Raw genomic sequence first — 115,343 nt, 5'->3', positions numbered from 1 at the left:
TGACCGAAGGACAAACCTTGGCTTTTTTCATCATTCCCAATGGCTGGGGGTGGAGCGGTTCCTACAATAATATTTCTAGCCTAGGTAACTGGGGTACACCATTTTATAGTTACCCGTCGTTGAACCCAGAAAGCACGTCAGAATATCGTAGGCACAACGTGGCATTTATTGATACCGCTAACGAGTTTCTAGTGCTAGGTTTTGAGGATATTCGCCGGCCTCAAGGTGATAACGATTTTAATGATCTGATTTTCACTGTAAGTATCTCCCCATTTTCGGCTGTGGACGGAGTGAATACTGATGGCTCAACGGATTCAAAATATGAAACGTTGACTCAAAACAATGACCCAGACATTACCGTGACTTCGGTTTACCCAAGTTCAGACAGTTTCGCGACAATAGCGTTTGAAGACCGGTGGCCATTGATGGGAGATTACGACTTTAATGATGTAGTTTTGCAGTATAGGGTCACAGAAACCCTAAATGGGGTCAGAGAGCTAAAGGGTATCACGATAGATTATACCCTTCAGGCTATGGGAGCCGGTTATTCGAACGGATTTGCAGTTCAATTGCCAAATGTTGATCCCTCTAATGTCTCTTCCGCATCCGTGACACGTAACGGTGTAGAGGTTGAGCATACTGTACTTGAATCAGACAACGGCGAAACGGTGCTGATAGTCTCGGAAAGTGTAAAAGACGATCTGCAGGATTTAGGGGTGTTTTCAGGAGGCTGTATGTTTTATCGGACCGAAAGTGCATGTTTGGATCAGCAAGCAGCTGGTGTGCTTGGATACCAATTGAACGTTGAATTGACGACTCCAATCTCTCGGGAGCTTATTGGCTACCCTCCTTATGACTCGTTCATATTTGCAGCAGAGAATACCTACCACGGCGACTTCTTTACTTCTTTTCCAGGGATGCAGTGGCAGACCCATTTCAAACAGTTTCCAGGCACTAGTAACATGGATAGTAGCTTGTTAAACCAGCATGATGACCATTCTGGTGGAGGGCTATGCTTCTTAACTGAAAACAATATGCCTTGGGTGATTAACATTCGGGATGATTGGCAGCACCCAGTCGAATATATGGACATAAGTAAAGCGTATACGAACTTCCCGACTTGGGTAGAAAGTAATGGTGACACAGATGGAGAATGGTACAAGTCTCCGGAAGCCGATCGTGTCATTTCAGCGCAATAGGAGAGGATTATGAAGCATTCAAATCGTATTACTTTAAGTTTACTGGTTTCGCTTTCCCTTGTTGCTTGTGGTGGTGGGGGAGGTGGCGACGCAGGTTCTGCTGGAGGAGGAGCATCTGCAACGACTCCAGCTGCAGCGAGTACCCAAATAGATAACACCGCCGACATCGTTGCCTCAAGAGATTTCTCATTCGATGTAGGGCAGATCATCACGTTTACCGTGGACTATAACGGATCCAGTGATGGGGCCGTTCATCTCTATTCAGAAGCAGCCTTTACCAGCGATAGTGGGGAGGTCATAGCAGATCCGACATCCCGCATCACAACCATTTATCCAGACAGAACCTCAACAGTTACATTGGAAGTCAATAGTAACTGGCAGCAGATATATGCTCGTTGGGTTCCGATGGTGAGTAACGAAACCGAACTGAGCTGGGTTGTATCACTTGATCAGGCGAGTAACAGCTACCAAATATCCTTTTAATACTTAGCTTGTTAAATCTAGTTTGATCAACTTAGCAAAAGCGAGACTTCTAAGATGTGTGTTGATTTATCGGAAAATTGGGTGAAATCCTTATCAATGCGCAGATATTTCTCATCGAGTGAAGAAAAGGTTGTAATCGTTTTTAATAAGTCGATAACTTCTGAGCTGTGGTTGTGAAGATATTGCTTAAAGCTGTCCAGTCGTACTTTATGTATGTTCTCGACTTTAGTGACTGCTTTTAGGATCGATTCTTCTGTTATATTTGTTGTTTCTATGTGGTTCATAGATTTGTTGCTTCCGTAGTGTGATCGCAGAAAGCTAACATCTTCATTATTCGGGAGATATGACCTAGATCAGTAGATAGTCGATTAATGTTTAGAAATCAGAAAGGAGCCATTTAGGCTCCTTTGTGTTTAGTAAGCGACACCAATACGTTGGTTGGTGTGCTTAGCAGACTCAAGTTCATCAATCATGGCAACGGCGTAGTCAGCGACTGAGATACGACTGTTACCTTCACTATCGGTCAACAACATGTCACCACCTACACGGTAAGGTGCTTGTTTCTCGCCAGGGAAGATATCTGCAGCGGGACTAACGAAGGTCCAGTTGACATCACTTTCTAGAGAGCGAAATACCTGTAACGCTTCTCCCATAGCTACAGCTTCAGGCTTATACTCATCAGGGAACTCAGGAACAGTAATAAGCTTAATACCCGGTGCCACTTCCAAAGAGCCTGCCCCCCCTACCCAAAGTAGTCGAGAAGCAGTAGATTGAGGCAACTGAGTCAACAGCATTTCTGCGGTTTTCGCGACGATGTCATGATTGCCTGCCGAGCGGCCGCCAATCGCTGAGATCACTACTTCTGCACCATCAACTGCGGCGGTGATATCAGAATTTTGGTCCAGTAAATCAAACTGTCGTGCTTCAACATTCTCTGTTTCGAAGCTAGCGGGGTTTCTTACTAAAGCGATAACCTCATGCCCGCGCGCTTTTGCTTCATTTACGATGTGGCTACCAATCCAACCTGATGCACCTAACACTGCAATTTTCATCTTCATATCTCCTGTTTGTGATTCAGTATTTCGTAACAACAAATGCAGTCTAATGGATAGCTATCTAGCGATAAATGAGCGTATGTGATACACATTGTATCAATATGGTTTACTAATGGTGACGTGTTATGGATCGCTTAATCGCAATAAGAAGTTTTGTTGAAGTCGCGAATGCTAAGAGCTTTACCAAGGCAGCAGAATCGCTAGATATTAGTCGACTGCAGGTATCTCGACACGTGCAGGAGGTTGAACACTGGCTACAACAGCGTTTGTTGCACCGCACGACGAGAAAGGTGAGTTTAACCCATGCTGGTGAACAGGCGTTTGTTCGATGCCAGCGCATTTTAGATGAAGCCGCTGCGTTAGAATTAGACTCAATGTGTGGCAAAGATGCTTTAGTGGGAACAATTAGGGTGGCTGCACCAATTGGGTTTGCACAGAACCTGCTAATCGATAGAGTCCAAAATTTTGTGTCACTCCATCCAAAAGTTGTCATCGATATATTGGCTTCGGATCAAAACTCAGAGCTGGTGGATGAGAGAGTGGACGTTGCATTACGCTTCACTGATAAACCAGCGGATAACCTAATTGCTCGAAGGTTAATGGCAATTGATACAGCTATATGTGCATCGCGCGACTATCTATCCGAATTTGGAGAACCTAAACACGCCGAGGAGTTAGTAGACCACAACTGTTTAACACATTTAAACGTCAAAAATTGGTTGTTCGTTAAGGACAATCAAACGGTGGATGTTGAGGTATCGGGCAATATTAGAGCGAATGATTTGAGTACTTTAGTGAGAGTCGCCGTTAATGGAAAGGGAGTAATTCGGTTACCGTGCGACTTAGCGAATCCACTAATAGAGAAAGGGGAGTTGCTCTCCATTCTAAATGACTATCACTATCCAAGTTATGCCCTATGGGCTGTGTATTTATCTCGCAGCTATCAGCAACCTATTGTCAGGCAGTTTATCGACTATCTGGTTGAATGTTGGCAAGAGGACATAAAACGAAAATAAAAAGCCCGGCGAAAATGCCGGGCTGTAGATTCTTAGAGGCTGAAATTACTTACTGCTCAACCGCTTCAGTCTGAGACTGCTTCTGCTGAACTTTGTACACTTTACCTGCATTGAATCGTTCTAGGTAATCAGCTAGATCGCGTTTCACTTCTGGAACCAGAATATACAGACCAATAATGTTGACTAGTGCCATCGCGAAGATCATAGCATCAGAGAAGTCGATAACAGGGCCAAGGTTCATTGCTGCACCAATCACTACAAAGATACAGAATTTAACTTTGAAGATAAGCTCCGCTGTTTTGCTCTCACCGAATAGGTAAGTCCAAGCTTTAAGACCGTAGTAAGACCAAGAGATCATTGTAGAGAAAGCAAACAGAACAACGGCAATAGCAAGAATGTATGGGAACCAGCTGATCGCACTACCGAATGCCGCTGAAGTCAGTTCAACACCTGCCAGGCCTGTGTCTGTATCTAGGTAACCTGTGATGATGATAACTAGGGCTGTCATGGTACAAATTACAACGGTATCGATGAACGGTTCTAGCAGAGACACGAAACCTTCTGACATTGGTTCTTTTGTTTTAACTGCTGAGTGAGCAATAGCCGCAGAACCCACACCCGCTTCGTTCGAGAATGCTGCACGTTTGAAGCCTTGGATAAGTACGCCAATTACACCACCAGCGATACCTTCACCCGTGAATGCTCCGTTAAAGATAGCGCCAAATGCGTCATCAATGCGGTCGAAGTTCATTAGGATGATGATAAGTGCCGCACCGACATAAATGGTCGCCATGAAAGGAACCACTTTCTCTGTCACTTTAGCGATAGACTTGATACCACCGATGATAACAATACCAACGATGACAGCTAGGATAAGACCAAACAACCAGCCTTTATCAGCAAAGAACGAAGCGTCGCCACCTGTTACACCTACTACCTGCTTGAACGCTTGGTTAGCTTGGAACATGTTACCGCCACCAAGAGAACCACCGATCGCGAACACAGAGAACAGAACAGCTAGGGTACGGCCAAATGCAGCGTTACCGCGTTTAGCTAGACCTTTGCTTAGGTAGTACATAGGACCACCAGAAACTGAACCGTCTGGGTTGGTGTTACGATATTTCACACCAAGAGCACATTCTACAAACTTACTAGACATACCAAGTAGGCCTGCAAGGATCATCCAGAATGTTGCACCTGCGCCACCGATAGAAACTGCGACCGCCACACCAGCGATGTTACCAAGACCAACAGTACCAGATAGCGCCGTAGTCAGTGCTTGGAAGTGAGATACCTCGCCATCTTCTTTGGCTTTTGGATCTGAGAACTTACCGGAGACTAATTGAACTGCGTGTTTGAACCCACGGAAGTTGATAAAGCCAAGGTAAAAGGTAAAGAAGCTTGCTGCAACAACCAACCAAAGAACGATCCAAGGCACCTGCACGTCTGTAAAAGGGAAAGGAATGGTCGAGAAGATCATACCTACAAATGGGTTGACGATAGGTGCAACGACTTCGTTGATTTTGTCATCCAAGTTGGATGCCGCAGCGCTACCCGCAAAAAGACTTGCCAAAACGGCAAGCGATATACGCTTTGTCATGCTTTTCCTGCCTATGCATTATGGTTTATATGAATATTATTTATATAGATGTTGTGTTTGTTACATGTGTGTAACAAATGGTTATTATTCATTTTATAAATAGGTCCGCAACATCTTTGGCGGAAAACTTGATCCAGCAAACAATTCTGATATTCGCTAACTCTAGACAGGTAAATTGAACTTCTTCACTGCTTTTTCTTTGAAAAGTGGAATTATTGATGATAATTCGGTTTTCAATATAGTTGTTAATACTGTATTCGCGGCTGAAATATAAAACTGTGTGATTAAAGTTTGAACAGCAGACAAATTTGCGTTAAGGCTCATAAGAAGTGATTTGTGATGATTTATATTCTTTAGGTGAATATTGATTCACGGTGTTTAACTCGCCACTTGTGAGTATTCACGAGCCTAATTCACAATGTGGTAATCAAAATTACTGTATCTCTCGTATAGGTTCCTAACACACGAGAGGAGAATAAGGTATGGAACTTCAAATTGAATCATTGGAAGGCGGCATTTACTTGGCTTATTCGATTGATGAAGGCGATAGATTGCTTTTGCGCGATACCAATCAAAATCCGCTGAAATTTTGCAGTTTATCTCAAGCAAAAGAACACTTTAAGGACCAGCATTACCACAGTGCGTCATTGGTTCATCAAAGTGCTTACGATGAAATGTGCGGAGAGGATATAGGTTCCAGTCACTCTCTTAAAACTGACCTAATGTGGTTCTAGAGAGGCTTTGCAAGTGGCGGGCAGCGAGTAAAATGTGCCCGCTCTAGAGCTTATAGAACGCTGTCACTTTCTTGTCATACTCTGAGAGTATTTTTCCGACGGAAAATCACCTTTAGCATGTTTTTTAGAATGGTGTACGAGTGTTGTGGCCAGAAGTAGAAGAAAATGACAAGAAAGTTGAGTGAGCTAGATGATGTGATTATCAAGAACCTTCAGGATAATGGATTTATCAAAAGCGAAGCTGAAGCGTATTTAAAGCGCAATGTGTATAAGTTGGAAAAGCACGAAGTGGATACGATTAAGAATTATGCGGAACATTTTGGTCTCAATGCAAAAGAGCGAATCATTGAAGATATTCTTGAGCTTCGCAGAGAGGCACTTATGCTAAAGCTCATATCGCAACCAGCTGCAATATAAGCCTAGATATCCAAAGCTTTTTAAGCCTCAGAGATCATACTCGCTCCGAGGCTTGATTACATAACTAGGGGAGATCAAAGATTAGAGCAGTAACTGGTGCATCTCCTGAGTTTTCGAAAGAAACCGATGTCGTTGCCTCAACTTTTGCTCCATCACCTGAGTGCAGTACGGTACTGTCGACGGTCAATTGTCCTTCTACTTGGTGTATGTAGAGATTTCTGCCTTGTGCAATCTCATAAGTAATGCGCTGACCAGCAGCCAAAATCAACTGTTGAAGAGAGGCATCTTGCTTTATATGCAGAGTGCCATTGCGACCATCGGGTGTTGCGATAGGCGTTAACCCTTCCGATTTACCAAAGTCCTTCTGTTGATAGCCAGGTTCATTACCAAACGTGTTTGGTTGAATCCAAATCTGTAGAAATCGCAGAGTATCAGAGTCGGATGCATTGTATTCGCTGTGATAAATTCCACGGCCAGCGGACATTAGTTGGAACTCTCCAGCCGGCAAGGTTTGAATATTACCTTCGCTATCTTTATGTTCGATGGCGCCTTCCAAAACATAGCTGATGATCTCCATGTCTCTGTGACCGTGTGTAGCAAAACCAGCACTTGGCTGAACAATGTCATCATTAATCACTCGTAAGGCAGAAAACCCCATGTGCTTTGGATCATAGTAATCTCCAAAGGAAAACGTATGTTTACTGTCAAGCCAGCCAAAACTAGCACCGCCACGATCCTCTGAGTGTCTAACTGTAATCATAATATTGCCCTCCAGTGTTCGATATTAAGCGAATTTCTTTGCGATAAATTGATCAACTGCTGCTTTGCCTGAACCTGATAATGCCAGTGATACACTCGCAGCCATAAGGGCTAGGCCAAACTCATAGCCGTTGTTAGACATGAAAAGTCCGTTCTCAAAGTGAACTGAGAAAATGGCGACAAGCATAGTAAATGCAAGAGCAATGGAAGCTGGACGTGTAAGAAGGCCAAGCAAAATGAAAAGACCACCAAAGAACTCAGCACTACCTGCTAAAAATGCCATTAGAATACCAGGCCCTAGACCGATAGATGCCATCCACTGACCAGTCCCTTCCAGCCCGTAACCACCAAACCAGCCAAACAGTTTTTGTGCTCCATGCGCCATAAAAATGATCCCAACTGGAATACGTAGCGCCAGAGCGCTGTAACCTGCTTTTGATTCTGTCAGTGTTTTCAGTAGAGCTTTCATAGTGTCATCCTCAAATTTTTCAAATTCATTGGTAGAGGGTTTATATCTTTCCCTCATTGGTTAAAACTGAGTTTAGGCGCTGATGAGGTGAGAAAAAATCGTAGAAAATTAACATACTCGTTCGAAATATTTGAATAACCGCGTTTTGGGAAAGGAGAGGCCAAGTTCTTAGGGGCTTTGGCAAGATTGGGTTGGCTACCGCAATGGTAAAGGTAATAGATGTTCTGGCGCCTTGTTGCTACTTAGCCTGTTTCCAATGAGTGATGCTCTGCAATATCGTTCAATACTGTCTCTCTCCTAGTCGTTATCTTGGTGAAAAAGAGGAGATAACGAGATGGAAAATTTGATATTGGCGATGGTGGTGTTTGCATTTGTTGGAGCCGTGACACCTGGCCCGGTGAATCTGTTAGCGACAACCACTGCGGTAAATGATGGGCCAAGGGCGGCGTCCAAGCACGTTCTGGGCGCATCGATAGCATATGCGGTTGTTGTATTTGGTACCGGACAGATGATGCAAACGCTGGCTTTCACGTTACCAAAGCTTGAGTTTTGGATGCAGTTAATAGGCAGTAGCTTCTTGTTTTATCTTGCTTACCAAATCTTTGCAGCGCCGGTACAAGGTGTCACTGTTCAACAAGGAAAGAGTTCCGGCTGGGTGACTGGAAGTTTGACTCAAATACTCAACCCTAAGGCATGGTTGGTTGCGATGTCCGGCGTAAGTCTTTACGTAATAGGGCAGGAAAATGAACAATATTCCTTGTGGCTCTTTACTCTGGTTTCATTATTAGTCTGTGTGATCGGGGTTGGCATATGGGCGATGATTGGCCGTGTTTTAGCGAATCGACTTGCAAATCCAAGAGCTCACCGCCAATTTAATAGATTCATGGCAATGATGTTATGCGTGTCTGTCGTGATGATTTGGCTCTGAATGCAATGGTGAGTGAATGAAGAAAGATAAAAGTGCGAGCTTCAAGCTGAGTACGGTTCTTCCATGGATCGAGTTACGTGTCGCCAATCAGTCGACGGCATGTTATGACGCTCACTCCCATGATGAATTTTCATTTGGCATTATCAATCAGGGCTGTGCAGATTATCGAAATCGGCGCAATACACATCAGATTGGACAGGGGGATATCGTTACTATTAACCCAGCAGATATTCATTCGTGTAACCCACACCAAGGTACTTGGTCCTATAGTATGTTGTTTGTTGACGCACTGGAGATGGGAGAAATCCAGCAAGAAATGAGTTCTAATCAACGATATGACTACCTAGCTTTTGATAGTGATTTAGAGCGTCATCCGGAATTTCAGCAACGATATTTGGCACTTTTTTCTGCGCTTCAGAGCGAAGAAAATGTGTTGTTAGCTCAATCTTGTTTGTATGATTTTATTGAGCTTACTTCTCGACAGAGAGTTAAACCGATGGCAAAGACCGGCTTGTCTAGTCTTGCGGTGGTGCGCGAGAAGTTAATGGATGAACTGAGTAACTCTCATTCCTTAGAAGCGTTAGCAGAGGAAGCGGGAATGAGCCGATATCAGCTTTTACGTGCTTTCAAGGACCAGTATGGGTTACCACCATACGCTTATCTTATGGATGAAAAGATAAAGCGTGCGAAAGTGATGCTCAAGTCTGGAGAAGATATTGTTGATGTTGCCAACAACCTGGGCTTCTCAGATCAAGCGCATTTTCAGCGACATTTTAAAAAGAAACTTGCTGTGACACCTAAGTTTTATCAGTCTCACTTTGTGGAGTGAATCCAGTCCGATGTTGGAAAACAATCTCACTATTCGAGCCTATACCCGCCAACGTAGAGGCCATGCTCATGAACATCATCAACTTGTGCTTCCTATTTTGGGTACCATCATTATTGAGCTGGAAGGCTATCAAGGAAAAGTGTCGGTCGGTGAGTGCGTGGTGATAAAAGCCACCACTTTTCACCATTTTCGCGCTAATGAGGCTGCGCGTTTCATTGTCGCTGATTTAAACACTTTGCCAGAGAATTTGTTGAATATGGACACTCTGGTTTTTCCGATTTCTTCACCACTTCAGTCCTACCTAACATTTGTTGAATCTCAGCTCCAGCATCGGGTAACCCCTACCATCGAAGAGCCAATGGTCGACATGTTTATGAAGCTATTGGCGCAGCAACAGGCCGGGCAGCAACTTGATCATAGGGTTAGAGCCGTGCTGCATCATATCGAGGAAGACCTAGCCAGAGAGATTACGGTAGATAACTTAGCTAAGGTTGCCTGTTTGAGCCCGACGCAGTTTAAAAAGATTTTTAAACAATCCACTGGATTAAGTGTTCTGCAATACGTGACCAAGCAAAGAATGGAAAAAGCCAAGGCACTACTTACGCATACAGATATCCCAGTTCAGTTAATAGCAGAGAGAGTCGGGTACGCTGACCTGTCAGCCTTTAGCCGACGTTTTTCATTATCATTTGGGCTGTCTCCCCGAGAGCTACGTGGTTGATGAAATTGAGTCTATAAAATCAAGTAAAGTGTCTTTTCTGCAAAGTCTTATGCTCTTTGCTTGTTTAAGCTGTGCTTATCAAAATGATAAATACAAAGAGTACAGCTATGAGTCAGACGCTAAAAACACACAATGAACATCTTGGAGTTCTGGTTATCCTGTTTGCTTCTTTATTGTGGGGGACGACTGGTACCGCAGCTACGTATGCGCCTGATATAAGCCCGTTGGCTATTGGTGCTTTTTCTATGGGTGTGGGTGGACTTCTCCTGGCTCTGTTTGCTTGCAACACGATCAGAAAAGATCGGCGCATATTGAAATCCAATAAAGCTATTTTGTTGACTGGAGCACTTGCTTTGGCCGTTTACCCTCTCGCGTTTTATAGCTCTATGAGAATGGCCGGTGTGGCGATTGGGACGGTAGTCTCTATCGCGAGTGCGCCATTCTTCGTTGCATTTCTGGAGTGCCTGTTTGGCAAAGAGAAAACAATCGATACCCGCTGGGTGATAAGCCTCATCGTGGGCGCAACTGGTATCCTTTTACTGACTCTATCAGAGACATCAACTTCCACACAAGCTGATATTCAACACATGAAATTCATAGGAATAGCGCTCGGATTGCTTGCGGGTTTCACCTATGCCACTTACGCGTGGGCAGCCAAAATGCTCATCACTGAAGGCATACATTCCAAATCTGCGATGGGGAGTATTTTCGGGCTGGGTTCACTATTGTTGTTACCTTCATTGTTTTTTACTGGTGGTAATTTGTTTGCGACACCAATAAATACATCCGTCGCTTTGTACATGGCGTTTGTTCCAATGTTTCTTGGCTATGTCTGCTTTGGTTATGGGTTAAAAACGGTGTCTGCCAGCAAAGCGAGTTTGTTGACGTTGTTTGAGCCTGCTGTGGCAGCAGTATTTGCCGTAGTTGTAGTCGGAGAGCATATTGGCGTGTCAGGGTGGGGAGGAATTGGGCTGATAATGGTTTGCTTGTTACTTCAATCCTACCAGCCCAAAAATAGAGAGAGTTTGTTAGCTACGCAAAGCCAGTGAAACTTTGGAAGTCGGCTGGCGCCCTAAGGCGTCGCTGATTTCCCATCCAGCCTGAGCGAGACGGTTTAGATCTACGCCTGTTTCAATCCCTAAACCTTGGCAAAGGTAAACCACATCTTCTGTCGCTACGTTACCAGAAGCGCCTGCGGCATAAGGGCACCCCCCTAAACCTGCTACGCTGCTATCTACAACACGTACGCCCATTTGAAGGGCTTGGTATATATTGGCAAGCGCTTGTCCCCAAGTGTCATGGAAATGAACAGCGACCTGTTGTGAAGGCACTCGCTCAAAAACCGCGTTGAGCATGTTCGCAACTCGTACTGGCGTACCCGTGCCAATTGTGTCTCCAAGAGAAACTTCATAGCAACCAAGATCAAGCAGTGCTTGAGCAACCTTGGCGACCTGACTGGGCTCAGTTGGGCCGTCATAAGGGCAATCGACGATGCAGGATAAGTACCCTCTAACCGGAATGCCTTTGTCTTTTGCTAGAGCCACCACTGGGTGAAATCTTTCCAGGCTTTCTTCAATAGAACAGTTGATGTTTTTCTGGCAAAAGCCTTCTGAAGAGGATGTGAATACCGCGACTTCGTTAGCGTTGGCGTCGAGTGCCTGCTCAAACCCTCTTATGTTGGGTGTTAAAGCGGCGTACGTAACATTCGGCGCGCGAGTAATTTTGGACATGACTTCTAACGAGTCCGCCATTTGTGGCACCCACTTTGGTGAGACGAACGATCCGGCTTCGATGTGGTTGAGCCCACAGGAAGAGAGTTGATTGATCAGCGCGACTTTTGCCTCGGTTGAAACGGCTTGCTCATTTTGCAAACCGTCGCGAGGACCTACTTCAACTATCTTGACTGACTCTGGTAGTAACGAGGTCGTCGTCATTCACGGCCTCCCATTGCCCAATTTGGTGGTCGCTTATCAAAGAAAGCTCTAAGACCTTCTTGCCCTTGCTCAGACACCCTGACTCTTGCGATTAATTGACTGGTGTACTCAATTAAAGCATCGTCAAGTGCCTGAGAATCACATTCTCGAATCAGAGCTTTGGTTTGCGTAAGCGCAGCAGGGCTATTAAGCTGCAACTGATTTACCATTTCAGTGACGGCTTTCTCCAGTTCGCTGGCTTCAACAGCTTCATGAATCAAACCAATCTCAAGCGCTTTGTTAGCGTCAAAACGTTCAGCAGTCAGCATGTAACGCCTAGACTGGCGAGCACCAATCGCGCGGTTCACATAGGGCCCGATGGTCGCTGGAACCAGCCCTAGCTTTACTTCGCTGAAGCAGAACAAGGCGCTATGATCAGCAATCGCGACATCACAGCAGCAGATGAGCCCCAGAGCCCCACCAAACGCACAGCCATGAACAACAGCGAGAGTAGGGTGAGGGAAGTTATCCAAACAGCGCATCAACTGAGCAAGTCTTGACGCATCTTCCTGATTTTCCTGTTCGCTTTTATCTGCCATTGACTGCATCCAGCCAAGATCAGCGCCTGCAGAAAAGTGTTTTCCGTTACCACGTAACACTAAGCATCTAACGTCCAACCGCTGTGCCAGTGAGTTAATCGATTCTATCAACTGTTCGATAACCTGCGCGTTGAACGCATTGTGCTTATCTGGCCGGTTAAGTGACAGACTGGCAACGCCGAACGTATCGACGCTGCAAGTGAGATAGTTGGTATCTTTCAGAGTGGTCATGTCAGGCTCCTACATTCTAAAGATACCGAAATGGCTATCTGGCATCGGAGCATGTTCTGTCGCGGTGAGCGCTTGGGCGAGAACATGTCGGGTTTCTTTCGGATCGATGATGCCATCATCCCAGAGGTGAGCACTTGCGTAGTATGGATGGCCTTGTTCTTCATACTGATCAACGATGGTTTGCCTGAACTGGCCTTCTTCCACCTCTGACCAAGGTTCGCCTTGGCGTTTCAGGACCTCACGTTTCACTTGCGTTAGTACGCCAGCGGCTTGTTCGCCGCCCATTACTGAGATGCGAGCGTTAGGCCACATCCACATCATCGTTGGCTCGTAAGCGCGCCCACACATACCGTAGTTGCCCGCTCCGTATGAGCCGCCAATGATGATGGTGAATTTAGGCACATCAGCACAAGCCACTGCCATGACGAGTTTGGCGCCATGTTTGGCTATGCCACCTTCCTCAACTTTTTTTCCGACCATGAACCCCGTAATGTTCTGTAGGAACAGCAATGGAATTTTTCGCTTAGCACACAGTTCGATAAAGTGGGCGCCTTTCTGGGCTGACTCCGCAAACAAGATGCCGTTGTTGGCGACAATACCAATCAGTTTGCCCTCGATACGAGCAAAGCCACACACTAGTGTTGTGCCAAACAGGGCTTTAAATTCATCGAAATCGGAATCATCAACAATGCGCGCAATCACTTCTCTCACGTCGAAAGACAAGCGCAGATCGGCATTGACGATACCGTAGATATCTTCAGCGGGTAGACGTGGTGGCAACACCTTTTCCGTCTGCGGTATTACTGGCTCTTGGTTGCTGCTTGCAAGTGCTTCTCTTGCCATATGGAAAGCTTGTTGCTCGTTTTCCGCGTAGTAGTCTGCAACCCCTGATTTACGGCAGTGAACATCCGCACCGCCAAGTTCCTCGTCCGTCACGATTTCACCTGTGGCCGCTTTAACTAAAGGAGGCCCGGCAAGGAAAATGGTGCCTTGTTTTTTCACGATAACAGAAACATCTGCCATCGCAGGAATATAAGCGCCACCCGCGGTACAAGGCCCAAGAACAACCGCTATTTGTGGTATGCCTTTGGCGGACATGCGTGCTTGATTAAAGAAAATACGTCCGAAATGGTCTTTGTCTGGGAACACCTCAGCTTGGTGAGGTAAGTTCGCACCGCCCGAGTCGACCAGATAAACACATGGCAAGTGGCAGCGTTCAGCGATTTCTTGTGCTCTGAGGTGTTTTTTGACTGTCAGTGGGTAGTAGGTACCGCCTTTGACTGATGGGTCGTTGGCGAGCACCATACAGGTAACCCCTTTTATTTTGCCGATACCTGCAACGACACCTGCACAAGGGATTGATTCTTCATAAACATTCCATGCTGCGAACTGACCGACTTCTAAAAAGTCTGAACCTTGATCAAGCAGAAGATCAATACGTTCGCGTACCGGAAGTTTGCCTTTCTTTCGCTGTCTTTCGACAGCCCTAGCGCCACCACCTTGTTTGATGGATTCAACATCTGCGTTCAATTTTTCGACCAGTCCACTCATTGCTTGCTGATTTTTAGTGAACAGGGGAGAGTCGGTTTTGATTTTAGTTTTTATGATTGCCATAACATCCTCGTTAGCGTGACTCTTCAAACAGTTCACGCCCGATAAGCATCCTGCGAATTTCGGAAGTACCCGCGCCAATTTCATAGAGTTTGGCGTCTCTTAATAAACGACCTGCAGGGAATTCATTGATATATCCATTACCGCCTAGCAGCTGGATGGCATCGAGTGCAAGCTGTGTTGCTAATTCGGCACTGTAAAGAATCGCGCCAGCGGCATCTTTTCTTGTTGTTTCACCGCGGTCACAGGCAGCGGCAACGGTATAGACATAAGCGCGTGCCGCGTTGGCACGGGTGTACATATCCGCCACCTTGGCTTGAACTAACTGGAACTCACCAATGGACTGGCCAAATTGCTTACGGTCATGAACGTAAGGCACAACAAGGTCTAAGCAAGCCTGCATGATACCCAGTGGGCCAGCAGCCAGTACCACGCGCTCGTAATCTAAGCCACTCATTAAGACTTTGACGCCTTGGTTTACTTCACCAAGTACGTTTTCAACGGGTACTTTGCAGTTGTTGAAAACCAGCTCACAGGTGTTCGAGCCTCGCATACCGAGTTTGTCGAGCTTTTGAGCGTGACTGAATCCTTCAAAATCACGTTCGATGATGAAAGCGGTGATACCTCGTGAAGCCGCGCTAGGGTCGGTTTTGGCATAAACGACGAGTACGTCTGCATCAGGGCCGTTGGTGATCCACATTTTGGTGCCATTCAGCACATAATGATCACCGCTTAATTCGGCTTTGAGCTGCATGCTTACAACGTCTGAACCTGCATTGGGTTCACTCATTGCTAGCGCACCAATGTAGGAGCCATCAATTAATTTGGGTAGGTATTTTTCTCGTTGCTCAGCGTTTCCGTTACGGAAAATCTGATTCACACATAGGTTAGAATGAGCACCGTAACTAAGTGCTACAGAAGCAGACGCACGGCTTATCTCTTCCATGGCTACCACGTGTGCTAAATAGCCCATTGCAGCGCCACCATATTGTTCGTCTATGGTCACGCCAAGCAAGCCCATTTCACCCATCAATGACCACAAGTGGTTCGGGAATTGATTTTCCTCGTCCACTTTGGCCGCGATAGGTGCAATGTGCTCGCGGGCAAAAGCATTCACGTGTTCCCGCAACATGTTCACAGACTCATCGAGCCCAAAGTTGAGGGGGGTGTACTGAGATATCATATCGCCTCCGATTCAGCGGTTTTTGCTGGTTACGATCCCTGGCGGATTAATGATGTCTCGAGAAGCGCTTTAGCTGGCTTTTGAACGCTGCAACGCTTCTTCACATCGCTGGCGAGCGGTATTCAAATCGTCAAGGACAATGGTGATGTCCTCAAGTTGACGTTTGAGTACAGCTTCCTTCTCATCAATGATTTTGAGCATCTTAATCAACTGGGTATCTATTTGATTAGTATCGTAAAGCTCTAACAAGTCGCGTATCTCGGCCAATGAAAAACCAAGTCGCTTCCCTCGTAAAATCAACTTAAGACGAACCCTGTCTCTACGCTGATAAATCCGCATACTGCCTTTGCGCTCAGGTTGAATTAGGCCCATATCTTCGTAAAAGCGGATACTTCTTGTTGTGATATCAAACTCTTTAGCGAGCTCGCTGATTTTGTATGTTTCCACCAGATGAAACTCCCCAACTGCTAGGTGATAGACAATCACACTTTCCACTACGACGGTAAAAAAGATTTTACAGGTTGTGAATGTGTTTCTTTACGTTAACGTAAATGTTAGTGCTATGCTTACGTAAACGTCAAGAAAATAACCGTGCAAAAAACAAATGGCTTTGAAAAGTGAAAGCGGCGTCGTGAATTAAGCTGCTTTGTGGTCGCTGAGGTAGTAAAGCCGTTACTCAACAATCTTGTGAGGAGCAGGCAATGCAAGAGAAAGAGATTTGGATAGTTGCAGCGAAGAGAACGCCAATGGGGCGTTTTCAGGGCATGCTTTCTGAATATTCTTCACCCAAGCTAGGGGCGGTCGCGATAAAGGCGGCAATGGAAGAGCAATCTTTATCGCCAGATTTAGTCGATGAAGTGTATATGGGCTGTGTGTTGCCCGCAGGTTGTGGGCAAGCGCCAGCGAGACAAGCGGCTCTAGGGGCTGATTTACCGAAAGCGGTAGGTTGTACGACCATCAATAAAGTTTGTGGCTCCGGTATGAAAGCGGTGATGCTGGCAAACGACCTTATTCGAGCGGGCAGTGCCAATTGCATTGTTGCTGGAGGTATGGAGAGCATGACTAATGCGCCGTATCTGCTTAAAGAGTCACGCTCTGGGATGCGCATGGGTCACAAATCGACCTACGATCATATGTTCTTAGATGGTCTGCAGGATGCGTATGAAGGTGAACTCATGGGCGTCTTCGGTCAGCAAATTGCCGATAAGCTTGAATTTACCCGAGAGCAAATGGATGAGTGGGCAACCTTGTCGGTGAACCGAGCGATTGAAGCACAGCAGCAGGATTTGTTTGCCGATGAAATCGTCCCTGTTACCCTCAAGAAAGATCCTCCGCTTGATTATGATGAGCAACCACGCTCAATCAAGCCCGAAAAAATACCTCAGTTAAGGCCCGCATTCGCCAAAGATGGCTCTATTACTGCGGCCAACTCCAGCGCAATATCCGACGGGGCTGCCGCTCTTGTGGTTATGGACGCTCAGACGGCTAAGCAACAGGGTTTGGAACCACTGGCCATTATCAAAGGTCATGCAACGCATGCCCGAATTCCAGCTGAATTCACATTAGCACCTGTTTACGCCATTGAGCAGCTTCTATCGCAGTTAGATTGGGCGGTGGACGAAGTGGATTTATGGGAAATCAACGAAGCTTTTGCTGTGGTGACGCAGATAGCGGTTAAACAGCTCAGCCTCGATAGCGAGAAAGTTAACGTGAAAGGCGGTGCGTGCGCATTAGGCCATCCCATTGGTGCCAGTGGTGCAAGGATTCTTGTCACGCTGATTCATAGCCTTCGTCAGTTGCAGGCTTTGGGCACAGATGGCAATCAGAACAACAAACGCGTGGTGCGAGGTGTTGCATCACTCTGTATTGGTGGCGGTGAAGCAACCGCAATGGGTATTGAGATCCCACTATAAAAGAAAAGGACATCATTATGACTCAGTCAGTTCCCTTATTTATTGGCGGTGAGTTCTGCCAGTCACAGACCAATGAATGGGTCGAGGTGACCAACCCGGCAACCAGTGAAGTGATTGCCAAACTTCCTTGTGCGACCGAGCAAGAAATGGAGCAAGCGATTCAAAATGCCGATGAAGTGTTTAAATCTTGGAAGGAAGTTGCGGTATCGGAGCGAGCTCGCTTGATGTTGCGTTATCAGCACTTACTTAAAGAACACCATGATGAGCTAGCGGAGCTTCTTTCAAAAGAGACCGGAAAAATCACCATTGATGCGAAAGGTGACGTCTGGCGAGGTATTGAAGTGGTTGAACAAGCTGCAAACATCGCAAGCAACATGATGGGCGAAACCGTCGAGAATGTTGCGACAGAAATTGATACTTACTCGATGATTCAACCGCTGGGGGTATGCTGTGGTATTACACCGTTTAACTTCCCAGCCATGATTCCCTTGTGGATGTTCCCACTGGCAATCGCCGCAGGGAATACCTTTGTTCTTAAACCTTCTGAGCAAGTACCGCTTACTGCGATGCGTTTGGCTGAGCTATTTGAACAGGCTGGCGCGCCAAAAGGCGTTCTTCAGGTTGTTCATGGCCGTAAGAATCAGGTCGATAAACTGCTCGTTCATCCTTTGATTCGTGCTGTGTCATTCGTAGGCTCTGTGCCAGTTGCTCAGTACATCTATCAGACGGGCACCAACTTCAATAAACGTGTTCAGGCGTTTGCTGGTGCGAAAAACCATATGGTTGTGATGCCAGACGCCAATAAAGCGCAGGTGATAAATAACTTAGTTGGAAGCTCAGTTGGCGCGGCTGGGCAACGATGTATGGCTATTTCAGTTGCGGTGTTCGTTGGAAGTTCGAAAGAGTGGGTCGATGATCTAAAAACTGAAATGGCGAAGATGACTCCGGGGGCATGGGATGATGGCAACGCGGCGTACGGGCCATTGATCAGTAAAGAAGCTAAGAATCGTGTAGTGAGTTTGATTGAAGAAGGCAAAGCGCAAGGGGCTGTGTGTGAACTAGACGGTACTCAGTGCCATGTTGAAGGTATGTCGGAAGGTAACTGGCTGGGCCCGACCTTGTTCACAGGTGTAACGACTGATATGTCGGTCTATGAGCAGGAAATCTTTGGTCCTGTTTTAGTTTGCCTGGAAGTCGAGACGCTAGAAGAGGCGATTGAACTGATCAATAACAACCCATACGGCAACGGAACATCGATCTTCACTGCAAACGGTGCGGCTGCACGTAAATACCAACACGAAATTCAGGTTGGTCAGGTGGGTATCAATGTCCCGATTCCAGTGCCTTTGCCGTTTTTCTCATTCACTGGATGGCGTGGCAGCTTCTATGGCGACCTGCACGCTTATGGCAAGCAGGCAGTTCGATTCTATACCGAAACCAAAACCGTTACATCGCGCTGGTTTGATGATGATATCCCAACAGGGCCAAACTTAACCATTCAACTGCGATAAGAGGAGGACAAATGGATTTTGAACTTAATGAAGACCAACGTGCATTTGCTGAAACCGCTCAGCAGTTTGCGATGGATGAGTTAGCGCCGATGGCCGCAGAGTGGGATGAAAAGCAGCTGTTTCCAAAAGATGTACTTAAAGCTGCAGGTGAATTAGGTTTTCTCAGCCTGTATACGCCGGAAGATCAGGGGGGCTTGCAGCTGAGCCGTCTTGATTCCTCAATCATCTTCGAGCAACTGGCGATGGGGTGCACTTCCACCACAGCATTCATGACCATTCACAACATGGTGACTTGGATGATTGCCAGTTTTGCAACTGAAGAAGCCAAAGAAGAGTTTTGTCCAAAACTGATCACTGGCGATTGGCTTGGTTCATATTGTTTAACTGAGCCGAACGCGGGCTCCGATGCCGCTTCATTGACAACCTCTGCGAAAAAGCAGGGGGATGAGTACATCATCAATGGCGGTAAAACCTTTATCTCCGGCGCTGGTGACACGGAAGTGTTAGTCGTGATGGCGCGTACAGGCGATAGCTCAGCAAAAGGTATTTCTGCTTTTGTCATTCCTGCGGATGCGGAAGGTATCAGCTACGGGCGTAAAGAACCCAAAATGGGGTGGAACAGCCAACCAACACGTGCCATCACGTTTGACAACGTTGTAGTACCTGAAAAGTACTTGTTAGGGAAAGAAGGGGAAGGCTTTACTTTCGCAATGAAAGGGCTAGATGGAGGGCGTATTAATATCGCGACTTGTTCAATAGGTACTGCGCAGCAGGCATTGAATGAGGTGATGCAATACGTCAAAGAGCGCAAACAGTTTGGTAAAGAACTGGCTCAGTTTCAGGGGCTACAGTTCAGGTTAGCTGACATGGTGACTGAGCTGGTCGCGGCCAGACAAATGGTGCGTCTCGCAGCAAGCAAATTGGACAATCAGGACCCAGAAGCCACGGCATATTGTGCGATGGCAAAACGATTTGCAACCGATGTCGGTTTTAAGATTTGTGACCAGGCACTTCAGCTATACGGAGGCTACGGCTATATCAAAGAGTACCCGATGGAGCGTCATTTCCGCGATGTGCGTGTTCACCAGATCCTTGAAGGTACCAATGAAATCATGCGATTGATCATCGCGCGTCGAACGCTAGCTGAAGGCTCTCAACTACTCTAATCGAAAGGATGCTCAACGATGAATCATTCAGAAGGAAGTACCATTCAACATACGATTCGCAACCATGTCGCAGTCGTTACCATGAACAACCCTCCAGCGAATACGTGGACGGCACAAAGTCTGGCTCAATTGAAACAACTCGTCTTAGATCTTAATGAGAACAAAGACGTTTACGCCTTAGTCATTACCGGACAGGGTGAGAAGTTCTTCTCTGCCGGTGCTGATTTAAAATTGTTTGCAGATGGTGATAAATCTGTCGCGGTGGATATGTCGCGCTTGTTTGGTGAAGCATTTGAAACCTTATCTGCATTCCGTGGTGTTTCCATTGCGGCCATTAATGGCTATGCGATGGGGGGCGGTCTGGAAGTGGCATTAGCTTGTGATATTCGAATTGCGGAAGAACAAGCGGTTATGGCGCTTCCAGAAGCCAAAGTTGGTCTATTGCCTTGTGCTGGTGGTACGCAAAACCTAACGGCGCTTGTTGGTGAAGGCTGGGCGAAACGCGTCATCTTGTGCGGTGAACAGCTTGATGCGGCAAAAGCACTTAACATCAAGCTGGTTGAAGAGGTTGTCAGCAAAGGGAATGCCCTTGATGCGGCAATTAGCCTTGCAGAAATGGTGGCAAATCAATCTCCGTCTTCGGTAACGGCTTGTAAATCATTGATACAAAACACAAGGACGAGCCCACTAGCACACGGTTTGATGAAGGAGCGTGAACTGTTTATTCAGTTGTTTGACACTCAAGATCAAACAGAAGGTGTCAACGCGTTCCTAGAAAAACGTCAACCTCAATGGAAAAATGGCTAGGAGGCAATATGACAGCAACCGTTCATTTTAAAGAGCTGCCTTGCCAAGACGGGATTACCAAGATTGGTGTGGCGACTCTTGATAATGCGCCCTCACTGAATGCCTTGACCTATGACATGTTAGCTTTGCTCACAGAGAAACTCGAAAGCTGGCAAGAAGACGACAGTATCGCTTGTGTCTTATTGGAAGGCCAAGGCGAGAAAGCGTTCTGTGCTGGTGGTGACGTACGCACCATGCATGATGTCATGCGAGATAAATCCAGTCAGGAAATCGAAGCGTTCTGTACCACTTTTTTTAAACTTGAGTACGAATGTGACTATCTGATCCACACCTACTGTAAGCCAATTATCGCGTGGGGTGAAGGCATCATCATGGGCGGCGGAATGGGACTTTATATGGGCTCTAGCCACAAAGTGGTGACGCCATCAACACGCTTGGCCATGCCCGAAGTGAGTATTGGTCTGTATCCCGATGTCGGGGCCACGTGGTTCCTGAATAGGCTTGAACCTGGGGTGGGGCTATTCCTCGGTTTAACGGGAGTGATGATCAACGGTAGCGATGCGCTTGATGTAAATTTAGCTGACCACATGGTGCTTTCAGAAGAGAAAGAGTCGCTGGTTGAGCGCTTGTTGTCTTTACTTTGGGACGAGCAGGAAGACGCTTATGAAGCGGTGACAGACTTGCTCATTGAATTCGGTGACAAAGTTAACGGCCACAAGCCAGACCCGCAAATGCAACCCTTTATGCAGGATATCCAACGCGCGTGCAGCGCTAGTGATGTTGTAGAAGTAAGTAAAAACATTCTGGATCTGGAAGGCCAAAGTAAGTGGCTCGACGTTGCGAAGAGAAATCATGCCTCAGGCAGCCCGATCACATCCCATATTTGTTTCAGGCAGTTGAATCGATACAAAGATCTGTCATTAGCCGATTGTTTTCGTCTTGAATTGAATCTCTCGGTACGTTCTGGGCTGTTAGGGGAATTCCGAGAGGGCGTCAGAGCCAGACTGATTGATAAAGATGGTGAGCCTAAATGGCAGTTCAGCCGTGTCGATAATGTCGATGAAGCCGTGATTGATACCTTGTTTACATCTCTTTGGGATGAAAAGTCGCACCCGTTGGCACAACTGGGCCATTACTAAGCTCTACGAGCAGGGAAAGAAGGAAATAATTCATGAGTACCATAGCGTTTATAGGTTTAGGTAATATGGGCGGCCCGATGGCCGAAAACTTACTTGCTGCAGGTTTGAAAGTGCAGGTGTTCGATTTAATGCCTGAAGCAGTAAAAAAACTGGAGTCCGCGGGTGCTGTTGCTGCTCCCACAGTGGAAGATGCCGTCAAAGGCGCAGATACGGTGGTAACGATGTTACCTGCTGGCGAGCATGTACGAGCGGTATATCTTGGCGACCATAGCGGTGGTGTTGGCTTATTAAATATGGTTGAAGATGGCACTTTTCTTATCGACTCTTCAACTATTGATCCCCAGTCAGCTCGCATTGTTGCGCAGTGTGCGGCAGATAAGGGGCTTGATTTTGTTGATGCCCCCGTCTCTGGCGGTGTGGCAGGGGCAAAAGCGGGTACGCTGACCTTTATTGTTGGAGGTTCAGACGGTGCCTTTGAAAAAGCAGAGTCTGTGCTTAAACATATGGGCAAAAACATCTTCCATGCTGGTAAAGCAGGTGATGGACAGATGGGTAAAATCTGCAACAACCTGATGTTGGGTATTCTTATGTCAGGGACGTGTGAAGCACTTAACCTAGGCATTGATAATGGATTGGACCCGAAAGTCCTTTCTAACATCATGCTGCAGAGCTCTGGCCGAAACTGGGCACTTGAATTATATAACCCTTGCCCAGGTGTGATGGAAACAGCACCTGCTAGCAACGAATTTAAGCCAGGTTTTATGAGTAAACTGATGCTTAAAGACTTGGGGTTAGGGCTGGATGCTGCTGCGCAGAGTCAATCTTCCGTGCCGATGGGTTCTTTAGCCCGAAATCTGTATGCTTTTCACAACGCAAATGGCAATGAAGAGCTAGACTTTTCAAGTTTGTTCGAGTTTTATCAATCTAAAAAGTAACGGAGTTCGCCGATGGATCTAAAACAGAGCGTAATAGCGATTACTGGTGCAGGGCAAGGCTTAGGCCAGATGATGGCTATCACACTAGCGCAAGCTGGCGCAGAACTGGCCCTACTGGATGTTAACGAAGAAGCCCTGATGGATACCAAAGAACAGTGCAATATGCTCGGGGTTAAAGCACTGACTTACAAAGTTAATGTGACGGACGAGCAGGAAGTGGAGCAGGTCTTTAGTGACATTGTCACTGATTTCGGACAGTTAGACGGCCTTATAAACAACGCTGGTATTCTTCGTGATGGTTTACTGGTAAAAGTCAAAGATGGTGAGATGACTAAAATGTCACTCGAGCAATTCAACTCCGTGATTGACGTGAACCTTACCGGAACGTTTTTGTGTGGACGAGAAGCCGCGGTTCAGATGATCAATTCCAAGCGAAAAGGGGTCATCATCAACATTTCTAGCGTTGCTCGTGCTGGGAACATCGGTCAGACAAACTATGCGGCGTCTAAAGCAGCTGTGGCGACTCTGGCGGCGACTTGGGGTAAAGAGCTGGCAAGGTATGGTATTCGAGCGGCCGCTATTGCACCTGGTGTGATTGAGACATCGATGACGGGAGCGATGAAACCAGAAGCGCGCGAGCGTCTGGAAAGAATGGTACCCGTGGGTCGGATGGGCGATCCCAAAGAAATTGCGAATACCGCTAAGTTTATCTTTGAGAATGACTACGTGAATGCGCGTGTATTTGAAGTCGACGGCGGGATATTCATGTAAAGCTTAAGCTTTCAAACGTTAAAAAGGCACGTGAGTTACGTGCCTTTCTTGTTTTAGAAATGAGTTATTTCAACTCGAATTTCCCTTTCATAATTGCCCAGTGGCCAGGGAAAGAACAGAAGAAGGTGTAATCACCACCTGCTTTCATTTTCTCTGTGCTGAATGTCACTGAAGTGCTTTCACCGCCACCGATGATTTTGGTGAACGCGTAAACGCGCGCATCATCTGGTTTGACGTAGTTGTTCGCCGCGCCCGCCGACATACCTTCCGTACCTACAGCCTGAACATTCGCTGTGTCGGCAATAACCACGTTGTGTCCCATAGAGGTCGCTGCGAGCTTACCTGTATGGTTCAACGTTAGTGTGACTTCTTTACAACTAGAAGGGACGCTAATGCTGTTAGTCGAGAATTGCATCATGTCGTTTGCATCAACAGAAACAGAACATTCTGCGCTTGCTTGAGCTCCGAAGCTGATTGCACCAAAAACAACAGCAAGAATTCCAACACTACGTTTAATCATATTTATTCCTCACGGTTTGTAGTTGAGAGACATTCTCATATACGTAAGAAATAGAAACTTTGATCACTTTCACTAAGTGCTGGATTTCTTGAGAAAAGCAGTTACATATTCTGATAATTGGGACCACCGCCACCTTCTGGCGGGAGCCAAGTGATATTTTGCGAAGGATCTTTTATGTCGCAGGTTTTGCAATGCAAACAGTTAGCGGCATTGATCTGTAGCTTCCGCGTATTATCAACCGTGACAATTTCGTACACGCCTGCAGGGCAGTATCGCTGACTAGGCTCATCAAAAAGAGGAAGATGATTTTCGATAGGAATACTTTCACTGGCGATAATCAGATGACAAGGCTGGTCTTCTTCATGTTGTGTGCCGGAAAGGTAAACAGAAGAGGGCTTGTCAAAACTCAGTTTGCCATCGGGTTTAGGGTAATCAATCGCGTTGCATTGGGAAATCTCTTTCATCGACAGGTAATCTGCTTGCGGATCGGAAATCGTCCATGGTGCTTCCTTGTGAAACAGAGATTGCCAGATGTTTTGTTCGAATGTGGCCAAAGCGCCTCCCATAATCGCACCATATTTGTGGATTGAAGAAGCAAAGTTTCGGCTCTGTTTTAGCTCGTCAAACAGCCAAGATGACTCAAACAGACTTTGATAATCGGCTTCTCTCTGGCCTCCGTCTGCTTGGAGTGCGTCAAATATCGCTTCGGCAGCGAGCATGCCGGATTTCATAGCAGTATGACTGCCTTTGATTTTTCCTGAATTCAGCGTTCCAGCGTCACAGCCAATCAACAGCCCACCCGGAAATTGCTGTTTAGGTAATGAGTCAAAACCGCCTTTAGCAATCGCTCTTGCACCATACGAAATCCGTTCACCGCCTTCGAGGTATTGTCGAATCACAGGGTGATGCTTAAAACGTTGAAACTCATCGAATGGGCTGAGGTATGGGTTCGAGTAGTTTAAATCAATGATCAACCCGACGACGACTTGGTTATCTTCTAGATGGTAAAGAAAACTACCACCGCTAGAGTCTGTTTCGTTAAGAGGCCAACCTGCGCCATGAAGCACACTACCTGCCTTATGGATCTCGCTGTCCGGAGGGAGTTGCCAGATTTCTTTTAATCCAAGGGCGTAGTGTTGCGGTTGTCGACCCTCATTGAGGTTGAACTTGCTAATGAGCTGTTTGCCCAAGTGACCGCGTGCACCTTCAGCAAACACAGTGTATTTGGCTTTCAGTTCTATCCCAGCTTCAAAGGTTGGCTTTTGTTCTCCTGATTTATTCAGACCCATATCGGATGTGTTGATTCCCGTTACGGCACCTGATTCATCATAATTCACGCTAGCGGCGGCAAAACCTGGATAGACCTCAATCTCGAGTTCTTCGGCTTTCTGACCAAGCCAGCGACACAAGTTCGCCAGACTGATGACGTGATTGTCGGAACTGTTGTGCATTAGCTTGGGAGTAACAAATGCAGGCATCTTGATGTGATTGCTTTCCGTCGTCATATACATGAACTCATCGCGGGTGACGGGATTATTGATTGGCGCACCAAGTTCTTTCCAGTCAGGGAAAAGTTCATCTAATGCTTTGGTTTCAAAAATCGCACCTGAAAGTATATGTGCACCGACTTCAGCCCCTTTTTCAACAACACAGATTGATAGAGGTATTTCGTTGATTTTGCTGAGTTGGGCGAGTTTGATTGCGGTCGACAACCCCGCAGGCCCGGCCCCGACGACGACGACATCAAACTCCATACATTCTCTTTCCATGGTGTAAACCTACCTTGCCAATTAATTCTTATAGATAAATATAGTGCAGTTGACGTAAACGTAAACTTTACTAAGCTGAGTATAGGCAAAAAATCCGACATGAAACATGTTTAATGAGATCTTAAGCCGTTAAGTAAAAAGATTGGGCTAATCATAAAACTATGATTTATCAACTTGTTATCGTTCTGAAAAATGCTTTTAGCACCAAGGAGGAGATGTGAAAGTACTAGTAGCCATAAAGCGAGTGATTGATCCTTATGTCAAAGTGAGGGTGAAGAGTGATGGCAGTGGTGTTGAAACCAACAACGTCAAAATGTCGATGAATCCATTCTGTGAAATTGCCGTGGAAGAAGCGGTTCGTCTAAAAGAATCCGGTGTCGCAGAAGAGGTGATCGTAGTCTCGATTGGCGATGCAGCAAGCCAGGAAAGCCTGAGAGGTGCGCTTGCGTTAGGTGCTGACCGAGCCATTCATGTGGAAGCAGATGGTTCACCAGAACCACTGGTTGTGGCGAAGTTGCTGAAAGCACTAATGGAACAAGAGCAACCGGGTATTGTTCTCCTGGGTAAACAATCAATTGATACAGATAATAACCAGGTTGCGCAAATGCTTGGCGCATTAACTGGTCGCCCACAGGGGACATTTGCCTCGGAAGTAATTGTTGAAGGTGAGCAAGTTAGTGTGACAAGAGAAGTCGATGGCGGTTTGGAAACAGTGAAACTTATATTACCTGCCATTATCAGCACTGATCTACGTCTTAATGAGCCGCGTTATGCTTCGTTGCCTAACATCATGAAAGCAAAGAAAAAGCCGCTGGATGTTATATCCGCCGATGACTTAGGGATCGCGCTAGTACGTAGTCAGGAAATCATCGAAATCATGGCGCCAGCAGAGCGCTCTGCTGGAGAAATGGTGACCAGCGTGAGTGAACTGGTCGACAAGCTTAAGAATGAAGCCAAGGTGCTGTGAGGAAATGAGTATGAATGCGAAAACGTTAGTTATTGTCGAGCACGATAATCAGACCTTGATTGCAGACACGCAGAAAGCCCTGTCTGCTGCCGCCTCTTTACGTAATGAAGTCAGTGCACTAGTGGTGGGGTGTGGGTGTCAGGCTGTTGTTGATCAGGTTGCCAAAGTCGAGATTGTCAAAGAGGTATTGGTGGCCGATTCAGAAATCTACCAAAACCAACTGGTTGAAAACTGTGCAGAGTTAGTGCAACAGGTTGGGGCGGACTTTTCTCATGTGTTTGCTCCTGCAACGACGTTCGGCAAAAACCTTATGCCAAGAGTTGCGGCATTGCTTGACGTGGGACAATTGTCAGATGTGATTGAAATTGTATCTGACGATACGGTAATCAGACCAGTTTATGCGGGCAATGCACTGGCTAAAGTTAAGTCATCAGACCGAATTAAAGTCATCACGGTGCGCAGTTCTGCATTTGAATCAGTAAAAATGGACGATAGCTCATCAGCTGAAATCAAGCCGGTTGATATCAACATAGGCAACGATCTGTCGGAGCTGGTGGAGCGTCAGAAAACAGAAAGTGCTCGTCCTGATTTACCAGCGGCAAGAGTCGTTGTTTCTGGTGGGCGAGGGCTTGGTAGTAAAGAAAACTTTGTTATGGTTGAGCAACTTGCTGACAAGTTAGGTGGTGCTATTGGCGCGTCACGTGCTGCTGTCGATGCAGGGTTTGTTTCTAATGATCTTCAGGTCGGTCAGACAGGCAAAATCGTCGCACCTGAGCTTTATATTGCAGTCGGGATTTCAGGGGCGATTCAGCACTTGGCAGGGATGAAAGATTCTAAGGTGATTGTGGCTATCAATAGTGACCCAGAGGCTCCGATCTTTCAGATTGCTGACTACGGATTGGTCGGTGACTTGTTTGAAATCCTACCAGAGCTAACCAATTCTATCTAAAGCCAAAACAGAACGTCCGCTAATTTAGCGGGCGTTTTTATGAGTAAACTATCAATAAGTCTCCTAAACTAAATCTACTAGGTGCATAGTGGAGGAGGCTCTATGGGCATACACTTAGATATAACCACGTTGTCTATCATCTGTGTATTATTGTCTTTGTGCTATTGCATAGGATTGTTGTTGATTCAACAACTACAACCCAGCGTCAGTGGCATCAGTACGATAGCTTCTGCGTTGCTACTTCTCTCGGTTAGTTTCTTTCTCCTTAGCTTCGGTAATCAAATCACACACTGGGTATCTAAGATACTCGCTAACTCCTTAATGGCGTTTAGCTATATTATTTTGCTATTGGGAGTATGCCAGTTTAGAAGGTTCCCCAGGATCATTGCCAATATAGGCTTCTACAGTTTTCCGATACTGATAGTCGGGCTAACCTATTTCACGTTCTTTATGCCGTCCACTAATGCGCGCGTAATTCTGATGACTGTCTATGTGTCGAGTTTGTGTTTCATTGCTATCCTCGCTAATCAAAAGGGTAAAAGTACGGACATTACGCCTTCTAAGTTTTTGCTTTCTTTGGGGTTGGCGACGCAAGGAGGATATAACCTGTTCCGCTTTATCTGGACGCTATTTGAGGAACGGATTGACGACTTCATGATTTCAGGGATGGCTCATCAATTGGCGTTTGTCAGTACACTCCTTATGGTCATCTTTATTGGATTTTCAGTGACATGGATGCTAACAGGGCGGCTGGTCGCGACTATCTATGATACTTCGATCAAAGACGAGTTGACTCAGCTCTACAATCGTCGTGCATTAGAAGAATTACTGCCAAAAGAAATAGCCAGATCGAGTCGACATAAGCAGCCTTTATCTGTGTTGCTGCTTGATATTGATCACTTTAAAAAAGTCAATGACACCTATGGCCACCAAGCGGGAGATCGCGTGCTTCGAACGACAGGAAAGCTACTAATTCTTCAAACGCGAAAAGATGACTTAAGTTTTCGTTATGGTGGTGAAGAATTTCTGGTTTTGCTCCCTAACACTGATGTCGAGAAAGCGGTCATTGTGGCAGAGAAACTAAGAGAAGCGATCAAAAGAGCAAGGATGCTGCCTACCAACGTTGACTCTTGCACAGCGAGCTTTGGAGTGACTCAATTTAATGGGGAGGATGATTGGCAAACCGCTATAGAGCGCGCAGATCAGGCACTCTATAGCGCTAAGGAAAATGGCCGCAACCAAGTTACGGCGAGAACTTAATCAAGTTTCATTTCTAAGTGTTCTACAAGAAGTTTGGTAAAGCGAGCAGCTTCACCACCAGTACACGCTCTATGGTCAAAGGTTACTGACAGTGGCATTGCTTTCACTGCGACGGCTTCGTTGTTTCGCATCACCACTTTCTCGATGATACGACCGGCGCCGACAATCGCGACCTGAGGTGGAGAAACAACCGGAGTAGCATAGATACCTGCGATGGCCCCGAAGTTAGACAGTGTGATCGTCGCATGTTGCAATTGTTCACGACCAATCTTTCTATCACGAATGCCTGTCACGGTCTCATTTAGCCAAGAACGGATGTCTTCTGTTTTCACTTCGTTCGCGTTACGCAAGACAGGGACATACAAGCCATGACTACTGTCAACTGCGATACCGATGTTCACGGCACTGTGCACACAGCGTGTCATAGTTTCTGCGTCAAACCATGCGTTGAGCGCAGGTTCTTTTTCACAAGCATGAACTACTGCCTGAATCAGGCGACCTGAAATGTCTTCGCCCTTGTTCCAGTTTTCAAGTAAAGCTTCTTCGGTAATGGTGACAGAGGCAACATTGTGGTGTGACTCTGCCATGGTTCCTACCATAGTTCGACGAGCACCCTTAAGCACTTCTGTTCCAGGTTGTTGTTTACCCGCTTCTTCGTAGATATCCGCATCAGTGATCATGCCATCGTGACCACTGCCTTTAACATGCAGTAAATCTACACCCAGCTTTTTCGCCAATAAACGTGCAGAGGGCATTGCGGTAAGCGGTGAGTCTTCACCAGTATTATGAGAGGCACCAATCCAGAAGTCGTCTACATCAACTTGATGGGTTTTACTGGACACGTTGCCAACAACAGTAGCAGCATCCTTTTGTTTTGATTCGACTTTATTCGTAGCACCTTCTTCTTCAATTTCTAGAAGCAAGCTACCAATATTGATAACGTCGCCTTCTTCTCCATGACGACTGACTATTTTACCACTGTATGGTGCAGGTACTTCTACCACGGCTTTCGCAGTCTCAACGGTCAAAATAATCTGATCGACTTTAACCATATCACCGACGTTTACATGCCACTGTACAATCTCCGATTCCGCAAGCCCTTCACCAAGATCTGGCAGTAAAAATGATCTCATTTCCATCCCTCCACGAGTTCTTTAGCTGCGATAACAATGTCTTCTTCCTGAATCATAAAATAGTCTTCATTTCTGTAATAAGGCATGACCGTATCCATACCAGTGACACGCTTTGGTGGCGCTTTTAAGGTACACATCGCGTGCTCAGCAGTTCTAGCGATGATTTCCGCACCGACACCACAGGTTTTACTCGCTTCATGAACGACGAGTAAGCGACCTGTTTTGTCGAGTGACTTCAAGATGGTGTCCATGTCGATAGGCTTGATGCTAGCAAGATCAATCACTTCCGCTTCAATACCCTGTTCTGACAAGGTTTGCGCTGCCTGCAGTGACTCAACCACGCATGCGCCCCATGTGACAAGCGTCAGATCTCGACCTTTTCGAAGAGTGAAACAGCTGTCTAGTGGCAGTGCTTCGCCATTATCTACTACGTTAGATTTGACGGTGCGGTAGATACGCTTAGGTTCAAAGAACATAACAGGATCGTTGCTACGAATAGCCGCGAGCAATAAGCCGTAAGCTCGTTGAGGTGACGATGGAATCACGACTCTGAAACCGGGAATGTGAGCAAACAGTGCTTCGACACTTTCTGAATGATGCTCAGGAGCGTGGATACCACCGCCAAATGGCGCTCGAAAAACGGCAGGGCAGGTTAGTCGGCCACGTGTACGATTTCGCATTCGTGCCGCATGACACATCAGATGCTCCATAGCAGGAAAAACGAAGCCTTGGAATTGAAACTCTGCCACAGGTCTCAAGCCCTGGGTTGCCATGCCAACGCTGACACCGCCAATTAATGCTTCTGCTAGCGGTGTATCGATCACTCGTTTCAGGCCGAATTTTTCTTTCAGGCCTACAGTTGCACGAAACACACCGCCGTTATCGCCGACGTCTTCACCTAGGACAACTACTTTAGCGTCTTTGCTCATTTCATGATGCAAGGCGAGGTTGACTGCCTCAACCAGTGTAATCTCAGACATGTTTGCCTCCCTGCATTCGCATCGCTTTGTTGATCAGTTCATCCCTTTGTTTATTGAGTTCTGTAACAGGAGATTCATACAGGTAATCAAAGGCAGATTCTGGAGCTTGAGGTGGAAGGTTAAGGTAGCGTTCAACGGCTTTTTCGACTTCGACTCTAGCTTGTTCTAGTAGAGCTTGCTCTTCTTCTTCGGACCAGTGGCCCTGTTGAATCAAGTAGTTTTTGAGGCGGAGAATGGGCTCAAATTGCCAGGCCTGATTGAGCTCATCTGTGCTGCGATAGCGACTAGCGTCATCCGCAGTGGTGTGGTCACTGAGTCGATAACTTACTGCTTCAATCAAGGTCGCACCTTTCCCTTTTCTTGCTCTGTCTAACGCTGTTGCAACCGCGTCGAACATGGCAACAACGTCATTGCCGTCAACTGTGATACCAGGTATGCCAGCGCCTTTCGCTTTCTCCGAAAGAAAGTCAGCAGCACATTGTAGGGCACGCGGTACTGAAATCGCCCACTGATTGTTGTTGACGACAAACACTAGCGGAATATTCCAAGCACCTGCACAGTTGATGGACTCAAGGAAATCACCTTTAGACGTTGCACCGTCACCACAAGTAACAAGTGCTGCATTGTGGTTACCATCAATTTTCAATGCCGCCGCCACGCCGACAGCGTGTGTACATTGAGTCGCAATAGGTACGCAGAAAGGTAAGTCTCGGCATGATATATGGCTATCTTCTGGGCAGAAGTCACTACCGCGCTCGTCACCGCCCCAGTATTGGAGGTTTTTCTCCATGCCAATACCGCGAACCCACATAGCGGGCATATCGCGATAATAGGGGACGAAGACGTCTTGCACACGCAATGCGTGACCTATGGCAATACCAAAGGCCTCTGCACCCAAGTGTGAAGGGTAGGTTCCTAGCTTTCCGGTTCTTTGTAAGGCGACAGCTTTATTGTCGTAGGTGCGTGCGACAACCATGTCGCAATAGAACTTTTTCAGTGTCGCAGCATCAGCCCACTCTGGGAGTGGTTTAACGACTTGTCCATGGTGATCGATAAATCGACTCATGGGTAAGGCCTGAACGTTCATCTCAAGCTCCTTGTTGCGCTGCATTCTTTGGCAGCAATTAATTAACATCCTCCGGGCAAAACCACTTTAATGGCATTCTGACTTTGTTCTCAATTCGAAATACTATTCTAGAGAATTGGTTAGATGCATTCTTTCACACTGATATAAGTAATATATCCAGTGATGAATCTTGGTTGTGCCAGTTAATTTAAGTGTAACCAAAATGTTAAATAACGCCTGATTTGAGTCGATTTTCTAGAGTAAACTAATCCTTACAAACGTTAAAAAACAGATGAAAGTGCTGGTTTTTTTGAGTCGGAATGTCGAAATCTGAAAATATTCACTATCGATTTAAGGAATTTTACAAGAATATTATCCGGAATTTTTTGCAAAAATTGTCTAAAAACTTTCTTTTGGGCGACAAAATCAGTGCCAAAGTTGTTCGAAAGGTATCGATATTTGGCATTCACACAACCACGTAATCATATTGCTCATCATTAAATGATTGATGGGTGTGTATCGAGTGGTTATAAGGTCAATTTCAATATTTTTGCGGTAAATATCACAGGTCAAACCAGTATTCCTTACCACTTAGTGGGTAAGGTTGAGGTTTGCTTTAGCCTTATATATCAGGTAGTTAGTGATTTAAGTCGACTTTTACCTTTCTCAACCTGCGGATAAACCGTTGAGGGCTCATCGAAAAGTTCATTTTTTGTGCTTACACTTATATCACTAAATGCATATAAATAGTACGTCAGCTGGCAAGACTCTTCTGAATAAACAGAGGCGGAGATGGATTTTCCGCAAAGAGGTTCGGTTATGAAGATTGCCACTAAAATAGTGTTGGCTTCGACTTTGTTATGCAGTATTGCCGTTGTCGCGACAGGGACTTTCGTTGGGTGGAGAGCATCTGAGCTATCAGAACAAGCACTCTACCAGCGTGCAATTAGTCAACTTACTTCCATTCGGGAAAACAAAAAAAGCGAAATAGAGAACTACTTTCAGCATATTCGCGGTCAGATTGTTACCACTGCAAACTCAATTGGAGTTAGAGATGCCATGGTGGCTTTTAAAGACACTTTCGAGCGTTATCCGGTAGAGTCCGTCAGTTCAAGCGATCTATCGAGCCTTTCCAATTATTATACCTCCAATTTTGGCACTACCTACCGAACAGCGAATGGCGGTAACTCCGCTAATGAACTGCAAAAGTTAAACATGTTGTCGCCAAGGGCCAAGGCACTGCAGGCACGTTACATCGGTGTTAACCCGAATCCGTTGGGTGAGAAACATCAGATGATGGCTGACTCGCTAGGTACTGAATACGACAAAGTGCACAATAAGTATCATCCAAGCATTAAAGGCTTTCTGGAAGAGTTTGGCTATTACGATATTTTCTTAGTCGACCCCAGCGGAAACGTTGTTTACTCGGTTTTCAAAGAACTGGATTATGCGACCAACTTGAACTCTGGTCCTTACGCCGGGAGTGGTATCGCCAAGGCGTTTAAAAATGCACTGAATAAAGGCGCGTCTCAGTACCATCTTGAAGACTTTGCCCCTTATTTCCCTTCCTATGAAGCCGCCGCTTCTTTTATCGCCACACCAGTAAAAGTCGACAATAAAACCATTGGCGTTCTTATCTTCCAGATGCCCGTTGATAAGATTAATAGCATTATGACTTTCGGAGAAAACTGGAGTTATGCGGGGTTGGGTAATTCTGGTGAAACTTATCTTGTGGGCCCAGACAGCTTGTTACGTAGTGAATCGCGTTTTCTCCTCGAAGAGCCAGAACTCTATTTCGAAGAGCTTAAAGCATCTGGTGTCTCGAAAAACATTATGGATCAGATACAAGGTAAGTCTTCGGCAATTGGTCGACAGATGGTAGATACGGCAAGCGTAAAAGCTGCTTTTCGCGGTCAAAGCGGTTCTGAAGTGGTTGATGATTACCGCGGTATAGAAGTGCTATCGGTTTATTCACCTCTGGATGCAGCAGGATTACAGTGGGCAATTGTGACCGAGATAGACAAAGCAGAGGCATTAGCTGATCTCGACGCGTTGGTGCAATCTAAATTCACGACCGTTCTTACCAGTATTGTTGTGGGGGTAACCGCTGCTGTACTTGTCTCTTATTTCCTTGGTAGCAGTATTTCGAAGCCAATCCGCGTGGCAAGCGAGAAAATCCAGAGAATCAGTCGCGACAATGATCTGACAGAAAGGTTAGATGTAGAGGGTAAAGATGAAATGACAGATTTAGCCGTTTCACTTAACTCCTTGTTTACGCATTTGCAGGACATTATTAGGAAATTCGCCGAAGCTACAGAGAATCTGAATAACAATACGCAAAGCATGGCAGGTAACATGAATAGTACCCGTGATGCAGTGCAAGATCAGAACCACCGTACGGAATCTGTTGCTACTGCCGTCAACGAAATGAGTGCTTCGATTGCCGAGGTAGCTCAGTTTGCAAGTCGAGCAGCGGAGTTTGTGAAAAATGCCAACGATACTGGTAGTGAAGGTGTTGGAATCGGTCGTAACCTTGGTAGTGAAATTTCACGTCTTAACGAAGAAATGAAAACTGCCGTCGATGCGATAGGGCGTCTGCATCATGAGAGCAATTCAATTGCTGAAGTTTTGGATGTGATTCAAGGTATCGCAGAACAAACTAACCTACTGGCGCTCAATGCAGCCATTGAGGCGGCGCGAGCGGGTGAACAAGGGCGCGGTTTTGCGGTTGTGGCTGATGAGGTTCGCTCACTTGCTGGTCGAACTCAGTCGTCAACAGAAGAAATTCGCGAAAAGATCGAATCCTTGCAACGAGAAACCAACGAAGTATCAAAGAGTATTGAAAATGCAAACAATACGGTATCGCAAGGCGTGGATACGTGTGATCAGAACGCGGGTATGCTTGAGCAGATAGTTACCATGCTCAACGATCTGAATGAAATGAATGTGCAGATTGCAGCAGCAACCGAAGAGCAAAAAGCGGTAACTGACGAAATTAGTGGCAGTATTACTTCGATTGCGGACGCATCTTCTGCAGTGTCTAGTCAGGTCAGTGATGTAGATCATGTGCTGCAAGGTCTATCTTCTCAAGCCGAGCAGCTTAATGCGGAAGTATCGCAGTTTAAGTATTAAGACTACACAAATGGCCGACTCACTGAGAGTCGGCTTTTTACTTCTTACTCTGTTTATTTTGATACATAGCTTTGTCTGACTGAGCGATAAGATCTTCAAGGCAGGGTGCGCCAAAACAGTCTTCGATATGAGATCCAATACTTAAACTAGTCAAACTCAGCGATTCTTTGTCTTTGGTCTGGGCTAGGTATTCAGCCGAAACCCGAGCCGCGAGTTGTTTTAGCTCTCTTCGTGTATTGAGCAGCGAAAGTACAACGAATTCATCTCCGCCTAAGCGAGCGATAACGTCACTTTGTCTACACGCCTCTCTTAAAGTTTGAGCTAGTATGAGTATGCATTGGTCTCCTGACTCATGACCACCTTTATCATTGACCTGCTTTAAGTTGTCAATATCGATATAGAGCATTCCGATAGCTTGCTGATATCTCGGCGCATCTTTTATTTTCTGCTCTCCGAGCAAAGTTAACCCTCGCCGGTTAAATGTGTTAGTTAAATCATCTTTTAAGGCTAGTTCTTCAGCTTCTTGGAGCCGACAAGCGGTATCTAAATCTAATGTGACCAATCGAGCGAGCTGGCACAACATTCTAATTAGGGTTTTGTCATACGAAGTTGCATTGGTATCGATAACGCAAATGGAACCAAAAGGCTTACCATTTGGCCAAAAAATAGGTATTCCGCAGTAAGAACGAACGGCACCCTCTGCGACAGGGGGCGCAGCAGACCAAACTTCATGGGTTGCTGCACTTGGTACGTATAGATCTTGTCGTGTTTCGACCATATGGCGACAGAAGCTTTTCATGTTCCATGGCCAGTTCATTTGCGCTTCTAAGTAGTGATCTGGATTCTGGCTCGATACAACCACATTAAACTCGTCATTTCTAAGTTGGACGATTGCTCCGGTTGCCGCTCCAAATAAATCAGCCAGCAGATTAACCATTTCCTGCCACTTTGATAGGTCAATCAGTTGTGCGTCCGGATTGGTTAAACATTGCTGTGTATCTACCATTTGTTCTTCCCTAAATGCTGTACTGTTAGTTTATTATAGAGCGCCATTATAGAGTTTTTGAGGAATAAACACCTTTTTAATTATGAATCAATATCATAGACTTAATCTGTTTTAACAGGAGTGAAAAATGGAATTAAGTGTATTTATTGAACAATTGAATCAAAGCCCAGCGACGGTCCAGTTTGAACAGTCAATGGCAGTGATTGACGCAAATTACGAGTTTACGCCAACGGCCTTCATCAATGGCGAAACGAAGAATGAAGCCAACCAAAACAATGGATCGTGCAAAATATTCGCGTTCGCTCAGTTGAATCAGCTAACTGAGCAGGACACCTTAGCGTGCTTTGGTCGCTTTTATCGTGAAGATGTCCTTCAGAATCCAGACGGCGACGATCACGCCAATATCCGTAATTTTATTAAGTTTGGTTGGCAAGGTATTCAATTCGAATCAGATGCACTTGTTAGTAAATGATGGATCTAGGAGCGTTATCGCTCCTTTTTTATAGGTGAATGAATATGAATAACAAACAGCTTGCTGAGTATCTGGACACCTTTATGAGCGCAGAATCTGATTATCCTTTTGGCCCTGAGGCGTTAGTCTACAAAGTGAAAGGAAAAATGTTCGCCATTTTGTCGATGAGAGAAGGGCGCGAATACGTAACTGTAAAAGTAAAGCCTGAAGATGGTGAAGTGCTAACCTCCCAATTCGCAGACATTACACCGGGATACCATACAAATAAAAGGCACTGGGTGACGGTTTACTATCCCGGCGACGTCGAAGATGGACTGATTCAGGACCTTTGTGAACGCTCATATGAACTGATTGTGAGTAAATTACCCAAAGCACAAAGGGCAGTGTTGGGATACGATTAGAGTTGAGTTGTGCAAAAACTCGCAGGTTAGATCAAATAAGCAACCATTTGATTTAAATGTCAGCAATCAAACAGGAAAAAGATATTTTTGTTTGACTCTCATCGCTCAATCCGTAAAGTATGCATCGAACGCAGCGGTGGGTAACTAAAGCGTTAAAAGAAAAGGCGCGTTGGCAGAGTGGCTATGCAGCGGATTGCAAATCCGTGGACCTCGGTTCGACTCCGGGACGCGCCTCCATTCTTTTGCTCTTCTCATTACATATCACATAAAATCACTTTCTCAATACTAAATAGAAAACCACATCCTTGTAGTTTATTAGCTGATTACAAATCGTTTGACGTTAAGAAGACAGATTTGTCGACTTTAGAAAAGATATCTTGATAAGTTTTGGCACTATAAACAGGTTGAGACCACGACGTGCCGCCAGTATTGGTCAGTGCTTTAGCAACGATGTTCAAACGAACACGAACTGACTGGGATTTTTCCTGTACAGTTGCTGAAACTTCTACACGTCTAACCGTTTGATAGGTACCAGAGCCAGGCCCATAGAAGAAATCATTAAAGCTTTTTGTACCGTTATCAAGCTCATCCAATTCCATCGCCGCAGTAACTAACCCGAGTTCTGGCTCGACAACAGTGAGGATGTAGCCTTCGTCTTGAAGAGCCCCTATCACTGCGCGAAGCACGTTTCGCTCCGATTGTTCAGAGTATTCACGGGTTTGCATCTGACGTACTTGAAGTTGAGTCATTTCTGGTTGCTGGGGACGTGTCGATGACGCGCATCCGGCTAATAGCGTCAAAACAAGCAGCGCGAATAGCCAGCGATGGTGACTAGAACGTAGACGAGTGATACTTAAAGTCATCTACTATCCCTTCTTTAAAGTTGATGATTACTGTAAGTGTCTTCTGAGTAGTTGAAGTCACGCCAGTTTGCTCTTCATAGCCTGCGGACGCACCTCCGAGAAGTGGATATTTCCCGCCTTTGCCACCGAGAATGAGCGCAGAAACGCCACCGGAACTGGTTGAGTACGCTGTTTGTGTGCTTATTTTGTCGTAGATCCAGCTTTCTTTGTCTGTACCACCACCAGTAACGATGTTTGGCGAGCCAAGCACTGAAGCCACATCTGCTTGCGTCATGCCCTGACGAATCTCTTTCTGTACTGTTCCCACTGTTGTCGTTGATTCGACATTGTTCGGCAGCGAGTTCGCGTGCTCAGATGTACTTTTGCAGCCTACGAGTAGTAGGCTTCCCGCAGCAAGAGCGATAAGTGTATTGATGTTTTTCACTTGAATATCTCTTTGTTAAATTCCGGTTGGATATTGTTGTAATTATTAGACTTTCAGGAGCTTGCACAATGCGCTGTCTGAAATTGAAAACAATAACGCAAGATTAATGAGCGTTTAGTTTGCTTCCTGCGATAGGCTAACGAATATTTATAAAATATCCTCTAATAAATTAGGGAATTTAGATTTCGGTTCATTTATGAGACGGATAAAGTGATGGTTTAAAAATTGATAAGAACTTTAGCTACAGCTTAATAGCGAATTTATCAAAGCGAGAATTGGCTATGTGACTCAACAACATGGTGAGTATGTTGCCAAAACCATATTGACCCAGCGGAGAAACAAAAACCAAAGGTTACAATCGAAACCCACTTAGGGCTTTGTTACCTACGGGGCAGAGAACAGGCGTTGCGGATCTGCTTTTTGCGGTCACCACATTAAAGCCTCTCGTTAATATTAAGCAGAAAGATTTGTTTATCAGCAAAGTGTATAAAGCTTTCAGCGCCTGACATTTTTGTATGCCAACGAGTGGAAAAAGAATTTGGCGGGCATCTTTTGCGCAAAGTGATCGTCAATTGCTCTGCAAAGTGTGGTTTTTAACCATTTGAATCAAAAAGACAAAATTTTTATTGATCTCAAATCTCAATCCGTTAAAGTACGCCTCGTTCTCACGGCACAGGCCAGTGAGAGATGGTGTTACCATCGCATGATTGCGTTGCCTTGGTGGTGGAATTGGTAGACACAAGGGATTTAAAATCCCTCGGCGTTCGCGCTGTGCCGGTTCAAGTCCGGCCCGGGGCACCATCTAAAAAATGAGGCGCGTTGGCAGAGTGGCTATGCAGCGGATTGCAAATCCGTGGACCTCGGTTCGACTCCGGGACGCGCCTCCATTCTCTACGAGAATACAGTAACCAGCTTTGGCTGGTTTTTTTGTATCTGCGTATCGAAAAAATCATTTTAGATAGTGGTTTATTATTGTTTGATTGTACTCTCCTCAGTTTGAACAACCTCTTCCGTTCGGTATTCCATTACCAGAAAACTCAACTCTTAAACGCTCGACCGAGTTCAGATACTGATTATTATCTACATTGTTATGATCAAAATTGTTAAGTGTGACGTTCCAGTTAGTGAACGGTGTTGGTTCGAAGTAGGCGTATGCGAATTTATCTGATAATGCCCCATCGGTTATGATGCTGACCTGATTGCTTAAAGCGTCGTCAAGACGGTAGTAGAAGGCACGTGTCAGCGGATTCGCGCTGAACTTAAAGTCTTCACGTTCAAATCGGTCGTAATAGATACCACCATTTGAGATGCTCAGGTTGAACTGCTTGCCATAAGGAAGATTTTCACCCTCGAAGAAGACACGGATCTTATCGAGTCTAACTCGGTCAAACGCACAGAACTGAGATTGTTCGAGTGGCACATTGAAATTAAATTCTCCCGTTTTCACCAAAGCTGCGATTTGTTCCGGGTCATCAACGATGAAGTTGTCGATGTTGAAATCCTGTGGTGCTGGCTGGAATCGATTCAGAGCATTGACGTACTCGTTTTCAATGGCTGCTAAATCAAACTGATAGTCAAGATAGGTTTTGTTCAGGCTTGGTTTAATGTCGCTGTCTTTAAGTGCCCAATATTCATAGGCTGCGACGTAGTTTGAAAGTGCTACAAACATAGGTCGTTTGAAGTGGAGCGAAACACGTGCCAATTCCTGCTCAACTTTCTCTAGTGCATTGCTGTCATCAGAGGCATTCGCAATGAGCTGATTCAGACGCTCTTTCTGATTAATGGTCACTTTACGTGTTAAAAGGAGATCAACCAGCTTGGCTTGTTCCTGAACAAGATTGAGCTGTGAAGCGTTAATTGCTTTACCAAGCAAAACCTGTTTTTCCAACTCAAGCAGGTAGACTCGTGCCCCTTTAATGCCAAGAGAATCCGCGTAGCGTAGGTTACTTCTAACCTCTGCTATCATAAGGTCCCAGGCCAAGTTACTTTCATTCAAAGAAGGCACCGCGAAATCGAAAGAATCCATCGTTTCCGAGATACGCTGCATCTTAATTGTGGATTTCACTTCAGTTGTCAGAGACGCGATACCCGCGACTGTTTTTGTAATGCTATCGATAATACCTGTCACATTCTTTACGTTAGTCACGAGGTTTTTAGCTTTATCAAGAGCTTCTGGTGTTTTAGCCAATTGTTCGGTGACATCGTTTATGCCTGACAAGTTACCCGTAAACACGCCGCTGACCGCGCTACCAATTTCTGCGATGGCTTTGAATATTGCTAACGCCGCGTTAAGCTGCTGCTGAGTTTTCCATACTTCAACGCCATAGAGGTAATCACTGCGAGCACTTAAAGCGGTGAGTTCTTGAGTTTTGTACTGGCTTTCCACCTCAGTGACACTATCAAGCAGCTTGGCAATGTTTTGTTCTGACTGTTCAACAACAGCGTTCTGAGATTGTAAAACATCTTCGATATTGCCTAGTGCGAGTTGAGCGTTTTCAATCTTATCTTCAACCCGAGTATTTCGGTCCGCAACGACATCGCGTTTTTGCTCAAAAGCGATCATCGCATCAAGATATGCTTTGTATTTGTCCTGATAGAGTGAACGATCAAGGTAAGGAACGAAGTTGTCAGAACGACTGCTCAAATCAGTAAACTGTTTGAACGCAACGGTTTGTAAGTACAGATCAGTCAGTATTGGATCATCAGATACTGTCGTGCCTGCATTACGCATACTACGCTCTACCCAGTTCAGCAAGGCTAGGCTAGTCTGAGGCTGTTCATCATACAGGCTGATGGCCATATCGAATGAACGGTTCACAATGTCTGAAAACTGCGATTTTGCAAGCTGGAAGTTGGCGGCAAGGTCATCGGCAAGCTGTTGTTTGATGTAATGCTCGCCAGAGAGAATAATGGAAGTACCCGTACTTTCGCTGATTCCAATTGTGTCGGCAGTTACGCCTCCTTCTGGGGTGAAAGCGAGTACATTAAATGGCGTTTCCATTTCTTCTGCGATAACGGTAATTGAAGCCGCCGCACCTTGCTGACCCAGGACGAAAGTAGGGACGCCAGAACCAACAATTTTACGTGCAAAGATAACAATGTTCTGGTTATTCATCACCAGGTTGAAGTTATCGGTGACTTCAAGAGTATCGGCAAAGATATACACTTTAGTGGGTTTAGTTTGATACAGATTTTGCTGTGTTACCCATTCTTTAAGATTAACGTACAGATCAGAAGTTGAACGAGTGATTGGGTCCGTTTTTGAGTATGGGCTATCAAGCCACTCCGGGTACTGTGTGTTTGCAGGCAGGTTATTGATGTCTAGCCAGTCAGAGGCCATAACCCCATTCGATACTGCTGCGGTAACAGCAAGTGCAAGGATTGTTTTCATTTTTATTTCCTTATGAGGTGCTACCCAAGCAAAATTTTGAGTAGCCTTTCCCGCACCCGGCGCGTAAGCGCGGGTGGGGAAGGTATTTAGGGACTGAATCCCGTTATTGGTTTACGCCGGAATTGGGTTATTCGGCTTTTTGTATGTATGCGTTGTTAGCGAATGTTTTGGCTTTTTCGCTGATACTGTTCCAGTTTTGCTCTGCAACTGCGGTGTTTGCCATCGCTCCCGCTGCGGCAAGAACAGCATTAGATTGTAGAATTTCAGTATTTGACTCAGCAGCTTCAAGTGCAACGATCAGTGAGTCGAAGTCGGTATTCATCTTCTGCCAGTGCAGCTTTAGCTTGTTGACATAAGGGATCGCATTCTCGATTTTGCTTGAAATTATGTTGATGCTTTCCGTTGAACGAGAGTACGAGTTGTAGATCTTCTGAGTAGTAGACAGTTGAGCCTCAAGCACCTTTGCTTCGTCTTGAAGCTGATTACGAAGCTTTCTTGCTTTCTCTGCTTTGTCACCGTAAACACCCATGATAGGAACCGCCACCGCCGGGAACCAAGCATAAGTGACGGCTGTCGCAGCAACAGTCACATAGTGATCGTAATCTTTATTAAGTTGGTCGATGCGGTTGTTCAGGTCATTTACTCGCTGCTGCAGTGCACTGCCATCATCTTCCAGATAGCCGCTATGAGTGCTCTTCAACACATCCAGTTGTAACTTCTGCTCTTCAATCTTGGTAGCGAAAGTCAGCAAGTCTTCACTGGCTTTTTCTACCTTCTGTTGATTATTCACTGAGAAGTTCTTCAGCGCGCTTAAGTACGCGATAGAAAGCTGGCGTGCTTGCTCTACAGCCTGAACATCTGCCGGCAGTGGCGAAATAGACTTGGTGAGGATGACAGTCAGTTGATCGCTCAATGGATCGATCATGTACTTTTGAATGTCATTGTAATTGGATAGCGACAATGCCAAATCGACGATGTCAGGATAAAGGTCCTCTTTCCAGTAAAAGGCCTCTGCGTGGACTTTGCCGTATTGTTCCATCAACGCTTTAAAGTTTGAGAACGGGACATCATCAGCGATATCGAACGCTGATTTCATGCTCGCTTCTGTGATCGGTAAAGAGAGAGCGCCTTCGACGTATGTTTGAATCTGGAACCATTCTTTCTGATTAAGAACAAACTCGTCTGTATCCAAGTCAATAAACGCACCGTTTTCACCCATAATGGTGTCGTAACTGATCTGGCCGATTTGCTGCTCAGCAGAGTTTGGAGTCAGTGCCTGATTTGACGTAGAAGCCTGTACACCAGCGGCGATTAAGCTTAAACAAAGTGTTGATAGCAGAAGTGGCTTTTTTATGTGTTTCATTCTAATACCTTATTCTTATTTGTACTCGACCCTGCCATTTAAAGCATTTTATATAGCAAAAAGAGTTGAGTTTTATATTTCTAGCAAGCTGTGTTGTTTTAATATGGTTTTTTATAAGTTTGTTTTTTATTACCTCCGTCAAGCATTTTGGCTAAATCTATAGCAATGATATCGATTAGAATGCGTTATTGATCACATAAAATATAATTTTCTGATCAATGTTTGTTCGCACTATTTTTAGTAATATTTAAATTAGTAAAAGTTAAATAAATGGCAGGCCAGATAAATAAAGGTCTCAATAGTTATTAACTCATAAAAACAAAAGCTTAAGTGATAGATTTGTTATTCTAAATTTTTTAATAATTTATTTTACAAACGCATGTTTTAAATAACTGTATATCTGTAAAATATTTGTGGTTAATTGTTTGGTGATTTATTTAAATAAATCATTGTTGGAACAAATTGCCCAAATAAATCTCCAATAATTAGATAAAAGAGTTAATAGTTAATTTTCGGAAGAGAGGAGAATAATTTAACAACGTTAGCCTGTGTACGTTCGTACTCAAATTCCGAAAGTAGTGCGCATGTTTAGTTGATGAAGATACCGATGAAGCGAACCACTATGGTATTGCGATGCACAGAGTTGGTGCGACTGAGAAGTGGTTGAAATGGTAACTTATTGAATTATTTAAAATCCTAGTATGGCACTGGTTTTGCTCGTGTTCAAAGTCGCGAGTTAGAAAAGAATGTACAACAACGTCACGGGCAATGGAGCCTCCTTCACTAAAGCAGTGGAGGAGGCTTTTTTATTTCAAGGAGTGAGTGATGACAACGGAATGTATAAAGACAGCCTGTCCATATTGCGGAGTTGGCTGTGGGGTGAAAGTCGATAAAGGGAAGATTGTAGGTGACGATGTGCATCCTGCGAACAAAGGGGCGCTTTGTGTGAAAGGTTCAGCGTTAGCTGAGAGCCTCAATATGCCGTCTCGTTTGCTTTACCCTAAGTTCAATGGCAAAGAAATCAGTTGGGATGAAGCGACAGATGTGATTGCAGAAGCCATGAACAACTCAATACAAACGGAGGGTCCTGATTCTGTAGCGATGTATGTATCGGGCCAGCTTCTGACTGAAGATTATTATGTCGCAAACAAGCTGATGAAAGGCTTCGTTGGCAGTGCAAACATTGATACCAATTCACGGCTTTGCATGTCTTCCGCGGTAGTGGCACATAATCGTGCGTTTGGGGAAGATGTGGTGCCGGTCAACTATAGCGACCTAGATAAAGCTGAGCTCATTGTTATATGCGGCGCGAATACCGCATGGACGCACCCAGTTATCTTTAGACGTATCCAACAAGCAAGAGAAAAGAACCCAAAGCTGAAACTCGTGGTGATTGATCCTCGAAAAACGGTAACGGCTCAACAAGCGGATCTTCATCTTTCTATCCCCAACGATGCTGATATCGCGCTTTTCGACGGACTTATAAGGCATTGTATTGACACTGGTTGCTTGGATACTGAATTTATTGAGCGGAACACTTCAGGCTTCAACCAGTTAGCGGAAAAGCTGAAAAACTCCAAATTCACTCTCGCTCAACTGAGCGATACGCTCGGTATTGATAAACAATCACTGCTGACATTTTATCGCTGGTTCAGCGAAACGCGTAAAGTAGTTACGGTGTTTTGTCAGGGTGTAAACCAGTCACAAACTGGTTCAGACAAAGGTAATGCGATCATTAATGCGCATTTAGCCACTGGCTCTATTGGTATGGAAGGCGCAGGACCGTTTTCGATTACTGGCCAGCCCAATGCCATGGGTGGGCGTGAAGTTGGCGGGCTGGCCAATCAGCTGGCGATTCATCGCGGCTTCGACCAAGAATCGATTGACGTTATCAAAGCGTTTTGGCGCTCACCTGATATTGCGACCAAACCGGGATTGAAAGCAGTAGAGATGTTTGAAGCAGTTGAACGTGGTGATATCAAGGTTATCTGGATCATGGCGACGAATCCCGTGGTATCCATGCCGGATCATGACTACGTCCGTCGAGCATTGGAACGCTGCCCAACGGTCATTGTTTCTGACATCACGCCTGATTCGGATGTTGCGAAATACGCCAATCTCCTTTTGCCGGCCGCTGGCTGGGGAGAAAAGCAGGGCATGGTCACCAATTCAGAAAGACGCATAACTCGGCAACGTCGATTTATTCAACCACCTGGGTGTGCTAAGCCAGACTGGCAAGCGATTTGTGAAGTGGGCAAGAAGCTTTGTGAGCGAATGGAAATAGCAAACGGATTTGGTTTCTCCAATGAGGTGGAAGTATTTAGAGAGTTCTCCGCCATGACAGGATTAAATCAAGACTCATCGCTGATGCTTGATCTCTCTGAACATGCAGATATCTCCGAACAAGAATATGACGACTGGCGGCCGCAACAGTGGGGTAAAGACCAGCCATTTTCAGATGGAAAATTTAGCTTTCCTGATGGCAAGGCAAAATTTGTTGTCAGTGACCAGCTGCCAGAAGCTCAAGATCCGCACTGGTGGCTCAATACAGGTAGGCAGCGAGACCAGTGGCATACAATGACACGAACAGGGCACATTGCTCATCTGGCTGCCAGCGAATTGGAGCCTACAGTTTATATGAGCCAATTATCCGCCGATCTATTAGGTGCTAAAAAGGGTGAGTTGGTTAGGGTCGTGAACGGTGACAACAGCATACTGGCTAAAGCCACGATTGAAGACACCCTGCCGATAAAACAGCTGTATATGTCGATGCATTGGGCTGGAGATTATGCTGGAAATAGTCAAGTTAATGCGGTGGTAAGCCGCTTAGTCGACCCTCATTCTGGGCAGCCAGCTTTTAAGTCCAGTCGTGTTGAAGTATTGCCAGAGAAGATTGCTAGCTACGGTTTGTACATTGGTGCTCAGTTCTCTAAAGAGTCTTTTGCTTACTGTGCATTTCAGGCGGAAAAGCAGTCTGGCATTTGGCGATTTGCTAATACAAAACGCGTATCCAAGTCTTATGGTCAGAAATCTAACCAACAGAGGATCATGCTTGATCTGCCAGTAGGCTGGCTTTTGATTATGAAGAGACCTCAAGTTGCCGTATTGTCACTTCTATCCTTGTTGTCTCCCCTAAGCCTGTTGAAATTGACTACACCAAACTGATTGATTTGATGGGTAAACCACTGTCATTTGCTGAGCTAATTGCGGTTGCTTCGAGTGAGAAGTCCAGCCAACTGGTATGTAGCTGTTTTCGAGTTAGCGACAAACAGATTACTTCTGCTTTGGAGAGCGGTCGTTGTCACAATGTTTCCCAATTACAAAATCAGCTCAAATGCGGCACTAATTGCGGCTCGTGTATTCCTCAGGTTGAAGCGTTAGTGAATAAGCATAGTGCTAAGACAGCAGTGATGAAATAAAGGGGCATAAGATGAAATACGATATCAATCTAAGGGAAGGTTCATATTCAGATTTGAATGGTGCAAGCTTCAGCGAACACCGTCAACTGTATAACGATTCTTGTAAGCTACACAAACTTGACCGCTATCGAACAAAAGGAAAAGTCTATCTAGTTGGCGCTGGCCCAAATGACCCTGACTTACTGACCGTCAAAGCGTTAAAACTAATTAAGCAGGCTGATGTGGTGGTTTACGACCGCTTAGTCAATCGAGAGATCTTAGATCTAGCAGAAAAGGCCGAGAAACTGATCTATGTAGGTAAACGCTGTGGTCAGCCTAGTTTAAAACAGGAAGAAATCAGTCAGATTTTGGTGGATTTAGCAGAGTCTGGTTACATGATCGTGAGGCTTAAAGGAGGCGATCCTTTTATTTTTGGTCGTGGTGGTGAAGAAGGGCTACTGCTGGCGCAAAACAACATTGATTATGAAGTAGTACCTGGCATCACCGCCGCAATTGGTTGTGCAGCGGCGTCCTACATACCATTGACGCACAGAGCGTTGGCCCGAAGCGTGACGTTTGTGACGGGGCAAGTCGTATCAGGCGCGCTACCTGCTTGGGCTCAACTCGTATCGTCTGGGCAAACGTTGGTGTTTTATATGGGATTGGAAAAGGCCAGTGAGATACAAGATGGATTGCTCTGTCACGGTATGAGAGATGACTTTCCTTTAGCGGTAGTAACACACGGGTGTAGCTCTCAGCAGAAAGTCCATGTATCAAGCTTAAGCCGCCTAGCAAGTCTGTCAGAAGCGCTGAAAGGTGTGAGTCCGGCATTGATTATCTTGGGGGAAGTCGTCACACTTCGTGAACAACTTAACGCGACCGTAGAGTCGGTGATTTCTCAAGAGGTAACATGAGCATAATTCAGGAATGTATTCGAACGGTGGGTCGAGGTGAACGAGGCCGTAAGCCACTGACGTTTGATCAAGCTTTTCACGTCATGGATGATTACCTTGATGGACGATGCGACGATGATCAGATGGCTATGCTGCTGATGCTGATTCGAGTGCAAAATGAAACTCGTCAGGAAATTGCTGGCTTCGTAAAAGCATTTCAATCTCGCGTGCCTAACATTGGCGCCGATATTGATTGGCCATGTTACGCAGGTAAAAGAAAAGCCGCGGGTAAACCATGGCATCTGTTGGCAGCGAAAATACTGGCTGATAGTGGCAGAAAAGTGCTCTTGCACGGATATCATGATAGGCCCGCTGGGCGAGAGCATGCAGAAGATTACCTGAGTGTGCTGGATGTCAAAAAGGTTGAGTCCGCTGAGCACGCCAAGAATGTGCTCCAAGAAAGCAACATTGCATACTTACCACTCAAGTATTTCGCGCCTCAAGCTGAAACCATGATTGGTTGGAAAAATCGCTATGGTTTACGTACCCCGATTAACACCGTGGTGAGAGCGCTAAACCCAGGTGGTGCCAAGATTGGCATTCGTGGCAGCTTTCACCCCGGATTCCAGCAGTTGCATGCCGAGGTAGAGAGTGAAATCGGGCTGACTCGTCATGCGGTTGTGTCCTTCAAAGGCCAATCTGGGGAGTCCGAATATAACCCTAAGGTCAGTCAAACGGTTTGGATGAGTACGCCTTCCGGTGTGGAATCGCACTATTGGACGGAACAAATGCTCACAGACATTCCATTGCCTGATGAGTGCCCGTTATGTACGCCAGAGGAAGAGCTGAATATGATGGCAAACACCGTTGTTACCACAATGGCTAGCATTCTGTTTGCTGAAACGGGCGATAAAGACAAATCCTTTGAACAAGCGTATCAGCTATGGTCAAAACATTGTGAGTCTCGCTCATAAGCATTTTTTGAGTCCCTACCTAAGTTGACTTAATCACTCTGGCACATTCCTTGTTATGTCTCTTACAAGCAAAGAGATAAAACAAGGAATGTTATGCAAAAGAAAATCTCTAAAACTCCCACCATTGTTTGCTGCGATTCGCTGGAAGAACAAGCAAGGCTGACCACCTTATTGGCTCAGGATTATGACGATGTCATTGGATGTCAGCTAAGCCAATTTGAAGCCTTGTTGCAACGTGAGCCGGGTGCCAATGTTGTCGCGGGTTGGAAACAGCCCAGTGCGGAACTTCGTTTAATCATTGATGTTTGTCGCGAGAAACAGCGGCCATTACTCGTCGTGATTAAGCAGTTTTTATCCAATGATATTAATCGTTTACCAGAGCGTATGGATTACGTTTTGTTACCTGCCGATTCTGATCTTAGCCTTAAACCTTGGCTCGAACATGCCGCTATTGCGAGGGCATCATTGCTGGCGATGGAGTCTGAAATTGAATCCTTAGCAGGGAAACTGGAAGAGCGAAAAATGATAGAAAAAGCCAAAGGGTTGCTGATGAAAATGCATAATGTGGATGAAGAGTCTGCCTATAAAGCGATGCGAAAATCTGCAATGCAGTCGAGCCAGACTTTGGCTCAAGTGGCGAAAAACATATTGATCACTTTAGAAACCTTGAAATAGCGAACTACCTCTTTGGGGTTAGGCATAAATTTCCGTAATGGTGCAGTATGCACAACTTAATAGCATCAATCATTTTGACTAAATGCTTCAGGTTTGTAAGGTTATGAAATAAAAAGAAAAATAGTATTGGCACGTAACTTGGAATACATATTTTAGAAATTTGGTTCACACGCGATTCAACGTTACCAACGGCGGTAATGAAGGAATGCAACGGCGCTACTGCTCGAAAGAGCAGTAGCGCTTTTTATTTGGAGAAAGCGAATGAAATGGACGTCAACTTTTAAACAATCACTATTGGCTCTTCCCCTAGCATTATCGGTCTCTGTACCGTCTGCTTGGGCTGAACTCGGCGAGCCTGAACTGGAAGATCTCAAGTTTGGCTTTATCAAGCTCACTGATATGGCACCGCTTGCGGTTGCTTACGAGAAAGGCTTTTTTGAAGATGAAGGTCTGTATGTCACGTTGGAAGCGCAAGCTAACTGGAAGGTTCTGCTTGACCGTGTCATTGACGGTGAGCTTGACGGTGCGCATATGTTATCCGGTCAACCTTTGGGGGCAACGATCGGTATTGGAACGCAGGCAGAGGTCATTACAGCGTTCAGCATGGACCTAAATGGAAACGCGATCACGGTCTCTAATGATACTTGGGAAGAGATGAAGCCACACATCCCCAAACAGGCTGATGGAAAACCTGTTCACCCAATCAAAGCGGATGCACTCAAACCAGTTGTCGAAAGCTACCTTGATGAAGGTAAGCCCTTCAACATGGGGATGGTGTTTCCAGTCTCGACACATAACTACGAACTACGTTACTGGTTAGCTGCAGGCGGGATACACCCCGGCTACTACGCACCTGAAACGGGTGATAACAGCGGACAGGTCAATGCAGATGTATTGCTGAGCGTAACACCACCACCACAGATGCCAGCAACTATGGAAGCAGGAACCATTAAAGGTTACTGCGTAGGTGAACCTTGGAATCAACAGGCGGTGTTTAAAGGGATTGGCGCACCAGTGGTTACGGACTATGAAATCTGGAAAAACAATCCGGAGAAAGTATTCGGCGTGTCGAAGTCATGGGCAGAGAAATACCCAAATACCCACATACGGGTTGTGAAAGCCTTAATTCGAGCGGCACATTGGTTGGATGAAAATAACAACGCGAACCGAGACGAAGCAGTCAAACTGCTGGCGAAAAGCGAGTACGTTGGTGCAGATGCGGAAGTGATCGCGAATTCAATGACGGGCACGTTTGAATACGAAAAAGGCGACAAGCGAGCTGTGCCGGATTTCAACGTCTTTTTCCGTTACAACGCAACGTATCCTTACTACAGCGACGCCATTTGGTATCTGACGCAAATGCGCCGCTGGGGTCAAATCTCTCAGGAACAATCAGATGACTGGTACATGGATATCGCGAAAAAAGTCTACCGACCAGATATCTACCAGCAAGCAGCCGATGCGCTAATAGAGGACGGTGTTTTGGCAACGAAAGATTTCCCGGATTTCGCTAAGGAAGATGGCTTTCGAGCACCTCAAACCCATTTCATCGACAACATTGTTTACGACGGCCGCGAGCCTAATGCCTACCTCAAGAAATTCAGTATTGGTTTGAAAGGTAAAGACAAGGTTTAGAGGCAATGAAGGGGAGCAATCTGCTCTCCTTTAAAAGGAATTAAGAAGTAAAAGGAGTAACTATGCCTAGCAATGTCATATCGCTGGTTTCCAGCCCTAAGCTGGTGGCTAATAAAAGTAAACTGATTCTGTTCCCTCTGATTGGCATTCTGATGTTTCTCATGTTTTGGCACTTAAGCGCCCGTCAGGTCGAAACATCGCTCGGTACATTACCGGGGCCAGTTCAGACATATCATCAGTTTAGTAATCTGGTTAACGAACATTGGCAAGAGAGAGACAAAGAACAAGCTTTTATTGAACGTCAGGAAAAGCGCAACGCAGCAAAGTTGGCAAAGAATCCTGAAGCAAAAGTGAAGATAAGGCCTTATACAGGAAAGCCGACATTCTTTGACCAGATCATCACCAGCCTAATTACGGTGGCAGCCGGATTTTTGTTGGCGACACTGCTTGCCATCCCACTCGGGATAATGCTAGGTCTCAACCAAGGGCTTTATCAAGCATTTAACCCCATCATTCAATTACTAAAACCAGTGTCGCCATTGGCTTGGTTACCTATTGTCACCATGGTAGTGAGCGCGACCTATGTGAGTGACGATCCTTTGTTTGCGAAGTCTTTTATTAACTCACTACTGACGGTTGCTTTGTGTAGCTTATGGCCGACTTTAATTAATACTGCTGTAGGTGTTACGAGTGTCGACAAAGATCTGATTAACGTCAGCAAGGTACTGCAGCTCTCTTGGTGGCAGCATATCCGAACCATTGTTCTGCCTTCAGCTATTCCTATGATCTTCACCGGCCTAAGGTTATCGCTAGGTATTGCATGGATGGTACTCATTGCGGCCGAGATGTTGGCGCAAAACCCTGGGCTAGGGAAATTTGTCTGGGATGAATTTCAAAACGGCAGTTCAGCATCACTAGGGCGGATTATGGTCGCTGTTATTACGATTGGCTTTATTGGACTAATGCTCGACAGAGGAATGTTGCAGCTTCAGAAATGGCTTTCATGGAACAAACAGCAAGCGTTGCGATAAAAGGAATTAATGATGTCAAAACCACTATTAGATTTGACGCAACTTGGAATGCGATTCCCGACACCCAATGGTGAGTTTATCGCGCTGAAAAACGTCAACCTCCAAATTAATAAAGGCGAATTTGTGTCGCTGATTGGCCACTCTGGCTGTGGTAAATCAACGGTCCTCAACCTTGTCGCAGGGCTACATCTACCCACTGATGGTGGCGTGATTGTCGATAGCCGTGAAGTGAGCGGGCCAGGGCCTGATAGGGCTGTTGTGTTCCAGAATCACTCCTTACTCCCTTGGCTAACGGTATATCAAAACGTTGAGCTGGCGGTAAAGCAGGTGGCGGGTGGTAAAGGTAAGCACTGGATTCGCGAGCAAGTTGAGCACTACCTTGACCTGATTCAGATGACTCAAGCTGCAGATAAAAAACCGGATGAAATCTCTGGAGGGATGAAACAACGTGTTGGGATCGCTAGAGCACTGGCACTCAAGCCAAAAGTCTTGCTTATGGATGAGCCGTTTGGTGCGTTGGATGCACTAACACGCGCACGCCTTCAGGACTCATTAATGAGTATTCAGGCGGAGCTAAACAATACCGTGATCATGATTACTCACGATGTCGATGAAGCTGTGCTGCTTTCAGACAAGATAGTCATGATGACCAACGGGCCCGCGGCAACCATTGGTGAAGTTCTGGAAATTGAACTTCCTCGCCCACGAAATCGCGTGGAACTCGCTGAAAACCCTGTTTATCAGCGCTATCGTCAATCTGTTTTGAAATTCCTGTACGAAAAACAATCGAAACAAGAGTCACCAGCAGATAAGAAAAAAGTAAACAGCAAACCTGCACCTGCGAAGACAGCATAAGGAAGTGAGTATGGAACATGTAGTGATTGTCGGTAATGGCATGGTCGGCCACCACCTTGTCGCACAGCTCGTCGAGCGTGGGGCGCATTTGGAAAAGAAGATCACCGTGATTGGTGAAGAGAGGTTTATAGCCTACGACCGAGTTCAATTGTCGTCTTTGTTTTCGGGAAAGTCTCATCAGGATCTAATGCTGAGTAGTGAGGAGTGGTATCAGAGACACGGGATTGAGTTGGTTTTGGGTAGTCAGGTGACTTCTATCGATAAGCAGGCTAAACGTATCGTACTGGATGGCGAAGATATTCTTGGCTACGACCAGTTGGTGCTTGCGACAGGTTCGTATCCTTTTGTTCCACCAATTGAAGGCAAAGACAGAGAAGACATCTTTGTTTATCGTACCTTGGAAGATCTTTCTCAGATCAAACAAGCGTGCCAAGGGGCGAAAACAGGTGCAGTTATTGGCGGTGGATTGCTAGGTCTGGAAGCCGCAAATGCGCTAAAACTGCTTGGAGTTAAGACCCACGTTGTGGAATTTGCACCACGCTTGATGCCAGTCCAGCTCGATGACGGAGCGGGCACCGTGCTAAAAGAAAAAATCGAAGCCATGGGGCTGAGCGTTCACAACTCAATGATCACAGAAAAGATCTGCGATGGCGAAACCGCTCGGCATCGTTTGGTGTTCAAAGATGCTGAACCATTGGAAGTGGATGTCATTGTGTTTTCCGCAGGCATACGGCCACAAGACGCACTTGGTCGGGAAGCTGGGCTCACATTGGGGGAGCGAGGTGGCATTGTGATTGATGATGAATGTCAGACAAGCGACGCAAGCATCTACGCCATTGGCGAGTGTGCATTGTGGCAACAAAAGATTTATGGGCTGGTTGCCCCCGGATACGCCATGGCGCGGGTAGTGGCAGACAAGCTCACAGCACGAGAAACGACAGGATTTACGGGCGCTGACATGAGCACCAAGCTCAAACTGCTTGGTGTCGATGTGGCGTCGATTGGTGATGCTCATAAGACGACGGAAGGCGCACAGGAGATGATCCTGCAAGACACGGTGTCCGGTGTTTACAAAAAGCTAGTTGTCGATGAAACGGGTAAATTTTTGCTCGGGGCTATCTTGGTGGGTGACAACTCAGACTACGATGCGCTACTGCAATGCTATCTCAATCAAACTGAACTCCCTGATCACGCTGCCAACCTCCTGTTTGATACCAGTATGCTGCAAGGAGAAATGAACGATACAGCGATCATATGTTCCTGCCACAACGTTTCCAAAGGCGATCTAGTGTCAGCCATTCAGGCTGGTGCACATGATTTAGATACTCTGAAAACTCAAACCAAGGCAGGGACAGGCTGTGGTGGCTGTAGCAATATGGTTAAGACAGTACTGGATGCTGAGCTGATGGCGATGGGTGTTGAAGTCAATAACCATGTCTGCGAACACTTTGAAATGTCTCGACAAGAGATGTTTCATATTTGTCAGGTCGAGCAAATCAAAGACTTTGACACTTTATTGAGAAAGCATGGCAAAGGCTTAGGATGTGATCTGTGCAAACCAACCGCAGCATCAGTCTTTGCCTCGCTCTGGAACGAACACATAATGGAGCCTCAACACAGTGCGCTTCAAGACTCGAATGACGCTTTCATGGCAAACCTACAGAAAGACGGCTCATATTCGGTCGTCCCTCGGGTTGCGGGTGGTGAGATTACACCGGAGAAGCTCATTGTACTGGGTGAAGTTGCGCAGAAGTTCGATTTGTACACCAAGATCACTGGCGGTCAACGAGTCGACCTTTTTGGTGCACAAGTGGAGCAGCTACCGGAGATCTGGCAAACACTGATCGATGCAGGCTTTGAAACGGGTCACGCCTATGGGAAGTCACTTCGCACAGTAAAATCTTGTGTAGGATCAACATGGTGTCGCTATGGCGTTGATGACTCTGTAGGGTTAGCTATCGAATTGGAGAACCGATACAAAGGCTTGCGAGCGCCACATAAGATCAAGTTCGCAGTTTCAGGGTGTACGCGAGAATGTGCAGAAGCGCAAAGCAAAGACATTGGCGTTATCGCTACAGAAAAAGGTTGGAACCTTTATGTGTGTGGTAATGGGGGGATGCGCCCAAGACATGCTGATATATTGGCTTCAGACCTGACTAAAGAGCAGTTAGTACAACTCATTGATCGGGTGCTGATGTTTTATGTCAGTACTGCTGACCGATTACAACGAACCTCAGTGTGGATGGAAAACCTTGAAGGTGGCCTTGAGTATCTGAAACAAGTGGTAATCGAGGACTCATTAGGCTTGTGTGACTCACTCGAAAGCCAAATGCAGCATATTGTCGAAACCTACCAATGTGAGTGGAAGAGTACACTGGAAAATCCGGATAAGCTCAGCAAGTTCCGTCCGTTCATCAATGATGATTCTACGAGCCAAGCGCTCCCTTACCAGCGAATCAGAGGACAGCGAATTCCAGTTAAGGAGGAGCTATGATTACCGAACAGAAACTAAAAATATGCCGATTGGATGACCTAGTACCCTACGAAGGTAGGGCTGCATTAATTGATGGCGAACAAGTGGCGCTTTTCCGAATTCCTGATAAAGGCGTTTTTGCGATACAAAACTGGGACCCGATAGGTAAGGCTTACGTCATGAATCGAGGCATAGTCGGTGATGTTAAAGGAGAGCTGTGTGTGGCTTCTCCCCTTTATAAGCAGCATTTCAGCCTAAAAACAGGTGAATGTATTGAACAACCAGACGTAAAGATTAAATGTTGGCCGGTGGAAGTTGACGAAGGAGCTGTGGTTTTATTTTAGCTAAGCAGAGCAGGGGCTCGGCCTCTGCTCCATTTCATATTGGCGCATCGGCATTAAGTCAATGGTCTGCTTGATGTTTTCCCAATCCGTTTCTTTGCCCCAACGCAACTTTTCTGAACCGTCTTTGCCAATCAATACTGCAGTATGTGTACCCGGCTCAACATCATAGACTCTGAACATACTTAGCAAGTTAAACTCGTTCTTAACCCAAGATGGAATGGTAAACCCATCTTGAGTAACGACTAAAGTAATAACGTCGCGGTCGGATAGTTCGCATTCATTGATTAGGGTCTCAAGCAAAAACTGCTTCACATGTTCGTCGTTGGTTGGCGCAAAGTAAATTACGCTTCTGTGGGCCCATTTCGGTGAGTAGGCGGGGTAACTCCACGCAAGTCCAATACTCTGAATAAGCAATAGAGTGATAATCAAACAGCGCATAGTTGGCCTCCGTGAAACAAGAGTTGAGCTTCTAAACCTCAATCACTTTCTACGTTAAGTGTAGGTGGTAAGCTCACCATTTACCTGAGTAATATGTAAGTAACTGATATGGAAAACCTAGAAACTGACCGTTTGAAACTGCGCTTACCAACCGAGGGGGATGCAGTCTTTATTCAGTCACTCTACAACACGGAAGGCTTCCTTCGCTTTGTGGGTGACAAACACATTAGAAGCCGCGGCGATGCTGTCGAATATATTCGTAACAATATGCTTGCGATGAGAGAGGCGAAAAGTGTTTGCTTGCTTGTCGTTGAAAGTAAATCAGACAGTAAACAGCTCGGTGTTTGTGGTTTGATTAAGCGCGACGAGCTGGATGCCTATGACATTGGTTATGGTTTTATGCCAGATTCATTTGGTCAGGGCTATGGCTTAGAAGCTGGACAAGCGGTTGTAGAGTACGCAAGACAACGCAGCGATATTGAAGAATTAGTAGCGATAACATCTTCGGACAATGAAGCCAGCAAAAGTCTGCTAAATCGACTCGGCTTTACCTATGTCAAAGTCCAAGGCCAAATAAGCGATAAAATTGACTTACTTTTATATCAATTGTCATTCGCAGATTAATGAAGTTTACCCATTCGGATGTATTACAAGGCAAGTTACTGACAGAGTTTAAGACGGTCAGTGCGATGATTGCGATTTATTGTCGCGATCACCATGGATTGCCAGACGGTTGTTTGTGTCACTCGTGCCTAGAGCTGAAAGACTACGCTGAGGCGAGGCTTGATCGCTGCCAGTATGGTCAAGACAAGCCCACCTGCAATAAGTGTCCGATTCATTGCTATAAGCCTGAACCTAAAGAACAAATGCGCCAAGTTATGCGCTATGCCGGGCCGCGCATGTTGTTATCTCATCCTATTCTTGCGATTCGTCATTTGATTCACGAGCGCAGAGCAGTGCCCGAAAAGCCGGCTAGAGGGGCGTCTAACCGGCATAAAAGGAAAAGAAGTGATTGAATTATTCACCAGCGACAGCTTGGTGTTTTGTCTTGATGCTAGCAACAAGCATATATAGGCAAGTTGCCAGCAGTATCGCAAACAGGTAGCCCATCAATCCATGATCTCCAGACATGTACCAATCCGCAATGATTGGCCCGAAAACAGACCCCAAACTATAGCTGAACAGCATGACTTGTGTTGCTGAAACAATATACTCTGACTCCAATTTATCGCAGCCTAGATTGATTGCGATGGGGTACAGAGCAAAAGCAGCGACGCCTAGCAAGAATATTCCGACCGCTAAAACTCTGATGTTTTCGTCTAGTACAATCAGGCTAATGGCCGCTGCGCCAAGTAAGCAGAAGAAAGCCATCAATAAAGTTCGACCAAAGTACTTTGACATCCATGGCACAATCGGTTGAACTGCCATGCCACCAAGAATGACAAGAGCCATCAATCCACCTAAGTCATCATGATCAATACCTTGCTGCGCGAGTTCCAATGGCATTAATCCGTAAATAGCGCCAAGAATCAGGCCAGAAACAATGCAACCAATAATCGCGGCATGGCTTAATCTAGTGATCTGCTTGAACGATAGATTGGTCGTATGTGCAGACTCTGGTTGATCGGTTTCTCCAAACAGCAATACCACGATAGCGAGTAGCAGCAGAGTCAAGATGGCAATAAAAGGCACGCCACCGTTAACCCCCAATACACCAATTCCTAATTGGCCAACCGCACTGCCACCGTAAAGTGCCGCCATATAGAGACCAAGACGTTTTGCTCTGGCTGCTTCATCACCATGTAGCAACCATGACTCGACAATAACGAATACGCCAGCGACAGAGATACCTGCCAAAAAGCGTGCACACATCCATGCTAATGAGTTGGTAAATACTGGCAACGCGAAAATTGTCGCGATGAAAAGACTTAAACAAAGAACAAATGCGTTCTTATGACCTAATCGAGTGACTAACGGTTCAATCGCAATCGCACCAACTAAAAGACCTGCATAGAAAACACTGGCTAGCCAACTGGCCAACGAGCTGTCCAGCCCGTAATCCGGTAGCATAAGTGGGATCAAGCTCATTAAGTAGCCTGATGCTACCGCATAAAGAGCCAGCGCGATAACAGGTACTGAGATGCGAGCTTTTGGTGCAGGAGCAAGGATGTTTTCCAACGTCGTAGCCTCTTGAGTTAGTTAATAAAATGGAACGTCTTTTGGCGCGACTATGGAGCGATTTTTATATTTGGTAAAACGAATAATTTTAGTCGTGTCGATAAAAATCATTTTTCGACACAAGTTTTCGCTATAGATAAAAGAAAAGGCCGCTAGCGATGAATGCTAGCGGCCTTTTAGAGCGGAAATTTTTGTTTCTGCTACTTAGTTAAAGCTTCATTAAGCCACTGATCAAATTGGCCTTTAGGTAGAGCTCCGTTGACAACATCAACTCTTTTGCCATCTTTGAATACCATGACAGTAGGAATGCTTCTAATTTGGTACTTAGCTGCAAGGTTTTGCTGGCTTTCCGTGTCTATTTTTACAAATCGAACATTATTTACTCGCTCTTTGGCGACATCAGAAAATACAGGTGCGAAACCGACACATGGGTTACACCATGGCGCCCAAAAGTCAACGACGACGGGTTGGTTGCTGTTCAAAATAGCATCAAAGTTGAGTTCGGTTCCTTCAACCGGCGCACCGTCCAGTAAATCCGATTGGCATTTACCGCATTTCGGGCTTTCAGATACTCGTTCATTAGGAACACGATTTACGCCAGAGCAAGAAGGGCAACGTGTGTTGAATGTAGACATGACTTTTCTCTTGTTTGTGTTTTTCTACGCAAGTGTGACGTCTATTTTACCAATTAGGTGACACCACAGATAATCGCTAGTTATACTCTGAAAATAGTATTTACCCAAGAGTTCTATCAGTCTTACTGAACAGATCGAATGGGCCGCTAACTCAAATAAGAATAAAAGGCTTCGAATGACAACATTCTACGCAGAAATAACAGGTTGGGGTAAATGCGTGCCGCCAACCACGCTCTCCAACGATGATTTAAGTACATTCCTTGACACTTCAGATGAATGGATTCGCACGCGTACAGGCATTGAGAATCGCCGTATCAGCCATGTTAATACGTCTGATATGTCGACGGTAGCTGCCAAACATGCGTTAGCATGCGCTGGTCTTGAAGCGAGTGATATTGATTTACTTATCGTCGCAACCTGTTCTCCAGACTCTCTTATTCCGAACATCGCGTCAAAGGTATCTCAGAACCTTGGCATGATAGGGACCACGGCGTTTGACTTAAATGCTGCGTGTACAGGTTTTCTCTACAGCCTAGAGACAGCTACACGTATGATTCAGGCGGGTAACTATAACAACGCTTTGGTCATAGGTGCCGAGCGTCTATCTTTCTTTATCGACTGGACCATGCGTGATACCGCGGTATTGTTCGGCGATGGCGCCGGTGCTGTCGTGCTGAGCAAAACAGATAAGCCTGTTGGATTACAGCAAGCTCAGTTAGGTTGTGATTCGAAAGGGCGTGATATTCTCTCTGTACCCAAATTTGGTACTTCGATGGATCGCTTTGCAGCAGATAACGGCTATTGGGAATTCAACTTCGTAGGAAAAGAAATCTTTAAGCGTGCCGTTAAAGGCATGGGTTCAGCGGCTCAAAACGTGCTTGCGCGTAGCCAGCTCTCTACCGAAGATGTCGACGTAGTGATCCCGCATCAGGCAAACATTCGCATCATTCAAACATTGTGTGACTTGTCTGGTATTAGCCAAGAAAAAGCGTTTGTGAACATCCACAAATATGGCAACACGTCAGCGGCTACGGTACCACTGGCGTTGTGTGAAGCCATGGAGGAAGGATTTGTTAAACCTGGCGATAACTTGCTACTGGCCGCATTTGGTGCTGGACTGACGTGGGGGGCAGGTCATATTAAATGGGGTGACCGCGTAACGCCTTTGGGTAGTAGTGACGCGGCGCTACCCGAATGTGATAAATCTGCACTTGAATTGCTTGATGAAGCGATCAAGTTCTGTAAAGAGCATGCGCCAAGCTAGTTAAAATCAATACCATTCTGGATAGTAGACGGTTCAGAATGGTATTATCCTGCCCTAGACGATAAGAATAATGCAGGGCTTAAATGAAGTTTCTTCACACCTCTGACTGGCACCTCGGACGCCAATTCCACAATGTTTCTCTTCTGGATGATCAAAAAGCTGTTTTGGCTCAATTGATAGATTATCTGCAATCTAACTCCGTTGACGCTCTGGTAATTGCTGGAGATATCTATGACCGCTCGGTTCCACCAACGGCTGCGATTGAATTGATGAACGAATTTGTCCATCAGGTGTGCAATGAACTTAAGCTACCCATCATTTTGATACCTGGTAATCATGATGGTGCCCAGCGATTAGGCTTTGGGTCCTCGCAAATGAAAGGGGCGGGTTTGCACATTATCTCGAATTTTAAAGAGATGCTGGAACCTGTTGTCTTGAATACGGATGTCGGAGAAGTGGCTTTTTATGGCATGCCCTACAACGACCCGGAATTAGTTCGTCACCATTTTGACCAGCCTGTATCAACGCACGATGACGCTCATCGACTGCTGAGTGAAGAGATTAAGTCTCAGTTTAAACCGGGTCAAAAGAATGTCTTGATCAGTCACTGCTTTGTTGACGGTGCGATTGAGTCCGAGTCCGAACGTCCTTTATCAATTGGCGGCTCAGACAGAGTCAGCCATGAACATTTTGTCGATTTTGACTATGTAGCTCTGGGCCATCTGCACCAGCCGCAAAAAAAGGGTGAAGACTATATCCGTTACTCGGGCTCACTGATGAAATACAGTTTTTCTGAGCAGCATCAGAAGAAAGGAATGACGTTGGTTGAGCTAAATGAACAAGGCTTTGTGTCAGCAACTCACATTGATCTCACTGCTCCTCACCAAATGCGGATCATCGAAGGGGAGTTAGACGAAGTTATCGCCGCTGGTAAAACAGATCCGAATAATCACGATTACTTGTTGGTTCGTTTGCTGGATAAACACGCCATTCTTAATCCCATGGAAAAGCTTCGCGCGGTTTACCCAAATGTTCTGCATATCGAAAAGCCAGGTATGTTAGTGGGCATTGAACAGGAAATGGCTCAGGCTAAGCTTGCTCGTAGTGAAGTGGATATGTTCAAAGATTTTTTCCTTGAAGCACAAAATAGTGAGCTAAATGAAGATCAAAACCACGCAATAACCGACATCATTAAACAACTGGTAAAGCAGTAAGGGCAAGCGATGAAACCATTATCACTGACAATGCAGGCATTTGGCCCTTTTGCTAACACTGAAAACATCGACTTTACACTGCTTGGTTCCAATCCGCTGTTTTTGATTAACGGCCCAACAGGTTCAGGTAAGACTTCTATTCTAGATGCCATTTGTTTTGCTTTGTACGGCCAAACAACAGGTAATGAAAGAGAAGGGACGCAGATGCGCTGTGATATGGCAGCAGTTTCGTTACCGACCGAAGTGGTGTTCGAGTTCGCACTTAAGTATAAGCGCTACAGAGTCACGAGATCACCCGATCAACTCGCGCCTAAAGCCCGAGGTGAAGGCACAACAACACGGAAGCACACTGCCTCTTTGTATGAGATTACGAATGAAGAGCAGCTGATAACCAGCAAGACAGCGCAGGTTAAAGTTGAGGTCGCAGAACTGATTGGTCTGAATGAAACTCAGTTTCGTCAGGTGATGGTGTTACCACAGGGCAAGTTTCGTGAACTCTTGCTTGCAAGCTCCAAAGAGAGGGAAGAGATCTTCGGTCAATTGTTCCAGACTGATATTTACAAGAAAATCGAGTTTGCGCTGAAAGACAAAGCGAGCGCGATCAGCAAATCAAAGGATGAGTTTGATAACCAGATTCGCGGTGCCCTGCAAGTGGCAGAAGCCAGCACTGAACAAGAGTTAACGGAGCAACTTGATGTTGTCGCCAAGCTGCTTGAAGAGGTGAGCTTGAGTGAAAAGGTTGCCCTTGAAAAGTTGAATAAAAACAAAGAAGCACAACAGAAAGCTAACCAATTACAAGGTGAATTTGAAAAGCTGCAAAGCGCAGAGAAAGCGCTGTCAGAGCATAGTGAGAAAAGCGATAGCAACGCTCAAATTCAACAAAAATTGGCCATCGCTCAGCAAGCTTCCAAGCTAGACGTGCCTTATACCAACTGGACTTCACTCTCAAAACAGGTCCATGATCTAACTGAAAAAGGCAGTTCTCTTGAGAAAGCGTTGCAACTTTCAAATGTTGCGATAGAAGAGCACAAACAGCAGTTGGATACGTTTACGCTGCAAGCTCAATCAATTCCGACATTGACAGATAAGGTTTACCAATTAGAAGGCATTAAAGTTAAGTTAAACGAAAAGTTGGAGTTGGATAAAAGCCTGAAAGATTCTGTCACCAAGAAACAAGAGTTCAACGCGACCTTAATCAAATATCGGGCGCATAAAGAAAAGCTATTACAAGAAGCATCTAAAGCTCAACAAGAACTCGAGAATGCGAAGCTAGCCATTGCAGGTAAAGCAACGGTAGAGTCTGAACTTGCACGCTTACAGCGTCTTACTGCCGATCTCAATAAACTTCAGTTGTTGTCTAAGGAATTGGCTACTTTAGAGCAAGGTCTTCAGCCCATTCAAGCTCGTGTACAACAGTTGAAGGTCGATTGGCAAGAGCATAGCAAGCAAGCGGATGAATATGAAATGCGCTGGCATAATGCTCAGGCAGCGGTTCTTGCTAGTAAGCTTCAACAAGGTATGCCTTGTCCGGTGTGCGGCAGTGATGAGCACCCGAACCCTGCTTCGTTTGATGGTCAAGAAGTGACTAAAGAGCAAGTGGAGTTTTATCGTAACCAAGAGCGTCAGTCCCTGAACTCTTTAAACGAACAAACTCGCATTGAGGAACAACAGAATGCCCTTATCTCTCGTCAAAAAACTCAAATTGAAGCGTTTCAGGAAGAGTTGGGGGAACATAGAGACCTCTCTTTAGATCTCGTACAGAACCAGTACTCTGAATGTCAGGCTAAGTTAGCTGGATTGGTTTCAATTAACCTTGAGCAGATGGAGTCGGAGGTTGCAACGCTCAATCAACGCTGTGAAAAAGGTGACAATGAAATTAATCGCCTGAGAGAGGAGATGTCTGCTCATGATGCAACAATTCAGGCGCTTCAACAGCGCTTAGACATGCTCGTTCAGTCCATTGGTGAACAACATCAATCTGTGGAATCTGTCGACAATGAATATAAGCAAACCAAAGCGTCAATCGATACTTTGCAAAAGCAACTAGAACACGCCAATGAACAGCAACAGCGACTTGCTAAGCATCATGCTGAGCTTGAAGGGCAAAGACAGAGCAACACACAGCTTTTAGCGGAAGCAAAACGTAACTTAGATAAAGCAGAAACGAAATGGCATGTCTCAATTGAAGAAGCACAGTTTGCTGATGAGCAGGCTTACCTCAACAGTAAGGCGACGGATGAACAAATAGAGCGTTGGAAAGCAGCGGTCGAAGCTCACGCGAAAACCGAAGTTAAACTGAAACAGACGTTAGAGGATTTGAGACATACGCTTAAGGACCAGCAAGTGCCAGATTTGGTTGAGCTAGGAAAACTTGTTGAATTGAGCAGCCAAGAGTACGTTGAAGCGAGAAATGCACTAGATACTACTCGTTCGAAGTTTGAACGATTTGAGAAAGTTCGTCGTGATATTGTCTTACTGCACGAAAAGAATGCGAAGTTGGAAGCTGAGTACAGGGTGTATGGAACCCTGTATGACGTCGCTAGTGGTAAGACTGGAAGTCGGGTTAGCTTGCATCGATTTGTCCTTGGCGTATTGCTGGATGATGTTCTAATCCAAGCATCTCAGAGGCTCAGCCTGATGAGTAAGGGGCGCTACATTCTTGCGCGTAAAACCGAAGGCTTCAAAGGTGCGGCAGGACGAGGCTTGGATCTGATGGTAGAAGATAGTTACACAGGCAAAAATAGGGACGTTGCAACCTTATCAGGGGGGGAATCTTTCATGGCAGCGCTGTCTTTAGCTCTTGGTTTATCTGATGTTGTTCAATCGTACAGCGGCGGTATCAGGTTGGATACGCTGTTTATCGATGAAGGTTTTGGCAGCTTAGATCCAGAGTCATTAGATCTCGCCATCCAGACGCTAATTGACCTGCAGCAAAGTGGTAGAACCATCGGTTTAATTTCCCATGTTAGCGAGCTTAAAGAACAGATGTCATTGCGTATTGATGTGAAGTCCAGCCGAGTGGGAAGCGAATTGAAAGTCAATGTCGCATAAAGTAGTTAATAGGGCCGATATTCTGGTCGGAAGTGGCTAAATGTGCTAGTTATTAGTTAAAAGCTATAAAAGTCGAGCGGCCTTTAAAACAGCTCTTTTAGTTGGCATCAGGATCATTCATGACAGCAGTTCTGGAATCAGTTCGCAAAGTATACCAGTATGCAGAACCAAACCTCACGCTCGTAGGTTGGATGGGGTTGCTTGGCTTTCCAACTTACTACTACGTCTGGTCCTACTTATTCCCTCAGCCATACGAAAGCCTGACGCTCAGGCTCTTCTGTTCATTCCTATTCGCAATAATTGCTTTTCGGCATGCGCTCCCTAAATACATACAGCGTTATATGCCGCAATATTATCTCATCTCGATAGCGATCTGCCTGCCGTACTTCTTTAGCTATATGATGTTTATGAACGAATGGTCGACGATATGGGCGATGTCGTTTATGGCTTCAGTTTTTCTCCATGTTCTGCTTGTTCATCAAACACGAATTATGCTTCTGCAAGCCGCGATTTCGTTGTTGTTTGCTTTTATTACCGTCTACGGATTTAACTTTAGTTTGGCCATGGAGAAGATTGTGTGGCCATATTTGCCGATTTTTCTCTTCACATATGTGTTTGGGAACCTGTTTTACTTCCGTAATCAGGTTGAACATGAGAGTAAAGTATCTATAGCTAAGTCCTTTGGCGCAGGAATCGCTCATGAAATGCGTAACCCGCTAAGTGCACTGAAAGCATCGTTTGACGTGCTAAGTTCCTTGTTACCTGATGAAAAGTCCAAAACTGCTGAATTTTACTCAATGTCTCATCAGGAATTAACCATTGCGAGAGAAGTACTCAGTGATGCGGATGAAGTGATTCAGAATGGTAATGAGACCATTGATCTTCTGTTAACTTCTATTGATGAAAACCGTGTATCAACGTCGACATTCAGAAAGCATTCTTTGAAACGTGTGACGGAAGATTCTCTATCCAGCTTTGCTTACAAAAGCTCAAAGGACAAACAGGCTGTTCAGTTCAAATGTGAACAGGATGCCGAAGTTTTTGGTAGTGATACGCTCATCAAGTATGCCTTGTATAACCTTCTCAAAAATGCCTTTTATTATCAGAATGGCAATCACTTCCAAATTACTGTTGAAATAAAGTGCTCCGATAAAAACAGTACCATCGTATTTCGGGATAACGGCGTTGGTATCGCCCCTGAAGTGCTTGAAAACATTTTTAAAGATTTCTATACCTTCGGTAAGTCAGGCAGTTATGGCCTCGGTTTACCATTTTGTCGAAAAGTGATGCAAGCTTTAGGTGGCAGAATCAGCTGTCGGTCTGAGTTGAATGAATGGACTGAATTCACGCTGACGTTCCCTCATTATCATTCTGCGAGAGTCGATTATATAAAACTGGATCTAATGAAATCTAAATCAGCCCTCTATGTTGGGGAAACAAGTGTTATTGCACGGCTCCTCAATGAACAGTCTTTCTACAAAGGCTTTACCCTTAACACCGTTGACCTTGAGCTGGCAAACAATAGGGAAGAATACGAATTTGAATACGACTTGATATTCATCGATTTAGATGCAGTGATAACCTCACCTGATCAACTAGCAGCATTAGAGAATAAGCTTCACTTTACTGAAGCGAGAATCGTGTTTCTCTACGATGAGAACAACCGCTATCACAACGATATAGAAAGGCACCTCACCATTTATCCTGTTGAGAAGCATCGAATGTCGCTAGAGCCAGGGCGTGTTTTGGACGAATTGTTCTTTGAGTCTCCTGAGCCTGACCGAAACTTACTCCCAAGAAAAGAAGTCCGCGTGGGCAAAACGATTGTCATTGCAGACGACAATCATTCACTCCGTACTTACACGTCGATACTTTTAGAACAGCAGGGGTTTGAGGTGATTCAAGCTCAGAACGGGCAAGAAGTGTTAGATAAACTGCAGAACAACCTTGTCGATTTAGTGCTAATGGATATTGAGATGCCACAACTGAATGGCCTTGATGCAGCGAATGCTATTCGTTCATCAGATAGTGAGTACGCCAATATCCCGATTTTAGGCCATACTGGTGACTCTACATCTGTAGCTATCGATAAGATTCATCAGTCAGGGATGAATGATTATATTATTAAGCCTGCCGGTACAGAAGCACTACTGGATAAAATATCGAACTGGATTTAAAAAGGCCCATGATGTTTGGGCCTTTGAAATTTATTTAAATAAAATACATATCTGGAAGTTCGTAAGCCGTCTGACAAGCGCGAATGATTTTATTTACTTCTTCTTTAGTGGTAGAGCTATTAAGTGAAAAACGTATTATGTTTTTATTAGGTGTCGTTGCGGGTCTACAAAATACCGCACCAAATATTCCTTGTGATTCAAAAAAGTCTCTCACTTTTTCGGTGTTACGTTCATCTCCCGTTTCAACCGCTATTATTTGCGATTGACTTCGAATAGTTAGCCCGATATTTGCTAGGTTAGTTTTTAAATACTCGCTTAACTCCTGTAAGTAAGCTCTTTCTTTATCTTGTTCTTTTATTATATCCAGTGTCTTATCGAGCCTATCCAACTCATGTGGTAACATTGTAGAGCTAAATATCGCGGGGTAAGCCACAAATGGTACACAATCATTAGCGCGATTGTTGCACCAAATAGCACCAGCTCGATAGGCAAACGTTTTTGCTAAACTGGCGGTCATAAAGTCGACTTGATGACTTAGTTTTAAGCTTTGTAACAAACCAGCACCATGTTTACCGTGTGTACCTAGGGAGTGTGATTCATCGACTAATATCGCACAGCCATATTCCTTCGCGAGTAACACGAGCTCGACTAAGGGGGCAATGGTGCCTATGGTACTGTAAACCGAATCGACAAGAACGATTCCAGGGCCATGTCTGTTTATCAATTTATTCAAATGCTTGACGTTATTATGCATAAAGGGATGGATGTTAGCTCCGGCGATACGCGCACCTTCCCATAAAGACATATGAGCAAAAAAGTCGATGTAGACATTTGTTTCACTGTCACAAATGGTTTGTAGCAAGGCAGTATTGGCCGCCCAACCAGATTGAGAAAGTAAACAAGATTGAAACCCGACATACTTGGCGAGTTTTTCTTCTACTTCAGGCTTGGAGCTTTCATCCTGCAAAAATATACCTGACATAAATGGGCTATTTTTACGTGCCATAATAGAATTAATATGGTGATCAATGATATCGGGGTTATTGGATAAATCGAGGTAATCATTACTTTGTAAAACGAGGTCGCCACTTTGCGGCCTTTTTCCAAGAACTAAATGCTTACCGTTCTTATTGGTATTAATTAAGCCATCCAGATAGAAATTTATTTTATTATTAATAAAATCTGGCAAAGGAGGGTAATGGTTAAGCGTATTCATGATAAATATATCCTTTTTGTTAAAACCATGTGCCAGCTGACAAAATGATATATGAACCAAAATGGATATAAGTTCGAGTGCTAATATTTATTATTTTGTGGTCTGTTACAAATAAAAATATCAACTATAATAGTATATGAATTCTTTCCCTACGCTGACCCGAGCCTAACTAAAGCTAATTATTATATTTCCCCATTATTTATTCGGTACGTAGTGTTATTTATAAGAGTTACCTTTCTTGCAAGAGATAAAGATTTCTGGCCAGTACATTTTGATATAGCCAACGAATACCCAAGCTACCAGTCCGGTAGCAACACTCAGCTCAAAAAATCCAAATTTGTGAAGCCAGTGCCAATGTGGATGATATTGCTCGAAAAAACTCGTAAGGCGGTGCATCGCGATCGCACTAATGACGGAAGGGAAGGTGACGGCCGCAATCGAAGGTTGGAATTTAAGCCGCATTAGACGGAAATAACAGAGGTAGATCGTTAACGTCATGGTGATAGCAATTCCAGCCAAAGCGCCGGTAAGAATAGGGTCTGGCTTTTGGAAATTAACCAGATAGGTCGCTAACGATAGGTTGATCGGTGCCGCCATGATGGCCAGAGTCGGTCTTGCCCTACGTGGAAGTCGGCCCTCAAACATCAGCCTATAGAGCACGAGTGGCAGCATAAAGAAGTAAATCGTAATACAAATGCTGACTAAGGTTTCAGAGAATACCGTATGACCGAACTTGGTCCCTGCCAGCGAGCTACTGATTAATCCCACCGGATACAAGAACCAACTAGGGACAATATTCGACACTTTGAAACGTGTGATCTGAAAGAAGAAAAACAGCACCATCATAGTGATGTGGAGCAACAGCGCTGCAAACCATAATGGGTAGGCGATCAAGGGCGAGATCACGGCGAGGTAATCACACAAAATCAACAATGCCATGCTCATGGGAGCCATCAAGCTGCCGCTCAGTGGGTGTCTAATATCGTTGATGAAAGTGGAGTAACTGCTGAAGTATTTTATTAGCACTGGTAGCAGCAGAATAGCACCGCCTGCCGCAAGATAAGGGCGGATAAAAACGCCAATGTCAGGAATATATAACGCCCATGCGTGCCCCAGTCCTATCATGCCTAGCGCTAATGCTGCTTGTGATGGTGGTACACTCTGAAATTGTGTAAAGCGTCTCCAGTTCAACGGCTTAATCCTGACTAGCTTGAAACAAATGATTGGGGACTAAATGAGTAAGCAAATCCGTGCTACCGATCATTTAGGGCAAGGGATCATATCAAGCTCATCGGTTGCTGTGCAATTGTCATTTTGACTCGCAAGGAAGGTCTTCTTGTCTCAACTTCTCATTTTTTAATGTTCGATGTAACAGTTGGCTATAAATTGGTTGTCCTCCAAGTAATTGAGCGAAAATAACCGCGCCGAGACAGGTAATGATCAGTGGCAATATCAGGTAGTAATTGTTGGTCATTTCGATCACCAATAATATGCCCGTAATTGGAGCGCGAACGGTAGCCGCGAACAATGCCCCCATTCCTGCAATGGCGAACATGCCCGGAGAAATCATCAGTTCAGGCATCAACCCATGGGCGATTAATCCAAACGCATATCCAAACAGTGTACCTAAAGCCAACATCGGTGCGAAGATGCCACCAGGTGCTCCAGAGCCAAAACAAATCAGTGTGGTGAGAATTCTTGCAACAAACAAAAGCAGCAACACTGTGGCTCCGTAGCCACCGTTAGTGATGGTAGGGATTAAGCCAATGCCGCCGCCGGTTATTTCCGGTAGATAAAGCAGCATCAAACCAAAAAAACCGCCGATACAGCTTCCGGTGATCAGGTAGCGTCTACGATCGTTCTTATGTAGTTTGACAAACAAGTCCTGAGACAGGGTAACTAGGCGATTAAATACGACTCCAAACACGCCAAACATCGCACCTAACAGTAAGAAAAGCCATAAGGCGGCAAGCTCTGGCGGGTGATATTGCGGCATAGTGATAACCGCGTCTTGACCATTAATGTAACGAAAGACAATGTTGGCGGAGATAGCTGAAATGATAACCGCACGAATAGAAATGAGTGAGTATCGAAATTGGGGGCGCATTTCTTCAACTACAAACATGATGCCGGCTAACGGAGCGTTAAACGCTGCAGCTAAACCTCCTGCCGCACCCGATGCAAGCAGTGAGTGTTTGGTATCATCATTTTTTACCTGAAAGAGATCCGTCACCATGCGGCCAATGGCTCCCCCCATTTGAACCGTTGGCCCTTCACGTCCAAGAACCATACCTGAGCCTAGTGCACCCATACCACCGAAGAACTTTACAGGTAGAACACGCCACCAACGAACAGGGCGTATGCCATCCATCGCGCCTTCTATTTCTGGAATGCCAGATCCCGCAGCTTCAGGAGCAAAACGGTGAACGAGGTAATAGCCAACAAATGCCAATGCGGCACTGATTAAAAATGCAGCGAGCCACAGCGGTAATGCGCTACCAATCGCTTGTTTGAGCCAGTCAGTCCGAGTCTCAGAGACAAAATGAACCGCAATTTCGAAGAAGGTTCCAACGATGCCCGCAAGAATACCGACAAGTAAAGAAAGCATGAGAACAGAGACGGGCGTTTTATCTTTAGAGAGAAACTGGTTAATAGCATCCTTTGGCATACTGGCTAAAAGGGACTGCTTAATTTTCTCTCTTTTGGTCATAAAAAGATCAACCTCGTTTTATCTATTTTCTTATTAGAAATGGTGATGTCTCTAGCAAGAATTATACGCTGGTATAGGCTTAACTATAGCGTCAAGATTGAAATATTGATTTTCAAATATGGAGATTCAGAGATATCGACAAATAGCCTGAGAATTGGCAAGAGATCACGTTTATTCCCTTGCACTTTGGGAGTTTTGAACCATATTTAAATGGTAAGGCAATCTGAACCGACCCGCATGGAGGATTTTCTGCCTTACCTACAATTTGGATGGATTCAACAAGTCATTTCGAGATCCTCGTATTAAGATCAGGACGCATCAACAGACGGTTCTGATTCGCAGACTCACGATTGAGTAACGAGGGATAGGGCGCACTGTATGGTGCGCCTTTTGTCTTTTATAGGGTGCTAGTCAATTGAAGCAATTTGCTTAAGTACCTTTTCCAATTGATCCCATGGTAGAAGTTGGCTATCGATGACTTCCATACGGCTTTCAAAGCCTTCTAATGACATCTCATTAACAGAGACAACACCGTGGCTTACATTGAACGCATAGCAGCCTCTATCGGTGTTCATCACGCCTTTGACACGTTCGGCAGTTAAGTCAGATAACATAGAAAATAGGTCATCAAAATTGAACGTGACTTCTGCACCAAATAACCAGCCGCAACTAAAGTAACCTTGGCCTTTGTTTTCTTTGCGAACCATTATCTGATCTGGCGCTAGCGCAAATTGAGGTTCTGCCTCAGCATGTTCATGATAGTGCTGTGCAATATCCGTTGAAACCGATGGATTCCTTCTCTGGTTGTCCAGAAGCTCGATAGGGAAACGCCCTTGCTTGACGAGTTGACTGTAAATCTTGGGTGGATTTTGGTCAGAAACCCAGTCGTTAAACGCATCGACGTCACTGACATGACATTCGTCTACTTTATTACCAATCACAATATCTGCGATATTGAGTTGGTCGTTAAAGTTCTGATTCTCCAGATACTTAGGGTTGGATAAGTTACGTGGGTCGACTAAGCCGATGGTGGCTCGAAGATCGATGTAATCTCGAAACTGAGCAGAGGTTAAGGTTGCGAGAATCTTGTGGGCGTGACCCAAGCCAGTAGGTTCGACAATCAGGCGGTCGGGTTGCGTGCGAAGCAAAGCAGTAAGAGCAACGGAAGTTGGGACTCCAGCAGCACAACACATGCAGCCACCGGGCACTTCTTTGATCATCGCGCCTTGTCCTGTCAGCATTGCGCCATCAATACCAATTTCACCAAATTCGTTGACCAGAACTGCCCAATTTTCGTCAGCAGGTTTTTCTTTCAGTAGGTTTAGGATTGTCGTGGTTTTTCCGGTACCCAGAAAACCAGTAATGATATTGGTTGGGATTTTCATTGTACAAAACTCGTCGATAACAATGCTTTGACTATATCAAAGGTTAGCGTGGAAGCTAGAATAAAAAACGGCGGTAGATACCGCCGTTTTTGTGGTTAGCGTTTGTTCTTTAAGTAGCGTTTACGACGCTCTTCTTTTTTCTTGGCCTTCTCTTCAGCTTTGCGTGTCGCTTCGATCTCTACTTCGACCAACTCTTTGGTGATCATTTCTGGCAACTCAAGTGTTATTTGACCTAAGGTACCATTACGTAGTTCGTGAAGTAAGATTTCCGAACATTTATGCAGATCGACTCGTCCGCCAGAACGTAGCGCGCCTCTTCGACGACCAATCTCTTCCATTAGTTCTATGTCGCTTTCTGGCATTTCTTCGATCTGATAGCGCTCTTTCAAACGCTCAGGGTACGCTTTTGCAAGGTACTCAACTGTATAGAAAGCCACTTCTTCGTATTCCATGGCCGTGTCTTTAACGGCACCGGTTGCAGCGAGGCGGAATCCGCTGTGTGGGTTTTCTACTTTAGGCCACAAAATGCCGGGAGTATCCGATAAAACAATACCGTTTTGTAGGTTGATACGTTGTTGACGACGCGTAACGGCTGGCTGGTTACCAGTAACTGCGATAGTACGGCCTGCAAGAGTATTGATAATGGTTGATTTGCCCACATTGGGAATACCCATGATCATGGTGCGAATATTCTTACCAATCTCTTCACGATGTGGCGCAAGTTTACGGCACAGTTCGAGGATTTTGTTAACTTCCTGAGTGTTGGAAGTCGTAATCGCCATCGCTTTTACATTGTGTTCTTTCTCGAAGTGTTCAATCCATAGTTGAGTTAACTCTGGATCGGCAAGGTCACGTTTATTCAGTACCTTAACGACTGGCTTTTCACCACGGATTTCAGAGATCATTGGGTTTTCACTACTGAATGGAATGCGAGCATCCAATACTTCAATAATGACATCTACTTGAGGGATCGCTTCTTCAATCTCTTTACGGGCTTTGTGCATGTGGCCCGGAAACCATTGAATTGTATTGTTAACCATTTGAAAATATTGCCTTCTAATTTAATGGTTTAATCTGCCGTGCAACTTTAAACATAACAAAGCGTTCGCTTATCACAAGTTTTTGAAGCCCAATAAGGCAGGGCAGATTGACTTGGGCGCAATATTAACACCGACTTTAGTAATCTCATAACGAAGGGCAGGAGAAAAGCGACTAAGCACATCAATCGTTTACGTTGTAGCCAGTTAGTGATGTCCGGTAAGAGTCGAACTTCAATCGTTGCGTGAGCTCCATTGGTTTGGCTGACGTTATCGCTGCGTGTATCGGCTTCAAAAGATCAAAGGGGTGATCATTTGAAGCTAAGCAAAAAATAGCCAACGCGTTGTAAAGACGCGATGGCTATTTCATAGAAATCCATCAACTAATTTAGATGATGGGATGAACACTACGAGAATTAGTTGGCTGGTCGCCAAACGCCCCATTTGTCCTTACTGTATGTCGTTTCAGGATCATCACCGCCTTGTGTCCACCATTGTGCTTTCCACTCCTTACCGGCATATGACACAACTTCACCGCCGACGTAAGTCGTTGAGGAGCTCCAAGCATTCCCTGTATCTGGGTCCGGTTCTGGAGTTGGTGGAGGAGTGACACCGCCATCATCAACAACCACCTCAAACGTAAAGGTCTCAGTTCGATCGCTGTTGGTCGCGCTCGCTGAGAAAATTAACGTTTCATTCTGAGTAATAGACTGGGTGTCGATAATGATCGAAGAAGAGCCGTTATTCTGAATCTGTACAGGCGTGCCCTGAGTTTGAGTCAACGTTGCATTTTCTTCTGTTACGATGACGACTTTATCACCCGCATTTATGACATTATCACTTTGGGATAGCTCATAGAGTTGTCCTGCTAACGGATCAACATTGCCATTGTCGTCTCGGGAAACGGTCATTAGCCCTGAAGCACGGCTGTCCTTAGAGTTAAAGAAATTGCGTGACGGATCATTCTGGAAATACATGTAGTGCTGCATTTCTTCATGCCAATCACCGATAAAGACAGCCCCATCTTTGAATTCTGCGTGCCAACCATTAATCTCAGAAGCAAGGAGACGATCCCAGTCACCAACGTTGTTTGAATCTACTCTGATATCAAAGCTACGCGCAACCGCGCCATCCTTGTTGATGATGTCATATTTTACTACATCGCCAATTTCAGGTGCTTCCAATCCACTAGGGATAAAGGACCCTCCACGATGCAAATCTGGTTCTGGTGCTGGCTCAGGAGGTGGAGTGTTACCATTCTTAATCGTAATATCAGAACAGTTGTAGAAGCCTTCACCCGCGGCATCATCTCGTTGCCAACGTACAAAGAGAATGGCGTCTCCAGATCTATCAGATGGGATAGTTACGTTGATTCGGTATTTTCCGTTCTCTACAGGTACATTGCCCGTTTCTTGAATCAAATCTAGATCGCCCCAAGCTAGCCCTTTAGACAGGTCAGCATTTGGTTTGGTTAAGTAAAATTCCCAGAAAGAAGGATTGTGCGGTGCCGTGGCATTAAACACATATTCGAATGTACCCGTGTTCATTTCTGTACGAGTCCAGGCCGTATGCGGGGCTCCCATGCCACGTTTCTGAGGATCGTTTGCGTAGCATAAAGTGCCATCTGGAATAGCGGCTCTTACTGCACTCTGGTTGTTAAAGTCGGTAATGTTCTTTGCGTATTCGTTTCGCTGTACGAACGGGTAAGATCCCGAAATGTCTTTGGCATTTGAACAAGCGGCGTTGGGTGGACTGCCAGACCAGATACCGCCTTGTTCGTAACAAATGTTTTGTCGAGCATTTGGATATTCAGACCAACCATGTGCGTAGACATCGGCTGGTAGGGCAGATAGCAAGGCGCTACCTACCGCAAGTTTTAAAATGTGTTTATTCGCTGTCATTTTCTTACTCTATTCCGTTTTATAATTAATATACCCAATCAATAGTTTTGATTTATTGACTGGAGTTTTCCTATTATTTTTATTTCTATTAGAAACGGTTGAAAGATAAGCCAAGATTATTTTTATGAAAGTTTTAATATTCGTTATATGAATTAAGATCGCAATTGTCGAACTTCTTACAAATCTGTCTTAATTTTTGCTATGTAACTTAATCTACTGATAAGTAAAAGATATTTAATGGCCTCTTTAAGGTTTCAAACAACGTAATGCAAAAGTTTTTAATATGTGAATCCGATTCAATAAATAAAGTTACTGTATATATCATGTCATTATAACTGAGATGATGACGTTAGCATGACATTTGGTTTTATTTTTTATGGCTATTGGTTTTTGATTTATTATGCTTACTGGTAATTATATAATTGATCAGGATTTATTTTGTGAATGAATATGTGTTAATTAATTATTCTGCTTGATGGTTTTTAAGTGTACTAACGTAGCTTACAAATAGGCTCACTGATTTGCTTGAGGATAGTATGAAGTTTTATTTACCAGAAGAGTATCAGGATTTGTGTTATACACAATTTCAAACTTATAAGAGAAGAATAAGTTTGTTGCTCCCTGATGCGGTTGTCGAGCATGTCGGCTCTTCGGCAATCCCTGGTGCCATATCAAAAGGTGATCTGGACATCTATGTCGGAGTTGAGCCACGAGAATTGGAAGGGGCGGTTCAACAGTTGTACAAGTTAGGGTTTTCGGTAAAGCAAAATACCTTGCGAACCCCTGAATTATGTATGCTCGAATCAGAGACAGAAGATGTCGCATTTCAAGTCGTTGCCAATGGTTCTCAGTATGAGTGTTTTCTTAAATTCAGGGAGCAACTACGTTCAAGCCCTGACTTAGTTAATTGTTACAATAAACTTAAACAGTCTTGCGAAGGTTATTCACCTGAAGACTACCGCAGGATTAAGTCTGAATTCATCGAACAAGTCTTAAGTAAGTAACCAATTTGAGAACATAATGTAAATGGGACGGTGTACTTAAGATGTTGATTCAGCATACAACATTTTTAATTTGTTGTATTTTGTCTGCCTACGGCAGAATGAACGTTTGATGTGAGCTAATTTCTGACTTCAAGGGATGGCTCTATTAACATTTCAGGAGATTCTACATGTTAAAGTTTGCCTCTTTAGGTGCCATTCTACTGTCTGCATCTATGTCGGTTATTGCTGCACAGGGTGTTGTCATGTATGAGAGCCCGTATTCTGTAAAAGAAACAGCAGATCGATTTGAAGCGATTGCTAAGAAGAAAGGACTTAATATTTTTGCCCGAGTTGATCATCAAGCTAATGCTCAAGGTGTGGGCCTAGATCTCAGACCAACTGAACTGATCATTTTTGGTAATCCGAAAGTAGGCACGCCACTTATGCAGTGCGCACAGAGTGTTGCGATTGACCTACCGCAGAAGGTTTTGGTGACTCAAGATGAAGAGCAGAAAGTCTGGCTGTCTTACAATGATCCCAATTACATTAAGCAGCGACACGATGTTAAAGGCTGCGACGAAGTAATCACCAAGGTAACTAATGTATTGAGTGGCTTATCAAAGTCTACAACCAGTCAATAGCCTATATGTAGTAGGTGTTATAATTGACAAACAAGCAGCAAACTAAGCTGCTTGTTTTCGTTTGCAATGTAGTTCTAACTGCTGATTCATCTTCTCAGGTCTGAATATCAGAGAAGTATTACATCTCAGGAGCAGACTCAGTTATCTTCGAAACAACACTAATTAGTTGCACAATTTAAGCAGTAGCTTTGTAAGTTGTTAATGAAAGCTCCAGAGACATAAGTTTTTTGGGGTTTTATGCATTAGGAGCAAAGATTAACGCTTCGTTTTATTGAGTGACTTGTTGTCATACATAGCGGCATCTGCTTTACAGAGAAAGTCTGTCAACTTGCTTGGATCTGTACCACTAGCCAATTCTACGCTACCGATAGAGTACTGAGGGATATGCTCCTGACATGAAGTTTTAAGGCTTTCATCCAGCCTTTCAACAAAGCGAGATTTATCCACCTCTTGTTCACTATCGAGTAAGACGACAAATTCATCACCACCCCAGCGGGCGACTAAGTCGCTCTTTCTGACGCTCTTGAGAAGGGCGGTAGCAAAATCTTTAAGTATTTGGTCTCCAACAGAGTGGCCCCATTGGTCGTTAATGGCTTTGAACCCGTCAATATCGAGATACATTAACATGCTCGAACGGTTGAATGAGTTTGAAAGGCTGATATGACGCTCAAAAGACTCCGTAAAGCCCCGGCGGTTTAGAGCTTTTGTTAGTTCATCAAAACGACTTTCTACTTTGAGTTGATTAGCTTTATACAGGTAGGCCAAATCACTGTTGATGGTGTCTCTAAGAAAACTAAGTACGGTCATGAGTTTATCGGAATAATCCGTTGGCCGTTGGTCCATCACGCACAATGTGCCAAAGCTATTCCCATCCGGCCACTGAATGGGGTATCCAAGATAGCTTGAAAATTGATCTTCTGTATACTCAGGGTTATCAGACCATTTTTCATCTTCACTGGCATCCGCTACATACATCATCTGGTTGCTCTGAACGACTTGATGACAGTAAACATTGGTATTTTTATCAGAATAAGCACCTGGACAATATTGCGAAGGGGCCTGCTCTGAAGCAACTAATACCTCAATGCCATTGGTTGTTGCCTGGGTAACAAATGCGGCGGGGGCGTCAAATAATAGGGCAATCATATCCACTAATTTCTGCCATCGCTCCCAGTCAACATCCTCAATTTTTCCGTAATAGCATGAGCCGTATTTATAACCAGACATTGAGTTTCAGACTCCTTACTTCAATTTTCTTCTTATCAACAAGAGATAGACTCCAAGCTTAGCTTTAATTATAGAAGTATTGATAGCTGCATGGGGTTAGGTGTTGATAAATTTGCAATTACCACGCTTACATTGTGAAACCACATCTTACCGATGGTCAATTTAGTTAGATGATCGAGCAGTAGGTTAGCTTACCTGAGAGATATTTCTGGATTAGGGCGGCTGGCGACGAGCTCTCTAACGGCTTGTTCCAATTGTGGCAGTAAATGTTTATTGGAAACGTGAATATAATGATAAAGAGGCTCATGCAATATCTCCTTGCTAACGGGTTTGATATTAGGGAACTGACCCTTCAAAATTTCATAAACCACCTTAGGAGCGAGCCATAGATCAGCGCGCCCTTTACTGACCATTAATGCCGCCTGTTCAGACTTTTCAACCAGGTAGAGCTGTTTGTAGTCTGAGATTTTCTCTGTAAACTTCATCCCCAATTGTGAAACGAGTACTTTTTCTGACACTTCACTGAGCTCTTCGTAAAATTGCCCTTCAAAGCCATACATAAAAATACTGACGTAATAGAGAGGAACATCGACTTTGAGCATGTTCTCATCTTTCGCAAGCCTTGATATTCGTAAATCTAGTCCTTGATAACGGCCTTGGCTAACCGCACGAATTGCTCTCGCATTAGGCAAATAAACAAAATCGACCTCAATACCGGATTTTTGGTATATAAACTCGAGATCTTCTCTCAAAGTAAAGCCAGCGAGCTTGTTTAATTCAGGGTTTTGATAAATTTCGCCTATAGCAATAACAGCAGGTTCGGCAACGGCCGACCGAATAGAATAGATGAACAAAACTAGCCAGAAGATTCTGGCAGTTTGGATGTGCATTATTGAGGCCACTCTCCACAGGACATATCACTTGGTATAGTCTATCTAAGGGAGATGGTAAACCTCGAGCGTATTGGTCTAGGTGTTTAGTGGAATATGGAAAACCACTTTTCCTATTGAGGAAACTTAATTGGCAAGAATGATTCGGTAGCCGTTTCTGCCATCTTGTTTGACCATATAAAGTGCTTGGTCCGCGAACTGGAACAAGCTTGTTAGATGTTCATATGAAGTAATGCGTTTTGATGTTGCTCCAGCACTCACTGTTATGAACGGATGAGTTGGTGAATATGCGTGTTCAAGTGCCATTTCGCTGATTGCTCCAACCAGCATTTGTAGGTAAGCATCTAAATTGAGCTCTATGTCGCTGGCGAGGATGACGCAAAACTCTTCCCCCCCGTAACGGCATACTAAGTGTTCATATGGCGATTCGACGTCACGCAATGCTTCAGCCACACGCCTCAAGGCTTGATCTCCAGCTACATGACCATAGTTATCGTTGTATTGTTTAAAGTGATCGACATCGACCAGAATGACACCTATATGGTTGTAACCCAGCTCCTCAATGAAATGACGGGCTGTTTCATATAGATGCCTACGATTGGCAATACCGGTAAGTGGGTCGACAATAGATTGCTTTTTGAGGATTTCGCGCTTTTCATCCAGTTCGGTGATTAAATTGTTGATGTCGCGGGCAAAGCTTTTCATTTCTTTTGAGATAAATGTTGCTTCATTTGGCAGTTTGTCACCGGATTTCTGAAACTGGCGCAAGGCTTTTTGAGCCTGCCCCAGTGGCTTGATCAGCTTGGACACTACAGACAAGTTAAGAGCAAACATTACCAGAGAAAAACAAGCCAGTACGCTTGCTTCTGAAAAAGTCAGGAAATCTGGCAGCTTTTCGTTGTGAGTAATTTCAATTGCAATGTTATCGCCATCAAGGAAATCATCACGGTAAATGACGGAGACATCAATCGGCAAAGCGCCATGTAGGGAGTCATGTTCACTGTATGGGTGGACGTTGATCTCTACACCTGTTGCAGCTTCAATTTCAGAGATAAAGTCTTTGCGAATTTTACGAATAAATACGATGTAACCGAAATCGCAGGATTTGCCGTCGCTCAAGCAAATTCTGGCGGATGCAACCATATAAGGCTCACTTTGATAAACCGCATATTTGATGTGTGAAGATACCTTAGCGCTCGAAGCATTGATCGATTGTTCAAGAAGTTTGTTCACGACAGCAGGGTCATTCAGCGCAATGAACTGTGCAGAGTGGACTTGGCCATCTTTATATAAAGCGCTCCATTTTACTTGTAGCTGCTTGTCAAAAATGATCATGCCGTCGACAAGCTTGGACTCGAATGCGTGTGGTCCAATACTGTCCCTGATGAACGCCTCCGTGGGGTGCTGAACGAATTTCGTCAGCGTTGTCCAAGCAGCGTAATCTTCTAAAGATGCTCTCAGTTCAAGCTCTTCCATTTTCAGGACAGTTTGTACGCGCTCTATTTCAAACTGTTGTCTCTTCTTAGACGCCTCAATCGCCAGCTCATGGCTCCATAACGCTTTAAATGAAAAGTAAAACATTAGAAACAGGAGAACGACAGAGAAAGAAACCAGAATGGTGAGCTGTTTGAGACTGAAGTGTTTTAACTTATACACTAATAACGGACTACCTGAACAATGAGTAACTGAGCAAAATTGCATCGCTATTGTAGAGATCATTTTCAACCGGAGCCAGCAATTAACGTGCTAGATCGTCGCCATATGGAGGAAGATCTTGTGTTTAAAGCAAAAAAAACCTCAAATAATCCAAAAGTGTTACATGGGACGACTTTAATATTTTGTCATAATTCAAATTATTGTTTATATTTCCGTGCCACATAATTACTACAAAAGTTTATCCACATGACTGCTAGCCAAATTTCGTCGGAACGTGAAACCCTACTAGATACCAACGAACAGTTAGTATCAACTACAGACTTAAAAGGTGTTATTACCTACAGTAACGATGCCTTTTGCCGTATTGCTGAATTCACTCAGGAAGAACTTCTGGGACAGAACCACAATATTGTTCGCCATAACGGAATGCCAAAGGCGGCATTTGCAGACATGTGGGCGAACCTGAAGCAAGGTAAAGCTTGGCGTGGAATTGTGAAAAACCGAACGAAGTCGGGCGGTTATTATTGGGTAGATGCGTATGTAACGCCGATTTATGAACGTGGAGAAATGACGGGCTATCAATCTGTTCGTGTTAAGCCAAAACGTGAATGGGTTACCGTTGCTGATGCAGCTTACAAATCGTTGCTTAAAGCTGAAAAATCTGGCCGGACCTGGTCACTACAGATCAGTGATTCACTTCGCTATGCGATTTTGCTTGGATCTTTGTCTGCGCCAGTGTTGGCTAACATGATGGATTTGGAAGGAGCGGCAAATTGGATCTCAAGTTTGTTACCACTGTCTGTCGTCGCACTTTTGTTCAGACAAGAATTGATTGATACACCAAAGCAGCTTAAGAAGCTGCAATCTAAGTACGACAGTGTCAGTCGCCTAATCTACTCTGGTAGTAGTAAGTTTTCTGTTGCTGATTTCCATATCAAGCTTCTTTCAGCGCGTATTCGTACAGTCTTGGGTCGTATGACGGATTCTGCTAAGCCGCTTCAAGATCTGTCTGATGGTCTAAGCGCAACGACCTTGCAGGTAACTCAAGCCCTTGAGCAGCAAACCAAAGATATTCGCCAAGTTCGTGAAGCTACCGAAGAAGTGGAAGCATCTGCTAACGAAGTGTCCACCAGTACGCATGAAGCGCATGAGTTGATTGATGTGACGCTCAAAACCTGTCTGCTTGCGAAAGATACCATCGATCAAACTCATGTGAATTTGGAGCAACTCAGCGTTCAGGCTGAGAAAGCGACTAATACCACTTACCAACTGAGTGAACAGGCGCAAAACGTCAGTCAGATGATGGAAGAAATCGGTGGGATCGCAGAACAAACCAACTTGCTTGCTTTAAACGCCGCGATTGAGGCTGCTCGTGCTGGCGAACAGGGCCGTGGTTTTGCTGTTGTTGCGGACGAGGTTCGTGCATTGTCGGGCAGAACGTCGAATGCAACAGTACAAATTAAAGACAGTATTGAAACCATGTTAACGACGATTGAAGGCTGGCAACGCGACATCATTGCTAACCGCGAACAAACAGACGCATGTGGTGAAGTGGCAGAAGAAAGCGCGAAACGTTTATCTGAAGTCGAAACCATGATGCAATCAATGAACGATTTGATGACTACGGTTGAAGATGCGGCAACTAAACAGCGCCAGCTTTCCGGCGATGTGAACCTGCACATTCAGTCAATTGCGTCAGCCGCTGAGCAAAACCTTGCGGCGACCCATTCCGTTAATCAGCACTCGCAAGAGTTACGCAATCAGGTCAACGAGTTTTATCAGTTAGCTCAGCGATTTGAAGAAAAATAACACTAGGCCCTGCAAACGCGGGGCCTTTTCCTTTCGCACCCTGATGTTATAAATTCAGCTGTTTTTCTCTTCAACTCGCGCTAACGCGTTAATCCCGCAAATCTCCGTCTCATAGCCGTTAATTTCCTCACCAATGTCATTCATAAAGCATAATGTCTGCGTGTTATGTCGATAGACTTTACCTATACCCATTCTGCACATACGTTTCATTAACGACATGTGTGATAAGCCAATGCATTGATAAGGATACTCTCTATGCCGTTATTGACAGGTACACTGACTCACTTTTCAAATCCGAAGTCCGACCCAACGTTGGAGTATTCGAATGCTCAGCGAGAAATTTTGAGCGTTGCAGCTTCAAAACAAGCGATTGCGGATATTTCACAGTGGCCAGGATATAAAGAAACGCCTCTTCACGCGTTTACAAGCATAGCGGCGAAGGTAGGAATCGCGCAGCTCTGGTATAAGGACGAATCTCAACGTTTTGGATTAAAGAGTTTTAAAGCCTTGGGCGGCGCTTATGCCGTGGCACGCCAGCTCCAAATAGAGATCTTCAATCGGTTCGGCAAAACTCCTTCAATCACCGAACTGCTCGATGGAAAATGGAAATCTGAAGTAGCCGAAATAGTTGTTAGCTGTGCAACAGACGGAAACCATGGGCGTTCAGTTGCTTGGGGCGCGCAGATGTTTGGCTGCGGTTGCGTCATCTATATCCACCGAGATGTATCCGAAGGGCGCAAAACTGCGATGGAAGCTTTTGGCGCCCAGGTCATTCGTATTTCGGGTAACTATGACGAGTCGGTAAGAACTGCAGATAGTGAAGCCAAAGCTCACAATCGTGTGATTGTGTCTGATACTTCCTATGAAGGCTATATGGATATTCCCAAAGATGTGGCACTTGGTTACACCGCAATGTTGGCTGAAATTGTCGAACAACTCGATGGCACAATTCCAAGTCACGTTTTCGTGCAAGGAGGAGTAGGTGGACTGGCTTCAGCCGTGTGTGGTTACTTCTGGGATCTGTGGGGAGAAAAGCGACCACGATTTGTGATTGTCGAGCCTGAACAAGCCAACTGCTTGCAGAAAAGTGCGAAAGCAGGAGAGCCCGTTGTCGTTGAAGGTGACCTTGATACACTCATGGCGGGACTAGCGTGTGGGGAAGTTTCTACGCTAGCTTGGGAAATACTAAAGAACGGTGCCGATGATTTTATGACGCTCAGCGAAGGAGCTGTTCCGCAAGCAATGAGACTGCTTGCTGGTGGATATCAATCCGATGCAGCGGTTGAAGCTGGGGAGTCTGCTGTTCCGGGTTTAGCTGCGGCCATTATCGCTTCTGAAGATGCGGATTTTTCGCAAGCTCTTGGGCTAAATAGTGAAAGCAGAGTATTGGTGATTGGTACAGAAGGAGCAACGGATCCTGATCTTTACCACCAAATCATAAACGAATAACAACAAAGAAAAGCTCAAGAGAAGTGTTCGGCGTGTAATGTTAGGTTACACGCCGTTTTTATTCGTTAGAAGTATCGATCGGAATTGTCATGCCAGTCTTGACGTTGTCCATCACGACATTGGTCTGGAAGCTTTTGATATTGGCATTATCGAAAAAGGCTTCACGAGTGAAATTGTCATAGCCTTCCATATCTGCCGCGGTCACGATCAAGATAAAATCGGAACTGCCCGTTACGTAGTAACACTGCTGAACAGAACGATTTGCCGTCATTTCTTTCTTGAAGTTATGCATTAGGTCGACACGCTCACGCTCCAAAGTAACCTGCACAACGAACGTCATTGCTTGTCCTACCGCCTTAGGGTTGATGATAGAAACATCGGCTTGGATGACACCCTGCTCACGCATTTTTTTAAGCCTACGTTGAACCGCTGCAGGGGAGAGGCCGACTTGCTCTGCAATGTTGTCTGATGTCACTCGGTTTGATTCCTGAACGATATTTAAAATCTTTCGGTCAAAGCTATCGACTGTAAGTTCTGCTTGTTGTGGCATCTCAGATCTTCCTGATTGTCATGTGTAATTGAATTGTTAAATAACTCTGTGTTCTGTGACCTACGTAAAGGTATTTTTCTATCGAATTGAACCATATCCAATGGAGAACAAAAAACTAATATAACTCAATAAAAATGCGGAATAACTGCACAATGATATGGCTTTTTGATGAAATTCATTAAAGTGCTCGGGGCATTATTGATCTTGTGAACAGAATGTAAAGTCATTATTGATTGGCTTGTAGGTAATGTAGATACAAGTTTTTAACAATGATAGCGCTTGATAATGATTCCCGAGAGAAAGGATTGTCATGAAATCTGAAACCATCGCTCCCCAATTTGAACTGGATCAGCTTGCGTCAGCCGGGCGTGTTGGGGTTATTACTCTGGCAACGGATTTCAATATTGAGCGAGATCTGAAACAGTTTTATCCGGTGGACGTCGAGTCGTTTACCGGGAGGGTTAGAAACTATAACCCTTTAACTATGGATAATTTGCGTAAAATGGAGCCGGGAATTAGCGCATGTGCCGATTCAATCCTTCCAGGGACTGACCTTGATGTGATCATTTATGCTTGCACATCGGGCACTATCGCTATCGGATCGGAGCGTATTACCGAGTTAGTTCATCAAACAAGGCCCGAAACACCCGTCACTAACCCTGTGACTTCGGCTTTAGCAGCATTTAAGAGTCTCAATGCTAAGCGTATTTCCATTCTTACTCCCTATACCGATTCGGTGAACAAGGAAGTGGCTGACTTTTTCTTATCTCAAGGTCTCGAAGTGATGAACATCGCTGGATTCGGCTTTGAAGACGACACCGCGATGAGTTTTATTTCACCTGAAGATATTCGCCGCGCTGCGAGTCAAGTGTGTGACCCTGACGCTGACTTACTGTTCATCTCCTGTACTGCTCTTAGAACAGGCAGCGTCATTGAGTGTATTGAAGAAGACCTGAACAAACCTGTGTTAACCAGCAATCAGGTTTTGGCTTGGCATTCGCTTAAGCTGATGCGTTATTCCCGACCTGTTAATGGTTATGGGGTGCTGCTTAAACAACACCTTATTAGCAGTTCCAACTCAGATATAGCCTAACGTAACCCCTAATTCATGTGATTTACGGAGTAAAAAGTATGTCATCAACTTTCTCGATTAATCCTGAACAGCTGTCAAACACGCTCATAGAAAGTATGACGGAGTGGCGTCAGCATCTACACCGCTTCCCAGAGTGCGGTTTTGAGGTTGATCTTACCGCCAACTTTATTGCTGAGAAATTGGAAGAGTTTGGTATCGAGGTGGTACGCCACATTGGCAAAACTGGTTTAGTTGGGATTCTTCATAGCGGTAAACATGGCAAAAGCATCGGCCTCCGCGCTGATATGGATGCGTTGCACATTCATGAACAAAACACCTTTGACCACTGCTCGCAACATGATGGAAAAATGCATGCGTGTGGCCATGATGGACATTCTGCAATGTTGCTAGGCGCCGCGTGTTATTTGGCAGAGAACAGAACGTTTGACGGAACCGTTTATTTTATTTTTCAACCAGATGAAGAACATGGATGCGGGGCTCAGGCCATGATCGATGATGGTCTTTTTGAACGATTTAATATCGATGAAGTGTATGGCATTCATAACTTTCCAGGACTCGCTGAAGGTGAGCTCATGGTTAAATCTGGTTCGCTGATGGCCAGTGAAAGTAGCTTTGAAATCACTATTAATGGAGTCGGTGGCCACGCGGCGCTGCCTCACCAAGGTGTCGATCCTCTTGTGATAGGTGCGCAGGTTGTTCTTGGGCTGCAGACGATCGTGTCCCGAAACCTCAGCGCCATCTATGACACAGCTGTGGTATCGGCGACTGAATTTATTACTGACGGCACGGTCAATGTGATCCCAACGCAAGTCACTATAAAAGGGGACTGCCGCTGTTTTACGGAAGAAACGCTCATACGTATTGAACAAAGCATGGAAAGGATCGTAGCTGGTATTTGCCAATCAGCGGGAGCAAGTTATCAGTTCGAGTTCATCAACACATTCTATCCAACCATTAATAGCGAAGCGCAGACTCAATATGCGGTAGAAGCGGCAAAACAAGTGTTAGGTGGTGAACACGTTAATGATGCTTGCGATCCACTGACTATCTCAGAGGACTTTTCTAGCATGCTTCGCGTTAAGCCGGGTTGTTATGTCTTGCTAGGCAACGGCGTAGATTCCGTTGGGGGATGCGCTTTACACAACCCGGAATACGATTTTAACGACCGGATATTGAAGCTTGGCGCAAGCTATTGGATTCAATTGGTTAATAACAGATTAGGCCTTGGCCAATAAAAAGGAACTGTATGGCTGATTTTGCAATGCGGTATCTGTAAACGAAGTCATCATTGCCGATCGTTAAACTGCACCAAGCGTTTAGCGTGACATTAGAACGGAAAAAGGAAAGACAGGATGAAACGATTAAGCGTAGCCTTGCTGAGTTTAGGGGTGGTTTTGAGTGCTCATGCCGAAACATGGAAGTTTGCTTCAGAAGAAGACAAAACTGACGTTCAGGATATTTATGCACAAAAATTTGCTGAAGTGATCAAAAAAGAGTCCGATGGTGATATTCGCGTTCGTATCTATTATTACGGCCAACTGGGTACCGAAAACGACATTGTTGAACTGGCAGCGAAAGGCACTATTCAGTTTGTATCTGTGGGGGCTGGCCATCTAGGTTCGTATGTACCTGAAGTTCAGGCGGTAAGCTTGCCGTACGTGCTTGGTACCGACGAGGAAGTGACGCACAAAGTACTGACTGAAAGCCCAACTATTTACAATGAGCTCGCGCCTAAATTCGAAAGTGTGAATCTTAAGCTACTTTCCATGATGTCTGAAGGCGAGATGGTGTGGGGAGGTAACAAGCCAATCCGTACACCAGAAGATTTCGCTGATCAAAAAATCCGCACCTTTACCTCAACAATCCCAGTGGAAACCTACAAAGCCTTTGGCGCGACACCGACACCTCTGTCTTGGGGAGAGGTGTATGGTTCTCTGCAACTGAAAACAATCGACAGCATGGTTAACCCTATCTACTTCATCTACAACGCGAAATGGCATGAAGTACAGGACTACTTAATGTTCCCAGGTCAGCAACCTTACGTCAGTACCGTTTCAACAAACAGCAAGTGGTACAACGGACTCTCTAAAGAGAAACAAGCGATGGTTAATAAGGCAATCAAAGCGGCGGATAAGGCAGCTTATGATTACCAAATCAAAATCAACAAAGAGAATATGGAGAAGATTCTTAAAGAGCGACCAAACATGCAAGTGGTTGTGCTTAATGACCAAGAACGCGAGCGCTTCAAGGTACTCAGTGAACAATTACACGACACCTATTTTGATGTGGTCGCTAATGCCTATCCAGCCGACCAGCAAAGTGAAGCGCGTGCAAGTGCCAAAGTCATCCTTGAGAACATTTTGGATGAAGTCAAAGTGGCGTCATCGCAGTAGAAGCGGTATCTCGAATGGAAACCAGCTATCCGTTGCAAGGAGTGACGGATAGCACCTTTCCAGTCAGACAAGGTCTGTGTGGAAAGTTGCTGACTGAAGTATGGAGTTCAGCGTGTTATGAAAGACCTTTTACTTAAGATAAGTGTGGTGACTGAAAAGCTGGAACGCTTTTTAATTATGACAGCCATCCTCGTGATGATGGCGAATTCGACAGCAAACGCCATTGGGCGGTATGCGTTCAACAAGAGTTTATTCTTTTCTGAAGAACTGAATCAATTCCTCATCGTGATCGTCACTTTTGTCGGCTTCGCTTACGCGGTTCGACAGGGACGTAACATACGAATGACGGCTGTTTACGACTCACTCAGTTTCCGCTCACAGAAAATCCTGACGACTATTATTGCACTTCTTACGTCGGCACTTATGTTTTATCTTGCCTACCATTCGTTGCTCTATGTTGAAGAGCTCAAATCCATTAACCGCTTGAGTCCGGCACTACAGTTTCCCGTTTATTGGGTCTACGCCATCATCCCGATTGGATTTTCCATCGCTGGGCTTCAATACAGTATGAGTTTCGTTATGAATCTTTTGCACAAAGAGATTTACGTGTCTTTCGATGTGACTGAAAACAAAAACAATGAAGTAGGTGAGTTGTCATGAATGAGATTGCTCAGTTTCTATCGGATGTGATTGCAGGTGAGCTCGATATATACGTGATCACATTTACTTTAGTGACCGTTATGGTGGTGCTGTTGTTTTTGAGCTTCCCGATGATAGTGCCTTTGGCGGTTGGTGCTCTTATTGGCTTGATTCATTTTTCTCAAGTTGAGCCAGGAGTGCTCATACAGCAAATGGTGACCGGAATATCACCAAACGCGCTAATTGCGGTACCAATGTTCATACTTGCTGCGGATATCATGACACGCGGTCACACGGCTTATAACTTACTGGGCCTTATTCAGGCGTTTGTTGGTCATTTACGTGGCGGCTTGCCCATTACTACGTGCATCAGTTGTACCTTATTTGGTTCAGTTTCAGGTTCGACTCAGGCAACGGTGGTATCGGTAGGGCAGATTATGCGACCGAAGTTACTCCAAGCGGGGTACAAAGATAGCTTTGTTATGGCGCTCATCATCAACGCCAGTGACATTGCTTTTCTGATTCCACCCAGTATCGGTTTGATTCTTTACGGTACGTTGGCGAATGCCAGTGTTGGAGAATTGTTTATCGCGGGTATCGGCCCGGGGCTTGTGCTGGCAGGCTTGTTCTCACTGTATAGCTATGCCTACAGTGTGAAGCATAGTGATAGTCTAACGTTGGTTGATAAAGCAAATGCCGCAGAACGTATTGAGGCGGTTAAGAAGGCAATTCTGCCTTTGGGGTTCCCAGCTTTAATTATCGGTGGTATTTACTCTGGTATTGTTACTCCGACCGAAGCGGCTTCGTTCGCTGTTTTATATGCGATCATCGTTGAATGTGTCTTTTACCGTAAGCTCGGCGTCAAAGACATTTGTGACGCTGCGTTAAATACCGGTTTGATCACCGCGGTAGTTTTTGTACTGGTTGGTGTTGGTCAGGCATTTTCGTGGTACATCTCGTTTGAACAAATCCCTCAAGAGTTATTGGCTCCGCTTGATCTGGGGAGTGCTTCTCCAGAATACATTTTGTTTGTTATCGCGCTGACGTTTTTCATTGGTTGCATGTTTGTCGATTCGTTAGTCGTGCTGCTGATTTTAACGCCTATCTTTATGCCTATTGTTGATGCCGCTGGAATTGACCCGATTCTTGTTGGTGTGATGGTGACGTTGCAAATGGCAATTGGATCGGCAACACCACCTTTTGGCTGCGATATATTCACTGCGATTGCTATCTTTGAGCGGCCTTATATGGAAGTGATTCGCGGCACTCTGCCTTTCTTCATTATTTTGATTTTTATGTCTGCACTGCTGATCTTTTTTCCCGGCATTGCATTGCTGCCGAGAGATTTACTGTTCAGCTAATCCATTTGCATGGTACAGACAAACTAAGGATAGAACGTATGAATACGACTCAACTAGTCGCCCCGAATCGAGGTTTTGAGACCGTTGAATTTGAGCACCGTACGGTGGAATTACAAAAACGGATGCGAGCTCAGAATATTGGAGCTGCATTTTTTACCACAGAACCTGAATTCCGTTATTTTAGCGGCTTTAAATCGCAGTTTTGGGAAAGCCCAACTCGACCTTGGTTCTTGGTAGTACCTGCGGTTGGTAAGCCGATTGCTGTTGTGCCCGAAATTGGTGTCGCTGGGTTCGAGAGTACTTGGATTGAAGATGTTCGCAGTTGGCCATCGCCAAGGCCAGAAGATGATGGTGTTTCGCTGTTGGCTTCGACATTAAAGGAGGTCAGTAAAGGCATTCACAAAATTGGCAGCATGGTTGGCCCAGAAACCCATCTACGTATGCCAGCAAATAACTATGCACTATTGCAACATTCCCTAAGCCAGTACCAATTCGTCGATATGTCTTTGATCGTTCGCGATCTTCGCAGCATCAAATCAAAAGCTGAGATAGAAAAGATTCGCTTCGCCTGTCAGGTGACAGTGCAGGGGTTTGAATTTTTACGCAGCCACTTATCGATTGGAATGACCGAACGAGAAGCGTGTAAGGCGATGCACCTTGAGATGTTACGTCTTGGCGCTGATGCTTGTCCGTATTTGATTTCAGCGTCAGGAAAGGGTGGTTATGACAACATCATTATGGGCCCTACAGATCGTGTTTTAGAACAAGGCGATGTATTGATCATTGATACAGGAGCCAACTTCGACGGCTATTTTAGTGACTTCGACAGAAACTATGCCTTTGGTTTTGCTCAGCCAGACACCGTCTCGGCTTATGAGGCAGTTTATCAGTCTACGGAAGCGGGTCTGATGAAAGCAGGGCCGGGCATTACAACGGGCGAAGTATGGCAAGCTATGTGGTCCGTGCTGGAAAGCAACGGCGCTCTTGGCAATGATGTAGGAAGGATGGGGCATGGGTTAGGGATGCAGCTTACTGAATGGCCATCCAATGTACCCGGGGGGGATGTTGTACTCAAACCAGGTATGATTTTGACCCTAGAGCCGGGTATGGCATTTGCCAAAAATAGAATGATGGTGCACGAAGAGAACATCGTTATTACTGAAAACGGCTGTGAAATGCTGCATGAGAGAACATGGAAGACGCTTCCGGTGATTAGCTGATAATAAAAGCCCAATCACTTGGGCTTTGAGTTGATCATTGCTGCTGAACGCTTTTATACAAATATCTCTGACAGGTGGGCTCGCTTATGCGTTTAAGGATCTGTGACATAACAGCGATGACGACAAAAGCAAATACCAGCCTTCCCCAAAATATCGTCACGAAGTCGGCACCAATCAACAATACGAGAATGGTGTCTTCAATCATGCTGTGAGCTAAGTTAAGCAGCATGACGGCGGTAAACACATCTCGTGCTGGTATGTGGCCTCGTTTGGCTTCGTTGATCAGCAGGCCGCCACCGAAAGAAATACCTAACGTAATACCGACGATGGTTAGGTTAGTCGCCTCTCTGCTGATACCTAGCACAGAAAGAACAGGCTTGAGTGCCATCGCCATTAACTTTTCCACACCTAGCAGCTTTAGCATCTTTAACGTAATTAGTAAGACTGCAATGATGACAAGTATCGCTATCAAGTTTTCGACTTGCGACCACGCCCATTGAAGATAAGTTTGCTCTGGAGGTATTTCCGGATTCCAAACGATCTGGGCAGGCGTATTCAGCAAATCGCCGAACTGATAAATCTGGTGGAGAAGCCACGCAAACACGAGTCCACCCCCAACTCTGACTAATGTCGTCATGGCAATACTCACACCAGCACGCTTCGCAATAGCTGCTTCAATCGGGATAGAGTGTGCGATGAGCATTAATGAACCCAGAATTGATACCTGAGCAACGGTGAGTTCACTGTTGGTGCTCATAAAGATCAATAATCCCGCGTACATATTAGTAAGCAGAGTTGTCGCCCAAACTAAGCCCATTTCATCGGGTAAACCAACAAAATTCATCAAAGGACTCAGCCATTCGCTCAGTAACGCAACGCCTCCTAGCTCTTCAACAACTTTAATGACGATGATGATAGGAATCATCACTTTATACAGAGTCCAGGTGACATCGATTATTTCTTTAAAAAGATCATTAAAGAAACTTTGTAACTTTTCCATGTTGAATTCCACACTTAATGATTCGATAGCAAAAATATTAATAAAAGCATGAGAAATATGGATGTATGATTTACATGCTTCCTGCGCTTGATATTTCTTTATTGAATTAATGTTGTGTTAAAGTTTCTTAAAAGAGTGCTCTGGAGAAATTATGGAAATTGATCGCTTAGACAGGAAGATTTTGTCGATACTGCAAAAGAATAATCGTATTCCGAATGTAGAGTTGGCGGAAGAAGTGGGGTTGTCGCCGCCAGCTTGTTTGAAGAGGGTAAAACGGCTTAGGGAAGACAACGTGATAACGGGTGATGTCTCAATCATTAATCCCGAACTGGCCGGTAATAAGATGAACTTGATTGTTTCAGTCGAAATGGAGCGGGATAGACCTGATATATACAGCGTGTTTCGCCAATCGATAACAAAAGCCCCAGAAGTCACTCAATGTTATCAGATCACGGGAGGCTACGATTTCATGCTGGTGGTGAGCGTTCCAGATATCAAAGCATATGAAAAATTTATTGAGCGCGTATTGCATCAGGATAAGAACATTCGCAAATTTCAGACTTCGGTCTCTACTCGCACAGTAAAGTTCAGTACTGAAGTGAATGTAGAAGAGATTCAATAAAAAACGCCCCGCTAGTGTAGCGGGGTGTTTTCTATCAAGGTTCAGTGATTAAGCTAAAAGCTCTTTCGCTGTGTTCACAACGTTTTCAGTTGTGAAACCAAACATCTTGAATAGCTCACCTGCTGGTGCAGATTCACCGAAGGTGGTCATACCGATGATACGGCCGTCGAAACCAACGTACTTGTACCAGAAGTCAGCAATACCCGCTTCTACCGCGATACGTGCCGTCACGTCAGATGGTAGAACCGCTTCACGGTAGGCTGCATCTTGCTTGTCGAATGCGTCCGTTGATGGCATTGAAACAACACGTACTTGCTTGCCTTCAGCTGTCAGTTCAGCCGCAGCGTTTACTGCTAGCTCAACTTCAGAGCCCGTTGCGATAAGGATAAGCTCTGGCTTACCTGAGCAATCTTTCAGGATGTAACCACCCTTAGCAATGTTCGCTACTTGCTCAGCGTCACGCTCTTGCTGCGCAAGGTTCTGACGAGAGAAGATAAGTGAAGTCGGTGCATCTTTACGTTCGATAGCCAGTTTCCAAGCCACTGCTGATTCCACTTGGTCACATGGGCGCCATGTGCTCATGTTTGGCGTTAGACGTAGAGAAGCCATTTGCTCAACCGGTTGGTGAGTTGGACCATCTTCGCCAAGACCGATAGAGTCGTGCGTGTAAACCTGGATGTTCTGAACTTTCATCAGAGCCGCCATACGCATTGCGTTACGTGCGTATTCCATGAACATTAGGAAGGTTGCGCCGTATGGTACGAAACCACCGTGCAGAGCAATACCGTTCATGATAGCCGTCATACCGAACTCACGTACACCGTAGTGGATGTAGTTGCCCGACGCATCTTCAGCCGATACTGACTTAGAACCAGACCACATAGTTAGGTTAGAAGGGGCAAGGTCAGCAGAGCCGCCTAGGAATTCAGGTAGCATTTGACCAAACGCTTCTAGTGCGTTTTGAGACGCTTTACGTGATGCGATGTTTGCAGGGTTTGCTTGAAGGTCAGCAATGATTTGTGTTGCTTTCTCTTCCCACTCAGCTGGCAATTCACCGTTTAGACGACGTTTAAGCTCTGCGGCTTCTGCAGGGTAAGCTGCCACGTATGCGTCAAACTTCGCATTCCACGCTGCTTCTTTCGCTGCGCCCGCTTCTTTTGCATCCCACTCAGCGTAAACGTCAGCTGGGATTTCAAAAGGACCGTGTTCCCAACCTAGCGCTTTACGAGTTGCTGCAATTTCGTCAGCGCCTAGTGGAGCACCGTGACAGTCGTGTGAGCCAGATTTGTTTGGAGAACCAAAACCGATGATGGTCTTAGTACAGATTAGCGTAGGGCGTGGGTCCGCTTTCGCAGCGATAATCGCTGCGTTGATCGCTTCTGGATCGTGACCGTCTACTGCTGGAATTACGTGCCAGCCGTACGCTTCGAAACGCTTAGGTGTATCGTCAGAGAACCAACCTTCTACTTCACCATCAATAGAGATACCGTTGTCATCCCAGAAAGCGATTAGTTTACCAAGGCCTAGCGTACCTGCTAGAGAACACGCTTCGTGAGAGATACCTTCCATCAGACAGCCGTCACCCATGAATGCATAAGTGAAGTGGTCAACGATGTCGTGGCCTTCTTTGTTGAATTGTGCTGCTAGAGTTTTCTCAGCCAGCGCCATACCTACCGCGTTAGTGATACCTTGACCTAGTGGGCCAGTCGTCGTTTCGATACCCGGTGCGTAACCGTACTCTGGGTGACCTGGAGTCTTAGAGTGCAGCTGACGGAAGTTTTTCAGGTCATCAATAGACAGCTCGTAACCCGCAAGGTGAAGCAGAGAGTAAATCAGCATAGAGCCGTGGCCGTTTGATAGGACGAAACGGTCGCGGTCAGCCCATTCTGGGTTTGCTGGGTTGTGGTTTAGGTGAGAGCGCCAAAGAACTTCAGCGATGTCAGCCATACCCATAGGTGCGCCTGGGTGACCAGAGTTGGCTTGTTGTACGCCGTCCATGCTAAGAGCACGGATAGCATTAGCTAAATGTTTACGATCCATAATAAATACCGAATATTATTAAATTCAAGAAAGGAAAATTAAGAGGGGAACGCAAACGTTCCCCTTATTAAAATAATTTGAGATTAAAGCTTAGCTTCAATCATCGCTTCAAGTTTGCCTTGGTCAACAGCGAAGTTGCGGATACCTTCAGCCAGTTTCTCAACTGCCATTGCATCTTGGTTGTGATCCCATAGGAACTCAGCGTGAGTCATCGCTGATGGACGCTCTGCTGTACCTTTAGAGTCAACTAGCTTCTCTACTACTTCACCTTCCGCTGCTTCTAGTTCAGCAAGAAGAGCAGGAGCGATAGTTAGACGGTCACAGCCAGCAAGTTCTAGGATCTCGCCGATGTTACGGAAGCTTGCACCCATAACCACTGTGTTGTAGCCGTATTCTTTGTAGTAGTTGTAGATCTTAGTTACTGATAGTACGCCTGGATCTTCTGAAGCTTCGAAGTCACGGCCTTCTTTCGCTTTGTACCAGTCCATGATACGACCAACGAATGGAGAAATTAGGAACACGCCAGCTTCAGCACAAGCACGAGCCTGAGCAAATGAGAAAAGAAGCGTTAGATTACAGTTGATGCCTTCTTTTTCTAGGATCTCAGCTGCGCGGATACCTTCCCAAGTAGAAGCAAGCTTGATTAGGATGCGGTCGTTAGTGATGCCTGCATCGTTGTACATTTTCACAAGTTGGCGAGCTTTCGCTACGCTGCCTTCCATATCGTAAGAAAGACGAGCGTCAACTTCTGTAGAAATACGACCTGGGATAGTCTTTAGGATTTCTTTACCGATGTTTACAGCAAGCATGTCGCAAGTGTCTTGTACTTGCTGAGCTTTGTCGCTGCTTTGAGATTTTGCGTATTCGATAGAAGCGTCGATAAGTGGCGCATATTCTTCGATTTGAGCGGCTTTAAGAATCAGAGAAGGGTTAGTAGTTGCGTCTTCTGGCTGGTATTTTTTAATCGCATCGATTTCACCAGTGTCCGCTACGACTGTCGTTAGTTTACGAAGTTGCTCTAATTTGTTGCTCATTTCGATCATCCTATTTAATGGGCGTTCACATCAAAACAGTTAATGTGAGTGGTGCAATTGCAAGCGAGTTAGCTAATCGTTTTTAACCCTTTCCGAGTTCATTAAATCAACTAACCGGAATAAATTTCAGCGAGAGATCATTTGTTGTGAACATTTGCTCTCTCGATGAGTAAATGATGGGTTCATATTTATCTCATCCACACAGAATGTCAATCGCTAATTAAAGGTTATGGTGATGTTCATCAAGTATTTTTCCAATTGCCTCCGCAGGCAATTTGAATTAATCGTTTGCCAAGGCATGACAAGGGTTGAGGAGAATATGAAGAGCATAATAAATAGCCTGAGAATTTGTCATGGCGATGAGCAAATGTTGCAAATGTCTATAGCGATGACATATGCTACAACACTGAGCACATGTCATAGGTACTTTCCCCTTTAGGAGTCCAAGAAAAATGAGCAAGTCACAACAAGATATGTCTGATGACAGCGCTGATCTACTTACCGAAATCTCCGTTGCCTACTATCAGGACGGGGCAACCCAGGAAGAAATATCCAAGAAGTTTTCTGTGTCGCGAGCGAAAGTAGGGCGAATGCTAAAGCAGGCCCGTGATGAAGGGATCGTAGAGATTACCGTTAAATATCACCCCGTATTCAGTGCCAAGATTGAGCAAAGGCTAATTGAAAGGTTTGGTGTTAAGCGTGCTTTGGTTGCGCTTGATCAGCCGAGCGAAGAACAGCAACGTTTGCAAGTGGCAGGTTTAGTATCCAAATACATGGCCAGCTCTATTCAAAATGGATCAGTTGTGACTGTCGGTCAGGGAAGGAATGTCTCAGCGGTTGCCCATCATATAGGCGTTATCCCTCAACGAGATGTGAAGTTTGTGTGTGGCATCGGCGGTATTCACCCTAGAGGAGGTATGTTTAACGCTGACCATATCTGCCGACAATTTGCGAAAAGCTATGGTGGTACATCAGAAACGCTTTACGCCCCTGCATACGCAGAAAACCCAGAACAGAAACACGCATTTATGCAGAATGCGACAGTAAAGCAAACTCTGGATCTCGCTCGTAAGGCAGATGTCGCCTTGGTCGGTATTGGCGATATGAGTGAGAACAGTTATATGGTCGACTTGGGATGGTTCACCGCAGATGAAGTGGTTCAATCACGAATGCTTCAAGGGGTCGTGGGGGACTTTGCCGGCTATGATTTCTTCGATATTCAGGGGCAGTCTGCCAAAACAGTGATGAGTGATCGTGTTATAGGTTTAAGCATTGAAGAGTTTCGACCCATTTCAGAGGTCATCGCGATTGCGGCGGAAAACAGTAAGCCATTGGCGATGCTCGGGGCGCTTAGAACAGGAGTGATTGATGTTATTGCCACCAGCGTAAGTAACGCACTCACTGTGCTTAACTTAGATGAACAAATGAAATAACCCCGAGAGATTGCTCGCTAAAAAGCACGAGTCATGTCCTCTTGCTTCTCTTATAGTTTGTCCTTTGCTTTCTCTTTTACAAAATCGATAAAAGCCCGAATTCTGGCGGGCATCTGTAAGCCGTAGTTGTGCACCGCCCAGACTGATGCCTTAAGACTCATTCCATCCGCTGTTATTCGAATCAACCTGCCTTCCTTCAAGTCATCTTCAACGGCGAGAATAGGTAAGCACGCAATTCCTAAGCCTGAGAGTGTCATCATACGGATTGTGGGTACGCTATCTCCAAGACGAGTGGAGTGGAATCGATAAGTGATTCTTTGCTTCCCCACGGAGAATTTGCGTTCAACGTTTATACCCTCCCACTGATTAGCAATATAGTCGTAGTCGATGAGCTCGGTCGAGGTCACTGGAAGGGTAATATTGTTCTTCGTGAGATATTCAGGAGAGCTGCACAGCACTTGCTCTAGTTCGCCTATCTTGGTGGCTCGTGAACTGGAGTCGGGTAACTCACCCACTGTTATTGAAAGGTCGATGTATTTATCAATCAAGTTGAGCCGCATATCATTGGCCAATAATCGTGGCTCAATACCAGAATGGTTCTTTACAAACTCACACATCGAAGGCCCAATCAAATGAGTCATCAGCGTATGAGGTGAGGTGACAGTCACTGTGCCTGCAAGTCCGGTATTGGAATCACGCACTTCTTCTTCCGCCAAGGACATCAACTTTTTCATTTCAAGGCAACGTTGATAGTAACGTTGCCCCGCTTCAGTAAGAGACTGACGACGCGTTGTTCTGGTTAACAGTTTTACGCCGAGGTGTTGCTCTAAACCTTGAAGGTGATGGCTTAGAACAGACTTAGACACGTCCAGCTTATCGGCGGCTTTGGTTATCGACCCAGATTCAACAATTTGGGCGAATACCTGCATGCGGTGTAGGTCTGATTTCATAAAATTTTATTGTTCTATATAATCTAACTATTTGTGAAACTGTACCTTATTTATCACGAATTATAAACAATTAAACTCTCTCACGAACTCAAAAAACGAGACCAAAGGAGAGGAAAAATGAGCATTCTGGTTCAATTTAAACTAAGCCACTCATCGGAAAATACTCAGGTAATCAAAGACTTTTTTACTGAAATTTTGCCAGATACAAGGACTTTTGAAGGGAATATCTCTGCCCATCTGTTTGAGAAAGTACAAGGGCAGCACGAGTTAGTGTTACTGGAAGAGTGGCAAACTCCTCAGCATTTCGATAAGTACATCGCGTGGCGCAAAGAAATAGGGGACTTTGATCAGCTTGGTACGATGTTATCGGAAGCGCCTAAAATTGTGATGTTATCTAAGGAAGTCTAATGAATATTATCTGGAGCCCTGCAACGGTTCCACCGCCAGCGGCTAACTACCACCAATGTGCGATGATTCCATCAGGTTCGACACGACTTCATATTGCAGGGCAATTGGGTATCAATGAGCTTAGCGAAGTACCGGAGAGTGCTGAGGATCAGATTGTACTGGCTTGGCAAAATGTACGTGGAGTGTTGCAAGCCAATAGAATGGACATACAGGACCTGATTAGCGTTCGGATTTACATGGTAAATCGTGAAGATCTTGAAGGTTATCAGAGAGCTAAGGAGCGCATTCCATTTGATGTTGGCGCTTTACCTACGACGTTTTTATTCGTAAATGGCCTGTTTGACAAAAATTGGAAAGTAGAGATAGAAGCTGAAGCGGCCAAACGCTTTCAAGGCAGCGACATACTGAGGCATTTTTGATTATATGTTCAGTAGAAAAAAGAAAAGGCAGCCGTTATTGGCTGCCTTTGTGGGAAACAACCTTTAGCTGATGGGTAAACTGTCGTCTGCGCCCCATTCGGTCCAAGAACCGTCATACACTGACAAGTTTTGATATCCGGAAAGTTGTGCAGCGAGAAGAACAATAGCCGCCGTCACCCCTGAACCACAGCTGAAAATGTGTTGAGATTTATTGCTATCCATTGAGCTTTCCAAAATCGACTTTAGATCGCTAGCAGGTTTGAGCTTGTGACCTTCCATCAATTCAGCGAATGGCTGGCATACTGAATTTGGAATGTGGCCAGCTCGCACGCCTGGTCTTGGCTCGGCGACTTCTGCATTGAAACGAGCATGAGAGCGTGCATCAACGGTTTGATTAGACGCATTCTCGATTTGGTTAAGTACGTATTGCGCATCAACAAAGAAAGAAGGGTCGAGTTTGCCGTTAAAGTTACCTTCAGTATCGGCCTTTTTGTAAGAAGTGACAGTGTCATATCCAGCTAGCTTCCACTCGGTCAGGCCACCATTCAAGATATAGACCTCTTTATGTCCCATTGCTCTTAGCATCCACCATGCACGCGGAGAGGCAAAAGTTCCGCTGTTGTCGTAGACCACAATAATGGAATCTTGATTGAGTCCAATGCTTTTTGCTAGCTGGTTGAAGCGTTCTTCTGAAGGCATCATATGAGGAAGCGAAGCGTCAGGATCGCAAAATACAGAGTCGTAATCAAAGCGAATAGTATTTGGAATTAAGTTCTCATTGTCTTTTTCCGGCTCTGATGGGATCTGAAATTCAATGCTTGTATCTAGTACAACCAACTTTCCCGTTTGTTGTAGTTCAGTGAGCTCTTTTGGAGTGATCAACGGTGACATAATACTTCCTTATATAAGTTTATGAATTTTATGCAACTAATTTACAACAGGGCTGTAGAGGTCACAACAGAGACAGTTAATGTTTATTTGTATAGGTGTTGCACTGTATATAGCGATAGCTGATAGCGTCAGAAAAGAGTGAGGATTTCTTGTCAAGTTCCACGATGGAATTGGCAGGGCATTCAGTTTGAGGCGGGATGCTAATCATAGTTTGGTCACCATCGCTAAATTCAATATTCAGAAAGCGTCTGTTTCCATCAAGTGACTGGGTGAGAGTTTGAGTTAAGACGAGCGCTTGAACTCTAGTGGTTTGCTTTGGCTTGTTGAGCGCTATCAGTCCAAGCAGGACCAGTGATAAGAGGAGCAGGGCGGCCAGAAATATTTTGGGGTTGTTCATGGGGTCTGTTGACCTTTTGCGGTTAAATTTTGTTCGAGATAAAAGCGTTTTAGTCGCGGCGAGAGGTTTGTCGCCTAGTGACCTAAGCAAAACACCTCTCAACAAAGAGTAAAACGCTTTTAGCCGAACCCTCTGGGCAGCGTTTGTGGTTCCTTTCTACTGCGTTATCGGCTTATCAGGTAGGGCAACTACATTTCAAACCCTCTGCCTTGTATAAAGAACCCACAAACTGCTGCAAAAATCAGCTCAAAAGGTCAACAGATCCTAATAACCTTTGTACTCCTGACCGTTTATGGTGAGTTTAGCTACAAACGGGGCAATTCGGCATTTTCATCAGATTCATTTCTCGCCATGACATGGTTATCGCATCGAGGATCAAAACCTTACCTTCTTTCGCCTGTCCATAATTGGCGATAACTTTGATGGCTTCCATGGCTTGTACCGCGCCGATGATGCCGACAACTGGCGCCATGACTCCGGCTTCAACACAGCTTAATGCTGCTGAGCCAAATAGCGAGCTTAAACACTGGTAGCAAGGTTGTGCTTTATCCTGATAAGTGAAGACACTGACTTGGCCTTCCATTCTGATCGCTGCACCAGAAACAAGCGGTGTTTTTAACTCATAGCAGAGGCGGTTAAGCTGATTTCGAGTCTCTACGTTATCCGATGCGTCGAGCACTAGCGTATGCTGCTCAATTTCTGTTTTTAAATCCTCATCACTCAAACGTTGATCTATCGTTCGCACTTCTAGGTGAGGGTTCAGTTGTTGCAGAGATTCAGACGCAGAGAGGACTTTCTTCTTACCAACGTCAGCATCATAATGAAGTACTTGGCGTTGCAGATTAGACAGTTCGACAACGTCATCATCAATTAAGGTCAGAGAGCCGACCCCCGCTGTTGCAAGGTATTGGCTTGACGCACAGCCAAGGCCACCAGCACCAAGAATCAAAATAGAGCTTTGCTTTAGTGCTTCTTGGCCATCAAAATCAAATTGCTTCAATATGATTTGACGGTTGTAGCGAAGCATCTCTTGATCGGAAAGGATCTCCAATGTGCTCACTCCTAATAGAGGGTTGAATTGAACAACTGGATATTCACGGTTTCACCGACTTCAACACGGCCTCGCTCACGTTCCAAAACGACAAAACAATTTGCCAAGCTCATAGAGCGGAAAGCCCCAGAACTTTGGTTTCCTGTCGTTTCTACAACAAACTTGCCATCTTCAATGGTGTAAACACCGCGTTGGTAATCTGTGCGTCCTGGCGCTTTCTTAAATGCAGTTCGAGTTGTGGCCGGTATAGACTCAGGCGCTTTCCACTCAGCGTGTCCAGCGAGTTTCGCTAACATTGGCTGAACCAAAACGTACATTGTAAGTACTGCTGAAACAGGGTTACCTGGAAGTCCACAGAACCAAGCGGTCGATAACTTACCAAATGCAAATGGCTTACCCGGCTTGATGGCAAGCTTCCAGAAGCCGATTTGGCCGAGTTCTTCCAATATATCTTTGGTGTAGTCAGCTTCACCGACACTCACACCACCCGATGTCACAACGACGTCAGCTAAAGTCTGCGCTTTTTCAAACGTTGCTTTTAGTTCTTCCGGGCAATCAGGAATAATACCGAGATCGACAGGTTCGCAGCCGAAGTTTTCAATCAGAGGTTTTATGCCGTAACGATTACTGTCGTATATCTGGCCAGCTTCGAGAGGCTCACCAAGAGGCTTCAGCTCATCACCTGTTGAGAAGAAGGCAACGCGAGGCTTACGAACGACAGTGACATGACTGATGCCCAAAGTAGCAATCATCGGGATATCTCGAGCGGTAAGGCGTGCACCTTTGGGCAGCACGACATCATCTTTGCAAATGTCATCACCTGTAGGGCGAATGTTATTCTGCGGCTTCACATCGGTCTGATTGAACTGCACGCCTTGTTCTGTCTGCTCAGTGTTTTCCTGCATGATGACGGCATCACAGCCTTCAGGAATTTGAGCGCCAGTCATAATGCGAACGCATGTACCTTTGGGCCATTCGCCCTCAAAAGGTTGGCCTGCAAAAGATTTACCCGCCAAAGGCAGAACATTATTGTTGGTTAAATCGGCAATACGAATCGCGTATCCGTCCATTGCTGAGTTATCAAAAGGCGGAACGAAAATAGGGGAAAGTATATCTTCAGCAAGAACATAGCCAATGGCTTCGGCAAGAGGCAGTTGTAAGGTGGTTTGGATTGGTTTAATTGGCGACAGCATTTGTTCCATCGCATCTTCGATTGGCATCAAGCCAGGAGCATCACAGCAACCCATAATAGTGTCCTAAATCGTTATTATATTAGCTTTTAATAAAAATCACTTTATCACAGAAATCGTAGCCAGAATAATGACCACGGATAAAATATGGGTGTAATTATTCAAAAATCCGAGTATCCTTGTCAGCCATCCGAAAGGGGTAAATCCCTTTATTTACGGGTATGTTAAGTTGCTCAGTGGTGAGCCAAGAGTTTGTCTGTGGCCTCAATCAAATCAAGTGGTTGAAGTTTAAATGGCAAGGTTATGTAAGAGGAAGTGGAATGTCAGGTCTTAGCGAATCCGCGAAGTTGGTAAAAGATGCGCTAGAAAGCCGCGGTTTGGAGACACCAATGTCACCGAACCAAATCAGTCGAGAAGAGAAAAAAGAAAAGATTCAGCATCACATGCGTGAAATTCTTTCTCTACTTGAGCTGGACCTTACCGATGACAGTCTTGAAGAAACGCCGCATCGTATTGCGAAGATGTACGTTGACGAGATTTTCTCTGGCCTTGATTACGCCAACTTCCCAAAAATTACGGTGATTGAAAACAAGATGGATGTGAGTGAAATGGTGCGCGTAAAAGGCATAACGCTGACAAGCACTTGTGAGCATCACCTAGTAACGATTGATGGCCGTGCGACTGTGGCGTATATTCCTCGCGGAAAAATCATTGGCTTGTCTAAGATTAACCGCATCGTCCGTTTCTTCGCGCAGCGCCCTCAAGTGCAAGAGCGCATGACTCAACAAATTCTAGTCGCATTACAAACTCTCTTAGAGTCTGATGATGTTGCAGTAACCATTGATGCCACTCACTATTGCGTGAAATCTCGTGGAGTGATGGATGCAACAAGCGAAACCACCACCACTGCGTTAGGTGGTATTTTTAAGAGCAACCCGGCTACGCGCCACGAGTTCCTACACGGAATTCGTTAGAGCAGCCGATACGCTTTACGGATTATTCAAAACCGCTTCCTTGTTGAAGCGGTTTTTACTTTTTAACTGCTTACGGATCTACATTCGTTAGCCATCCTTGAAGGATACACTTGTGACAACCTCATTTAAGAGCCTGAATCTTAGAAGTGAACTGATAGAGACACTGAACAGCCTTAACTACACGGAAATGACGCCGATACAACAACAGGCGTTGCCGATTGTTCTTGAAGGTAAAGACGTGATTGGACAGGGCAAGACAGGATCGGGTAAAACAGCGGCGTTTACACTTGGGTTACTAAGTAATTTGAGCGTTAAACGCTTCCGTGTTCAGACCTTGGTACTGTGTCCAACTCGCGAGCTCGCCGATCAGGTAGCGAAAGAGGTTCGTACGCTGGCAAGAGGTATTCACAACATCAAAGTGCTCACGTTGTGTGGTGGCATGCCGATGGGGCCTCAAATTGGCTCGTTAGAGCATGGCGCGCATATCTTGGTGGGTACGCCTGGGCGTATTTTGGATCACCTTTCTAAAGGTCGTATCAATCTAGCTGAGATGAACACTTTGGTTCTGGATGAAGCTGATCGAATGTTGGAAATGGGCTTTGAAGAGGCTATTGACGCCATCATTGACGAAGCACCTCAAGACAGACAAACCTTATTGTTTAGTGCGACGTTCCCGAAAAACATTGAGTCATTAGCATCTAAAGTGATGCGTGATCCTCAAATGATCAAAGTGGAATCAACGCATCAGACAACCACCATCGAGCAGCGATTCTACAAGTTAAACGCAACAGAAGAGCGTGATGATGCTCTGGAAGCGCTATTATTGACACACAAACCTGAGTCGTCAGTTGTGTTCTGTAATACCAAGAAAGAAGTCCAGAAGGTGACCGATGAGCTAAGCCACCGTGGGTTCAGCGTTGTTGAGATTCATGGTGATATGGAGCAGCGTGAACGCGAACAGGCATTAACCATGTTTGCTAACAAAAGTGTCTCGATTCTTGTAGCGACCGACGTTGCTGCACGTGGCCTTGATGTAGATAACCTAGATGCGGTGTTCAATTTTGAATTGTCACGTGACCCTGAAGTGCACGTCCACCGAATTGGCCGTACTGGTCGTGCAGGTTCTAAAGGTGTTGCGTTCAGCTTCTACAGTGAGAAAGAAGAATATCGTGTCGCACGTATTGATGAATACATGGATATCGCTATCTCTCCAGCTGTACTACCAGAAAAACCAGTTGAGAGACCTTTCTACCCTAAGATGCAGACGATTCAAATCCTTGGCGGTAAGAAGCAGAAAGTTCGTGCTGGAGACATATTAGGTGCTCTAACGAAACAGGCTGGGCTGGATGGTAAGAAAATCGGCAAGATCAACATTCTTCCAATGGTTTCGTATGTGGCTGTTGAACACGAGATTGTAAAGCCAGCATTGAAGCAGCTTCAAAACGGTAAAATGAAAGGGCGTAACTTTAAAGCTCGTGTGATGAAGTAACGCTCCCACTAATTCTTTTAAAGCCTCCGCACCGGAGGCTTTTTTCGTTTGCTACTCCGTAAATTTGTAAGTAACCCCAAGGCTTACAGACCAGCCGAGATCTCTTTGAATTAACGGGCTGTCCGAGTCATGATGTTCCAACTCAAACTTTGCGAGCGTTAACCAATCTGGAGTTATGCTGTAGATGCCAATCAGACCTGTTTGATAAACCCAACTGCTACCAGAGCTGTATGTGTTCAGACCTGACGCAGCGGATTCTTGAGCTGAGATATCATAGAGATGCTGCGAGAGCTTTTTATCGCGAAAATCGACTTCAACGTAAGGTGTTAGCGTAAATTGCTCAAAAGGGAGATCAAGGGTTCGTCCTAAATGCAGTTGAATTTCGTATCCATCATGTTCGTTAGTTACATCATGTAAGTAAGTGAGCCGCGCGCCGACGGTACCTATGGTTATACCTAGGTCACCGTTACCATCGCGTTCGTTTATCCCGTTGGGAATATCATCAAAATCATCCGAAACTTCAGCGAATCGCCACTGACCTGAAATCCCTACATACGGGAGAACAGAGATGTTCACTAAGCTACCATCAACGAATCCGTACTCGCCGTTGTAAAAAAGGTTGGGTTCAAGGGAAAGTGAACCACCACCATTGTCAGAATAAACTGATTGGCCATAGGCGCCACTCGCGCCGATAAAGCCGAAATCATAATATTGTTCTTGGGCTGACGTGCTAAAAGCGGTTAATGCTGTACATGCGGCAAGTAGGGTGGTCGTTTGCTGTAAGTTCATAAAGGTTCTCCTTATCCACTCAAAAGAAGAACGGACTTTCTATGCTTGCGTTGCAGCAACGATTAGAGAAAAAGTGCATAAGATATGCATTTAGTGGTGACAAAAAAGAAAAGCCAACTCTTTGTTTAGGTTGGCTTTGGTCTCGACTGTTTGGATGGATTAACTGTCGAATAGATACATGTATTCACCGTAGCCTTGTTCTTCCAGTTCCTCGACCGGAATGAACTTCATGGCGGCTGAATTCATGCAATAGCGCAGGCCCGTTGGTGCGGGACCATCTTTAAAAACGTGGCCCAAGTGAGAGTCAGCAAATCGACTTCTAACTTCTGTTCTTGGGTAGACCAAATGGAAATCCGTTTTAGTAACAATGTACGCCTCATTAATAGGTTTGGTAAAACTAGGCCATCCTGTCCCCGACTTGTACTTATCAGTAGAAGAAAACAGAGGCTCACCCGAAACAATATCTACGTAAATGCCGTGTTGTTTGTTATCCCAATACTCGTTGCTGAAAGCTCGTTCGGTTCCTTCTTCCTGAGTAACATAATACTGGAGATCCGTTAACTTAGCTTTAATCTGTTTTTCAGAAGGCTTGCTGTAAGGTTTTACGTTTGAAACGGCCTTGTGATCATCAATCAGCTCGCGCAGTGTCTTAGGATTCTTTTCTCGATCATCACCAAAAATGTCATCCAGGTACTGATCGCGGCCTGATGCGTAACGATAGTAGTTGTAACGGATCTTGTTACGTTTGTAGTAATCCTGATGATAATTCTCTGCTGGCCAGAACTTGGTGAACTGAATCAGCTCGGTCTTGAGCGGCTTTTTGAAAATTCCAAGCGCTTCGATTTCTGCCATAAAGTTTTCTGCGATCTGCTTTTGCTCATCGTTATGGTAGAAAATTGCAGGGCGGTACTGAGGACCACGGTCAACAAAGGATCCTTTGTTGTCTGTTGGGTCTATATGACGGAAGAATTGGTCAAGGACTTGTTCGTAACTCACGGCTTCTGGGTCATATTTTACTTCGATCACTTCAATATGACCGGACTTACCAGATGAGACCTGCTTGTAGGTCGGGTTTTCTAGCTCGCCACCGGCATAACCAGAAACGACATCGATAACACCATGCAGTTTTTCCAAGTCGGATTCTGTACACCAGAAGCAGCCACCCGCTAATGTAGCGACCTGGTAGTCGCCGTAAGCCGAGCTTCTTGTTACGTCGCTATTTGCTGTGCCAAAAAACGACGCTAGTACAGCTGTTAGGGCAATAGCGGAAAACACTATCTTCGACTTCACTTTCATATCAACCTCTTCGATTGCTTTGTCTTTGATTAATAAGAAAGGCAAGTCGTAGGAAAAATTGCATTAGATCTCATTTTTCTAGAGATTTTTGGTTTAGAAAGTAAAAAGGGCAGCTTTCAAGCTGCCCTTGAAATGAAGAAGTGAAATTAGCCTAGTGACGGCAAAACGCCCATAGTGATGAGCAGCTGGGCCGCGATGATTACAAAGCCAACTGTACCGCTGATCATCAAGCCTGTTGTACCACCAAACACTTGATAGCCACCTTGAGTATCCTCAGCAACACGCGCTTTCTTCACCATCATAATAGGCAGGAATATGGCTAGAATCGCTAGTGCAATCGCTGCGTATCCCAGAGCCATAATAAAGCCTTGTGGGTAGAACAGCGCGAAGCCCATTGGCGGGACAAAGGTAATAGCACCAACGACGATGCGGCTGGAAGCGGCTTTCTTCTTGTTGAAGCTATCGCCGAGGAATTCAAACAGACCCAGACTCACGCCTAAGAAAGAAGTCAGCAGTGCTAAGTCAGCAAAAACACCGATTGTCTGGCCAAGTCCTGACTGGTGAACTTTGGTCGACAACGTTGAAATCAGCCCGCTTAGACCTTGGTTATCGACCAACGCATCTTGGCTTACCACACCAAGGGTTACAATTTGCCAGAAAACGTAAATCATCAAAGGAATAGAAGAGCCCACAATAATGGCTTTACGCAGCGAAGGTGTGTTGCCATCTAGGTAGTTCACGATAGCAGGGATACTGCCGTGGAATCCGAAAGACGTAAAGATGACAGGAATAGCTGCGACGACAAGGCCTTGTTCAACAGGCATGCTCAGCAGGTACGACTCAGTCACATTCGGTGCAAGGAACGTTAGAACCATCGCCATCGCGATAAGTTTGATAGCGAATAGTACACGATTCACTTTGTCGACCGTACCAGTGCCGATGGTCACCACAGCGGCTACAACTATCGTAAAGATGACTGTTGAGGTCATTCCCGAGATTTCGACACCAGTAAATTGCGAAATGCGCTCACCGAACTGTGCACCACCGCCGGCGATGTACGCAGCACAAAGTGAGTAGAACAAAAACAACATAGAAAAGCTGGCAACCCATTTGCCTTTTTTCCCTAGAAATTGCTTGGCGAGAGTATGCAATGTTGCACTCGCGTCTGCGTGTTGGTGGAGTTCAACCATCAGTAGAGCGGTATACGCCATTAGTGCCCAAAGCGCGACCATGATGATGAGTGAAGTAGTGAAGCCAATTCCGGCAGAAGCAAGAGGTAGAGCGAGCATACCTGCACCGATAGTAGTGCCGGCGATGATCAAAGTACTACCCAGAACCTTTGATTTAGTCATGTATATATTTCTTTACGGTTTTGTTTGATTTGGATTTTAAAGCTGGAATAAATGCATATTCTGATACAAAAAATCTACTATTTGGGCATTTTGTGGAATTAAAACGATAATTTCAAGCTATATGTACATATAAATAACCATTGGTGTATTTAATTGTTTACGATTGGTTCGATTTTAGATGAGATTCAGTAATGCAAACGTTTACTTGCGATAAAAATCATATCGCATTGATTATTTACTTTGTTCTTTCAAAAAACTGTCATATAAGTGGTTTAAAAAGGAGCAATAGACCTTATATTCATGTTGAGACTTGAAAACAGGTCTATAAAGTTGTTTGTAATTAAGGAGGTCAGAATGAGTGACCAAACATTGAACGAAGAATGCCTTGAATTGCTAGATGCTATGGAGATTGGTTTTGAACTGTCAGATTATGAACAGTCAATCGAAGAGCTAGCAGAAGAAATCTTCAATAAATAATCGTTCGTTGAAATCAACATTCACGTTGATACCAGAAAGAGCCAGTGCAAATGCGCTGGCTTTGTGCTTTTATGAAACTAATATTTTGTACTAGTTAGCACTATGAATTACCTCGCCCACCTTCACATAGCACAACACTGCGAATCGAGCATGTTGGGAAACTTACTCGGGGACTTTGTAAAAGGTAACCCTGAACACCAATATTCAGCCGATATCGTCCAAGGAATAAAGCTGCATCGGTTTGTCGACAGTACGATCGACAGCCATGCACTGATGTTACAAGCCAGAGAATACTTTCCCGGAAAGAGTCGGCGTTTTTCAGGAATAGCATTGGATATGTTCTGGGATCACTGTCTGGCGTCTGAGTGGCGAAAGTACCATGCCACTAGCTTGCGAGATTTTTGTCTTGATGCCGAAAGTAAAGTCCTTGCTGAATACCCAGAAACACTTCCCGAGCGTTTTACGGCTGTCAGCGGGGCGATGTGGAAAGGTCGGTGGCTGGAATCTTATAAGGAAATTGAGAATATCGAGTACGCGCTACAAAGAATGTCGACTCGTTCGCCAAGAATGGGGGAGCTATCGCGTTGTTTTTATACGTTAGAGCAGCGTTATCAACCATTGAAAGAAATATTCCATACCTTGTACCCAGAGATACTAAACGCTGCGAAAAGATTCTGATAGAATCGGCGACCCTGTTTCATTCGGAAAGTTACCATGTCTTCATTTCAACATCTGGGCCTGTCTCAAGCACTTGCATCTACTGTAGAAAAATTAGGTTTTGACACGCCAACGCCTATTCAGGAGCAAGCCATTCCTCACGTACTTGAAGGAAAAGATGTGCTGGCAGGAGCTCAGACAGGAACAGGGAAAACTGCTGCCTTTGGCTTGCCACTACTCAACAAGCTACTTGATCAGGAAGCGTCAAGAGATCCTCAATCAAATGATGTCTTAGCCTTGGTGGTCGTTCCTACACGTGAGTTGGCGCAGCAAGTTTTTGACAGCTTAACGGCTTATGCGAGTGCGGCTGAGATTAAAATTGTGACCGCTTATGGCGGTACCAGTATCAATGTTCAGACACAAAATCTGAGGCAGGGTTGTGATGTATTGATCGCGACACCAGGACGTTTACTGGATCACCTCTACTGCAAAAACATCAATCTTAGAAAAACCAGCTATTTGGTACTGGATGAAGCTGATCGCATGTTAGATATGGGATTCATGCCAGATATCCAACGCATATTGAAAAAGCTCAACCCTGAGCGTCAGACTCTGTTTTTCTCGGCGACATTTGATAAGCGTATTAAGACTATTGCTCATAAATTGATGAATGAGCCAGTCGAGGTTCAGGTAACGCCATCCAATAGTACGGCTGAGACGGTTAAACAGATGGTTTATCCTGTCGACAAAAAGCGTAAAGCTGAACTTCTTGCCTATTTAATTGGTTCACGAAACTGGCAGCAGGTACTCGTGTTTACGAAGACCAAGCAGGGCAGCGATGCGCTTGCGAAAGAGCTTAAACTTGATGGAATCAAAGCTGCGTCGATCAATGGGGATAAAAGCCAAGGTGCACGTCAGAAAGCATTAGACGATTTTAAATCGGGCACAATTAGGGCATTGATTGCAACCGATGTAGCGGCGAGAGGGTTGGATATTAATCAGCTAGAGCAAGTGGTTAACTTTGATATGCCTTACAAAGCCGAAGACTATGTTCATCGTATTGGTCGTACTGGCCGAGCTGGTCAGGAAGGTCTGGCGGTATCGCTGATGAGTAAAGACGAAGAATACTTGCTTGAAGCGATAGAGCGGCTTCTTGATGCGCGTTTACCACAAGAGTGGCTACAGGGCTTTGAACCAAGTATTGAAGAGCCAACAGAAAATGAACGCGAGCGTGGTGGAAGACGAAAAAGCCGCTCTTCGGAAAAACGAAAGATGAAAGCGAAGCTCAAGATTCATGCGAACAGAGGCAAGAAGAAGTAGTTAGCCAAATTATTAAGAGCCGCAGAGAAGCGGCTTTTTTTATGCCTGATTAACAAATCATCAATATAAACATAGGATTAACTGCTTTTGAGCGATATATTGAACGCGGGCATTATTCATAAAGGACTTGATATGCAGCTTGAGCTACTCAAAGAAGGTGATGTTGAGAAACTTCTTGAGTTTGAGATTCAAAACAGAGAATGGTTTGAAGCTAATATTCCCCCGCGTGAGACAGATTTCTATTCACTCGAAGGTGTAAAAGAACACATTCAGGTATTCCTACTGGAGTTTGCAGCGAAAACTTTGGTTCCAATGTTAATCGTTGACGAAAGCGGATCCATTCTTGGCCGCGTAAATGTATCTAACATTAGCCGTCGCAGGAAAATTGCTCATATTGGCTATCGAGTTGGGAAGTCCTTCACCAACCGTGGTGTTGCGAAGTTTGCCGTCTCCAACATTATTCGAGTTGTTGAAAAAATGGGCGTTGAAAAGTTGGTGGCTTACGCATCTACTGAAAACTTGGCGTCACAGAAGGTATTAACTGCTAACGGATTTCGGCCAATGAAGGTAGTAAACAATTACGCGGAAATGCACGGAAAGCCGATTGACTGTATTGAGTATCAATTACGAATCAATTGAGGAGCAATGGATGATTAAGCAAGTAGGTACTACACAAATCAAAGAATACCACAAGGCAACTTGCCACTGTGGAAGTGTTGAATTGGAGCTGCACCTTCCACACGGGATCGATAAACCCAGGCGGTGCGACTGTTCGATTTGCCGAAGAAAAGGTGCTATTGTCGCTTCGGTAAAACTGGATGGAATTCGTATACTTAAAGGCCAAGAGTTGCTTAAGCTTTACCAATTTAATACAGGAACGGCTAAGCACTACTTTTGCTCTGAATGCGGTATTTACACGCACCACCAACGACGCTCAGACCCAACGGAATATGGCTACAATGTAGGGTGTTTAGAAGGGGTAAATCCTTTTGATTTGGGTGACGTTGTCACTAATGATGGTGTCAATCATCCAGCAGATCGTTGAGTCTTAGTAAGGAGTTATCATGGAATTTCCAATCAAAGCGTCTTGCCAGTGTGGGCAGCTTTCCTATCAACTCAAAGCTGCACCTTTAAAAGTCATTGCATGCCACTGTCAAGAATGTCAGAAATTGTCGACTAGCCCGTATAGCGTAACAGCTATTGTTCAGACTGAAGATATTGAATTTCAGGGGAAGTTGAATGAGTGGCAGCGTATAGCGGAAAGTGGCAATAAAAACTTTGCTAAATTCTGTGGTGACTGTGGCAACCGTGTTTATCATTACAACCCAGATGACACGGCAACCATTAAGCTTAAACTCAAGCCTGCTGGGGTAGAGTATAGCGCCCTCTTTGAGCCACAAATGCATGTTTGGTTAAGCGAGAAGCAAAGCTGGGTCAAAATACCAAAAGACATCCCATGCTTTGATAAGCAACCTTAAGAAGAGGAGCCTGTAGGCTCCTTTTTTGCTGCGAAACACTTGGCTTTTTATATTGATTATAAAGTCATTAAAAGCAAAGGGTTGGGTTGTGTTTTTGAACAGGAAGCCTTTTCTGCCTAGCTTCAGCCGCCTTGACTTAGTCATTTCATGCACTATTACTTACCGATAGCACCACGTAATGCTGATGGAACAGTATTTGGAGTTATCACTATGAAAAAAACCTTAACTTTGCTTTGTGCGGTTATGGCCTCGACTTCGGTCTTTGCAGCAAGCGATGTCACTGTTTACGGTGACGATTCATACCCTCCTTATTCCTACGTTGAAAGCGGTAGAGTAACGGGGATTTACACCGTTATCTTGGAACGTATTTTTTCTAAAATGCCAGACTACAGTGTGACCATCAAAGGAGTACCTTGGAAACGAGGCTTGTCCGAAGTAGAGGGCGGTAAAATTTTTGCCCTTTATCCACCGTATAAACGCCCTGAACAACGTCCTTACATGGAATACGACATGCCAATACTCGATGAAAAACTGGTCGTGGTTTGTCAGAAGTCAGTATTAAGTAGCCCAAAACCTAATTGGCCTGGAGACTACATGGGCTTAACGATAGGTAACAATGCTGGGTTTTCTGCAGGTGGCGATGAGTTCAGAGCGGCAGTCAAAGCCGGAAAGATCAAACTGAATGAAACGAAAGGCACACCTAAAAATCTGCTCAAATTGATCGCTGGGCGTGTTGACTGCTATATGAATGATGCACTTTCCATTCAATGGGAGCTTAAAAAGCTTCAAAATGAAGGCAAGTACGATGGTCAAAGCGTTGTAGAGGGTGCCACCATCAGTTCAGAGCAGGGTTTCTTAGGCTTTGCGACCAATGGCGGGAAATTCCCATTTAAAGATGATTTCAAAGCGCAATATCATAAAATTTTGTCTGAAATGAAAGAAAGCGGAGAAGTTGATCAGATAGTGAACGACTTTATTAAATAAGCGACTATTGACATAATAATAAAACGGAAGCAACAAGCTTCCGTTTTTCTTTTCCGATAAAATCTATTGTATGTATTTTGACCGCTTGAGAAACAAATAATCATTTAGGTATATTCAGAAAGAGAGATAATGCATTGATTTGTTAAATGCGTGTCACCTTGTAATATTCAGTAAATCTCATTTCGCTAACAAAAATGACATAAGCTGTGATTGTTGTATAAGTAAAGTTCAATAAATATCAATGATATATGCAACGAGGAGAGGTGAAAGCGCACAGTGATATTTTCTTCTCAAAACGAGTGATTTATTTCTATAATCTATCCCATTTTTAAGACACGCTGTTTATAATACTCATCAACTATTTATAATTGATGAATAAAAGCGCTGGGCAAAAGCGTTATTTATTGTGTGTAAAATATGAGCGCTAAGCATTTGTTGGTAACGACAGTGGTTCTGTCTATTTGCAGTAGTATTTTATGGTGGTGTGTTTATCAGCTCGCTAGCCAAGCGTAGTACAGCTTTCGACAAATAAGGATCTCGAATGGAACACTGGCGATTTTCGGTGTTACAAATGAAAAAGCCACCTAATCAGGTGGCTTTGATGTTTATGCGTAGCGGGCGACGAGTAATTCCCAGCTCCGTCGTTGCGCTTTGAAGTCTTGCTTCATCTGCTGGTAACGGACTTTTAGAACGGAATGCTCATACTTCTTTGCTAAATCACTTTTCTTGCTCTCAAGGACTTCTTTCTTCAGTGCGTAATAGTCTGACATCTTACTCATCAGCACATCGAACTCCTTGTTTAACGTTTCATTAAGCAATGATGCATTTGGAAGCTTACTGACATTCTGAGAGGCTTTCGCTAAGGCTTGCTTTGCCATCGCTTTTTCAATCTTCATCTTTGGAGTCACACGTAGCTTTTTCGTTAGCCCAAGCCACGAACAAGATTTGATCAACCACTTAGTTGGATCGTATTGCCACCAGTGAATACCGTTACGGTAATCGTTCTCAAAGATATGATGGTAGTTGTGGTAACCCTCACCAAAAGTGAATACTGCTAGGACGGCATTGTCACGCGCTGTATTTTTATCAGTGTAAGGTTGAGAACCCCAGATATGGGCAAGCGAGTTGATAAAAAATGTCGAATGGTGACTCAATACTAAACGAACCACACACACCATAAGTAGCATTCCCCAGATGTCTTGGTAAATCACACCAAGCAGTAGTGGTACGCCAATGTTCATCAAAATGGCTAGTAGCAAGTAGTGCTTATGTTGCCACATAACAATTTTGTCTTTCTGCAGATCGCGGCAGTTGCCGTAATCTGAATAAGTCGCAGGGTTGTAGTGTCTTAGCATCCAACCAATGTGGGAGAACCAGAAACCACGCTTCGCAGAATAAGGGTCCTTATCATTGTTATCGACATGCTTGTGATGAACACGGTGATCAGAGCTCCAGTGCAACGCACTATTTTGCAGAGCGAATGCACCGCCAAGAGCAAAAAGTAATCTTAAAGACCAATGAGCATCGTATGTTTTGTGGGACCACAGGCGGTGATAGCCCGCTGTGATTGAAAGGTTACAAAAAGAAAAGGTGATCAGCAGCCAAAGCCAATGCTCTGCCTCGTATCCGAATTCAAAGCCATACCAAGGAGCAACGACAACAGCCACGATAAAACTAGAGAGAAAAAGCGTAACATTTAGCCATATTAGCGGTGGCTTTTCCTTTACAGACATTTCAATTATCCATTCAGCTAACAGTTGTGCGCCAGAATATCAGCGTACATGTGTAAGTCAAATGAAAGTTAAGTGTCGTGTGAGCTCAATGAAGGATTAATTTGTTAGAACTTATAAACCGAATGCTCAATAAGAATCATTGCGAGGAAATCGAAGTAGCCGTGGCAAATAATGTTGGATTTTCTCTAGTATGATTGGCTTTTAGTTAAATGTTTTATAGTATGAAGAGATAAACAATCCTTACAGGAAGTAATAAGGAACTATAAATGGAATTAAAAG

General features: G+C 45.0%; 105 protein-coding genes, 3 tRNA genes and 1 pseudogene (2 of these 109 cut by a window edge). 64 read left to right on the top strand and 45 right to left on the bottom strand.

What is annotated here, in order from left to right; all coding sequences use genetic code 11:
• Together FIU99_RS18110 and FIU99_RS18105 are read left to right on the top strand one after the other, a co-directional pair.
• Positions 1-1,199, top strand: the 3' portion of a protein-coding gene (locus FIU99_RS18110) for an LruC domain-containing protein (protein WP_039951983.1). Its footprint begins 478 nt before the window's first position; the window shows 1,199 of its 1,677 coding nt (coding positions 479-1,677); the start codon falls outside the window, past its left edge; the stop codon is at positions 1,197-1,199.
• Positions 1,200-1,208: 9 nt separating this feature from the next.
• On the top strand, positions 1,209-1,682 hold the full coding sequence (locus tag FIU99_RS18105; protein WP_021455112.1) for a hypothetical protein: 474 nt from the start codon (positions 1,209-1,211) through the stop codon (positions 1,680-1,682).
• 26 nt (positions 1,683-1,708) lie between these two features.
• On the opposite strand, the gene FIU99_RS18100 is transcribed toward FIU99_RS18105, so the two are convergent.
• Together FIU99_RS18100 and FIU99_RS18095 are read right to left on the bottom strand one after the other, a co-directional pair.
• Positions 1,709-1,966, bottom strand: a complete 258-nt coding sequence (locus tag FIU99_RS18100) for a hypothetical protein (protein ID WP_006960817.1) — start codon at positions 1,964-1,966, stop codon at positions 1,709-1,711.
• Between the two features lie 129 nt (positions 1,967-2,095).
• Positions 2,096-2,734 (bottom strand): NAD(P)-dependent oxidoreductase, encoded by a 639-nt coding sequence (locus FIU99_RS18095; RefSeq protein WP_006960818.1) that lies wholly within the window; start codon positions 2,732-2,734, stop codon positions 2,096-2,098.
• Positions 2,735-2,862: 128 nt separating this feature from the next.
• Here FIU99_RS18095 and FIU99_RS18090 point away from each other — a divergent pair, with 128 nt between their 5' ends.
• Positions 2,863-3,753, top strand: coding sequence for a LysR family transcriptional regulator (locus FIU99_RS18090; protein WP_006960819.1), 891 nt, complete (start codon positions 2,863-2,865; stop codon positions 3,751-3,753).
• 49 nt (positions 3,754-3,802) lie between these two features.
• Here the strand turns inward: FIU99_RS18090 and FIU99_RS18085 are convergent, their stop codons facing one another.
• Positions 3,803-5,353, bottom strand: a complete 1,551-nt coding sequence (locus FIU99_RS18085; RefSeq protein WP_006960820.1) for a sodium:alanine symporter family protein — start codon at positions 5,351-5,353, stop codon at positions 3,803-3,805.
• A gap of 482 nt (positions 5,354-5,835) precedes the next feature.
• Here FIU99_RS18085 and FIU99_RS18080 point away from each other — a divergent pair, with 482 nt between their 5' ends.
• Together FIU99_RS18080 and FIU99_RS18075 are read left to right on the top strand one after the other, a co-directional pair.
• Positions 5,836-6,087, top strand: coding sequence for a DUF6482 family protein (locus tag FIU99_RS18080; RefSeq protein WP_006960821.1), 252 nt, complete (start codon positions 5,836-5,838; stop codon positions 6,085-6,087).
• A 165-nt stretch (positions 6,088-6,252) separates the two neighbouring features.
• Positions 6,253-6,504 carry a hypothetical protein gene (locus tag FIU99_RS18075; protein WP_006960822.1) on the top strand — a complete coding sequence of 84 codons (252 nt, stop codon included), beginning with the start codon at positions 6,253-6,255 and terminating at the stop codon, positions 6,502-6,504.
• 64 nt (positions 6,505-6,568) lie between these two features.
• Here FIU99_RS18075 and FIU99_RS18070 read toward each other — a convergent pair whose 3' ends face one another.
• Positions 6,569-7,264 carry a pirin family protein gene (locus tag FIU99_RS18070; RefSeq protein ID WP_006960823.1) on the bottom strand — a complete coding sequence of 232 codons (696 nt, stop codon included), beginning with the start codon at positions 7,262-7,264 and terminating at the stop codon, positions 6,569-6,571.
• Positions 7,265-7,288: 24 nt separating this feature from the next.
• Positions 7,289-7,732: a DoxX family protein gene (locus FIU99_RS18065; RefSeq protein ID WP_006960824.1), complete on the bottom strand. Its 444-nt coding sequence runs from the start codon at positions 7,730-7,732 to the stop codon at positions 7,289-7,291.
• 334 nt (positions 7,733-8,066) lie between these two features.
• On the opposite strand from FIU99_RS18065, the gene FIU99_RS18060 reads away from it, so the two are divergent.
• From FIU99_RS18060 to FIU99_RS18045, 4 genes are all read left to right on the top strand, one after another.
• Complete coding sequence (locus FIU99_RS18060) at positions 8,067-8,660, top strand: LysE family translocator (protein WP_039951988.1); 594 nt, start codon at positions 8,067-8,069, stop codon at positions 8,658-8,660.
• Positions 8,661-8,676: 16 nt separating this feature from the next.
• The gene (locus FIU99_RS18055; protein WP_006960825.1) at positions 8,677-9,489 is read left to right on the top strand and encodes an AraC family transcriptional regulator; all 813 of its coding nucleotides are present in this window, start codon (positions 8,677-8,679) and stop codon (positions 9,487-9,489) included.
• 10 nt (positions 9,490-9,499) lie between these two features.
• Entirely contained in the window at positions 9,500-10,210 is a 711-nt protein-coding gene (locus tag FIU99_RS18050) for an AraC family transcriptional regulator (protein WP_006960826.1), read from the top strand.
• A 107-nt stretch (positions 10,211-10,317) separates the two neighbouring features.
• Positions 10,318-11,259 (top strand): DMT family transporter, encoded by a 942-nt coding sequence (locus FIU99_RS18045; protein WP_006960827.1) that lies wholly within the window; start codon positions 10,318-10,320, stop codon positions 11,257-11,259.
• Here FIU99_RS18045 and FIU99_RS18040 read toward each other — a convergent pair.
• The 5 genes from FIU99_RS18040 to FIU99_RS18020 all read right to left on the bottom strand — a co-directional run bounded on the left by FIU99_RS18040 (position 11,239) and on the right by FIU99_RS18020 (position 16,194).
• Complete coding sequence (locus tag FIU99_RS18040) at positions 11,239-12,144, bottom strand: hydroxymethylglutaryl-CoA lyase (protein ID WP_006960828.1); 906 nt, start codon at positions 12,142-12,144, stop codon at positions 11,239-11,241. The two genes, FIU99_RS18045 and FIU99_RS18040, sit on opposite strands and share 21 nt — an antisense overlap.
• Positions 12,141-12,953 (bottom strand): enoyl-CoA hydratase/isomerase family protein, encoded by an 813-nt coding sequence (locus FIU99_RS18035; protein WP_006960829.1) that lies wholly within the window; start codon positions 12,951-12,953, stop codon positions 12,141-12,143. Before FIU99_RS18035 ends, FIU99_RS18040 begins: the two co-directional genes overlap by 4 nt.
• 9 nt (positions 12,954-12,962) lie before the next feature.
• Entirely contained in the window at positions 12,963-14,567 is a 1,605-nt protein-coding gene (locus tag FIU99_RS18030) for a carboxyl transferase domain-containing protein (protein WP_006960830.1), read from the bottom strand.
• A gap of 10 nt (positions 14,568-14,577) precedes the next feature.
• Positions 14,578-15,747 carry an isovaleryl-CoA dehydrogenase gene (locus FIU99_RS18025; RefSeq protein ID WP_039951991.1) on the bottom strand — a complete coding sequence of 390 codons (1,170 nt, stop codon included), beginning with the start codon at positions 15,745-15,747 and terminating at the stop codon, positions 14,578-14,580.
• Between the two features lie 69 nt (positions 15,748-15,816).
• Positions 15,817-16,194 (bottom strand): MerR family DNA-binding transcriptional regulator, encoded by a 378-nt coding sequence (locus FIU99_RS18020; RefSeq protein ID WP_006960832.1) that lies wholly within the window; start codon positions 16,192-16,194, stop codon positions 15,817-15,819.
• A gap of 254 nt (positions 16,195-16,448) precedes the next feature.
• On the opposite strand from FIU99_RS18020, the gene FIU99_RS18015 reads away from it, so the two are divergent.
• From FIU99_RS18015 to FIU99_RS17985, 7 genes are read left to right on the top strand one after another with little or no spacing between them, the layout of a single operon-like run.
• Complete coding sequence (locus FIU99_RS18015; protein ID WP_006960833.1) at positions 16,449-17,660, top strand: acetyl-CoA C-acyltransferase; 1,212 nt, start codon at positions 16,449-16,451, stop codon at positions 17,658-17,660.
• A gap of 17 nt (positions 17,661-17,677) precedes the next feature.
• Positions 17,678-19,171: a CoA-acylating methylmalonate-semialdehyde dehydrogenase gene (locus FIU99_RS18010; protein WP_006960834.1), complete on the top strand. Its 1,494-nt coding sequence runs from the start codon at positions 17,678-17,680 to the stop codon at positions 19,169-19,171.
• Between the two features lie 11 nt (positions 19,172-19,182).
• Positions 19,183-20,337 (top strand): acyl-CoA dehydrogenase family protein, encoded by a 1,155-nt coding sequence (locus FIU99_RS18005; RefSeq protein ID WP_006960835.1) that lies wholly within the window; start codon positions 19,183-19,185, stop codon positions 20,335-20,337.
• Positions 20,338-20,355: 18 nt separating this feature from the next.
• Entirely contained in the window at positions 20,356-21,144 is a 789-nt protein-coding gene (locus tag FIU99_RS18000) for an enoyl-CoA hydratase (RefSeq protein ID WP_006960836.1), read from the top strand.
• 8 nt (positions 21,145-21,152) lie between these two features.
• The gene (locus FIU99_RS17995; RefSeq protein WP_006960837.1) at positions 21,153-22,283 is read left to right on the top strand and encodes an enoyl-CoA hydratase/isomerase family protein; all 1,131 of its coding nucleotides are present in this window, start codon (positions 21,153-21,155) and stop codon (positions 22,281-22,283) included.
• 32 nt (positions 22,284-22,315) lie between these two features.
• Positions 22,316-23,218, top strand: a complete 903-nt coding sequence (gene mmsB, locus FIU99_RS17990; RefSeq protein ID WP_006960838.1) for a 3-hydroxyisobutyrate dehydrogenase — start codon at positions 22,316-22,318, stop codon at positions 23,216-23,218.
• 12 nt (positions 23,219-23,230) lie between these two features.
• Positions 23,231-23,989, top strand: coding sequence for an SDR family oxidoreductase (locus FIU99_RS17985; RefSeq protein WP_006960839.1), 759 nt, complete (start codon positions 23,231-23,233; stop codon positions 23,987-23,989).
• A 64-nt stretch (positions 23,990-24,053) separates the two neighbouring features.
• Here FIU99_RS17985 and azu read toward each other — a convergent pair whose 3' ends face one another.
• The gene (azu, locus tag FIU99_RS17980; protein ID WP_006960840.1) at positions 24,054-24,509 is read right to left on the bottom strand and encodes an azurin; all 456 of its coding nucleotides are present in this window, start codon (positions 24,507-24,509) and stop codon (positions 24,054-24,056) included.
• Positions 24,510-24,610: 101 nt separating this feature from the next.
• On the bottom strand, positions 24,611-26,278 hold the full coding sequence (locus FIU99_RS17975; protein WP_169312891.1) for an electron transfer flavoprotein-ubiquinone oxidoreductase: 1,668 nt from the start codon (positions 26,276-26,278) through the stop codon (positions 24,611-24,613).
• A 217-nt stretch (positions 26,279-26,495) separates the two neighbouring features.
• Here FIU99_RS17975 and FIU99_RS17970 point away from each other — a divergent pair, with 217 nt between their 5' ends.
• From FIU99_RS17970 to FIU99_RS17960, 3 genes are all read left to right on the top strand, one after another.
• The gene (locus FIU99_RS17970) at positions 26,496-27,245 is read left to right on the top strand and encodes an electron transfer flavoprotein subunit beta/FixA family protein (RefSeq protein WP_006960842.1); all 750 of its coding nucleotides are present in this window, start codon (positions 26,496-26,498) and stop codon (positions 27,243-27,245) included.
• A gap of 10 nt (positions 27,246-27,255) precedes the next feature.
• On the top strand, positions 27,256-28,194 hold the full coding sequence (locus tag FIU99_RS17965) for an electron transfer flavoprotein subunit alpha/FixB family protein (RefSeq protein ID WP_006960843.1): 939 nt from the start codon (positions 27,256-27,258) through the stop codon (positions 28,192-28,194).
• Between the two features lie 180 nt (positions 28,195-28,374).
• Positions 28,375-29,454, top strand: a complete 1,080-nt coding sequence (locus FIU99_RS17960; RefSeq protein WP_236612183.1) for a GGDEF domain-containing protein — start codon at positions 28,375-28,377, stop codon at positions 29,452-29,454.
• Here the strand turns inward: FIU99_RS17960 and FIU99_RS17955 are convergent.
• Genes FIU99_RS17955 through pdhA form a run of 3 tightly spaced genes read right to left on the bottom strand, consistent with a single transcriptional unit; the run spans position 29,451 to position 32,654 of the window.
• Entirely contained in the window at positions 29,451-30,587 is a 1,137-nt protein-coding gene (locus tag FIU99_RS17955) for a dihydrolipoamide acetyltransferase family protein (protein WP_029236159.1), read from the bottom strand. The genes FIU99_RS17960 and FIU99_RS17955 overlap by 4 nt on opposite strands.
• The gene (locus tag FIU99_RS17950) at positions 30,584-31,567 is read right to left on the bottom strand and encodes an alpha-ketoacid dehydrogenase subunit beta (protein WP_006960846.1); all 984 of its coding nucleotides are present in this window, start codon (positions 31,565-31,567) and stop codon (positions 30,584-30,586) included. Before FIU99_RS17950 ends, FIU99_RS17955 begins: the two co-directional genes overlap by 4 nt.
• Positions 31,560-32,654: a pyruvate dehydrogenase (acetyl-transferring) E1 component subunit alpha gene (gene pdhA / locus FIU99_RS17945; RefSeq protein WP_006960847.1), complete on the bottom strand. Its 1,095-nt coding sequence runs from the start codon at positions 32,652-32,654 to the stop codon at positions 31,560-31,562. Before pdhA ends, FIU99_RS17950 begins: the two co-directional genes overlap by 8 nt.
• Before the next feature lie 798 nt (positions 32,655-33,452).
• Between pdhA and FIU99_RS17940 the strand changes: the two genes are divergently transcribed.
• Positions 33,453-35,765: a methyl-accepting chemotaxis protein gene (locus tag FIU99_RS17940; protein WP_006960848.1), complete on the top strand. Its 2,313-nt coding sequence runs from the start codon at positions 33,453-33,455 to the stop codon at positions 35,763-35,765.
• Between the two features lie 37 nt (positions 35,766-35,802).
• Here the strand turns inward: FIU99_RS17940 and FIU99_RS17935 are convergent, their stop codons facing one another.
• Entirely contained in the window at positions 35,803-36,771 is a 969-nt protein-coding gene (locus FIU99_RS17935) for a sensor domain-containing diguanylate cyclase (RefSeq protein ID WP_006960849.1), read from the bottom strand.
• A gap of 127 nt (positions 36,772-36,898) precedes the next feature.
• Here FIU99_RS17935 and FIU99_RS17930 point away from each other — a divergent pair, with 127 nt between their 5' ends.
• The 3 genes from FIU99_RS17930 (at position 36,899) to FIU99_RS17920 (ending at position 37,881) form a co-directional block, all read left to right on the top strand.
• Entirely contained in the window at positions 36,899-37,243 is a 345-nt protein-coding gene (locus tag FIU99_RS17930; RefSeq protein WP_006960850.1) for a HopJ type III effector protein, read from the top strand.
• A 44-nt stretch (positions 37,244-37,287) separates the two neighbouring features.
• Positions 37,288-37,644, top strand: coding sequence for an MmcQ/YjbR family DNA-binding protein (locus tag FIU99_RS17925; protein WP_006960851.1), 357 nt, complete (start codon positions 37,288-37,290; stop codon positions 37,642-37,644).
• Between the two features lie 163 nt (positions 37,645-37,807).
• Positions 37,808-37,881, top strand: a tRNA-Cys gene (locus FIU99_RS17920).
• An 86-nt stretch (positions 37,882-37,967) separates the two neighbouring features.
• Here FIU99_RS17920 and FIU99_RS17915 read toward each other — a convergent pair.
• Complete coding sequence (locus FIU99_RS17915; RefSeq protein WP_019276210.1) at positions 37,968-38,507, bottom strand: hypothetical protein; 540 nt, start codon at positions 38,505-38,507, stop codon at positions 37,968-37,970.
• A complete protein-coding gene (locus FIU99_RS17910) occupies positions 38,476-38,931 on the bottom strand; it encodes a hypothetical protein (RefSeq protein ID WP_006960853.1) in 456 nt (151 codons plus the stop codon). Before FIU99_RS17910 ends, FIU99_RS17915 begins: the two co-directional genes overlap by 32 nt.
• Before the next feature lie 714 nt (positions 38,932-39,645).
• Between FIU99_RS17910 and FIU99_RS17905 the strand changes: the two genes are divergently transcribed.
• Positions 39,646-39,732, top strand: a tRNA-Leu gene (locus tag FIU99_RS17905).
• A gap of 12 nt (positions 39,733-39,744) precedes the next feature.
• A tRNA-Cys gene (locus FIU99_RS17900) sits at positions 39,745-39,818 on the top strand.
• Positions 39,819-39,922: 104 nt separating this feature from the next.
• Here FIU99_RS17900 and FIU99_RS17895 read toward each other — a convergent pair.
• On the bottom strand, positions 39,923-42,322 hold the full coding sequence (locus tag FIU99_RS17895; RefSeq protein WP_006960854.1) for a hypothetical protein: 2,400 nt from the start codon (positions 42,320-42,322) through the stop codon (positions 39,923-39,925).
• Between the two features lie 127 nt (positions 42,323-42,449).
• Positions 42,450-43,685, bottom strand: coding sequence for an alpha-xenorhabdolysin family binary toxin subunit A (locus tag FIU99_RS17890; RefSeq protein WP_006960855.1), 1,236 nt, complete (start codon positions 43,683-43,685; stop codon positions 42,450-42,452).
• Between the two features lie 825 nt (positions 43,686-44,510).
• Between FIU99_RS17890 and FIU99_RS17885 the strand changes: the two are divergent.
• The 9 genes and pseudogenes from FIU99_RS17885 to nirD all read left to right on the top strand — a co-directional run bounded on the left by FIU99_RS17885 (position 44,511) and on the right by nirD (position 55,963).
• Positions 44,511-47,104 (top strand): annotated as a pseudogene (locus FIU99_RS17885) (molybdopterin-dependent oxidoreductase).
• An 11-nt stretch (positions 47,105-47,115) separates the two neighbouring features.
• Positions 47,116-47,997, top strand: a complete 882-nt coding sequence (gene cobA / locus FIU99_RS17880) for a uroporphyrinogen-III C-methyltransferase (protein WP_006960857.1) — start codon at positions 47,116-47,118, stop codon at positions 47,995-47,997.
• Positions 47,994-48,950 (top strand): glycosyl transferase family protein, encoded by a 957-nt coding sequence (locus FIU99_RS17875; protein ID WP_039951997.1) that lies wholly within the window; start codon positions 47,994-47,996, stop codon positions 48,948-48,950. Before cobA ends, FIU99_RS17875 begins: the two co-directional genes overlap by 4 nt.
• A 93-nt stretch (positions 48,951-49,043) precedes the next feature.
• A complete protein-coding gene (locus tag FIU99_RS17870; RefSeq protein WP_006960859.1) occupies positions 49,044-49,625 on the top strand; it encodes an ANTAR domain-containing response regulator in 582 nt (193 codons plus the stop codon).
• Between the two features lie 261 nt (positions 49,626-49,886).
• Positions 49,887-51,260, top strand: coding sequence for a CmpA/NrtA family ABC transporter substrate-binding protein (locus tag FIU99_RS17865; protein WP_006960860.1), 1,374 nt, complete (start codon positions 49,887-49,889; stop codon positions 51,258-51,260).
• Positions 51,261-51,322: 62 nt separating this feature from the next.
• A complete protein-coding gene (locus FIU99_RS17860) occupies positions 51,323-52,291 on the top strand; it encodes an ABC transporter permease (protein ID WP_006960862.1) in 969 nt (322 codons plus the stop codon).
• Positions 52,292-52,303: 12 nt separating this feature from the next.
• The gene (locus FIU99_RS17855) at positions 52,304-53,146 is read left to right on the top strand and encodes an ABC transporter ATP-binding protein (protein WP_006960864.1); all 843 of its coding nucleotides are present in this window, start codon (positions 52,304-52,306) and stop codon (positions 53,144-53,146) included.
• A 10-nt stretch (positions 53,147-53,156) separates the two neighbouring features.
• Positions 53,157-55,640: a nitrite reductase large subunit NirB gene (gene nirB / locus FIU99_RS17850; RefSeq protein WP_006960866.1), complete on the top strand. Its 2,484-nt coding sequence runs from the start codon at positions 53,157-53,159 to the stop codon at positions 55,638-55,640.
• Positions 55,637-55,963: a nitrite reductase small subunit NirD gene (nirD, locus tag FIU99_RS17845; protein WP_006960868.1), complete on the top strand. Its 327-nt coding sequence runs from the start codon at positions 55,637-55,639 to the stop codon at positions 55,961-55,963. Before nirB ends, nirD begins: the two co-directional genes overlap by 4 nt.
• Here nirD and FIU99_RS17840 read toward each other — a convergent pair whose 3' ends face one another.
• Positions 55,964-56,401, bottom strand: coding sequence for a DUF4174 domain-containing protein (locus tag FIU99_RS17840; protein ID WP_021455888.1), 438 nt, complete (start codon positions 56,399-56,401; stop codon positions 55,964-55,966).
• Positions 56,402-56,509: 108 nt separating this feature from the next.
• Between FIU99_RS17840 and FIU99_RS17835 the strand changes: the two genes are divergently transcribed.
• The gene (locus FIU99_RS17835; protein WP_006960872.1) at positions 56,510-57,025 is read left to right on the top strand and encodes a GNAT family N-acetyltransferase; all 516 of its coding nucleotides are present in this window, start codon (positions 56,510-56,512) and stop codon (positions 57,023-57,025) included.
• The gene (locus FIU99_RS17830) at positions 57,025-57,417 is read left to right on the top strand and encodes a nitrous oxide-stimulated promoter family protein (protein WP_006960874.1); all 393 of its coding nucleotides are present in this window, start codon (positions 57,025-57,027) and stop codon (positions 57,415-57,417) included. Before FIU99_RS17835 ends, FIU99_RS17830 begins: the two co-directional genes overlap by 1 nt.
• 1 nt (position 57,418) lies before the next feature.
• Here the strand turns inward: FIU99_RS17830 and FIU99_RS17825 are convergent, their stop codons facing one another.
• Positions 57,419-58,579, bottom strand: a complete 1,161-nt coding sequence (locus FIU99_RS17825; protein ID WP_006960876.1) for an MFS transporter — start codon at positions 58,577-58,579, stop codon at positions 57,419-57,421.
• A gap of 200 nt (positions 58,580-58,779) precedes the next feature.
• A complete protein-coding gene (gene trxC, locus FIU99_RS17820) occupies positions 58,780-59,214 on the bottom strand; it encodes a thioredoxin TrxC (RefSeq protein WP_065741878.1) in 435 nt (144 codons plus the stop codon).
• A gap of 175 nt (positions 59,215-59,389) precedes the next feature.
• On the opposite strand from trxC, the gene FIU99_RS17815 reads away from it, so the two are divergent.
• The 4 genes from FIU99_RS17815 (at position 59,390) to FIU99_RS17800 (ending at position 66,920) form a co-directional block, all read left to right on the top strand.
• Positions 59,390-60,478 carry a ketoacyl-ACP synthase III gene (locus tag FIU99_RS17815; protein ID WP_006960878.1) on the top strand — a complete coding sequence of 363 codons (1,089 nt, stop codon included), beginning with the start codon at positions 59,390-59,392 and terminating at the stop codon, positions 60,476-60,478.
• Positions 60,479-60,561: 83 nt separating this feature from the next.
• On the top strand, positions 60,562-61,692 hold the full coding sequence (locus tag FIU99_RS17810; protein WP_006960880.1) for an exonuclease SbcCD subunit D: 1,131 nt from the start codon (positions 60,562-60,564) through the stop codon (positions 61,690-61,692).
• A gap of 9 nt (positions 61,693-61,701) precedes the next feature.
• On the top strand, positions 61,702-64,743 hold the full coding sequence (locus FIU99_RS17805) for an AAA family ATPase (RefSeq protein WP_006960881.1): 3,042 nt from the start codon (positions 61,702-61,704) through the stop codon (positions 64,741-64,743).
• Between the two features lie 119 nt (positions 64,744-64,862).
• A complete protein-coding gene (locus FIU99_RS17800; RefSeq protein WP_251768444.1) occupies positions 64,863-66,920 on the top strand; it encodes a hybrid sensor histidine kinase/response regulator in 2,058 nt (685 codons plus the stop codon).
• A 34-nt stretch (positions 66,921-66,954) separates the two neighbouring features.
• Here the strand turns inward: FIU99_RS17800 and cqsA are convergent, their stop codons facing one another.
• The 6 genes from cqsA to FIU99_RS17770 form a co-directional block, all read right to left on the bottom strand.
• Complete coding sequence (cqsA, locus tag FIU99_RS17795; protein ID WP_006960882.1) at positions 66,955-68,136, bottom strand: alpha-hydroxyketone-type quorum-sensing autoinducer synthase; 1,182 nt, start codon at positions 68,134-68,136, stop codon at positions 66,955-66,957.
• 216 nt (positions 68,137-68,352) lie between these two features.
• Positions 68,353-69,327, bottom strand: a complete 975-nt coding sequence (locus FIU99_RS17790) for a TDT family transporter (RefSeq protein ID WP_006960883.1) — start codon at positions 69,325-69,327, stop codon at positions 68,353-68,355.
• A 118-nt stretch (positions 69,328-69,445) separates the two neighbouring features.
• Positions 69,446-70,846: a H(+)/Cl(-) exchange transporter ClcA gene (gene clcA, locus FIU99_RS17785; RefSeq protein WP_029236033.1), complete on the bottom strand. Its 1,401-nt coding sequence runs from the start codon at positions 70,844-70,846 to the stop codon at positions 69,446-69,448.
• Positions 70,847-71,253: 407 nt separating this feature from the next.
• Positions 71,254-72,231, bottom strand: a complete 978-nt coding sequence (locus FIU99_RS17780) for a GTP-binding protein (RefSeq protein ID WP_006960887.1) — start codon at positions 72,229-72,231, stop codon at positions 71,254-71,256.
• 95 nt (positions 72,232-72,326) lie between these two features.
• Positions 72,327-73,271 carry a ribosome biogenesis GTPase YlqF gene (gene ylqF, locus FIU99_RS17775; protein WP_006960888.1) on the bottom strand — a complete coding sequence of 315 codons (945 nt, stop codon included), beginning with the start codon at positions 73,269-73,271 and terminating at the stop codon, positions 72,327-72,329.
• 413 nt (positions 73,272-73,684) lie between these two features.
• On the bottom strand, positions 73,685-75,169 hold the full coding sequence (locus tag FIU99_RS17770; protein ID WP_006960889.1) for a lytic polysaccharide monooxygenase: 1,485 nt from the start codon (positions 75,167-75,169) through the stop codon (positions 73,685-73,687).
• A 536-nt stretch (positions 75,170-75,705) separates the two neighbouring features.
• Between FIU99_RS17770 and FIU99_RS17765 the strand changes: the two genes are divergently transcribed.
• Complete coding sequence (locus FIU99_RS17765) at positions 75,706-76,173, top strand: GrpB family protein (protein WP_039952017.1); 468 nt, start codon at positions 75,706-75,708, stop codon at positions 76,171-76,173.
• Positions 76,174-76,340: 167 nt separating this feature from the next.
• Positions 76,341-76,793 (top strand): DUF302 domain-containing protein, encoded by a 453-nt coding sequence (locus FIU99_RS17760; protein ID WP_006960891.1) that lies wholly within the window; start codon positions 76,341-76,343, stop codon positions 76,791-76,793.
• A gap of 255 nt (positions 76,794-77,048) precedes the next feature.
• Here FIU99_RS17760 and FIU99_RS17755 read toward each other — a convergent pair whose 3' ends face one another.
• From FIU99_RS17755 to FIU99_RS17745, 3 genes are all read right to left on the bottom strand, one after another.
• Positions 77,049-78,020, bottom strand: a complete 972-nt coding sequence (locus FIU99_RS17755; RefSeq protein ID WP_006960892.1) for a sensor domain-containing diguanylate cyclase — start codon at positions 78,018-78,020, stop codon at positions 77,049-77,051.
• A gap of 191 nt (positions 78,021-78,211) precedes the next feature.
• Entirely contained in the window at positions 78,212-78,910 is a 699-nt protein-coding gene (locus tag FIU99_RS17750) for an ABC transporter substrate-binding protein (protein ID WP_006960893.1), read from the bottom strand.
• A 126-nt stretch (positions 78,911-79,036) separates the two neighbouring features.
• Positions 79,037-80,566 (bottom strand): diguanylate cyclase, encoded by a 1,530-nt coding sequence (locus tag FIU99_RS17745; RefSeq protein ID WP_006960894.1) that lies wholly within the window; start codon positions 80,564-80,566, stop codon positions 79,037-79,039.
• Between the two features lie 246 nt (positions 80,567-80,812).
• Between FIU99_RS17745 and FIU99_RS17740 the strand changes: the two genes are divergently transcribed.
• Positions 80,813-82,375: a PAS domain-containing methyl-accepting chemotaxis protein gene (locus FIU99_RS17740; protein WP_006960895.1), complete on the top strand. Its 1,563-nt coding sequence runs from the start codon at positions 80,813-80,815 to the stop codon at positions 82,373-82,375.
• Positions 82,376-82,630: 255 nt separating this feature from the next.
• On the top strand, positions 82,631-83,824 hold the full coding sequence (locus tag FIU99_RS17735) for a diaminopropionate ammonia-lyase (RefSeq protein ID WP_006960897.1): 1,194 nt from the start codon (positions 82,631-82,633) through the stop codon (positions 83,822-83,824).
• Between the two features lie 58 nt (positions 83,825-83,882).
• On the opposite strand, the gene FIU99_RS17730 is transcribed toward FIU99_RS17735, so the two are convergent.
• On the bottom strand, positions 83,883-84,374 hold the full coding sequence (locus FIU99_RS17730; RefSeq protein WP_006960898.1) for an Lrp/AsnC family transcriptional regulator: 492 nt from the start codon (positions 84,372-84,374) through the stop codon (positions 83,883-83,885).
• Positions 84,375-84,684: 310 nt separating this feature from the next.
• On the opposite strand from FIU99_RS17730, the gene FIU99_RS17725 reads away from it, so the two are divergent.
• The 6 genes from FIU99_RS17725 (at position 84,685) to FIU99_RS17700 (ending at position 91,080) form a co-directional block, all read left to right on the top strand.
• Entirely contained in the window at positions 84,685-85,467 is a 783-nt protein-coding gene (locus FIU99_RS17725) for an aspartate/glutamate racemase family protein (RefSeq protein ID WP_006960899.1), read from the top strand.
• 38 nt (positions 85,468-85,505) lie between these two features.
• The gene (locus FIU99_RS17720) at positions 85,506-86,702 is read left to right on the top strand and encodes a M20 aminoacylase family protein (RefSeq protein WP_006960900.1); all 1,197 of its coding nucleotides are present in this window, start codon (positions 85,506-85,508) and stop codon (positions 86,700-86,702) included.
• Between the two features lie 117 nt (positions 86,703-86,819).
• Complete coding sequence (gene dctP / locus FIU99_RS17715) at positions 86,820-87,860, top strand: TRAP transporter substrate-binding protein DctP (protein ID WP_006960901.1); 1,041 nt, start codon at positions 86,820-86,822, stop codon at positions 87,858-87,860.
• 117 nt (positions 87,861-87,977) lie between these two features.
• Positions 87,978-88,520: a TRAP transporter small permease gene (locus tag FIU99_RS17710; RefSeq protein WP_006960902.1), complete on the top strand. Its 543-nt coding sequence runs from the start codon at positions 87,978-87,980 to the stop codon at positions 88,518-88,520.
• Positions 88,517-89,860 (top strand): TRAP transporter large permease, encoded by a 1,344-nt coding sequence (locus tag FIU99_RS17705; RefSeq protein WP_006960903.1) that lies wholly within the window; start codon positions 88,517-88,519, stop codon positions 89,858-89,860. Before FIU99_RS17710 ends, FIU99_RS17705 begins: the two co-directional genes overlap by 4 nt.
• Before the next feature lie 38 nt (positions 89,861-89,898).
• Positions 89,899-91,080 carry a Xaa-Pro peptidase family protein gene (locus FIU99_RS17700; protein WP_006960904.1) on the top strand — a complete coding sequence of 394 codons (1,182 nt, stop codon included), beginning with the start codon at positions 89,899-89,901 and terminating at the stop codon, positions 91,078-91,080.
• Positions 91,081-91,114: 34 nt separating this feature from the next.
• Here the strand turns inward: FIU99_RS17700 and FIU99_RS17695 are convergent, their stop codons facing one another.
• Positions 91,115-92,080, bottom strand: coding sequence for a hypothetical protein (locus tag FIU99_RS17695; RefSeq protein WP_006960905.1), 966 nt, complete (start codon positions 92,078-92,080; stop codon positions 91,115-91,117).
• Positions 92,081-92,231: 151 nt separating this feature from the next.
• Here FIU99_RS17695 and FIU99_RS17690 point away from each other — a divergent pair, with 151 nt between their 5' ends.
• Positions 92,232-92,702 carry an Lrp/AsnC family transcriptional regulator gene (locus tag FIU99_RS17690; RefSeq protein WP_021455917.1) on the top strand — a complete coding sequence of 157 codons (471 nt, stop codon included), beginning with the start codon at positions 92,232-92,234 and terminating at the stop codon, positions 92,700-92,702.
• 48 nt (positions 92,703-92,750) lie between these two features.
• On the opposite strand, the gene tkt is transcribed toward FIU99_RS17690, so the two are convergent.
• Both tkt and tal read right to left on the bottom strand, forming a co-directional pair.
• Entirely contained in the window at positions 92,751-94,742 is a 1,992-nt protein-coding gene (gene tkt / locus FIU99_RS17685; protein ID WP_006960907.1) for a transketolase, read from the bottom strand.
• An 83-nt stretch (positions 94,743-94,825) separates the two neighbouring features.
• Positions 94,826-95,776, bottom strand: a complete 951-nt coding sequence (gene tal / locus FIU99_RS17680; protein WP_006960908.1) for a transaldolase — start codon at positions 95,774-95,776, stop codon at positions 94,826-94,828.
• A gap of 452 nt (positions 95,777-96,228) precedes the next feature.
• Between tal and FIU99_RS17675 the strand changes: the two genes are divergently transcribed.
• Positions 96,229-97,209 (top strand): sugar-binding transcriptional regulator, encoded by a 981-nt coding sequence (locus FIU99_RS17675; protein ID WP_006960909.1) that lies wholly within the window; start codon positions 96,229-96,231, stop codon positions 97,207-97,209.
• Positions 97,210-97,259: 50 nt separating this feature from the next.
• Here FIU99_RS17675 and FIU99_RS17670 read toward each other — a convergent pair whose 3' ends face one another.
• A complete protein-coding gene (locus tag FIU99_RS17670) occupies positions 97,260-98,159 on the bottom strand; it encodes a LysR family transcriptional regulator (protein WP_152472439.1) in 900 nt (299 codons plus the stop codon).
• 117 nt (positions 98,160-98,276) lie between these two features.
• On the opposite strand from FIU99_RS17670, the gene FIU99_RS17665 reads away from it, so the two are divergent.
• Together FIU99_RS17665 and FIU99_RS17660 are read left to right on the top strand one after the other, a co-directional pair.
• Positions 98,277-98,567 carry an antibiotic biosynthesis monooxygenase family protein gene (locus FIU99_RS17665; protein ID WP_006960911.1) on the top strand — a complete coding sequence of 97 codons (291 nt, stop codon included), beginning with the start codon at positions 98,277-98,279 and terminating at the stop codon, positions 98,565-98,567.
• A complete protein-coding gene (locus FIU99_RS17660) occupies positions 98,567-98,986 on the top strand; it encodes a RidA family protein (RefSeq protein ID WP_038164812.1) in 420 nt (139 codons plus the stop codon). The genes FIU99_RS17665 and FIU99_RS17660 overlap by 1 nt, the downstream gene beginning before the upstream one ends.
• A gap of 63 nt (positions 98,987-99,049) precedes the next feature.
• On the opposite strand, the gene FIU99_RS17655 is transcribed toward FIU99_RS17660, so the two are convergent.
• The 4 genes from FIU99_RS17655 to moeA all read right to left on the bottom strand — a co-directional run bounded on the left by FIU99_RS17655 (position 99,050) and on the right by moeA (position 102,572).
• Positions 99,050-99,877, bottom strand: coding sequence for a sulfurtransferase (locus FIU99_RS17655; RefSeq protein WP_006960919.1), 828 nt, complete (start codon positions 99,875-99,877; stop codon positions 99,050-99,052).
• Positions 99,878-99,953: 76 nt separating this feature from the next.
• A complete protein-coding gene (locus tag FIU99_RS17650; RefSeq protein ID WP_039952088.1) occupies positions 99,954-100,274 on the bottom strand; it encodes a hypothetical protein in 321 nt (106 codons plus the stop codon).
• Between the two features lie 301 nt (positions 100,275-100,575).
• Positions 100,576-101,325, bottom strand: coding sequence for a molybdopterin-synthase adenylyltransferase MoeB (gene moeB / locus FIU99_RS17640; protein WP_006960920.1), 750 nt, complete (start codon positions 101,323-101,325; stop codon positions 100,576-100,578).
• Positions 101,326-101,336: 11 nt separating this feature from the next.
• Positions 101,337-102,572, bottom strand: coding sequence for a molybdopterin molybdotransferase MoeA (gene moeA, locus FIU99_RS17635; RefSeq protein WP_006960921.1), 1,236 nt, complete (start codon positions 102,570-102,572; stop codon positions 101,337-101,339).
• Between the two features lie 263 nt (positions 102,573-102,835).
• Here moeA and folE point away from each other — a divergent pair, with 263 nt between their 5' ends.
• Together folE and dbpA are read left to right on the top strand one after the other, a co-directional pair.
• Complete coding sequence (gene folE, locus FIU99_RS17630) at positions 102,836-103,489, top strand: GTP cyclohydrolase I FolE (protein ID WP_006960922.1); 654 nt, start codon at positions 102,836-102,838, stop codon at positions 103,487-103,489.
• A 112-nt stretch (positions 103,490-103,601) separates the two neighbouring features.
• A complete protein-coding gene (gene dbpA / locus FIU99_RS17625; RefSeq protein WP_006960923.1) occupies positions 103,602-104,978 on the top strand; it encodes an ATP-dependent RNA helicase DbpA in 1,377 nt (458 codons plus the stop codon).
• A gap of 51 nt (positions 104,979-105,029) precedes the next feature.
• On the opposite strand, the gene FIU99_RS17620 is transcribed toward dbpA, so the two are convergent.
• The 3 genes from FIU99_RS17620 to FIU99_RS17610 all read right to left on the bottom strand — a co-directional run bounded on the left by FIU99_RS17620 (position 105,030) and on the right by FIU99_RS17610 (position 108,415).
• Positions 105,030-105,767, bottom strand: coding sequence for a MipA/OmpV family protein (locus FIU99_RS17620; RefSeq protein WP_152472438.1), 738 nt, complete (start codon positions 105,765-105,767; stop codon positions 105,030-105,032).
• A gap of 159 nt (positions 105,768-105,926) precedes the next feature.
• On the bottom strand, positions 105,927-107,063 hold the full coding sequence (gene msrB / locus FIU99_RS17615) for a peptide-methionine (R)-S-oxide reductase MsrB (protein WP_152472437.1): 1,137 nt from the start codon (positions 107,061-107,063) through the stop codon (positions 105,927-105,929).
• A 146-nt stretch (positions 107,064-107,209) separates the two neighbouring features.
• On the bottom strand, positions 107,210-108,415 hold the full coding sequence (locus FIU99_RS17610) for an aromatic amino acid transport family protein (protein ID WP_152472436.1): 1,206 nt from the start codon (positions 108,413-108,415) through the stop codon (positions 107,210-107,212).
• Positions 108,416-108,769: 354 nt separating this feature from the next.
• Here FIU99_RS17610 and FIU99_RS27690 point away from each other — a divergent pair, with 354 nt between their 5' ends.
• The 7 genes from FIU99_RS27690 (at position 108,770) to FIU99_RS17580 (ending at position 113,331) form a co-directional block, all read left to right on the top strand.
• Complete coding sequence (locus tag FIU99_RS27690; RefSeq protein ID WP_006960927.1) at positions 108,770-108,892, top strand: hypothetical protein; 123 nt, start codon at positions 108,770-108,772, stop codon at positions 108,890-108,892.
• Between the two features lie 102 nt (positions 108,893-108,994).
• A complete protein-coding gene (locus FIU99_RS17605; protein WP_039952091.1) occupies positions 108,995-109,570 on the top strand; it encodes an ACP phosphodiesterase in 576 nt (191 codons plus the stop codon).
• 36 nt (positions 109,571-109,606) lie between these two features.
• Positions 109,607-110,869, top strand: coding sequence for a DEAD/DEAH box helicase (locus FIU99_RS17600; protein ID WP_152472435.1), 1,263 nt, complete (start codon positions 109,607-109,609; stop codon positions 110,867-110,869).
• A gap of 87 nt (positions 110,870-110,956) precedes the next feature.
• Entirely contained in the window at positions 110,957-111,508 is a 552-nt protein-coding gene (locus FIU99_RS17595; RefSeq protein ID WP_251768480.1) for a GNAT family N-acetyltransferase, read from the top strand.
• 10 nt (positions 111,509-111,518) lie between these two features.
• On the top strand, positions 111,519-111,914 hold the full coding sequence (locus FIU99_RS17590) for a GFA family protein (RefSeq protein ID WP_006960931.1): 396 nt from the start codon (positions 111,519-111,521) through the stop codon (positions 111,912-111,914).
• A 19-nt stretch (positions 111,915-111,933) separates the two neighbouring features.
• A complete protein-coding gene (locus tag FIU99_RS17585; RefSeq protein WP_152472434.1) occupies positions 111,934-112,347 on the top strand; it encodes a GFA family protein in 414 nt (137 codons plus the stop codon).
• A 210-nt stretch (positions 112,348-112,557) separates the two neighbouring features.
• Positions 112,558-113,331, top strand: a complete 774-nt coding sequence (locus FIU99_RS17580; protein WP_040121592.1) for an ABC transporter substrate-binding protein — start codon at positions 112,558-112,560, stop codon at positions 113,329-113,331.
• A 605-nt stretch (positions 113,332-113,936) separates the two neighbouring features.
• Here FIU99_RS17580 and FIU99_RS17575 read toward each other — a convergent pair.
• On the bottom strand, positions 113,937-115,064 hold the full coding sequence (locus tag FIU99_RS17575; RefSeq protein WP_006960935.1) for a fatty acid desaturase: 1,128 nt from the start codon (positions 115,062-115,064) through the stop codon (positions 113,937-113,939).
• Positions 115,065-115,330: 266 nt separating this feature from the next.
• Between FIU99_RS17575 and FIU99_RS17570 the strand changes: the two genes are divergently transcribed.
• Positions 115,331-115,343 carry the 5' end (the start) of a GNAT family N-acetyltransferase gene (locus FIU99_RS17570; protein ID WP_006960936.1) on the top strand. 548 nt of this gene lie beyond the right edge of the window, so 13 of the gene's 561 nt are visible here — the first part of the coding sequence; it begins with the start codon at positions 115,331-115,333; its stop codon lies off the right edge, out of view.

This window comes from Vibrio sp. THAF64 (assembly GCF_009363455.1).
GTDB lineage: Bacteria > Pseudomonadota > Gammaproteobacteria > Enterobacterales > Vibrionaceae > Vibrio > Vibrio coralliilyticus.
The sequence above is the reverse complement of the archived record's forward strand: the minus strand, read 5'-3'. Positions and strand labels throughout refer to the sequence as shown.

What these genes read in the sequence shown, in the direction of transcription:
- FIU99_RS18105 (WP_021455112.1), top strand. Translation starts at nt 1,209, where the DNA reads ATGAAGCATTCAAATCGTATTACTTTAAGTTTACTGGTTTCGCTTTCC.
- FIU99_RS18100 (WP_006960817.1), bottom strand. Translation starts at nt 1,966, where the DNA reads ATGAACCACATAGAAACAACAAATATAACAGAAGAATCGATCCTAAAA.
- FIU99_RS18095 (WP_006960818.1), bottom strand. Translation starts at nt 2,734, where the DNA reads ATGAAAATTGCAGTGTTAGGTGCATCAGGTTGGATTGGTAGCCACATC.
- FIU99_RS18090 (WP_006960819.1), top strand. Translation starts at nt 2,863, where the DNA reads ATGGATCGCTTAATCGCAATAAGAAGTTTTGTTGAAGTCGCGAATGCT.
- FIU99_RS18085 (WP_006960820.1), bottom strand. Translation starts at nt 5,353, where the DNA reads ATGACAAAGCGTATATCGCTTGCCGTTTTGGCAAGTCTTTTTGCGGGT.
- FIU99_RS18080 (WP_006960821.1), top strand. Translation starts at nt 5,836, where the DNA reads ATGGAACTTCAAATTGAATCATTGGAAGGCGGCATTTACTTGGCTTAT.
- FIU99_RS18075 (WP_006960822.1), top strand. Translation starts at nt 6,253, where the DNA reads ATGACAAGAAAGTTGAGTGAGCTAGATGATGTGATTATCAAGAACCTT.
- FIU99_RS18070 (WP_006960823.1), bottom strand. Translation starts at nt 7,264, where the DNA reads ATGATTACAGTTAGACACTCAGAGGATCGTGGCGGTGCTAGTTTTGGC.
- FIU99_RS18065 (WP_006960824.1), bottom strand. Translation starts at nt 7,732, where the DNA reads ATGAAAGCTCTACTGAAAACACTGACAGAATCAAAAGCAGGTTACAGC.
- FIU99_RS18060 (WP_039951988.1), top strand. Translation starts at nt 8,067, where the DNA reads ATGGAAAATTTGATATTGGCGATGGTGGTGTTTGCATTTGTTGGAGCC.
- FIU99_RS18055 (WP_006960825.1), top strand. Translation starts at nt 8,677, where the DNA reads ATGAAGAAAGATAAAAGTGCGAGCTTCAAGCTGAGTACGGTTCTTCCA.
- FIU99_RS18050 (WP_006960826.1), top strand. Translation starts at nt 9,500, where the DNA reads ATGTTGGAAAACAATCTCACTATTCGAGCCTATACCCGCCAACGTAGA.
- FIU99_RS18045 (WP_006960827.1), top strand. Translation starts at nt 10,318, where the DNA reads ATGAGTCAGACGCTAAAAACACACAATGAACATCTTGGAGTTCTGGTT.
- FIU99_RS18040 (WP_006960828.1), bottom strand. Translation starts at nt 12,144, where the DNA reads ATGACGACGACCTCGTTACTACCAGAGTCAGTCAAGATAGTTGAAGTA.
- FIU99_RS18035 (WP_006960829.1), bottom strand. Translation starts at nt 12,953, where the DNA reads ATGACCACTCTGAAAGATACCAACTATCTCACTTGCAGCGTCGATACG.
- FIU99_RS18030 (WP_006960830.1), bottom strand. Translation starts at nt 14,567, where the DNA reads ATGGCAATCATAAAAACTAAAATCAAAACCGACTCTCCCCTGTTCACT.
- FIU99_RS18025 (WP_039951991.1), bottom strand. Translation starts at nt 15,747, where the DNA reads ATGATATCTCAGTACACCCCCCTCAACTTTGGGCTCGATGAGTCTGTG.
- FIU99_RS18015 (WP_006960833.1), top strand. Translation starts at nt 16,449, where the DNA reads ATGCAAGAGAAAGAGATTTGGATAGTTGCAGCGAAGAGAACGCCAATG.
- FIU99_RS18010 (WP_006960834.1), top strand. Translation starts at nt 17,678, where the DNA reads ATGACTCAGTCAGTTCCCTTATTTATTGGCGGTGAGTTCTGCCAGTCA.
- FIU99_RS18005 (WP_006960835.1), top strand. Translation starts at nt 19,183, where the DNA reads ATGGATTTTGAACTTAATGAAGACCAACGTGCATTTGCTGAAACCGCT.
- FIU99_RS18000 (WP_006960836.1), top strand. Translation starts at nt 20,356, where the DNA reads ATGAATCATTCAGAAGGAAGTACCATTCAACATACGATTCGCAACCAT.
- FIU99_RS17995 (WP_006960837.1), top strand. Translation starts at nt 21,153, where the DNA reads ATGACAGCAACCGTTCATTTTAAAGAGCTGCCTTGCCAAGACGGGATT.
- mmsB (WP_006960838.1), top strand. Translation starts at nt 22,316, where the DNA reads ATGAGTACCATAGCGTTTATAGGTTTAGGTAATATGGGCGGCCCGATG.
- FIU99_RS17985 (WP_006960839.1), top strand. Translation starts at nt 23,231, where the DNA reads ATGGATCTAAAACAGAGCGTAATAGCGATTACTGGTGCAGGGCAAGGC.
- azu (WP_006960840.1), bottom strand. Translation starts at nt 24,509, where the DNA reads ATGATTAAACGTAGTGTTGGAATTCTTGCTGTTGTTTTTGGTGCAATC.
- FIU99_RS17975 (WP_169312891.1), bottom strand. Translation starts at nt 26,278, where the DNA reads ATGGAAAGAGAATGTATGGAGTTTGATGTCGTCGTCGTCGGGGCCGGG.
- FIU99_RS17965 (WP_006960843.1), top strand. Translation starts at nt 27,256, where the DNA reads ATGAATGCGAAAACGTTAGTTATTGTCGAGCACGATAATCAGACCTTG.
- FIU99_RS17955 (WP_029236159.1), bottom strand. Translation starts at nt 30,587, where the DNA reads ATGAGATCATTTTTACTGCCAGATCTTGGTGAAGGGCTTGCGGAATCG.
- FIU99_RS17950 (WP_006960846.1), bottom strand. Translation starts at nt 31,567, where the DNA reads ATGTCTGAGATTACACTGGTTGAGGCAGTCAACCTCGCCTTGCATCAT.
- pdhA (WP_006960847.1), bottom strand. Translation starts at nt 32,654, where the DNA reads ATGAACGTTCAGGCCTTACCCATGAGTCGATTTATCGATCACCATGGA.
- FIU99_RS17940 (WP_006960848.1), top strand. Translation starts at nt 33,453, where the DNA reads ATGAAGATTGCCACTAAAATAGTGTTGGCTTCGACTTTGTTATGCAGT.
- FIU99_RS17935 (WP_006960849.1), bottom strand. Translation starts at nt 36,771, where the DNA reads ATGGTAGATACACAGCAATGTTTAACCAATCCGGACGCACAACTGATT.
- FIU99_RS17930 (WP_006960850.1), top strand. Translation starts at nt 36,899, where the DNA reads ATGGAATTAAGTGTATTTATTGAACAATTGAATCAAAGCCCAGCGACG.
- FIU99_RS17925 (WP_006960851.1), top strand. Translation starts at nt 37,288, where the DNA reads ATGAATAACAAACAGCTTGCTGAGTATCTGGACACCTTTATGAGCGCA.
- FIU99_RS17915 (WP_019276210.1), bottom strand. Translation starts at nt 38,507, where the DNA reads ATGACTTTAAGTATCACTCGTCTACGTTCTAGTCACCATCGCTGGCTA.
- FIU99_RS17895 (WP_006960854.1), bottom strand. Translation starts at nt 42,322, where the DNA reads ATGAAAACAATCCTTGCACTTGCTGTTACCGCAGCAGTATCGAATGGG.
- FIU99_RS17890 (WP_006960855.1), bottom strand. Translation starts at nt 43,685, where the DNA reads ATGAAACACATAAAAAAGCCACTTCTGCTATCAACACTTTGTTTAAGC.
- cobA (WP_006960857.1), top strand. Translation starts at nt 47,116, where the DNA reads ATGAAATACGATATCAATCTAAGGGAAGGTTCATATTCAGATTTGAAT.
- FIU99_RS17875 (WP_039951997.1), top strand. Translation starts at nt 47,994, where the DNA reads ATGAGCATAATTCAGGAATGTATTCGAACGGTGGGTCGAGGTGAACGA.
- FIU99_RS17870 (WP_006960859.1), top strand. Translation starts at nt 49,044, where the DNA reads ATGCAAAAGAAAATCTCTAAAACTCCCACCATTGTTTGCTGCGATTCG.
- FIU99_RS17865 (WP_006960860.1), top strand. Translation starts at nt 49,887, where the DNA reads ATGAAATGGACGTCAACTTTTAAACAATCACTATTGGCTCTTCCCCTA.
- FIU99_RS17860 (WP_006960862.1), top strand. Translation starts at nt 51,323, where the DNA reads ATGCCTAGCAATGTCATATCGCTGGTTTCCAGCCCTAAGCTGGTGGCT.
- FIU99_RS17855 (WP_006960864.1), top strand. Translation starts at nt 52,304, where the DNA reads ATGTCAAAACCACTATTAGATTTGACGCAACTTGGAATGCGATTCCCG.
- nirB (WP_006960866.1), top strand. Translation starts at nt 53,157, where the DNA reads ATGGAACATGTAGTGATTGTCGGTAATGGCATGGTCGGCCACCACCTT.
- nirD (WP_006960868.1), top strand. Translation starts at nt 55,637, where the DNA reads ATGATTACCGAACAGAAACTAAAAATATGCCGATTGGATGACCTAGTA.
- FIU99_RS17840 (WP_021455888.1), bottom strand. Translation starts at nt 56,401, where the DNA reads ATGCGCTGTTTGATTATCACTCTATTGCTTATTCAGAGTATTGGACTT.
- FIU99_RS17835 (WP_006960872.1), top strand. Translation starts at nt 56,510, where the DNA reads ATGGAAAACCTAGAAACTGACCGTTTGAAACTGCGCTTACCAACCGAG.
- FIU99_RS17830 (WP_006960874.1), top strand. Translation starts at nt 57,025, where the DNA reads ATGAAGTTTACCCATTCGGATGTATTACAAGGCAAGTTACTGACAGAG.
- trxC (WP_065741878.1), bottom strand. Translation starts at nt 59,214, where the DNA reads ATGTCTACATTCAACACACGTTGCCCTTCTTGCTCTGGCGTAAATCGT.
- FIU99_RS17815 (WP_006960878.1), top strand. Translation starts at nt 59,390, where the DNA reads ATGACAACATTCTACGCAGAAATAACAGGTTGGGGTAAATGCGTGCCG.
- FIU99_RS17810 (WP_006960880.1), top strand. Translation starts at nt 60,562, where the DNA reads ATGAAGTTTCTTCACACCTCTGACTGGCACCTCGGACGCCAATTCCAC.
- FIU99_RS17805 (WP_006960881.1), top strand. Translation starts at nt 61,702, where the DNA reads ATGAAACCATTATCACTGACAATGCAGGCATTTGGCCCTTTTGCTAAC.
- FIU99_RS17800 (WP_251768444.1), top strand. Translation starts at nt 64,863, where the DNA reads ATGACAGCAGTTCTGGAATCAGTTCGCAAAGTATACCAGTATGCAGAA.
- cqsA (WP_006960882.1), bottom strand. Translation starts at nt 68,136, where the DNA reads ATGAATACGCTTAACCATTACCCTCCTTTGCCAGATTTTATTAATAAT.
- clcA (WP_029236033.1), bottom strand. Translation starts at nt 70,846, where the DNA reads ATGACCAAAAGAGAGAAAATTAAGCAGTCCCTTTTAGCCAGTATGCCA.
- FIU99_RS17780 (WP_006960887.1), bottom strand. Translation starts at nt 72,231, where the DNA reads ATGAAAATCCCAACCAATATCATTACTGGTTTTCTGGGTACCGGAAAA.
- ylqF (WP_006960888.1), bottom strand. Translation starts at nt 73,271, where the DNA reads ATGGTTAACAATACAATTCAATGGTTTCCGGGCCACATGCACAAAGCC.
- FIU99_RS17770 (WP_006960889.1), bottom strand. Translation starts at nt 75,169, where the DNA reads ATGACAGCGAATAAACACATTTTAAAACTTGCGGTAGGTAGCGCCTTG.
- FIU99_RS17765 (WP_039952017.1), top strand. Translation starts at nt 75,706, where the DNA reads ATGAAGTTTTATTTACCAGAAGAGTATCAGGATTTGTGTTATACACAA.
- FIU99_RS17760 (WP_006960891.1), top strand. Translation starts at nt 76,341, where the DNA reads ATGTTAAAGTTTGCCTCTTTAGGTGCCATTCTACTGTCTGCATCTATG.
- FIU99_RS17755 (WP_006960892.1), bottom strand. Translation starts at nt 78,020, where the DNA reads ATGTCTGGTTATAAATACGGCTCATGCTATTACGGAAAAATTGAGGAT.
- FIU99_RS17750 (WP_006960893.1), bottom strand. Translation starts at nt 78,910, where the DNA reads ATGCACATCCAAACTGCCAGAATCTTCTGGCTAGTTTTGTTCATCTAT.
- FIU99_RS17740 (WP_006960895.1), top strand. Translation starts at nt 80,813, where the DNA reads ATGACTGCTAGCCAAATTTCGTCGGAACGTGAAACCCTACTAGATACC.
- FIU99_RS17735 (WP_006960897.1), top strand. Translation starts at nt 82,631, where the DNA reads ATGCCGTTATTGACAGGTACACTGACTCACTTTTCAAATCCGAAGTCC.
- FIU99_RS17730 (WP_006960898.1), bottom strand. Translation starts at nt 84,374, where the DNA reads ATGCCACAACAAGCAGAACTTACAGTCGATAGCTTTGACCGAAAGATT.
- FIU99_RS17725 (WP_006960899.1), top strand. Translation starts at nt 84,685, where the DNA reads ATGAAATCTGAAACCATCGCTCCCCAATTTGAACTGGATCAGCTTGCG.
- FIU99_RS17720 (WP_006960900.1), top strand. Translation starts at nt 85,506, where the DNA reads ATGTCATCAACTTTCTCGATTAATCCTGAACAGCTGTCAAACACGCTC.
- dctP (WP_006960901.1), top strand. Translation starts at nt 86,820, where the DNA reads ATGAAACGATTAAGCGTAGCCTTGCTGAGTTTAGGGGTGGTTTTGAGT.
- FIU99_RS17710 (WP_006960902.1), top strand. Translation starts at nt 87,978, where the DNA reads ATGAAAGACCTTTTACTTAAGATAAGTGTGGTGACTGAAAAGCTGGAA.
- FIU99_RS17705 (WP_006960903.1), top strand. Translation starts at nt 88,517, where the DNA reads ATGAATGAGATTGCTCAGTTTCTATCGGATGTGATTGCAGGTGAGCTC.
- FIU99_RS17700 (WP_006960904.1), top strand. Translation starts at nt 89,899, where the DNA reads ATGAATACGACTCAACTAGTCGCCCCGAATCGAGGTTTTGAGACCGTT.
- FIU99_RS17695 (WP_006960905.1), bottom strand. Translation starts at nt 92,080, where the DNA reads ATGGAAAAGTTACAAAGTTTCTTTAATGATCTTTTTAAAGAAATAATC.
- FIU99_RS17690 (WP_021455917.1), top strand. Translation starts at nt 92,232, where the DNA reads ATGGAAATTGATCGCTTAGACAGGAAGATTTTGTCGATACTGCAAAAG.
- tkt (WP_006960907.1), bottom strand. Translation starts at nt 94,742, where the DNA reads ATGGATCGTAAACATTTAGCTAATGCTATCCGTGCTCTTAGCATGGAC.
- tal (WP_006960908.1), bottom strand. Translation starts at nt 95,776, where the DNA reads ATGAGCAACAAATTAGAGCAACTTCGTAAACTAACGACAGTCGTAGCG.
- FIU99_RS17675 (WP_006960909.1), top strand. Translation starts at nt 96,229, where the DNA reads ATGAGCAAGTCACAACAAGATATGTCTGATGACAGCGCTGATCTACTT.
- FIU99_RS17670 (WP_152472439.1), bottom strand. Translation starts at nt 98,159, where the DNA reads ATGAAATCAGACCTACACCGCATGCAGGTATTCGCCCAAATTGTTGAA.
- FIU99_RS17665 (WP_006960911.1), top strand. Translation starts at nt 98,277, where the DNA reads ATGAGCATTCTGGTTCAATTTAAACTAAGCCACTCATCGGAAAATACT.
- FIU99_RS17660 (WP_038164812.1), top strand. Translation starts at nt 98,567, where the DNA reads ATGAATATTATCTGGAGCCCTGCAACGGTTCCACCGCCAGCGGCTAAC.
- FIU99_RS17655 (WP_006960919.1), bottom strand. Translation starts at nt 99,877, where the DNA reads ATGTCACCGTTGATCACTCCAAAAGAGCTCACTGAACTACAACAAACG.
- FIU99_RS17650 (WP_039952088.1), bottom strand. Translation starts at nt 100,274, where the DNA reads ATGAACAACCCCAAAATATTTCTGGCCGCCCTGCTCCTCTTATCACTG.
- moeA (WP_006960921.1), bottom strand. Translation starts at nt 102,572, where the DNA reads ATGGGTTGCTGTGATGCTCCTGGCTTGATGCCAATCGAAGATGCGATG.
- folE (WP_006960922.1), top strand. Translation starts at nt 102,836, where the DNA reads ATGTCAGGTCTTAGCGAATCCGCGAAGTTGGTAAAAGATGCGCTAGAA.
- FIU99_RS17620 (WP_152472438.1), bottom strand. Translation starts at nt 105,767, where the DNA reads ATGAACTTACAGCAAACGACCACCCTACTTGCCGCATGTACAGCATTA.
- msrB (WP_152472437.1), bottom strand. Translation starts at nt 107,063, where the DNA reads ATGAAAGTGAAGTCGAAGATAGTGTTTTCCGCTATTGCCCTAACAGCT.
- FIU99_RS17610 (WP_152472436.1), bottom strand. Translation starts at nt 108,415, where the DNA reads ATGACTAAATCAAAGGTTCTGGGTAGTACTTTGATCATCGCCGGCACT.
- FIU99_RS27690 (WP_006960927.1), top strand. Translation starts at nt 108,770, where the DNA reads ATGAGTGACCAAACATTGAACGAAGAATGCCTTGAATTGCTAGATGCT.
- FIU99_RS17605 (WP_039952091.1), top strand. Translation starts at nt 108,995, where the DNA reads ATGAATTACCTCGCCCACCTTCACATAGCACAACACTGCGAATCGAGC.
- FIU99_RS17600 (WP_152472435.1), top strand. Translation starts at nt 109,607, where the DNA reads ATGTCTTCATTTCAACATCTGGGCCTGTCTCAAGCACTTGCATCTACT.
- FIU99_RS17590 (WP_006960931.1), top strand. Translation starts at nt 111,519, where the DNA reads ATGATTAAGCAAGTAGGTACTACACAAATCAAAGAATACCACAAGGCA.
- FIU99_RS17585 (WP_152472434.1), top strand. Translation starts at nt 111,934, where the DNA reads ATGGAATTTCCAATCAAAGCGTCTTGCCAGTGTGGGCAGCTTTCCTAT.
- FIU99_RS17580 (WP_040121592.1), top strand. Translation starts at nt 112,558, where the DNA reads ATGAAAAAAACCTTAACTTTGCTTTGTGCGGTTATGGCCTCGACTTCG.
- FIU99_RS17575 (WP_006960935.1), bottom strand. Translation starts at nt 115,064, where the DNA reads ATGTCTGTAAAGGAAAAGCCACCGCTAATATGGCTAAATGTTACGCTT.